We start from the raw sequence: 112,985 nt of genomic DNA, 5'->3' as shown, positions 1-112,985 counted from the left end.
GCCGCGTCCTTTTTCTTTTCCATCAGTTCGCCACCAACCAATGCTCTTGCCCGCCGTCACCGGGAACCTGTCGAAGGCGGGACGGGGGCGGCTGGCAGGACCGTTGGCGCCATGGATGGCGCCATCGAGCCCCCATGGACGGGTTTACGGCGTGTCCTGCCAGTCGCCCCCGTCGCGCCCAACCACCAGCAACCCAGAGCCGCTTTGGCTTTGGCTTTGGCTTTGGCCGTAGATTCTGCCCGCTGCAGGCGGACCACCGCGCGTCAGCGCGGCGCCTCCACATCCAGCCCGATCGGGCAGCTCACACCGGTGCCGCCAATCCCGCAGTACCCGTTCGGGTTCTTCGCCAGGTACTGCTGGTGATAATCCTCGGCGTAATAGAACGTGGGTGCCGGGTGCACGATCTCCGTGGTGATCGCCCCATGGCCCGCCGCCGCCAGCTGCCCTTGGTAAGCCTCACGGCTGGCCAGCGCCGCCTGGTACTGCGCCTCGTCGGTGGCATGGATCGCCGAGCGGTACTGGGTGCCGGTGTCGTTGCCCTGGCGCATGCCCTGGGTCGGGTCATGGCTTTCCCAGAACAGCTGCAGCAGCCGCTCCAGGCTCACCACCGCCGGATCGAACACCACCTGCACCACTTCGGTATGGCCGGTCAGGCCCGAGCAGACCTCTTCATAGGTCGGGTTCGGGGTGATGCCGCCGGCATAGCCCACCGCCGTGCTGTACACGCCCGGCTCGGTCCAGAACTTGCGCTCGGCCCCCCAGAAACAGCCCAGCGCGAAGCGGACCTGCTGCAGGCCGGCAAAACGGTCCTTCAGCGGATGGCTGTTCACGTAGTGCTGGTTGCTGTGCAGCGGCAACGGCTGGTCGCGGCCCGGCAGCGCCTCTTCCGCGCGCGGCAGCCGCTGCTTGAAGGCCCCGATGCCGAGGATGCCCTGACCGATTCCCAACATGGTGCGCTCCTACGCCGGCAGGCCGGCAATGTCGTCTGCATCGGACATGGGGTCGGCCGGGCCGTGGCCCAAGTCCAGCGCGGCCACGATGTCCTCCGCCTGCGGGCGGGCGGCGTCCGGGATGCCCACCCGCAGCACCCCGAACAGGGGCAGCTCGCCCATCCCGCCCAGCAGCTGCTCGCCGAACACGAAGGCCGGAATGCCGGCATCCTCCAGCGCGTGCTTGACCAGATGGGCGTCGAACAGGTTGTCGGCCTTGTACACGATGTGCATGGGCGGTTCCTCGGGACAGGGCTCCAGCATACGCCCGGGTGCTGAATGCCGCCGCTGCGCCCGCCAGGCACGGCCGGGGCTGCCCAGGCGGGCCGGGCAAGGCTGCCCCGTACGCGCTAGACTGTTGGTCTTTCTGCCCTTTTTCGCCCCCGCCTCATGTCCGAGCACACCCCCGCCAGCCCCGAGACCTCCACCGACAGCCACGAGAAGCGTGATTTCGTCCGCCAGATCGTGCGCGAGGACCTGGCCAGCGGGAAGCACCAGGCGATCAAGACCCGTTTTCCGCCCGAGCCCAACGGCTACCTGCACATCGGCCACGCCAAGTCGATCTGCCTGAACTTCGGCATCGCCGGCGAGTTCAGCGGCGTGTGCAACCTGCGCTTCGATGACACCAACCCGGCCAAGGAAGACCCCGAGTACGTCACCGCCATCCAGGACGACGTGCGCTGGCTGGGCTTTGAATGGAACGAGCTGCGCCACGCCTCGGACTACTTCCAGGTCTACTACCTGGCCGCCGAGAAGCTGATCGCCCAGGGCAAGGCCTATGTCTGCGACCTGTCGGCCGAGGAAGTGCGCGCCTACCGCGGCACCCTGACCGAGCCGGGCCGCCCCTCGCCGTGGCGCGACCGCAGCGTCGAGGAAAACCTGGACCTGTTCCGCCGCATGCGTGCCGGTGAATTCCCGGACGGTGCACGCACCGTGCGCGCGAAGATCGACATGGCCAGCGGCAACATCAACCTGCGCGACCCGGCGCTGTACCGCATCAAGCACGTCGAGCACCAGAACACCGGCAACGCCTGGCCGATCTACCCGATGTACGACTTCGCCCATGCGCTGGGCGATTCGATCGAGGGCATCACCCACTCGCTGTGCACGCTGGAATTCGAAGACCACCGCCCGCTGTACGACTGGTGCGTGGACAACGTGGACCTGCCGCACGACGACGCGCTGACCGCGCCGCTGGTCGATGCCGGGCTGCCGCGCGAGGCCGCCAAGCCGCGCCAGATCGAGTTCTCGCGCCTGAACATCAACTACACGGTGATGAGCAAGCGCAAGCTGATGGCGCTGGTCACCGAGCAGCTGGTGGACGGCTGGGAAGACCCGCGCATGCCGACCCTGCAGGGCCTGCGCCGCCGTGGCTACACCCCGGCCGCGATGCGCCTGTTCGCCGAGCGCGTGGGCATCAGCAAGCAGAACTCGCTGATCGACTTCAGCGTGCTCGAAGGCGCGCTGCGCGAAGACCTGGACAGTGCGGCCGCGCGCCGCATGGCCGTGGTCGACCCGGTCAAGCTGGTGCTGACCAACCTGCCCGAAGGCCACGAAGAGCAGCTGACCTTCAGCAACCACCCCAAGGACGAGAGCTTCGGCAGCCGCCAGGTGCCGTTCGCCCGCGAGGTGTGGATCGACCGCGAAGACTTCGCCGAAGTGCCGCCCAAGGGCTGGAAGCGCCTGGTCACCGGCGGCGAAGTGCGCCTGCGTGGCGCCGGCATCATCCGCTGCGATGAGGTGGTCAAGGATGCCGACGGCACCATCACCGAACTGCGCGGCTGGCTGGACCCGGAATCGCGCCCGGGCATGGAAGGCGCCAACCGCAAGGTCAAGGGCACCATCCACTGGGTCAGCGCCGTGCATGGCGTGCCGGCGGAGATCCGCCTGTACGACCGCCTGTTCTCGGTGCCCAACCCGGACGACGAATCGGAAGGCAAGACCTACCGCGATTACCTCAACCCGGAATCGCGCCGCACCGTCACCGGCTATGTCGAGCCGGCCGCCGCCAGCGCTGCCCCGGAACAGTCCTTCCAGTTCGAACGCACCGGCTACTTCGTCGCCGACCGCCGCGATCACAGCGAAGCCACGCCGGTGTTCAACCGCAGCGTGACCCTGCGTGATACCTGGTCGGCCTGATCCTGTTCCATCGGCGCGGCCCCCGCGGGCCCGCCACCTGAACCTGCCGCATGCCGCCCCGCCCCCGTCACCGGGGGCGGGCTACACTGCGCGCCGACTTTTCCTGTTTTCCGCACACGAGGCCCCGCGATGCTGTACGCGCAAGTCCACCTGACCCTTCCCGCCTGGATCCACGACCAGATCGACCTGGGTCGTCGCTATCCCGGCGATGAGGACAAGGTCGCGCTGGCGATCGCGCTGTCGCGGCTGAACATCGAGCACGCCACGGGCGGCCCGTTCGGCGCCGTGGTGTTCGGCCCGGACGACACGGTGATCGCCGCCGGCGTGAACCGCGTGGTGCCGCATGCCACTTCGCTGGCGCACGCGGAGAACATGGCCTACATGCTGGCCCAGCAGCGCCTGCAGACCCCCCGCCTGAACGCGGTGCTGTCCAGGGTCACCCTGGCCACCAGTTCGCAGCCGTGCTGCCAGTGCTACGGCGCCACGGTGTGGGCCGGCATCGACCGCCTGTTGATCGGTGCCAGCGCCGCCGACGTGGAAGAACTGACCCCGTTCGACGAAGGCCCGCTGCCGGCCGACTGGGTGGGCGAACTGAACAAGCGCGGCATCGAGGTCGTCCAGGGCCTGTGTCGCGATGACGCCCGCAGCGTGCTGCGCGCTTACGGGGAAGCCGATGGCACCCGCTACTGAGGCTGGCATCGGCCTGCTGTGCCTGTGCCGCCAGGGCTTCGAGCCCGAGCTGGCCGGCGAACTGCAGTTCCGCGCCGGTGACGCCGGTTTTGCCGGCTATGCGCGCACCCAGCGCAATGACGGCTACGTGCTGTTCATGTGCGATGAGGCGGCGTCACTGGCCCCGCAGCTGCCCTGGCGCGAGCTGATCTTCGCCCGGCAGAAACTGCTGGTGCTGGCCGAACTGCCGCAGCTGGACCCGGCCGACCGCATCACCCCGATGCTGGACGTGCTGGCCGATGCGCCACGCTTTGGCGACCTGTGGGTGGAACACCCCGATTCGGATGCCGGCAAGCCGCTGTCCGGCCTGGCCCGTGCCTTCGGCAATGCGCTGCGCCCGGCCCTGCGCAAGGCCGGCAAGCTCAGCGACAAGCCCAGCAACCGCCTGCCGCGCCTGCACGTGGTGTTCGTCGACGGCACCCACGCCTTCGTCTGCGTGGCCGACCCGGCCGACAGCGCACCGTGGGCGCTGGGCATCCCGCGCCTGAAGCTGCTGCCCGACGCCCCCTCACGTTCAGCGCTGAAGCTGGACGAAGCGCTGCTGACCCTGCTGGCCCCGGACGAGCGCGAAGCACTGGTGAAACCGGGCATGCGCGCGGCCGACCTGGGTGCCGCCCCCGGTGGCTGGACCTGGGTGCTGACCCGCCAGCACATGCAGGTACTGAGCATCGACAACGGCCCGCTGCGCCAGCACGTGCTGGACACCGGCCTGGTCGAGCACCTGCGCGCCGACGGCTTCCACTGGCATCCGGAGCAGCCGCTGGACTGGATGGTGTGCGACATGGTCGAGCAGCCGCGTCGCGTGGCCGAGCGCATGGCCACCTGGTTCCGCGAGGGCTGGTGCCGGCATGCGATCTTCAACCTGAAGCTGCCGATGAAAAAGCGCTGGGACGAGACCCGGCTGTGCCTGGACCTGTTCCAGCAACAGGCGGGCAAGCCGCTGGTGGTACGTGCCAAGCAGCTGTACCACGACCGTGAGGAAATCACGGTGCTGGCCTCGCCGCTGCGTTGACGCGCGGCCGCTTGCCGGCGGTGCATCACCTCCGCCGGGCATGGCCCGGCGCTACCGGGAAAGGGAAAAACCCATGCCATACCGCTCGATTCCACTGCTGTTCGCGCTGCTGCCGGTGCTGGCCTGGGGGCAGGCATCACGGCCCTCGCCTGCGCAGAGCGCGCCCCTGCGCGATGACAGCGGCGTGGTGCGCGAGCAGCCGTTGTCAGCGGGGCGGGTGACCGGCAGCGTCGATGTGCCGGTGCCGCTGGGCGACACCCCGGTGACCGTGCGCTCGGTTACCCCCAGCAGTGTCGTGGGCCAGTACCGCATCCACTTCGCAGCGCTGGACGTGGACGGTGATGGTTTCATCAGTCGCGAGGAGGCCCAGGCCAACCCGGCACTGGCCGATGAGTTCAACGCGCTGGATGTGAAACGGCGCGGCAAGCTGGACCGTGCGGACCTGGCCGGCTGGCTGATCGACTGACCCGACAGCGCATCCACGCATGGCGTGGATCTACAGCACACCGGGTAGAGCCACGCCATGCGTGGCTGGGCCGCAGGCTACACCCCGGCGGCGCGCTTCCAGAACGCCTGCACCAGCGGTGGCCACTTGCCCACGCAGCCCAGCGCGCGCCCACGGGCCAGGGTCAGGTGCATCTCGTCGTTGGAAAACAGCCGGTTGATGGCCTCGAAACTGTAGGCCGCCACCTGGTTGTCGCTGCGCCGCTCACGGGCCCAGCGCTGCAGGCGCTGCGGTGACAGGCGCGGTTGCCCGCGGCTGCCGGCCGCCGGTGCAAGCCAGTGCTGCAGCGCGGCCACGTCGCGCAGGCCCAGGTTCACCCCCTGCCCGGCCAACGGGTGCACCACGTGCGCGGCATCGCCCAGCGCCAGCACACGCCCGGCCACGTACTGCCGCGCCAGCTGCCGGCGCAGCGGGAATGCCGCGCGCGGCGATGCCAGCCGCAGCTGCCCCAGGCGGGCGCCGAAGGCACGCGTCAGCTCACGCTCGAACGCGGCCTCGTCCAGGGCCAGTACCCGGGCGGCTTCGTCCTCGGGCAGCGTCCATACAATCGAACTGCGCTGCGGCGCCACCGGCAGCAGCGCCAGCGGACCGGTCGGCAGGAAGCGCTGCCAGGCGGTGGCCTGGTTCGGCAGCACGCTGTCCACGTAAGCGACCACGCCACGCTGGTGGTAGTCGTGCGTGTCCACCTCGATGCCCGCCAGCCGGCGCAGGGTCGAGTCGGCGCCATCGGCGGCCACGGCCAGTGCCGCATCGATGCGGCGCCCATCGTCCAGCCGCAGGCGCACGCCCTCGGCATCCTGCTCCAGTGCCTCGACCCGGGCAGGACAGTGCAGTTGCACCCCTGCCGCGGGCAGGGCCGCCCACAGGCGGTCCTGCAACAGCCCGTTCTCGACGATGAAGCCCAGTTCGCTGCGGCCAAAGCGGTCCGCATCGAACAGCAGGTCGTCGCCACCGGCCGCATCCCAGACCTGCATGCGCCGGTAAGGCCACGCGCGGGCACGGGCAATCGCCGGCCACACGCCCAGCCGCTGCAGCAGCTGCACGTTGTCGGCGGCGAAGGCGAACACCCGCAGGTCCGGCTGGCCGGGCTGCCAGGCAGCCGGCTCGCGGCCTTCCACCAGCGCCACCGACAGGCCGGCCTCGGCCAGTGCCAGCGCGCAGCTGGCACCGACCACGCCACCACCGGCGATCACCACGTCCAGGCGCGCGCGCCGGTTCATGCGGCTTCTCCACGGCACAGCCGCGGCACCTGCCCGCGGAAGCCCATGGCCCCGCCCACCAGCATCGACTGCAGGCCGGTGGCCTGGGTCGCCACCAGCCCCAGGCTGCGCAGCGGGCGCAGCAGCGGCGAAGGATTGCTGGTCAACCGCGCCAGCCCGCCGGAAAACGCGATGGTCTGTCGGCGGTCCTCATCGCGGCGGTCCACATAGGCCCGCAGCAGCGCATCACTGCCGGCATCGCCGCCCTCTTCCAGCAGCTCGGCCAGGGTCAGCGCATCGCGCAGGCCCAGGTTGAAGCCCTGCGCACCCAGCGGGTGGATGGTCTGCGCGGCATTGCCCAGCAGCACCGCACGTTCACCGGCCAACGCCTGGGCCAGCACCTGCACCAGCGGGTAGGCGCTGCGCGGCCCGGACGCAAGCAGGCGGCCGGCGCGCCAGCCGATGGCCGACTGCAGGCGCTGCAGCCATGCCGCCTCGTCCAGGGCCATCACCGCTTCGGCCTGGTCGCGGGCCACGCCGTGGACCACGCCGAAATGGCGGTCGCCCCGTGGCAACAGGGCGGTCGGGCCGGTATCGGTGAAACGCTCCCAGGCGGTGCCATCCGGTGCGCGCTGGCCACGCACGCGGGCGACGAACAGGGTCTGCTGGAAATCATGGCGCTCGGCCGGGATGCCCAGCGCCTGCCGCACCGCGCTCTGCGTGCCATCGGCACCGACCACCAGCCGGGCCTGCAGGGTGCGCTCACCGTCCGCATCGGCCACCTGCACCTGCCGGTAGCCATCGACCACCGGCCCCAGCCCCAGAAAGCGCAGGGGACGGTAACGGCACAGCCGTGGCAGCTCCTGCAGGCGCGCTTCCAGCGCATTGCCGAAATCACGGGCCACCACCACCTGCCCGAACCAGGGCCGGTCGTAGTCGGCCGCGTGCATCTGCACACGGCCGAAATCACCGGCGCGGCTGACATGGATGCGGGTGATCGGCCCGGGCGGGCCTTCCAGCTTCTGCATCACGCCCAGCGCGGTCAGGGCATTGACGGTGGCGGCGGCGAAACTGAGGTTGCGCTGGTCGAACACCGCCGGCAGCGCCCCGGCCGGGCTGGCCTCCAGCAGGGCCACGTCGCGCCCGAGGCGGTCCAGGGCGATGGCCAGGCTGGCGCCGACCAGGCCACCGCCGACAATCAGCACATCATGTCGTTCACTCATGTGCCCATGATACGCGCTCGCACCGGCCCTTCGCGCCGCCCCTGCGCGGCTGCCCGGGGCGGGCTAGAATGAACCTGAATCCGCCCCGGCTGTCCCTGCCATGTCCGACACCGCCCACCGCGCCTTTGTCCTGTCCGTGCTCGTGCTGCTGATGGCCGCCACGCGCGTGAACCACTTCGCGGCGGTCCCGGATGCTTCCTGGGCCGTGTTCTTCATCGGCGGTTTCTACCTGTGCCGCTGGACCCGCTGGGCGTTCCCGCTGCTGATGGTGTTCGCCGTGCTGGTGGACTGGATCGTCATCCGCAGCAGCGGCCTGGATTTCTGGCAGCACTACTGCGTCTCGCCCGGCTACTGGATGCTGCTGCCGGCGTATTTCTCGCTGTGGGCCGGCGGCATGCTGCTGGGCCAGGGCTACCGCAGCGCGCACTGGCGCGTGCTGGCCAAGGGCAGTGTGCTGCTGGTGGCGTCGGTGGCGTTGTGCCACCTGTTCGCCCAGGGCGGTTTCTACTGGACCAGCAGCAACGTGGCCGAGCCAACGCTGTCCGGCTGGTGGCAGAACTACACGCAGTGGTTCGGCCCCTACCTGCGTACCACGGCCAGCTATGTGGCACTGGCCGCGGCACTGCAGCTGGCCGTGGAGCAGGTCGGCAAGCTGCTGCAGGCCCGCCGCGACGTGCACCACTGACGGCCGCCATGGGCCACCGCCTTTCACGCATCTATACACGGACCGGCGATGACGGCAGCACCGGGCTCGGTGACGGCCGCCGCGTCGGCAAGGACGACGCCCGCGTGGCCGCCTTCGGCACCGTCGATGAGGCCAATGCCGCACTGGGCGTGCTGCTGGCCGTGCCGCTGCCCGGGGACGTGCGCGAGCTGCTGGTCCACCTGCAGCACCAGCTGTTCGACCTGGGCGGCGAGCTGTGCATGCCCGGGCACGTGGCCATCCACGCCGCCGACGTCTCCGCCCTGGAACAACAGCTGGACCACTACAACGCCGGGCTGCCGATGCTGAAGGACTTCATCCTGCCGGCCGGTGGCGAAGGTGCCGCACGCTGCCACCTGGCGCGCACCATCGTGCGCCGCGCCGAACGCGAGACCGTGGCCCTGGCACGCCGGGAGCCGGTGCGTGGCGAAGCCCTGCAGTACCTCAACCGCCTGTCAGACCTGCTGTTCGTGCTGGCCCGGGTCCTGGCCCGCGCTGACGGCCACGGCGAGGTGCTCTGGCAGCACCAGCGCCGTCATCGTTGAACCCGGCCATGCTTGTCTATACGCATCCTGCCTGCCTGCTGCACGACCCCGGCCCCGGCCATCCCGAGTGCCCCCAGCGCCTGCAGGCGGTGCTGGACGCGCTGCAGGCCGCCTTCCCCGGCCAATTGGACTGGCGCCAGGCCCCGCCGGCCAAGTTCGGTGAACTGGCACGCGTGCACGACAACGAACTGCTGGAACTGGCGTTGCAGCCCCAGGCCACGGCCCTGCGCCAGCTGGACATGGACACCTTCGCCTCGCCCGGTTCGGCCAGCGCGGCCGTGCATGCCGCCGGGGCGGGCGTGGCGGCGGTGGATGCGGTGATGCTGGGCGAGGACCCCCTGGCCTTCTGCGCCGTGCGCCCGCCCGGCCACCACGCCACCCGTTCGGCCGCGATGGGCTTCTGCCTGCTCAACAACATCGCCGTGGCCGCCGCCTATGCCCGCGACCGGCATGGGCTGGAACGCATCGCGGTGGTCGATTTCGACGTGCACCACGGCAACGGCACCCAGGACATCTTCCAGCACGACCCGCGGGTGGCCTACTTCAGCACCCACCAGGCCGGCCTGTTCCCGCAGTCCGGGCTGCGCCGCGACCGTGGCGCCGGCAACCTGATGAACATCCTGCTGCCCCCCGGCAGCGGCAGCTTCCGGTTCCGCAACGTGTGGGCCGACGAGATGCTGCCGGCCATCGACGACTTCCGGCCACAGCTGCTGCTGGTCTCGGCCGGCTTCGACGCCCACCTGCGCGATCCGCAGGCCGACCTGATGCTGGAAACCGATGATTTCCGCTGGATCACCCGGGAGCTGCACCGCCTGGCCCGCCGCCATGCGGCCGGCCGCCTGGTGTCCATGCTCGAAGGCGGATATGACCTGCAGGCGCTGGCCGAATGCAGCGTGGCCCACGTGCAGGCCCTGCTCGATGGCGGCTGAGCGGGCCCGGGCTGGATGAACCCGAACCGGGCCCGGGAGGCGGCCTTCATTGCCCCTATGCAGTGGATGGGGCAAGCTACCGTCCGTTTTCGCCCGAATCCGAACCGCGTGCGCCGAGCCCTTCGCCTGCTTCCCCTACCGCTGAGCATCGCCGTCTGCCTCCCTGCGTGGGCCGATGAAAAGCCGCTCAACTGGAACCTGTGCCCGGCCACCGACGTCCTGCCCGTCTTCACCGATGCTCCCCCGGCCGACAAGGCCGCCGCGGCCACCCGCGACCAGCAGCCCACCGATATCGAGGGCGACCAGCTGGTCGGCACCACCACCGTGCCGGAGTACCAGGGCAACGTGGCGCTGCACCGGGGTGACCAGTTCCTGGGCACGGACCGGCTGAGCTTCGATACCGAAACCGGCAACTACATCGCCGAGGGCAACGTCCGCTACCAGGATTCGTCCTTCCGCATGCTCGCCCGCCGTGCCGAAGGCAACCAGGAAAGCAACACCCACAAGATCAGCGACATCAAGTACCAGCTGGTCGCGCGCCGCGGCAACGGCGTGGCCGAATCGGTGGACGTGCAGGGGTCGGTCGGGCAGATGCACCGCTCCACCTACACCACCTGCGACCCGTCCCAGCCGGTGTGGAAGCTGGTCGCCCCGCAGATCGACGTGGACAACGAGGAAGGCTTCGGCACCGCCCGCAACGCGATCCTGAAGATCGGCAACTTCCCGGTGATGTGGGCCCCGTGGTTCAAGTTCCCGGTGGACGACCGCCGCCAGACCGGCCTGCTGTACCCGCAGCTGGGCATGTCCGGGCGCAACGGCTTCGACTACCTCCAGCCGATCTACCTGAACCTGGCGCCGAACTACGACGACACCCTGATGCCGCGCTACATGAGCAAGCGCGGCTTCATGCTCGACAACGAGTTCCGCTATCTCTACGAAGGCGGCCGTGGCGAGCTGCTCACCGCCTACCTGCCCAACGACAAGCTGCGCGACCGCGATCGTGGCCGGGCGTTCTACACCGGCTACCACAACGTCAACAGCCACTGGCAGGCCCGCGCCAACCTGGCCTGGGTCAGCGACGAGCGCTACGTGGAAGATTTCGCCAACCGCCTGGTGGGCGTGACCGCCTCCAACCTGCAGAGCCAGGTCGGCCTGTACGGCACCGGCGAGAACTGGACGGCCGGCATCATGGCCGACCGCTGGCAGCTGACCGATTACACCCTCACCGAAGCGTCGCTGCCGTACAACCGCCAGCCGCGCCTGTACATCAACTGGGACAAGCCGGTCCTGCCGTGGCTGGAAACCGGCATCTATGCCGAAGCGGTGCGCTTCACCCACGACGACATCAACCAGAAGAGCATCGACAGCAACGGCCAGTATGTCCGCAACGGCCAGGTGTCCAGGATGGACGGCGGTTCGCGCCTGGACGTCAAGCCGTATGTGTCCATGCCCTTCAGCGGCGCAGCCTGGTACGTGACCCCGACCCTGGCCTGGCGCTACACCGCCTATGAGCTGGAGCGCGGTCTGGCCGACAAGGTCCGCGCCGACAACCTGGCCGCCGCCGGCATCACCAACCCGACGCCGGAACAGCTGCGCGGCAACGCCTCGCCCACCCGCAGCCTGCCCATCGCCAGCATCGACGCGGGCATGTACTTCGACCGCGAAACCACCCTGTTCGGCAAGTCCTACCTGCATACGCTCGAGCCGCGCCTGTTCTACCTGCGCACGCCCTACCGCGACCAGAGCGACCTGCCGATCTTCGATACGCGTGACTTCACCTTCAGCTGGGGCCAGCTGTTCCGCGATTCGCGCTATACCGGCGCCGACCGCCAGAACGATGCCAACCAGCTGACCGCGGCGCTGAGTACCCGCTTCATCGACCAGAAGACCGGGCGCGAGCGCTTCTCCGGCAGCATCGGCCAGATCCTGTACTTCGATGATTCGCGCGTGGTCCTGCCGGGCCAGGCCCCGGTGGAAAAGGGCAAGTCGGCGTGGATCGCCGATGCCAACTACATGTTGAACGACCGCTGGACGCTGGGTGCCACCTACCAGTGGGACCCCAAGTACAAGCGCGAGGACCTGGCCAGCGTCCGTGCCCGCTACCTGATGCCCAACGATGGCGTGATCAACATCAGCTACCGCTACCGCATCAATTCGGGCGCGCCCGCCAGCGCCACCAAGGAACAGCGGACCCTGCTCGAGCAGGCCGATCTGTCGTTCCTGTACCCGATCAACCCGAGCTGGAGCCTGGTCGGCCGCTACTACTACTCGCTGCAGGACAGCAAGCCGCTGGAAATCATCGGCGGCGTGCAGTGGGACAGCTGCTGCCTGGCCGTGCGCGCCCTGGCCCGCCGCTACGTGCGCAACCGCGAGGGCGAGATGAATACCGCCTTCCAGCTGGAGTTCGTGCTCAAGGGCCTGAGCTCCATCGGCCAGGACACGGACCGCACCCTGCGCCGTGCTATCCTCGGCTACAACCGCGACGACCTCTATCTCGTGCCGCCCAGCAACACCGGCGCGGCCCGTGACGACTACGATCCGAACCAGATCCCATGACCAAGACCCTCCCTGTTCTTCTTGCTTCGCTGATGGCGGTGACCACCGTTTCCGCCCCGCTCCCGGTCTTGGCCCAGCAGGCCCAAACGCTGGATCGCATCGCCGCCGTCGTGGATGAGGACGTCATCCTGCAGAGCGAGCTGGACCGTGCCATCGCCAACATCAAGGGCCAGTACGCCGGCCGCGAGAACCAGCTGCCGCCGGCCGACGTGCTCAGCCGCCAGGTGCTCGAGCGCCTCGTGCTGGTCAAGCTGCAGGTCGCCCGCGCCCAGGGCAGCGGCATCCGCATCGGCGACCAGGAGCTGAACCTGGCGATCAATGCCATCGCCCAGCAGAACGGCACCACCGTGGACGGCCTGCGCCAGCGCCTGGCCCATGACGGGATCGATTTCAACGATTTCCGTGCCTCGGTGCGCGATGAGATCACCGTGCAGCGCCTGCGCCAGAGCTTCGCGCAGAGCCGCATCAGCGTCAGCGAGGGCGAAGTGGATGCCGCGCTGAAGCAGCAGGCCACCACCGGGACCCAGTACCACCTGGCCCACATCCTGATCGGCGTGCCCGAAGGTGCTACCGCCGACCAGATCGCGACCGGCCAGAAGAAGGCCGATGGCGTCAAGACCCTGCTGGACAAGGGCGAACTGGATTTCAACGCGGCCGCCGTGCGCTACTCCGACAGCCCCAACGCGCTGGAAGGCGGCGACCTGGGCTGGCGTACCATGGACGAGATCCCGGCGGCGTTCGCGCAGCTGATGCAGCAGCTCAAGCCCGGGCAGGTGGTCGGCCCCGTGCGTGGCCCGAGCGGTTTCCAGCTGCTGAAGCTGGTGGAAGTCCGCGACGCCAGCGCGTCCGCCGGCACCCATACCGTGACCGAATACCACGCCCGCCACATCCTGGTGCGCATTACCGACCAGCAGAACGACGCGGCCGCCAAGGCCAAGATCGACACCCTGCGGGCCCGCATCACCGGTGGCGCCGATTTCCAGGCCGTGGCCAAGGAATCGTCCGAAGACGCCAACAGCAAGGGCCAGGGCGGTGACCTGGGCTGGTTCCCGGCCGATGCCTTCGGCCCGGACTTCGGCCACCAGGTGGAAGGCGTGCAGGATGGCGGCGTGAGCCAGCCCTTCCGTACCGATGCCGGCTGGCACATCGTGCAGCGCGTGGCGACCCGCCAGACCGACGTGACCAACGACAACCAGCGGGCCCAGGTCCGCGAGACCATCGGCCGCCGCAAGCTGGAAGACGAGTACAACCGCTTCCTGCAGGAACTGCGCGGCGAAGCCTACGTCAGCTTCCGCAGCGGCGACCGGGCGGAAAGTACCGCCACCCCGCCGAAGTCCTGACCGATGGTCCCCTCGCTCGCTCTGGTACCGGGCGAGCCCGCCGGGATCGGCCCGGAGCTGTGTGTCCGACTGGCCCAGCAGCCGCGAACCGATTGCCGGCTGCTGGCCTTCGCCGACCCCGATACCCTCCGCGCGGCCGCCGCCGCGCTGGACCTGCCGCTGACCCTGCTGCCCGAGCAGGCCCAGGCCACCGCCCCCGGTGAACTGCGCCTGCGTCCGGTGCGCAATGCCGTGCCCAGCCGTTTCGGCCAGGCCGACCCGGCCAACGCCCGGGCGGTGATCGATGCCCTGCTCGGTGCCGGCCAGGCCTGCCTGTCCGGTGAGCTGGACGGGGTGGTCACCGGTCCGGTGCACAAGGCCGTCATCAACGAAGGCGGCATCGCCTACAGCGGCACCACCGAACTGCTGGCCGACCAGGCCGGGGTGAAGGTGGTGATGATGCTGGCCAATGCCATCGTCCGCGTGGCCCTGGCTACCACCCACCTGCCGCTGCGCGAGGTCGCCGATGCGATCACCGCCCCGGGGCTGGAACATGCGATCCGCACCGTGCACGCCGCGCTGCGCCGCGAATTCGGCCTGCCCGCGCCCCGCATCGCCGTCCTGGGGCTGAACCCGCATGCCGGTGAGGATGGCCACCTGGGCCGCGAGGAGCTGGATCTGGTCATCCCCCTGCTGCAGCGCCTGCGCGCCGAGGGACTGGACCTGGTCGGCCCGCTGCCGGCCGATACCGCCTTCCTGCCGGCCAAGCTGGCCGGCTTTGACACCGTACTGGCCATGTACCACGACCAGGGCCTGCCGGTGCTGAAGTATTCCGGCTTCGAGCAGGCCGTGAACCTGACCCTGGGCCTGCCCTACCCGCGGGTGGCCGTCGACCATGGCACCGCGCTGGACCTGGCCGGCCGCGGCATCGCCGATCCCTCCAGCCTGCAGGCCGCCACCTCGCTGTGTGCGCAGCTGGCACGGCAACGTACACTGAGCGCATGACTTCCCCGCATTCCCCCTCGGCCCCGGCGTTCACCGCCCCGGCCAAGAAACAGCTTGGCCAGCACTTCCTGGCGGACCGTCACTACATCGACAGGATCGTGATGGCGGTCAACCCGAAGGGCGACGACCGCCTGGTCGAGATCGGCCCGGGCCAGGGCGCCATCACCCTGCCCCTGCTGCGCGTCCACCCGAAGCTGACGGTGATCGAATTCGACCGCGACCTGATCGCGCCGCTGACGGCTGCCGCCGAACCGCTGGGCGAACTGACCATCGTCCACCGTGACGTGCTGCGCGTGGACTTCACCGAACTGGCCGCCGGCCAGCCGATCCGCCTGGTCGGCAACCTGCCCTACAACATCTCCTCGCCGATCCTGTTCCACGCACTGGAGCATGCTGCGGTCATCACCGACATGCACTTCATGCTGCAGAAGGAAGTGGTCGACCGCATGGCGGCCGGCCCCGGCAGCAAGGTCTACGGCCGCCTGAGCGTGATGCTGCAGGCCTACTGCCAGGTGACCTCGCTGTTCGTGGTGCCGCCAGGTGCCTTCCGGCCGCCGCCGAAGGTCGATTCGGCCGTGGTGCGGCTGGTGCCGCGTGACCCGGCCACGGTCGGCATCAACGACCCGGCCCGCTTCGCCGAGGTGGTCAAGGCCGCCTTCGGCCAGCGCCGCAAGACCCTGCGCAACGCCCTGAACAACGTCGTATCGGCCGAACAGTTCGCCGCCGCCGGCGTGCGCCCCGACGCGCGCGCCGAGCAGCTGGACGTGGCCGAGTTCATCGCCCTGGCCAATGTCACCTGATTACACTGCGTCCATGGACGACAACGATTCCTACGCCATTGCCGTGGAGGTCGCCCCGCGCTTCCTCGACGACCAGTCCGCCCCGGACGACGGGCGCTATGCGTTCGCCTACACCATCCGCATCCACAACCGTGGCCGGGTGGCCGCGCGCCTGGTGGCCCGCCACTGGCGCATCACCGATGCCAACGGCCATATCGAGTATGTCGACGGCGACGGGGTGATCGGCGAGCAGCCACGCCTGCGCCCCGGTGAAGACTTCCGTTACACCTCCGGTGTCATGCTGGGGACCGAACACGGGACCATGCAGGGGCACTACGACATGGTGGCCGATGACGGTACCGAATTCGCCGCGCTGGTCGCACCGTTCGTGCTGGCCATCCCGCGCACGCTGCACTGACACGGAGGCCGAACGATGAGTGTGTGGGCAATCGGCGACCTCCAGGGCTGCTACGACGTCACCCAGCGCCTGCTGGAGAAGATCCGCTTCGACCCGGCGCAGGACACCCTGTGGTTCTGCGGCGACCTGGTCAACCGCGGCGGCCAGTCGCTGGAAACGCTGCGGCTGGTGCATTCGCTGCGCGAACACAGCGTGGTGGTGCTGGGCAACCATGACCTGTCGCTGCTGGCGGTGGGCGCGCGCACCGAGGAAGAACAGCGCAAGGTCAACCCGGACCTGCTGCGCGTGGTGCAGGCCGAAGACCGCGACGTGCTGCTGGACTGGCTGCGCCTGCAGAAGCTGGTGCACGTGGACCGCAGCCTGGGCTGGATGATGGTGCATGCCGGCCTGGCGCCGAAGTGGACCACGCAGATGGCCGAAAAGCATGCCGCCGAAGTGGAAGTGCAGCTGCACGGCAACGGCTACCGCAAGCTGTTCCGCAACATGTACGGCGACAAGCCGAGCTGGTCACCCGGGCTGTCCGGCTACGACCGCTCGCGGGCGATCATCAACGTACTGACCCGCATGCGCTACTGCACCCCGCGCGGGCGCATCGGCATCGAGGACAAGGGCACGCCGGGCACGCAGGAACAGGGCCTGTACCCCTGGTTCGAAGTGCCGGGCCGGGTCGAGCGTGACCTGAAGGTGGTCTGCGGCCACTGGTCCACGCTGGGCCTGACCATCACCCAGGGCGTGCATGCCATCGATACCGGTGCGGTGTGGGGCGGCAAGTTGACCGCCCTGCAGATCGATACCGATGAGCTGCGCATCGTGCAGGTGCCCGGCCGCGATGTGCCGGCCCCGGGCCCGAGCCGGCCACCGGCCCGCCCCGCGCATGAGCGTGGCCAGGGCAACGCCGCTGCAGGCAACGGTGCACCACGTGGCACCAGCGAGAATGCACGTGGCCCGCGCCGTCGCCGCAACCGCGGCGGTAACCGTCCGGCAACGCCGGCGCCGGCGCCGCAGGACTAATCACCCCGATAAAGCGGGTATCGCAGCGGCGCTGCTCAGCGCCGCACGTAGTGCACGAACCGGAACGCGAAGGCGTGGCGGTCGTCGGCCGGATGCGGCTGACTGTCCACCTCGCGCCACTGCTGCGGGTCCACCTCGGGGAAATGGGTATCGGCCTGGACATCGGCCTCCACCCAGGTCAGGTACAGGTCGGTGGCCTGGTCCATCAACAGGCGGTAGATCTCGCCGCCACCGATCACGCACAGTTCCTGCGCGCCCTCGGCTGCGGCGATCGCCTGCGCCTGCTGCAGCGACGCCACCGCGCGCATGCCCTCGAACGGCACCTGGCCGCTGCGGGTCAGCACGAGGTTGGTGCGCCCGGGCAGCGCGCGGCCGAGTGACTGCGCCGTCCTGCGGCCCATCAGGATCGGCTTGCCCAGGGTCAGCGCCTTGAAATGCTTGAAGTCATCCGGCAGGTGCCAGGGCATGGCATTGCCCTGGCCGATGCCGTGCTGCCGGTCCAGCGCGGCGATCATCGACAGCTTCATCGCACTCACACCGCCACCGGCGCCTTGATGGCCGGATGCGGGTCATAGCCGTCGATGCGGATGTCGTCGAACTGGAAACCGAACAGGTCGGTCACCTCCGGGTTCAACCACAGCGTCGGCCGCGTGCGCGGTTCGCGCGCCAGCTGCTCGCGCGCCTGCTCGAAGTGGTTCGAATACAGGTGCGCATCGCCCAGGGTATGCACGAAATCGCCCACACCGAGCCCGGTGGCCTGCGCCACCATGTGGGTCAGCAGCGCGTAGCTGGCGATGTTGAACGGCACGCCGAGGAAGATGTCGCCGCTGCGCTGGTACAGCTGGCAGCTGAGCTTGCCGTCCACCACGTAGAACTGGAACAGGTTGTGGCACGGCATCAGCGCCATCTGCGCCAGCTCGCCCACGTTCCAGGCGCTGACCACCAGCCGGCGCGAATCCGGATTGCGCTTGATCTCCTCCACCAGCCACTGCATCTGGTCGATCTCGCGACCATCGGCGGTGGCCCAGCTGCGCCACTGCTTGCCGTAGACCGGGCCCAGATCGCCGTTGGCGTCGGCCCACTCGTCCCAGATGCGCACCTGGTTGTCCTTCAGGTAGCCGATGTTGGTATCGCCCTTCAGGAACCACAGCAGCTCGTGGATGATCGAGCGCAGGTGCAGTTTCTTGGTGGTGACCAGCGGGAAGCCGTCGTTGAGGTCGAAGCGCATCTGCCAGCCGAACACGCTGCGGGTGCCGGTACCGGTACGGTCGCTCTTCTCCGCGCCGTGTTCGAGCACATGCGCGAGCAGGTCCAGGTACGGCTTCATGCCTTATCCCCGGCAGCCACCGGCAACTGCGGCTGCAGTACCGGCGCGCGGCGCGACATCAGCAGCAGCACGATGCCCAGCGCGACCAGCGGCAGGCTCAGGATCTGGCCACGGGTCAGCCAGTCGAAGGCCACGTAGATGCCGTTGTCGGGCATGCGCACGAACTCGACGGCGAAGCGGAAGATGCCGTACAGCAACGCGAACAGGCCACCGACCAGGTAGCGATGGCGCGGCTTGGCCGACACGGCCCACAGCACCACGAACATCACCAGGCCTTCCAGGAACGCTTCATACAGCTGCGAGGGATGGCGGGCGAACTGGTTCAGCGCACCGCTAGCGAACTGGGCCTGCAGGGTCGCGTGGTCAAGCTGGTTCAGCGGCGCGGGCAGGCCGGACGGGAACACCACGCCCCAGCTGCCGTCGGTGTACTTGCCCCACAGCTCGGCACCGATGAAGTTGCCGACGCGGCCAAAGCCCAGGCCCAGCGGCACCAGCGGCGCGATGAAATCCATGGTGTCGAAGAAGTGCAGCCGATGCTTGCGCGACCACCACCCGCACGCGGCCAGCACGCCCAGCAGGCCACCGTGGAAGCTCATGCCGCCGTCCCACACCTTGAACAGTAGCAGCGGGTTGTGCAGGAAATCGCCCAGCGCGTAGAACAGCATGTAGCCGATGCGCCCGCCCAGCACCACGCCGAGCATCGCGTAGAACAGCAGGTCGGAGAATCCATCACCATTCACCCCCGGCAGGCGCCCGGCGGCGATGCGCCGGCGGCCCAGCCACCAGGCGGCGGTGAAGCCCAGCAGGTACATGATGCCGTACCAGTGCACCTTGATCGGCCCCAGCGAAAGGGCGATGGGGTCGATATCGTGGAAATAGATCATGGAAGGTGCCTTGCGATGATGTCGGTATTTTAGCCTTGCCGCCGTGCCGTCGCTTTGCCGGGCACGGTGCCGGCCGGTCAGCCCAGGATCTGCGGCGTATCTGGCAGGCCGTCGCCATTGGACCGCCCGGTCGCCGGGAAGTGCCCGGCCAGCAGGTCCGAGACCGCCGCGATGGCCTGCCGCAGCGCCTGTTCCGGTTGCGGGCCGCGCAGGCCCTGGCACAGCCCGGCGCAGACCTGCTGCCACTGCTGCGCGCTGACCCGCCCCTGCAGGCCGCGGTCGGCCACGATCTCCACCGCGTGATCGGCCAGCAGCAGGTAGATCAGCACGCCGTTGTTGCCGGCGGTGTCCCAGGTCCGCAGGTGGGCGAAGGCTCGCTCGGCGGCCTGCCGTGCGGTGACCCCACGCCACAGCGCCAGCAGTGGCAGGTCCGATTCCACCGCGAACATCACCTGCCCGGCATGGCGTCGCTCGCCCTCGCCGATCGCCTCGGTGATCGCCTGCAGCGTGGCCGGCGGGAAGGCCCGCCGTGCCGAGGGTGCGAACAGATGACGCAGCCAACGTGACATCACCAGCCCCCCGATGCGCCGCCACCGCCGGAACGGCCACCACCGCCGCCCCAGCCACCGCCGCCGCCAAACCCACCACCCCCACCGAAACCACCCCCACCGCCCCAGCCGCCGCCGCCCCAGCCGCCACCGCCGGCGAAGCGCCCCGGATTGCCCGAGACCACCGCCATCAGCAGGCCGACCAGACCCGCGGCGCCGGCCGCCAGCAGCATCGAGGTGAACAGGAACGCCAGCACGGCCGCGCCGCCACCGGCCACCAGGCCGCGGATCGGGCGCGGCAGCCCGCCCAGCACCGCACGCAGGATCGATCCCACGAAGAAGCCGATCACCACCGCGACCATCAGGCCGTCACCGCCACCGTTGCGCTCGCGGTTGCGATGGTCGCTGACCGGGGCCGGCAGTGCCTCGCCATCGATCAGCTTCACCAGCACCGCAGTGGCCTCGGTGATGCCACCGGCGTAATCGCCATTGCGGAAGCGCGGCACCAGGTACTCCTGGATCACGCGGTTGGCGATGGCATCGGGGATGGCGCCTTCCAGGCCGTAGCCCGGCTCGATGCGTACCCGGCGATCGTCCTTGGCGACCACCAGCAGCACCCCGTCATCCACGCCCTTGCGGCCGATCTGCCACTGGTCGAACACGCGGGTGGTGTACTGGGCGATGTCCTCCGGCTGCGTGCTGGGCACGATCAGCACCTGCAGCTGGCTGCCCTTGCGCTGCTGCAGATCCAGCGCCTGCTGCACCAGCGCCTGCTTCTGCGCGGCATCCAGCGTACCGGTGGTGTCCACCACCGGTGCATCCAGCGCGGGAATGGCCACCGGCGACTGCGCCTGCACGCCCAGCGGCAGCCACAGCAGCAGGGCCAGCAGCGCAGCGGCCAGGCGCATGGATCAGTGGCCCGGCTGCGGCGCGGGCTGCTGCGGCGACGTGCCGAAATCCACGGCCGGCGCGTTGGCGATCTGCGCTTCGTTCTCGACGGTGAAGTTCGGCTTGGTCTGGTAGCCGAAGATCCTGGCGGTGATCACCTGCGGGAACGAACGCACGTAGGTGTTGTAGTCCTGCACCTGCTGGATGTAGCGGCCGCGGGCCACGGTGATGCGGTTCTCGGTGCCTTCCAGCTGCGCCTGCAGGTCGCGGAAGTTCTGGTCGGACTTCAGCACCGGATAGTTCTCGGTGACCACCAGCAGGCGCGACAGCGCACTGCCCAGTTCCCCCTGGGCCTGCTGGAACTGGCGCAGCGAGGTTTCATCGTCGGCGTTGACGTTGATCTGGCCGACCCGCGAACGCGCGTTGGTCACTTCCGTCAGTACGCGCTCTTCCTGGCTGGCGAAGCCCTTCACGGTCTGCACCAGGTTGGGTACCAGATCGGCACGGCGCTTGTACTGGTTGAGCACTTCGGCCCAGCTGGCCTTGACCGCCTCGTCCTTCTGCTGGATGGCGTTGTAGCCACAGCCGGACAGCAGCGATGCCAGCAGTACCAGGGGAATCAGGCGGGTCAGCAGGCGCATGGCCGAAGGCTCCAGGTGGACGGAGCGCCGAGCATGCCATGAATGGGGTGAACGATCGGCCATCGGCCCCGGCCGCCTCGGCCTCGGGTCAGGCATTGATCCACGCATGGCGTGGATCTACCACCGGGGCTGGGGCGCCGTCCTGCCGCCGCCCGCTCAGCAGGCCTCGGCCACCGGGGCACGCGAGCGCCCCAGCCACGCCAGCAACAGGCCACCGGCCGCCAGCACGCCACCGGCCACCGGAATGGCCGCATAGCCCAACCCGCTGCTCAGCACCGCACCGCCCAGCGCCGCACCCAGTGCGTTGCCCAGGTTGAACGCGCCCACGTTGATCGACGACGCCAGCCCCGGTGCCTCCGACGCGGCCTCCATCACCCGCATCTGCAGCGGCGGCACGATCGCAAAGGTGGCCGCCCCCCACACCAGCAGGCCGATCGCCGCACCCGCATGGGTCATGAAGGCCAGCGGCAGCACGAACATCAGCACCGCCAACACCGCCAGCAGGATCCGTGTGGCACCGTCCAGCGACCAGTCGGCCAGGCGCCCGCCGATACCGTTGCCGAAGGTGAAGCCGATGCCGATCAGCGCCAGCGACAGCGCGATGAAGGCATTGGACGCCCCGGTCAGCTCGGTCAGCACCGGGGCCACGTAGGTGTACAGGGTGAACATCGCCCCGGCGCCCACCACCGTGGTGGCCATGGCCAGCAGCACGTTCGGCTGTGCGATCGCCCGCAGCTCGCGGCGCACGTCCGGGCGTGGCCCGGGTGCCGATGCCGGCAGCGCCAGCCCCAGGGCCAGGATGGCCACCAGGCCCAGCACCGCCGTGCCGCCGAAGGCCAGCCGCCAGCCCAGCTGCTGGCCGATCCAGGTCGCCGCCGGCACGCCGCCGATGTTGGCGATGGTCAGGCCCATGAACATCGTGGCCACCGCACCGGCCTGCTTGTCCTTGGGCACCAGGCTGGCCGCCACCACCGCGCCGATGCCGAAGAAGGCACCGTGGTTGAGGCTGGTCACCAGCCGCGACAGCAGCAGCAGGCCATAGTTCGGGGCCAGCGCCGAGAGCACGTTGCCGACCACGAAGATCGACATCAGCAGCATCAGCGCGGTGCGCTTGCCATAGCGGCCCAGCAGCAGGGTCATCACCGGCGCCCCCAGCATGACACCGACCGCATACGCGGTAATCAGCATGCCGGCGGTGGGAATGCTGACGTCCACGCCGCTGGCGATGACCGGCAGCAGGCCCATGGGCGTGAATTCGGTGGTGCCGATGGCAAAGGCGCCGACCGCAAGGGCCAGCAAGGCAGCTCGGGAATGCATGGAACGCTCCTGCGTGGGGCAGGCCCTGGAAAAGAGCGCGTAGCCTGCGCGCTTTGCCCGGCCGGATTAAGCCCCGTGGCAGGGAAACAGTGTTGATCCCATTTCACAAATCCCGCCGGGCCCGCCATGGCAGGCCCCCTGAACGCCGAACCCCCGGCGCGGGCCGGGGGTTCGGGGGGACATCACCAGTTGCCGGCACCCGGCACGTGGTGCTCGCGTGCGCGGCGGCGCATCAGCAGGTTCAGCCACTCCACCAGCACCGAGAAGCCCATCGCGGCGTAGATGTAGGGCTTGGGCACGTGCACGTCCAGGCCATCGAGGATCAGCACCACGCCGATCAGCAGGATGAAGGCCAGCGCCAGCATCTTCACGGTCGGGTTGGCGTCGATGAAACGGCCCAGCGGGTTGGCGGCCAGCAGCATGACCAGCACCGACATCAGGATGGCCGCGACCATCACCGGGATGTGGTCGGCGATGCCGACGGCGGTGATGACCGAATCCAGCGAGAACACGATGTCGATCACCGCGATCTGCGCGATCACATAGCCGAACACCGCCGAGGCCTTGGTGGTCGAGGGATCTTCATCCTCGCCGCCGGTGATCAGTTCGCGGATCTCCATGAAGCCCTTGATCAGCAGGAACAGGCCACCGACGATCAGCACCAGGTCGCGGATGGAGATGCCCATGCCGGCGATGGTGAACAGGTTGGCCGCCATATGTGCCAGGTAGGCCAGCGAAACCAGCAGCGCGATGCGGGTGATGCAGGCCACGGCGATGCCGAGCTTGCGCGCGAACGGGCGGCGTTCTTCCGGCAGCTTGCTGACCGCGATGGAGATGAACACCAGGTTGTCGATGCCGAGCACGATTTCCAGGGCGCTCAGGGTGAACAGGGTCACCCACGCATTGGGGTCGGCGAGGAACTCAAGGGACATGGAAACTCTTCAGGGCAGTGGGGGAATGGGGCATCAGCCGTAGGCACCGGACAGCAGGTGCGGGACCACGACCAGGCCCCAGCACAGCAGCACGTTCATCATCAGGATGAACACCGCCGCCGACCCCATGTCCTTGGCCCGGCCGGCCAGTTCATGGATCTCGCTGCCATAGCGCTCGATGACCGCTTCGATGGCCGAATTGGCCAGTTCCATGGCCAGCACCAGCAGCATCGAGCCGATCAGCAGCGCGCGCTCGACCGGGGTCTGGCCCAGCCACAGCGCCAGCGGCGCCAGCAGCACCAGCAGGTAGACCTCCAGCCGGAAGGATGACTCGTGCAGCCAGGCCGCGCGCAGGCCCTGCCAGGACCAGCGGGCGGCCTGGAAGATGCGGCGGGGGCCACGGGGCAGGTGACCGAACTGGTCAGCCACGGGCGAAGGTTCCAGCAACGGGGTCGCAGGACAGCGACCGGGCAGGCGCGCGGTTGGGGATCATGGGTACGTGCGATGGACGGATGCCGGCTATTTTGCCACAGGGGGCGGCCCCGGCCCCCAAGCGACCACCTTCGGGCAAGCGCCGCATGCGCGTGCCGGCCTATGATCGGTCCCTGTTTCCCGTTCTGGAGCCGGTCGATGCCCTTCCCTTTCCACCGCTGTGTCCTTGCCGTCAGCCTGCTGGTCGCGCCACTGGCGCAGGCATCGGCCCCGCCGGTCGCGCCGCAGGTACCGGCGCAGGTGTCCAACGTGGCGTGGGAGGGCGACATCGCAGCGTTCCTGAAGGCTGACCAGGCCAGCCCCCCGCCACGGGGCGGCATCGAGTTCGTCGGCAGTTCATCGATCCGCCTGTGGGATTCGCTGGCACGCGACTTCGCCGGCCAGCCGGTCTTCAACCGCGGCTTCGGCGGCTCGGAAGTGCGCGACAGCACCTGGTACGCCGACCGCATCGTCGTGCCCTACGCCCCCTGCAAGGTGTTCTTCTACGCCGGCGACAACGACCTCAACAGTGGCCGTACCCCGGCCCAGGTCCGCGATGACGTGGTGGCCTTCGTGCAGCGCGTGCACCGCGACCTGCCCCGCACGGCGGTGGAATACATCGCGATCAAGCCCAGCCCCTCGCGGGCGCACCTGCTGCCGGGCATCGCCCAGGCCAACACGATGGTCAAGGCCGCCCTGGCGAAACTGCCGCGCACCGGCTACACCGATGTGTACACCCCGATGCTGGGCACCGATGGCAAGCCCGATGCCCGCCTGTTCCGTGAGGACATGCTGCACATGACCCCGGCCGGGTATGCAATCTGGACCAAGGCGCTGGCCCCGAAGGTGCATTGCGATTGAGAGGGCGCGGCCTGATCCACGCATGGCGTGGATCTACCGGAAGATCACCGTCGCTTCGGTGCCCTGCCCCAGCTCGCTGGTCAACGTCACTTTCCAGCCGAAGCGGTCGCACAGCCGGCGCACGATCGACAACCCCAGCCCGGTTCCCTGCGGACGGCTGGGTTCGGCACGGTAGAACGGCTCGAAGGCACGGGCCAGGGCTTCGCTGCTCATGCCGATGCCGGTATCGCGCACGATCACCCGGTCAGCCTGCACGGTCACGTCGATGCGGCCCTCGTCGGTATAGCTGCAGGCATTGCGCACCAGGTTGCTGACCACCACCTGCAGCACACGGGGCGGGGCATGCAGCTGTACCGGCCCGGCGCTGTGCAGGTGCACGCTGACCGGCCGGCTCCCCAGCAGTTCGTTGGCGTTGTCCACCTCGTAACGGACGATCTCGGCCACGTCGAACAGTTCGATCTGCGGTTCCACGTCGGCTTCACGGGCCAGGATCAGGAAGGCATCGATCACCGCTTCCATGTCCCGCCCGGCACGCTGGATGCGCTGCAGGCTGCGGCGCAGGCGCGGGGCCAGGCTGTCATCGCCCAGGGCCATGTCGCTGGCCACGCGGATCACGGTCAGTGGCGTGCGCAGTTCATGGCTGGCATCGCGGGTGAAATTGCGCTCGCGGGCCACATGGGCGCTGACCCGGTTGGCCAGCGAATGCAGGGCCGCGGCCAGCTGGCGGGTCTCGCCCTGCATGTCGGCCGGCAGCTTGTGCGGCTCCAGATCGGCCGCTTCCGGGTGGCCCGGGTCCCAACGCGACACCCTGCGCGCCAGCCAGTTCACCGGCGACACCAGGCGCTTGGACGCACGGTAGGTCACCCAGCTGGCGCCATAGACCGCCAGCAGGGTCAGCAGCACCGGCACGATGCCGAACCAGAACGCCAGCTTTTCCGCCCGCGAACGCATGAACACCAGGTACAGCCGGTTGCCCCCGTGTGCATCCACCAGCACCAGCTGGTCGTCACCGGCCAGTTCATGGAAGCCCGGCTCCAGGCGGCGCAGGCTGGCTGGCAACGCCAGTGCCGAACGCCCGTTTTCCAGCAGGTAGCCGCGGATGTTCTGGGTATTGGGCGGGGGCTGCACGGGCGAAGCCTCGTACAGGGTCCAGAAGTAGGCCGCTTCCTCGTGCAGCGCGGCACTGACCAGGCTGTGCTTGATCACCAGCGATACCAGCCAGGCGCCCAGCAGGATGCCAAGGCTGGCCAGCACCGCTTGCAGGATGAAGGCGATACGTATCTTGCGCGGCAGGCCGTGCGGCATTGCGGAGTCCCGGTCAGAGCGCTGCGATTATAGGCAGCGCACCGTCATCCGGCCGTGCAAGGCGTGCTGCCGGCCCCCGCTGGGGGGCCGGCCCAGGTCCTGGCGCCCTGCCGGCCCGGATCAGGCCATGGGCTGGGCGATGTCGGCAATGCGGTAACCGGCGCTCTGCACGGTGTGCAGCAGCGGGCGGTCGAACGGCTTGTCGATGATCTTGCGCAGGTTGTACAGGTGGCTGCGCAGCGTGTCCGAATCCGGCAGGCCGTTGCCCCAGATCTCACGCTCGATTTCCTGGCGGGTGACCACGCGCGGCGATTCGCGCATCAGGATGGTCAGCAGTCGCAGGCCGATCGGCGAGAGCTGCAGTTCCGTGCCGGCACGGGTGGCGCGCATGCTCACCGGGTCCAGCACCAGATCGGCCACCTTGAGCACTTCCGACCCGACCTGGCGGCGCTCGCGGCGGATCAGGGCCCGCAGGCGGGCTTCCAGTTCCTGGATGGCGAAGGGCTTGGTCAGGTAGTCATCGGCCCCGAAGCCCAGGCCGGTCAGCTTGTCATCCAGCGTGTCGCGCGCGGTCAGCATCAGCACCGGCGTGGACTTGCGGGCATCGTTGCGCAGCCGGCGGCAGACCTCGATGCCGTCCAGGCGCGGCAGCATCAGGTCCAGCACGACGACGTCGTAACTGTTTTCCGCTGCCAGACGGTAGCCGTCCAGGCCATCCTGCGCATAGTCGACCTCGAAGCCTCGGCCTTCCAGGTACTCGCCGATCATCTCGGAGATGTTGCGGTTGTCCTCGACCACCAGCACCAAGCCGGAAGTCTCCTTCGTCTGACGCATGTGATTTCCTCTTACTTCAGCTTTGTGAAACATGCCCCATCGACGGTGGACGCGATGTGAAGCCCGGTCAAGCGGTTGGCCATGGGTTCAGAGCAGGGGCTTGAGCAGGGGCCAGACGTTGTCGAGCACCTTCGGCTGGGCCTGCGCGGTGGGGTGCAGGCCGTCGGCCTGCATCAGCCCCGGCTGCAGGGCCACGCCCTCCAGCAGGAACGGCAGCAGCGGCACGTGGTACTGGCCGGACACGCTGCGGTACACCGCGGCCAGCCGCTGCCGGTAGGCCGGGCCATAGTTGGGCGGCACGTCGATGCCCAGCAGCAGCACCTTGGCGCCGGCCTTCTGGCTGGCCTGCACCATCTTTTCCAGGTTGCCCTGTACCTGGGCCGGGGTCAGCCCGCGCAGGGCATCGTTGCCACCCAGCGCGATCACCACCACGGTGGGCTTCTCCCTGGCCAGCAGGCCCGGCAGCCGGGTCAGCGCGCCGGCGGTGGTTTCCCCGCTCATGCTGGCATTGACGATGGCCGGCGGGGTTTTCGACTGCTGCCTGACCCGCTTGTCCAGCAGGCTCACCCAGCCTGCATCGGCCGGGATATTGTGGGCGGCACTGAGGCTGTCGCCGAGCACCAGCACGGTGCCGGCCTTTCCCGCGGCCGGTGCCAGCGCGGGCAACAGCAGCAGGCCCAGCAGCACCACGAACATCGCGCCGGCTTGCCGGCCCCACCCAGTCACGCGCATTGGAGTCTCCTCATCGACAGCCTGTCCCCCCGCAGCGCACCGGTTGCCATTTCGGTCGACCAGGTCGGCAAGTCCGTGCATGGCCCGGAGGGTGAAGTCCACATACTGGACAACATCAGCCTGACCGTCCATGAAGGCACCAGCGTGGCCATCGTCGGCGCTTCAGGTTCGGGCAAGACCACCCTGCTCGGCCTGCTGGCCGGGCTGGACCTGCCCAGCCATGGCCGCATCACCCTGGCCGGGCAGGCGCTGGACACGCTGGACGAGGAAGCGCGCGCACAGCTGCGCGCGCGCGAGGTCGGCTTCGTGTTCCAGAGCTTCCACCTGCTGCCGGCACTGACGGCTGCCGAAAACGTGGCCCTGCCGCTGGAACTGGCCGGTCGCGAAGATCCCGCGCGGGTGGACGAGGTGCTTGCCGCGGTCGGCCTCGCCCACCGTGCGCGCCACTACCCGCGCCAGCTGTCCGGTGGCGAACAGCAGCGCGTGGCCCTGGCACGGGCCTTCGTCACCCGGCCGCGCATCCTGTTCGCCGACGAACCCACCGGTTCGCTGGACCATGCCACCGGCCAGCAGATCAGCGATCTGCTGTTCGCACTCAATGCCGGCAGCGGCACCACCCTGGTGCTGGTCACCCACGACCTGCGCCTGGCCCAGCGCTGCCAGCACATCCACCGCATCGATGATGGCCGCCTGCTGCCGGCCGAACCGGGAGCCGGCGCATGAACCTGCTGCGGCATGCGTGGCGCGCGCTGCGCCGCGAAGCCCTGGCCGGCGACCTGCTGACCGTCTTCGCCGCCCTGGTACTGGGCGTGGCGGTGATGACCGCGGTGGGTACGCTGGTCAACCGGGTCACCCTGGCGTTGACCAGCAGCGCGGCGGAAATGCTCGGCGGCGACCTGGGCCTGGCCGGGCGTGACGACCCGCCGGCCACCTTCGCCGAGGAAGCCCAGCGCCGGGGCCTGGCCCATACCCGCCTGGCCAGCTTTGGCAGCGTGCTGTTCCAGGGCGACGCCAGCCAGATGGCCAGCATCAAGGCGGTGGAAGCCGGCTACCCGCTGCGTGGCACCCTGCGCGTGCGCAGCGCCCCCGGCGGTGCGCTGATCGCCAACGCCGGTGCGCCGCCGAAGGGCGAGGCCTACGCCGATCCGCGCCTGCTGCAGGCGCTGGGCCTGAAGACCGGTGATGCGCTGGAGTTCGGCGCGGGCAGCCTGCGCATCGCCGGCATCATCGAAGCCGAACCCGATGCGTCCGGTGACCTGCTCACGCTCTCGCCCACCCTGCTGGTCAACCGTGCGGACGTCGATGGCACCGGCCTGCTCGGCCCGGGCAGCCGCATCAACTACCGGCTGATGTTCGCCGGCCCACCGGCGCAGATCGCGGCATTGCGCGAATGGCTGCAGCCGCAGATCAAGGGCATGCGCCTGCTGAGCGTGGATGACACCCAGCGTGGCGTGCGCCAGGCCTTCGACCTGGCCGGGCGCTTCCTCGGCCTGAGCGCGCTTCTGGCGGTGCTGCTGGCCGGCGTGGCCACGGCACTGGCCGCCAACCGCTTCGCCCTGCGCCGCATCGACCAGGTGGCCGTGCTGCGCTGCCTGGGGGCGCGCCAGCGCGACATCCTCGGCGGGCTGGCCCTGCAGCTGCTGATGCTGGCGGTGCCGGCCTGCGCGCTGGGCATCGCCCTGGGCATGGCCGCGCAGGAAGGGCTGGTGCAGGTACTGGGCAGTCTGGTGCCGCAGCGCCTGCCGTTGCCGCAGGCCACCCCGGCCCTGACCGGCGCCGGCATCGGCCTGCTGCTGCTGTTCGGCTTCGGCCTGCCGCCGCTGCTGCGCCTGCGTGGCGTGCCGCCGATGCGCGTGCTCAACCGCTCGTTCGCGGCCCTGCCCCCGGCGTCGCTGCTGGCGTATGTGGCCGCACTGGCGGCCAGCCTGCTGCTGGCCGTGCAGGTCACCGGCGACCTGAAGCTGGCGCTGTGGGTACTGGGCGGCCTGGCCGCGCTGGCCCTGGCTGCCGGCGGCATCGGCTTCCTGCTGCTGCAGCTGATGAAGGGATTGCAGCACCGTCTGCATGGCAACGCCCGGCTGGGCCTGGCCGCCCTCACCCGGCGCCGGCTGCTGGCGGTGATGCAGCTGGTCGGGCTGTCGTTGTCGCTGTGCGCGCTGCTGCTGCTGGCGGTGATCGGCCCCGGCCTGCTGCAGCAGTGGCGTGAGCGCCTGCCGGCCGATACGCCGAACTACTTCCTGATCAACATCCAGCCTGAGCAGCGCGACAGCGTGCAGTCCGCCCTGCGTGGCCTGGGCGCGGCCGATGCCAGCATCGAGCCGATGGCCACCGGCCGCCTGCTGGCGATCAACGGCAAGCCACCGCTGCGCGTGGACCAGGGCGTGACCGGCAACGGCAACGGCCGGCGCGAGGACGATGACGACGAGAACCGGCCGTTGAACTTCAGCTGGCGCAGCACGTTCCCGCCGGCCAACACGCTGCTGGAAGGCCACTTCTGGGATACCGCCAGTACGGCAGCGGAAGCCTCGGTGGAAACCGGCTGGGCCACCCGCTACGGCGCCCACCTGGGCGACCGCATCCGCATCGCGGTGGGCGAGCAGGAACGCGAGTTCACCGTGACCAGCATCCGCAAGGCGGACTGGAACACCTTCCGGCCGAACTTCTTCGTGCTGCTCAACCCCAACGCCGTCGGCGATACCCCGCACAACCTGCTGTCGGCCTTCCACCTGCCGGCGGGCAAGGCGGCCGGGCTGGGCGAGCTGGTCCGCGCACAGCCGAACCTGTCGCTGCTGGACGTGGATGCGGTGATTTCGCAGGTGCGCGATGTGATGGAGCGCGTGGCCCAGGCGGTGCAGCTGGTGATGGTGTTCAGCCTGCTGGCCGGCGTGCTGGTGCTGATGGCGGCACTGCAATCAACTGCCGGCGAGCGCCGCTACGACAGCGCGGTACTGCGCACGCTGGGGGCCACCCGCCGCCAGCTGCGCGGCGCGGTGCTGGTGGAGTTCGGTGCGCTGGGCACGCTGGCGGCACTGCTGGCGGTGGGCGCGGCCGCGCTGATCGGCACCGTGGTGTCGCTGCGGGTGTTCGAGCTGCCGCTGCTGCCGCCCTGGCCCGGCCTGGTGCTGGGCGGGCTGGTGGGCATCGGCCTGAGCCTGCTGGCCGGCTGGTGGGGCACCCGGCGCATCCTGTACACGCCCCCGGCGCTGGCCCTGCGCGAGGCGTAAGGCCAGCGCAGGCACGGCGTGGAGGCGCAGTCCACGCCGTGCCTGCGCAGGACGTGACCGCGCTGCAGGTGTTCGCGGTGTTCTGCGCGCTCCCGAGGTTCAAGGAAGGGAATCATCCACGCATGGCGTGGATCTACCTTGAGCTTCGGCCACACCACCTGCGTGGCGGTGCCGGAATCGCGGCTGCAGCTCCACGCCATGCGTGGATGCACCGGCCGATCACCCTTCCTTCGGCGCCTTTTCCACGTACGTGGCGAAGACCTGGTCGATCTGCGCGTCCTTCACCTTCTTGCCCGACTGGATCGCTTCGGCCTGGGTGAACAACGGGATGATCATCGCCATGCCGTCCAGCTTGGTCTTCAGGTGCACGCCCGGCGCCTGGCCCAGGAAACCGTCCCAGCGCTGGCGCACCTTGGCCCAGTAGCCGGCGGTGGCCTTCCAGTACTCACGGGCCGGGGTGAAATCGACCTCGGTGGTCTTCATGTAGTCGTTGAAGCCGAACTCGCGGGCGATCTCCACCTGGCTGCCGTCGGCATTGCGCTGCACCTTGGTGTTGAACTGTTCGTGGGTCCAGCCGTTCGGGGTCAGCGTGTGGCGGTTGACCACGGCCAGCGCGTTGTAGTCGCTGCGCTTGGTGTACTCGCGGCGCGGCAGCGGGCGCCAGCTCAGATCGCTGGTCCAGGTCGGTACGTTGTTCTCGTACGTCCACCTGCCCGTGCCGCAGTAGCGTGGCGCATCGCTTACCTCGTACACGCACTGGGTCCATGCGCCCTGGTTGAGGGCGGCCGGAACCGTGCGCACCTGCCAGGTCTGGTCGGCGCTGAACTCGAAACGGTTGGGCGCTTCATACACCCAGTCCTGCCGCCAGTGCTTGGTCACATGGCCACTCTTGCCGTCCACCAGCAGGTGCTGCAGGACAATGCGCGTCGGGCTGTCTTCAACCACGATCACCACTTCGTTGCCACCGCTGCGCATGGCCGGGGCACGCTCGTAGCCCGGCTTGAGCAGCACGGTTTCATCGAAGGCGAAATCCACGGTGTACTCGCCCTGCATGGCCAGGATGCTGTCATGGTCGCGGGCGGTGCTGGAGGGCTGGGCGTGGGCCAGGCTGCTGCCGGCAAGCAGCACCATCATCACGCTGGCGGTCTGGAACGTCATCGGGTTTCCTTCGGGGGTCGGTTCATCGGGACGCCATCCGTGGCGCGTCGTTCGTCCTGGGTCGGCCTACAGGTGCACCAGCGGCAGATCGCCGGGGGCGCGCGGCGCCGGGCGGCGGGCCGCCCCGGCACAACAGCAGTCATCCACCGGCAGCTCGCCGTCGGCGCCTTCCAGGCGGGCGATGCGCTGGGCGGTAGCCGCGCCCAGCGATGACAGCGTGGACAGGCTGGCGGCCAGCGTGTCACCGCCATCGGCGGCGTGCAGGCGCAGGGCACACAGGCGCCAGCGCTGCCCGCCCAGGTGGCCGGCCAGGCGCCGCCACAGGCGTTCGCCCACGCTGCTGGCATCGGCCGCATGCTCGGGCCCCGGCGGCAGCGTGGCCACCAGCCGGTCCCAGGCCAGGAAATCGCTGTCCGGCAGCAGGTACAGCCGCCATACGCAACGGCCCCGGGCATCGAGGAAGCACAGGCTTTCGCGCAGGCCCTCGCTGTCCACGCCCTGGCAGGCGTGCACGCGTACCGCCTGCCGCCAGCCCGCCAGTTCACTACCATCGGCGCGGTACAGGCACAGCACCGTGCCCAGCGCCGACAACTGCGATGGCGTCGGCCAGGCAACGCCGGCCGGCGCTGCCGTGGGGGGATGCCTGCGTGCGGACAGGGCGCGGCTCATGGGCTTACCAAGACACGGCCAGGCTGGCCGACAGGGTGCGGCCGGGGCTGCTGAAACGGTCACTCAGCGTGCGGTCGGTGATCAGCCCGGGGGTGATCGCCGACCACTCGATGTAGCGCTTGTCAGCCAGGTTGAACACGCCCACGTTGAAGGTCGCGCCCGGCGCGAAGTTCCAGTGCGCCATCAGGTCGAGCACGCCATAGCCGGCGGGCTGGTACACGCTGGCGGCCGGCGCGTTCGGGTTGGTCTGCACGGCCGGCGGCGGCAGGCGCTTCTTGCGCTGCACGAAGGTGCCGGCCAGTTCCACGCCCCAGGCATCGGCGTCGTAGCTCAGGCCCAGCGTGCCGCGCAGCGGATCGACCGAATCCAGCGGTTCGTCATCGGTGCGGTTGTCACCGCGCGACCAGGCCACCGCGCTGCGCAGGGCCCAGCCCTTCAGCGCGGGGCTGAGTTCGCCGAACTCCACGCCCGCCTTCATCTCGGCACCGTAGATGCGTGCATCGGCGATGTTCTGCGACTGGAACACGATCAGGCCCTGGGCGTTGCGGCCGGTGTTGACGTTGGATTCGATGAAATCCTTGTAGTCGTTGTAGTAGCCACTCAGGCTGACATAGGCGGCCGGTGCGATGAAGCGCAGGCCCAGTTCATAGCCATCGCTGGTTTCCGGCTTCAGGTCCGGGTTGGCGATGGCCGTGTAGCCGAAGGCCACGTTGGTCAGGCCGATGTTGACGTCGTTGTACGGCGGCGAGCGGAAACCGTGCGCATAGCCGGCGAACAGCGACCACTGGTCGGCGAAGCGCCAGACCATGCCCAGCTTCGGCGACACGCTGGTCTTCTTCAGCTGCGCCACGGCCAGGCCGGGATTGTCCTGGGCGAAGATGCTGTCCACGTCGGGCTTGAGCTCGTAGCGGTCCACGCGCACGCCGGGCACCAGCGACAGCTTGCCGCCGGCCAGGCGCATCTCATCCTGTGCGTACAGGCCCAGTTCGGTGGTCGTGGTGATCGGGAAATCGCGCACCGGGAAGGCGTCGGGGGTGACGGTGGTGCTGACCACGCCGGTGCTGCTGACCTGGTAGCCATCGCGTTTCTGGCGGATCTCGGTGCGGGTGCCTTCAAACCCATAGGTCAGCGCATGGTCCACGCTGCCGGTGGTGAAGGCCTTGTTGAGCTGGGCCTGCAGGCCATAGGCACGCTGGTCGAAGGAAAACACACGGTGGCGGCGGCTGCCATCGGTGCGCTTCTCGTCGGTCTGCTGGCGGGTCTGGCTGTTCTGCGTGTAGACCTGCCAGTACAGGCTGTCGGCGAACGGCTGGTCCAGCGCGTCGATCTCATGGGCCAGCGACAGGCGGGTGCGGTCCTGCGTGTCATGCGCCTTCATGCCGCTGGTCAGGGGCGCGCGCGGCGTCGGCACCGCGGTGGAAATCGCCGACAGCACATCGGTGTCGGTGGTGTCTTCGTTGCGTTCGGCGGTCAGGCGGAAGCGCTGGGTATCGCTGGGCGCATAGACCAGCTTGGCAAGCACGCTGCGGCCATCGCGGTCCTGCGGGTTGGGCGCGGTGCGGCGGTCGTTGTCCACGCGCACGTCACCCTTGTTGACCGTTTCCTGGCCCTGGCGGTGGTTGACGTTGACCAGGCCGCTCCAGTGCTCGCCCCCGAAGGCCCCGGTGGCACCGCCCAGCAGGCCCTTCCACTGGCCGTCATAACCGAACTTCAGGCCAACGTAGCTGTCCTTGCCGTCCTTGAGGTAATCGGCCGGGTCCTTGGTGACGAAGGCAACCACCCCACCGAGCGCGTCGGAGCCGTACAGCGAACTGGCCGGGCCACGCACGATTTCCACGCGCTTGAGGGTGTCCAGGTCGGTGAAGTTGCGGTTGGCATTGGAGAACGCACCGATGTCGAAGCTGGTCGGCATGGCGATGCCGTCGGTCTGGATGCGTACGCGGTTGCCCTGCAGGCCGCGGATGCGGATGCCGTTGAGGCCGAAACGGGTCGCGCTGCTGGTCACCGACAGGCCCGGCTCGTAGCGCACCAGGTCCTTCAGGTCCTGCACCAGGTGCCGGTCCATCTGCTCGCGGTCGATCACATCCACCGTGGCGGCCACATCGCTGACCGCACGTTCGGTGCGGGTCGCGGTGACCTGCACGCGATCGATGTCGCGCGTGGTGTCAGGCACGACGGCGGCATCCGGGGCGGCGTGGGCGGCCAGCGGAAGAGACAGGGACAGGGCAACGGACAGGGCGGTAGGACGGGTCATGGGCTCGATCAGGCAGGAGACCCCCGGCAACCGGCACGCCCATGGGAGGGCATGCAGGAATACCGAGGGGGAGAGAAAGGTGCGGTGGCCGCCTGCCCTGCCGGCAGGGCCGGCAGCAGGGAGGGAGGAGGCGACCGGACCGCAGTTACTTGGTCAGGATCAGCTTGTCGTTGCTGGTATGCCGCAGGCGGTAGAAACGGTCGCCATGCTGGATCAGGATTTCGCGGCGGCCCTTGAGCAGGGCTTCGCTGTCGATGACCTCTTCGGGCGGAACGACGCGGACAGGGCGATCGCGCAGGGTCAGCGTTTCGGGGCGCAGCAGTACAGGTTGAGCGTTCATGTGCATCTGGACTCGTGCGAGGGACGAGTCAAATGATAATGATTCTCAGTTGACAATCAACAACCATTCTCAAATTGATCGATGAGATTAATAATCGAATTTGCAAATTCGATAGACTCAGACTATCAAAAAGGGATCAGCGGGATCGGGAAAGGCCCATCCACGCCTGGCGTGGGTCCATCGCGGGCCCTGGCCGATCAGACGAAGGCGGATTCGACCTGGTGCCAGGCCGCTTCGTCCAGCTGCGCCAGGACTTCCAGTGCCTGCAGGTTCTGCAGCAGCTGCGCCACGCGGCTGGCACCGAGGATCACGCTGGAGACGTTCGGATTGCGCAGGCACCAGGCAATGGCCAGGGTTGCCGGGGGCTGGCCCAGCACGCGGGCGGCCTCGGTGAAACGCCGCACCTGCGCCAACCGGCGTTCGGCGTCACCGCCCAGCACCAGTTCCTGCAGCCAGCCCATGCCTCCCCGGCCCAGCCGGGCATCGGCCGGCATGCCGTCGTTGTACTTGCCGGTCAGCAGGCCCGAGGCCAGCGGGGAAAAGATGGTGGTGCCCAGCCCGGCGCCCGCGTACAGCGGCGCGTACTCCTGCTCCACCCGGTGGCGGTGCAGCAGGTTGTACTGCGGCTGCTCCATCGACGGCCCCTGCCAGCCATGCTGGCGGGCGATGTCCAGCGCCTGCTGGATCTGCGTGGCCGACCATTCGGAGGTGCCCCAGTACAGCACCTTGCCCTGCCGCACCAGGGTGTCCATGGCATGCACGGTTTCGGCGATCGGCGCGTCCGGGTCGGGGCGATGGCAATAATAAAGGTCAAGGTAGTCCACCCGCAGGCGCCGCAGCGCCGCGTGGCAGGCGTCGGTGACGTGCTTGCGCGACAGGCCGCGCTGGGTCGGGCGCGGGTCGCCGGCGCTGCCGAAGAACACCTTGCTGGATACGCAGTAACCGTCGCGCGGCAGGCGCAGGTCGGCGATCACATCGCCCATCACCTGCTCGGCACGGCCCTGGGCATAGCCCTCGGCGTTGTCGAAGAAGTTCACGCCATGGTCCCAGGCCGCCGCCACCAGGTTGCGGGCCTCGTCGCGGGGAATCTGGTCACCGAAGGTCACCCAGGCCCCGAAGGACAGGGCCGACAACGGCAGGCCGGTGGAGCCCAGACGACGGTAGAGCATGCGATTCTCCCTGCTGCAGGCCCGCATCCGGGCCGGAATGAGGCGGCCATTCTACCCGCCCCGGCCCCCGCAACCCCTTGCCGTTGCTCGCCTGATCGGTACCGATGGCCACCGCAGGGTGGCTTTTTCTTGCCCCGGCCCCGGCCCTGCACTAGGCTTCCCGTTTTTCGCGGCGCCCCAGGGGAGTCACATGGTCGAAGGTTTGGGTAGGATCGGCTTCGGCCTGTTCGGGTTGGCGGTGCTGATCGGCATCACCTGGTTGTTCTCCAACAACAAGCGCGCGGTGGACTGGAAGCTGGTCGTCACCGGCATCACCCTGCAGATCGCGTTCGCCGCGCTGGTGATCCTGGTGCCGGGCGGCCGCGACGTGTTCGATGCGCTGGGCCATGGCTTCGTGAAGGTGCTGAGCTTCGTCAACGAAGGCTCCGGCTTCATCTTCGGCTCGCTGATGGACACCAAGAACTACGGGTTCATCTTCGCCTTCCAGGTGCTGCCGACCATCATCTTCTTCTCGGCGCTGATGGGGGTGATGTACCACCTGAACATCATGCAGGCCGTGGTGCGCGTGATGGCCTGGGCGATCACCAAGGTGATGCGCGTGTCCGGTGCGGAAACCACCAGCGTCTGCGCCAGCGTGTTCATCGGCCAGACCGAGGCACCGCTGACCGTGCGCCCGTACATCGCCAAGATGACCCAGTCCGAGCTGCTGACCATGATGATCGGCGGCATGGCGCACATCGCCGGCGGCGTGCTGGCCGCCTACGTGGGCATGCTCGGTGGTGGCGACCCGGTGCAGCAGGCGTTCTACGCCAAGCACCTGCTGGCCGCCAGCATCATGGCCGCCCCGGCCACCCTGGTCGTGGCCAAGCTGCTGATCCCGGAAACCGGCACCCCGCTGACCCGCGGCACGGTCAAGATGGAAGTGGAGAAGACCTCCAGCAACATCATCGATGCGGCCGCGGCCGGCGCCGGCGACGGCCTGAAGCTGGCGCTGAACATCGGTGCGATGCTGCTGGCCTTCATCGCCCTGATCGCCCTGCTCAACGCCCCGCTGACCTGGCTGGGCGACGTGACCGGCCTGGCGGCCGCGATCGGCAAGCCGACCAACCTGTCCACGATCTTCGGCTACGTGCTGGCCCCGATCGCCTGGGTCATCGGTACGCCGTGGGTCGACGCCACCACCGTCGGCTCGCTGATCGGCCAGAAGGTGGTCATCAACGAATTCGTCGCGTATACCGAACTGTCGCAGATCGTGAACGGCCAGGTGCCGGGCATGACCCTCTCCAACGAGGGCCGCCTGATCGCCACCTACGCGCTGTGCGGCTTTGCCAACTTCAGCTCGATCGCCATCCAGATCGGTGGCATCGGCGGGCTGGCACCGGAACGTCGCCATGACCTGGCCAAGTTCGGCCTGCGCGCCGTGCTGGGCGGTACCATTGCCACGTTCATGACGGCGACCATTGCCGGCGTGCTGACGCATTTCAGCTGAACCCGTTTTGCTTGAGAACAGATCCCCTATGAGCAGTGTCGTCGTCGTCGGTTCCTTCAATGTCGATCACGTGTGGCGGTGCGAGTCGCTGCCCGCACCGGGCGCGACCATTGCCGGCCGCTACAGCACCGGACCCGGTGGCAAGGGCTTCAACCAGGCCGTGGCCGCCCGTCGTGCCGGCGCGCAGACCACCTTCGTCTGCGCGCTCGGCGATGACGCCGGTGGCGCGATGGCCCGTGGCCTGGCCGCCCAGGACCAGTTCGACCTGATCGCCGAAGCCAGCAGCGAACCCACCGGCACCGGCGGCATCTATGTCGATGCCCGTGGCCGCAACACCATCGTGATCGGCCCGGGTGCCAATGCCGCGCTCAGCACCGGCTTCGTGGCCGGGCAGCAGTCGCTGCTGGCAGGTGCGACGGTGGTGCTGGCGCAGCTGGAATCGCCGGTGGAAACCATCGAGGCTGCGCTGGCCGCCGCGCGCGAAGCCGGTGCCACCACCGTGCTCAACGCGGCCCCGGCCGACGCGCCGTCCAGCATCGGCCTGCTGAAGCTGGCCGACGTGCTGACCCCGAACGAGACCGAGTTCGTCGCCCTGCTCGGCCGCCATGTCGGTGAACGCGTGAACGCCGACGACGTGGCCGCCCTGGACGGCGCCAGCCTGCATGCGCTGTGCCGCAAGCTGGTCGGCAACGGCACCGTGGTGGTGACCCTGGGGTCGGTGGGCGTGTTCGTGTCGCACGCCGAGGAGAACCTGCGCGGCGACACCCAGCCGTACTACCGCGTGGGCGCCGAACAGGTCCAGGCCATCGACACCACCGGTGCCGGCGATGCCTTCAACGGCGCGCTGGTCGCGTCCATCGCGCAGGCACCGGAGGCTCCGTTCGCCCGCCACGTGCGTTTTGCCAACCAGTTCGCCGGCCGTTCCACCGAAAAGGAAGGCGCTGCCGCAGCCATGCCGCACTTCACCCCGGCCGACGTGGAAGCCAAATAAATCCGCGCCCTGCGTGGATGAACAAGCCCGGGCATGCAGATGCCCGGGCTTTTTAATGCCTTCGGTCCACCCGTGGCGTGGATCTACGGCCAGCGCCGCAGCATCAGCCCAGCCCAGCCCAGCCCAGCCGCCCACCATGACCGCCCCGTGGGGGCGACGGAAGCAACCCTCAAGCATCTGCTGATGCCGGTACGGCATATGCCCCGTCCGGATCGGCCTGAACCGGGCCGCCGCTGGCAGCGCCCTGCCAGCGGCGGCGGCCTACAATGGGCGCATGCAGATCGGCCCGTACACCATTGCCCCCAACGTCGTGCTGGCGCCCATGGCCGGCGTCACCGACAAGCCCTTCCGCCTGCTGTGCAAACGGCTGGGCGCGGGCCTGGCCGCCTCGGAGATGACCATTTCCGACCCGCGCTTCTGGAACACCCGCAAGTCCATCCACCGCATGGACCATGCCGGCGAGCCGGCCCCGATCAGCGTGCAGATCGCCGGCACCGAGCCGCAGCAGCTGGCCGAGGCCGCCCGCTACAACGTCGACCACGGCGCGCAGATCATCGACATCAACATGGGCTGCCCGGCCAAGAAGGTCTGCAACGCCTGGGCCGGATCGGCGCTGATGCGCGACGAAGCCCTGGTCGCGCGCATCCTGGAAGCGGTGGTGAAGGCGGTGGACGTGCCGGTTACCCTGAAGATACGTACCGGCTGGGACTGCGACCACCGCAACGGCCCGGTCATCGCCCGCATCGCCGAGGACAGCGGCATCGCTGCACTGGCCGTGCATGGCCGCACCCGCGACCAGCATTACACCGGCCAGGCCGAGTACGCGACCATCGGCGAGATCAAGGCGGCGCTGCGCATTCCGGTACTGGCCAACGGCGATATCGACTCGCCGCGCAAGGCCGCGCAGGTGCTGGCGCAGACCGGCGTGGATGCGGTGATGATCGGCCGCGCCGCGCAGGGCCGCCCGTGGATCTTCCGCGAGGTCGCCCACTTCCTGGCCACCGGCGAGGAACTGCCGCCGCCGTCGCTGGCCGAGGTCCGCGACATCCTGCTCGGCCACCTGCACGGCCTGCATGCGTTCTATGGCGAGGAACAGGGCGTGCGCATCGCGCGCAAGCACCTGGGCTGGTACGCCAAGGACCGGCCGGAGAATGCCGCCTTCCGCGCGGTGGTCAACCGCGCCGAGGATGCCGCCAGCCAGGTCGCGCTGACCACCCGGTATTTCGATGGCCTGATCGCCGGGGAACCGGCGATGCCGACCGCCGCCTGAGAACACTCCGTCCAGCGCATGCCGCCTGCAGCAGCCTGCCTGGAGCATCCCGTCGAGCACGCTCGACGCTACACGAGCCCGCCATGACCCCGCCGATCTCCTCCCCGACCTACCTGCATGGGTTCTCCGGCACCGAACAGCAGCGCCTGGTGACCCAGGCCCGCCTGCTGGAATCGTCCATCTTCGGCCAGATCGACTACAGCGGCGCACGCCGCCTGCTGGAAGTGGGCAGCGGCGTGGGCGCACAGACCGAAATCCTGCTGCGCCGCTTCCCCGAACTGCACGTCACCGGCGTGGACCTGAGCGAGGCACAGCTGGCCACCGCCCGCGAGAACCTGCAGAAGACCCCGTGGTGCAGCGACCGCTACACCCTGCAGCAGGCCGATGCCGGCGAACTGCCCTTCGAGGCCCGCAGCTTCGATGCCGCCTTCCTGTGCTGGGTGCTGGAACACGTGCCGTCGCCGGCGCGCGTGCTCAGCGAAGTGCGCCGCGTGCTGGCCCCGGGCTCGCCGGTCTACATCACCGAAGTGATGAACGCCTCGTTCCTGCTCGATCCGTATTCGCCGCATATCTGGCGCTACTGGATGGCCTTCAATGATTTCCAGTACGACCATGGCGGCGACCCGTTCGTCGGTGCCAAGCTGGGCAACCTGCTGCTGGCCGGCGGCTTCCGCGATGTGCATACCCAGATCAAGACCATCCACCTGGACAACCGCGAGCCGGCACGGCGCAAGACCATGATCGCGTTCTGGGAACAGCTGCTGCTGTCGGCGGCCGACCAGCTGCTGCAGGCCGGTGCGGTGGACCTGGAAACCGTGGAAGGCATGCGCCGCGAATTCCGCCTGGTGCAGAACGATCCCAACGCGGTGTTCTTCTATTCCTTCGTGCAGGGGCGGGCCACGGTGTACTGACCGCGCGGCAGCGGCGAGGCCGGGCGGCACAAGGTAGAATCGGCCGCGGCCCGGCGCCTGCTGTGGCGTCCTCCGGTCCTGCCCGGATGTCCTTCCCTGCGAGTGCCCGCCATGCCCCAAGGCAGTCCGTTGCCTTTCACCGCCCCCGACAGCGGCCTGCCCCATGGCCTCAGCCGCCGCCAGAGGGGCATTGGCCTGGCAATCATCGCCGTGCTGTGCGTGCTGTATGTCGGGTTCGCGCTGACCCCTTCCTCCTACGCGCTGGCCTTTGATTACCTGGGCCTGCCCGCGCAGGAACCGCTGCTGGGCAGCGCGCGGCTGATCCGCTCCGACGAATGGATGGTCTACACGCCTTACGTGCAGATCGCCGTGGCCAATGATTTCGGGCAGGTCAACGCCCACTCGCCGTACCACGAGGTGCTGCGCACCTTCCAGGCGCTGCCGCTGCGGGACTGGGGCCTGCTGTTCAAGCCCTACCACTGGGCCTTCATGCTGTTGCCGGCGGCCAATGCGTATTCGTTCTTCTTCCTGTTCATGGCCCTGGCCTTCGTGGCCGGCTGGGCCCTGTTCCTGCGCCAGCTGCGGCTGCCGCCCCTGGCGGCAGTACTGCTCTCGCTGACGTTGTTCTTCTCCCCGTTCGTCCAGGTCTGGTGGACCAGCAATGCCGGCGCCTTCGCCCTGGCCCCCTGGGGGGCCGTTGCCTGGCTGGGCATCGGCAACCGCTGGCTGCGGATTGCTGCCAGTGCCTACGCGCTGGCGGTGTGGCTGCTGGCAGTGGCCTATCCGCCGTTCATCCTGTCCAGCGTCCTGGCCATGGGCGTGCTGGTGCTGGCCTTCCGGCGCGATGCCCTGACACTGCCGCGCCTGGTCGATGCCATCGTCGCCGGGGCCTTGGCCCTGGCGGTGTTCGTCGGCTACTTCCACGCCATCATCGGCATCGTCCAGAACACGGTCTATCCCGGTCGCCGCGAAAGTGCCGGCGGTGGCGTCAGCGCGATCAGCCTGCTGGCCCATTGGCTGCCCAACCTGATGACCTACCGGTACGACCCGCTGCCGGCGTTCAAGCCCTCCAACGCCTGCGAAATCGCCGTGTTCAGCAGCCTGCTGCCGCTGTTGACCGCCGTGCTGGCCGACCACCGCCGGCTGCAGCAGTGGGCGCGGGCCAACACCACGACGGTGTCGATCTTCCTGGCGGGCACCGCCTTCATCGCCTGCTGGATCTTCCTGCCGGTGCCGCTGGCAGTCGGCAAGGCCACCGGGCTGTACATGGTCCCGCCCAGCCGTGCTCTGCTGGCCTTCGGCCTGCTGCTGACCATCGGCTGCGCCCTTGCCCTGTTCCACGGCGGGGTGCGCCTGGACCGCGCACGCCTGTGGAGCGTGCTGGCCTTGCTGCTGGCTGGCAGCCTGGCCAAGTTCGCCTTCGGCCAGGGCAGCGTCAGCCGCCTGCACAGTGCCGCCGATGCATGGCCCTACCTGTGCCTGGCCCTGCTGGCGTTCGCGGCTACGCGCCCGCAACTGGCCTCCCGGGCACTGACGGTGGTGCTGGCCGTGGCGTGCCTGGGCAACCTGCTGGCCACGGGGCTGTTCAATCCCGTGCAATCGGCCCGCCCGATCTTCGCCGTGGACCGCGCCGCAGTGCTGGCATCACTGCAGCAGAAACAGGCCGCGTTCACGCCCGATGGCGTGCTGGTGGCTGACGGGCACTACGGTGCACTGCTGCCGGGTATCGGCATTCCTGCCGTCAACCACGTGTTGTACCTGCCCCAGCTGGACTACTTCCACCGGCACTTCCCGGCCATGCCGGACAACGACTTCGATTTCACCTTCAACCGCTTCGCACACATCGCCGTTTCACGCACCGATGCCCCCGTCGTGGACGCCGATGTGGTGCGCCTGCCCGCAGCGACGATGCTGGCCGGTCCGCCACCAGCGGCCCCCTGTGCGGCAGCACCGTGCGCCGCGCGCCCCCAGCAGGACTGAACACATGCCCCTGGCCAACGCCAACATGGACGCACCGCCGAAAATCGCCGTCATCATTCCCTGCTACAAGGTGACCCGCCATGTCCTGGGCGTACTGGCGGCGATCGACGCGTCCGTGACCGCCATCTACTGCGTCGACGATGCCTGCCCGGAAGGCAGCGGCGCGCTGGTCCAGGCCCAGGCGCAGGACCCGCGCATCACCGTGCTGTTCCATGAGGTGAACCGCGGCGTGGGCGGCGCGATCAAGACCGGCTACCGGGCCGCCATCGCCGATGGCATGGACATCCTGGTCAAGGTCGATGGCGACGGGCAGATGGACCCGGCCCTGCTGATGGACTTCGTCGCACCCATCGCCGACGGCCAGGCCGATTACACCAAGGGCAACCGCTTCTGGAACCTGACCCACATCCGGCGCATGCCACCGCTGCGGCGGGTGGGCAACCTGCTGCTGTCGTTCATGACCAAGGCCTCCTCCGGCTACTGGCAGGTGTTCGACCCGACCAACGGCTACACCGCCATCCACGCGCGGGTGGCCAGCCACCTCAAGCTCGACGCCATCAGCGACCGCTATTTCTTCGAGACCGACATGCTGTTCCGGCTCAACACGGTGCGCGCGGTGGTGCAGGACGTGGCGATGGATGCCCGTTACGCCGATGAGACCAGCAACCTGCGCATCAGCCGCATCCTGGGCGAGTTCGCGTTCAAGCACGCACGCAACACGCTCAAGCGCATCGGCTACAACTATTTCCTGCGCGACCTGTCCATCGCTTCGCTGGAACTGATCGCCGGCAGCGTGCTGCTGGGCTTCAGCGCGGTGTTCGGCCTGTACCACTGGACGCAGTCGGCCGCGGCGGACGTCGCCACGCCGGTGGGCACCATCATGATCGCCACGGTGGCCCTGATCTCCGGCCTGCAGTTCCTGCTGGCCTTCGTCGGCTTCGACATCGCCAGCGTGCCGCGCCAGGTGCTGCACCGTTCCATCAAGGTCAACCGGCAGCCCGCCGGCTGACCCGCGCAGGCGTTACAGCACCGCCGCTGCCGGCGGCTCATGCCAGATGCGGTGCCACATCGCCGCCAGCCGCCGGCCCACCTCGGCGCGTGCCTGCGGGCTGCCGTAGTCGCTGCGCCGCTGCTCGGGCACCATCGCCTGCCACTGGCCGTCCGCCTGGCGGGCCACGGCGAAGTTGAAGGTGTAGTCCGGCTCCAGGCCCATGCGCAGGTCGCTGAGCACCAGCGTGCCATCCACCACCTGGGCACGCATGAAGCCGCGGTTGAACCACTGCAGGCGCTGCACGGCCGGCACATCGGCCGCTTCGCGCAGGGCCTGTACGTTGGACGGATAGCCCTGGAAGTGCATCGGCCCCTGGTCGGCCACCAGCGACCGGTCGGCCACCACGTAGCCACTGGGGGTCATTGCCACCACCCGCCACAGCAGGCTGTTGAACGGCATCGGCACCGAGAAGCGCGGCGCATCGCCCAGCCCCATCGCCGCCAGCTGCTGTTGCGCGGCACGGTCCACCTGGGCCTTGGCCAGCAGCGTCCAGCCCAGGTAGCCACTGCTGACCACCAGCGCGGCGGCCAGCACCTTGCCGGCCCAGGGCCGTGCCCGCCCGAACCAGGCCAGCACGCACCCCAGCAGCAGCCAGACCGTGTAGGCCGGATCGATGATGAACACGCTCGCCCCCATCGTCGGGTGCGGGCGCAGCGGCCACCACAGCTGCGTGCCGTAGACGGTGAAGGCATCCAGCAGCGGATGGGTGACCAGCGCCAGCTGCATCGCCCAGAACCAGCGCACCGGCGCCTGCGCGACCCGGCCCCGGCCGAAACGCTTGAACAGCCACCACACCAGCGCCGCCACCCAGGGCAGCACCAGCAGCGAGTGGCTGACACTGCGATGGTCGGTCATCACCGCCACCGGGTCGGCGGCGGTGAAGCCCAGCCACAGGGCATCCAGGTCCGGCAACGTACCGAGCGCGGCACCGGCCAGCAGGGCCGCGCGGCGATGTCCGGGCGGAGCGACAGCGGCGGCAACGGCACCGCCAAGAACGATCTGGGTCAGGGAGTCCATCCGCCGATGCTAGCGCGGCGGCTTTCGCAGCGTCGACCCACCACAGGCCCGCGCTTACGCGGCGGCGGCCTGCCTGGCCGCGCCGGGCAGCTCCACCAGGGTCTGCCCGTTGTGGTCCAGCAGCCGCAGCGAACCGTCATGGTCTTCGGCCAGCGCGGTCAGGCTCTCCACCCAGTCCCCATCGTTGGCATAGACCAGCCCGTCGCGCTCGACCAGCGCCGCGCGGTGGATGTGGCCGCAAACGATACCGTCCAGCCCCCGCCGGCGCACATCCTCCAGCCCGGCCTGCACGAAGCGCTCGATGTAGCGCTCGGCCGCCCCGCTCTGCTTCTTCAGGAACTCGGACAATGACCAGTAGCGCATCCCCAGCATGCGGCGCACCGCGTTGAGCAGGTGGTTGCCGGTCAGGATGCGGTAGTACAGCCAGTCACCGAATTTCTCCTGCAGGCCGCCGAAATGGGTGATCCCATCGTAGTCGTCACCATGGGCCACCAGCAGGCGGCGGCCATCGGCGGTCACGTGGATGGCCCGACGGCGCACCTGCATGGCCGGCAGCATCAGGCCGCAGACCTGACGCAGCGATGCATCATGGTTGCCGGGGATGTAGATGATTTCAGTCCCGGCGCGGCGCAGCGCATGCAGCGCCTGGATGACATCGCTGTGCGACTGCCGCCAGTTGGCACGGCGGTGCGCCATCCACCACAGGTCGATGATGTCGCCGACCAGGTACAGACGCTCGCAGCGCACCCCGGCCAGGAACCGCGCCAGTTCGGCGGCATGGCAATGGCGCGAGCCCAGGTGCACATCGGAAATGAACACCGCGCGGCGGTGCGGGCGCAGGGTGGCCACGGGGTTCATGCCGGCACCCCCGCATCGCGCAGGTAGCGTTTGCGTTTGTTGGGGCGGATCGCGCGCAGGTCCACTTCGATCAGCCCATCGATGGAATCGCTGAAATCCGGGTCCACGCCGAAGGCCAGGAAGCGCGCCCCACCCGGCTCGCACAGATCGGTGTACTGGCGGTAGAGCGTGGGCACGCCGGTGCCGAGCGCGGCCAGGTTGGCCTTGAGCACGTCGAAGGCCGCCGCTGCATCCAGTTCACCGAAGCTGGGCGGTGCGGCGAAGTACTGGAAGGGCTGGTTGGATTCCACCAGCCCGGCCACGCCACCGTAGTAGCGCTGGTAGTACGCCACCAGCTGCTCGCGCGCGGCCAGCGGCAGCGCGGCACTGATGGACACCGCGCCGAACAGGTAGCGGATGCCCGGCTGGCATTGCAGGTAGGCGCCGATGCCCTGCCACAGGTAGTCCAGGCTGCGGCTGCCCCAGTAATCGGGCACCACGAAGCTGCGGCCCAGCTCCAGCCCTTCGGCGATGCGGGTGATCGCATCATCGGAATAGCGGAACAACGACGCGCTGTACAGGCCGGCCAGGCCGCGCCGGGCCAGGGCATGGGCGCCGCGCATGATGCGGTAGGCCCCGGCAATGCGCTGGGCGGTGCCATCCCAGATCACGATGTGCTCGTACTGGGTGTCAAAGCCATCCAGGTCGCGGCTGCGGCCGGTGCCTTCCCCCACCTGGCGGAAGGTCAGCTCGCGCAGCCGCCCCAGTTCCAGCAGCAGCGGCGCATCGGCGGTGCACTGGGCCAGGCGGATCTCCTTGCCATCGGCGGTCTGCCCCAGCAGCGTGGCCGCGGCGATCCCGGCCGCCACCTGGGCCGGTGGCACCGGCGCGGCCAGTGGCTCGGGGCCGTCGATCGCCGCAGCCGGGTCCGGGCCACGCCCCAGGGCATACAACGTGCGCCGCACGGCCAGCAGCTGCGCCCCGGGGTCGCCCTGCCCCAGCCGCATCGGTTCACCGATGCGCAGCCGCAACGGGCGCCCACGGCGGGCGAACATCTCCCGGGCCAGCAGGGCCGTACCGGCCGGCTTGAACAGGGTGGAGGCCCCGTAGAACAGCGCCGAGTTGCGCGCCTCCACCCGCACCGGCAGTACCGGCGCGCCCGCAGCCCGGGCGAAACGGACGAAACCGCGCTGCCAGCGGCCGTCGCGGATGCCACGCAGGGACAGGCGGGACACTTCGCCGGCCGGGAACACGATCACGCACTGCTCCGCTTCCAGCGCCTGCTCCACCGCCTGCAGGCTGGTGCGCTGGGCCTTGCCCCCCAGGATGCGGACCGGCAGCAGCAGGTCCTGCAGCGGGGCGATCGCCCCCAGCAGGTCGTTGGCCACGATCCGCACATCACGCCGGATGCGCCCGACCGCGTCCAGCAGGGCCAGGGCGTCCAGCGCACCGGAGGGATGGTTGGCCACGATCAGCAGCCGCCCGGTGGCCGGAATCCGCGCCAGCGCGGCCGGATCGACCTGGTACTGGCTGTCCAGGAACTCCAGCCCGGCGGCCACGAAGCCGAAACCGCGCAGGTTGGCGCTGCGCTTGAGGAAGGCCTCCACCTCATCCAGCCGCGACCAGCGGCCGACGCTGCGCAGCAGGGGCCGTGCGAACTGGCCGCGACGGCCGTGGAACCAATCGGGAAAGCGTTGCTGCAGACGCTGCTCGAGTTCTTCCATGGCGTGCTCTGTGCCCGGCGGCCGGATTGGCCGTGAGCCTGCGCCCGGGAGGCGGCAGCCACATTGCGGTTTGGCGGCAGATCGATGACGGCCCCGGCGCCGGGGCCAATGGTCACGCCAGTGGAACACTGCCCCTGCACCATGCCCCCCTGGGGCGCGCCGGACCTTGTGCTGCGGGCCACGCCGGCTTAACCACCGGCAACCCATACAGGTTCACAATGCACGGGCGGCGCACCCCGTGTATGATGCGCGCCCATCTTTCCATCCGAATCAAGGGATATTACGCCTGATGTCCAGCTACCTGTTCACCTCCGAATCGGTCTCCGAAGGCCATCCGGACAAGATTGCCGACCAGATCTCCGATGCGGTGCTGGACGCGATCCTGACCCAGGACCAGCGCGCCCGCGTGGCCTGCGAAACCATGGTCAAGACCGGTGTGGCGATTGTCGCCGGCGAAATCACCACCAGTGCCTGGATCGACCTGGAAGCGCTGACCCGCAAGGTCATCCTGGACATCGGCTATGACAGCTCCGACGTCGGTTTCGACGGCGCCACCTGCGGCGTGCTGAACCTGATCGGCAAGCAGTCCCCGCACATCGCCCAGGGTGTCGACCGCAAGAAGCCCGAAGAAATGGGCGCGGGCGACCAGGGCCTGATGTTCGGCTACGCCACCAACGAAACCGACAGCTACATGCCGGCGGCGATCCACCTGTCGCACCGCCTGGTCGAGCAGCAGGCCAAGATCCGCAAGAAGAAGAACTCGCCGCTGTCCTGGCTGCGCCCGGACGCCAAGAGCCAGGTCACCCTGCGCTATGAAAACGGCGAAGTGGCCGCCATCGACGCGGTGGTGCTGTCCACCCAGCACGCCCCGGGCATCAAGCAGAAGGACCTGATCGAGGCCGTCCGCGAAGAGATCATCAAGCCGGTGCTGCCGGCCAAGTGGCTGCACAAGGGCACCAAGTTCCACATCAACCCGACCGGCAAGTTCGAGATCGGCGGCCCGGTGGGCGACTGCGGTCTGACCGGCCGCAAGATCATCGTCGACACCTACGGCGGCTGGGCCCGTCACGGTGGTGGCGCCTTCTCCGGCAAGGACCCGTCCAAGGTCGACCGTTCGGCCGCCTATGCCGCCCGCTACGTCGCCAAGAACGTGGTGGCCGCCGGCCTGGCCGACCGCTGCGAAGTGCAGGTCTCCTACGCCATCGGCGTGGCCGAGCCGACCTCGATCTCGGTCACCACCTTCGGCACCGGCAAGATCAGCGATGAGCAGATCGAGAAGCTGATCCGCAAGCACTTCGACCTGCGTCCGTACGGCATCATCAAGATGCTGGACCTGATCCACCCGATGTACCAGCAGACCGCCGCCTACGGCCACTTCGGCCGCAAGCCGAAGGAGTTCAGCTACCTCAACGGTGCTGGCGAAACGGTCAACGCCACGGCCTTCTCCTGGGAGAAGACCGACCGCGCCGCCGCCCTGCGCGCCGATGCGAAGCTGAAGTAAGAAAGACGAAGGGCCGCGCAAGCGGCCCTTCCCTGTTCTGTAGAGCCGAGCCATGCTCGGCTTTCTTTTTGCCTGCCCCAACAGCGGCTGCCAAGCAGGGGCCCGGCTCCACACGCACCACGCCACGCCGATACAATCCGGCCATGCCTACCGAACTCAAGACCCACCAGCTGTCCATGACCGTGCTGATGTCGCCGGACATGGCCAATTTCTCCGGCAAGGTCCACGGCGGCGCCATCCTGCGCCTGCTCGACCAGGTCGCCTATGCCTGCGCCAGCCGTTATGCCGGCAGCTACGTGGTCACCCTGTCGGTGGACCAGGTGATGTTCCGCCAGCCCATCGCGGTGGGCGAACTGGTCACCTTCCTGGCCTCGGTGAACCACACCGGCACCTCGTCGATGGAGATCGGCATCAAGGTGGTGGCCGAGGACATCCTCAAGCGCAGCGTGCGCCATGCCAACAGCTGCTTCTTCACCATGGTCGCGGTGGACGAAGACGGCAAGCCCACCCCGGTGCCCGCACTGCAGCCCACCAGCTCGGACGAGAAGCGCCGCCAGGCCGCCGCGCTGATCCGCCGCCAGCTGCGCCAGGAAATGGAACAGCGGCACCTGGAACTGCTGGCATCGAACCCGCCTTCGCCGGAAGAATGAGCGCGCCCGCCGGGCATCGCCCGGCGGATGCAGGTCACCCCGTGTTCTGCACGCCCTGCGAGACGCCGTTCACGCAGGCCACCAGCGCGCGCAGCAGGTCCTCATCTTCGCGCCCGCTGGCCCGCCAGCGCTGCAGCAGGTCCACCTGCAGCACGCTGATCGGATCCACGTACGGGTTGCGCAGGCGGATCGACAGCGCCAGCCGTGCATCGTGCTGCAGCAGGGTGTCCTGCCCGGTCAGTGCCAGCACCCAGCGCGCGGTCAGCTCCAGCTCGCGCTGGACCTGCGGGAAGAAGCGCCCATGCAGGTCGCCGGACAACCGCGAGAACTGCTCGGCGATGGTGATATCGCCCTTGGACAGCACCATCGCGATGTCGTCCAGGAAGGTGCGGAAGAACGGCCAGTCGCGCGCCATCACGCGCAGGGCCGCTTCGTGGCCGGCATCGGCGGCGGCCTGCAGGCCGCTGCCCACGCCGTACCAGCCCGGAATCACCGCACGCGCCTGGCTCCAGGCGAATACCCAGGGGATCGCCCGCAGGTTGCCCAGCGCGGCATCCTGCCCCAGCCGGCGCGACGGCCGCGATCCCAACGTCATCCGCTCGATCACATCGATCGGCGTGGCCGTGCGGAAGTAATCCATGAAACCCGGCTGGCCGACGAACCCGCGGTAGGCCGTGCTGCTGGCCTCGGCCACCTGGTCCATCACCGGCCGCCAGTCGTCTTCGCGCGGCTCCGGCGCGCGCGGGCGCAGGCTGGCACGCAGGACCGCGCCGCTGGCCTGTTCCAGCGAGCGCAGCGCCAGCGCGCGGATACCGTACTTGCGGTGGATCACCTCGCCCTGTTCGGTCACCCGCAGGCGGCCGTCGATGCTGCCGCGCGGCGAGGCATCCACGGCATGGGTGGTCTTGCCACCGCCCCGGCTGATCGAGCCGCCCCGGCCGTGGAAGAAGGTCAGGCGGATGCCGGCTCCGGCCGCCACCTCCATCAACTCCACCTGCGCACGCTGCAACCCCCAGCGCGAGGCGGCGATGCCGCCGTCCTTGCTGCTGTCCGAGTAACCGAGCATCACCATCTGCACATCACCACGTGCACGCAGGTGCGCGCGGTACACCGGATCGTCCAGCAGATCGCGCAGGGTGGCGGTGCCACGCTTGAGATCGTCCACGGTTTCAAACAGCGGTGCGATGTCCAGCGGCACGGCACCTTCGGCATCGACCAGGCCACCGCGTCGTGCCAGCGCCAGCACCGCCAGCACATCGCTGCGGTCATGCGCCATGGAAATGATGTAACTGCCCAGCGCATCACCACCATGGCGTGCACGCGCATCGGCCAGTGCCGCAAACACCGCGTCCAGGCGCTGGTTGCCCTCGTCATCGGCCCGGGGCAGCGGCACTTCGCCACTGGCATGCGGACCCAGCACGCGCGCACGGCCCAGCGCGTCCAGCGCCTGCCACGCCTGCTCGCCCCCCAGCACGGCGGACAGCGCGCGCGCATGCACGCTCGATTCCTGGCGCACGTCCAGCCGCGCCAGGTGGAATCCAAAGGTCTTCACCCGCCACAGCAGGCGCTGCACGGCGAAGCCGCCGGCGTGTTCGCCACGGTGAGCGCGCAGGCTGTCCAGGACCAGCTGCAGGTCATCGATCAGCTCATCCGGGCCGGCATAAGCGCCATCGCCATCCTCCAGCGTGGCCTGCAGGCGCGCGCGCATGCGGTCGTTGAGCAGGCGGTACGGCATGTCGGCATGGCGGGGCCGCGACTGTACCTGCGGCAGCAGCTGCTGGTACCGCGCCACGCGTGCCTGCAGTGCATCACTCACCCCCACCCGTTCGGTGGACTGGCTGAGCAGGCTGGCCAGCTGCAGCAGTTCCTTCTGGTAACGCCCCAGCACGGCCTGCCGCTGTGCATCGAGCGTGTTGCGGATGGTGCTGGCATCCACGTTCGGGTTGCCATCCATGTCACCGCCCACCCAGGTACCGAAGCGCAGCAGGCGCGGCAGTGGCAGTTCCTGTCCATAGGTATCGCGCAGCGCCTGCTGCAGCGATTCGTACAGCACCGGTATCACCCGGTACAGCACCTGCACCAGGTAGAAGCCGACGTGCTCGCGTTCGTCATCGACAGTGGGCCGCACCGGCGAGGAATCGGTGGTCTGCCACGAAGCGGTCAATGCCATGCGGAAGCGCGCGGCATCGGCGGCCGCTTCGCCCGGCGTGCGCTGGCCGTCGAGGTTGTCCACCAGGCTGGCCACCATCAGCTGCTCTTTTTCCAGCAATGCGCGGCGCACGGCCTCGGTGGGGTGCGCGGTGAACACCGGTTCGATGTCGATGCGCGGCAGCCAGTGGGCCAGCTCGTCCAGGCCCACGCCCTGCGCCTTGAGGTGCTGCAGCGCATCCTGCAGGCCATCGGGCTGCGGCGCAGCGGTGCCGGCACGCTGGTAATCGCGGCGACGGCGGATGCGGTGCACGCGCTCGGCGATGTTGACCACCTGGAAGTACGTGCTGAACGCACGCACCATGGTTTCAGCCTGCTGCGGCGTGCGCCCGGCCAGCTCGGTGGCCAGCTCGGACAGCGGCGCCTGGTTTTCGCGGCGGGCGATGGCGCGGGTGCGCACGTTCTCCACGTCGTCGAAGAAGGTATCGGACACCTGCTCGATCAGCAGGTCACCGACCAGCGCGCCAAGGCGGCGCACATCATCGCGGAGCGGAAGATCGGGGGAAGCGAATTCGATGCTGCTGCGGTACTCGTTCATCGGCGACGCACGAACCTCGGGGCATGATCCGCCGCCAAGCCTACCCCAGTTCGGAGCCGTTGCTGCAGTGCGGAAATGGTTTCATCTGCACGCATCCGGGCAGCGCCGTGGTGACAGCGCCGACGGGGAAGCACCGGCCGTCGCGCGCAAGACGGCATTTTCGCGATCGGGATGAAGCACCGTCGACCAGCAGCCGACGCTCCCCGTGCTACATCGTTCCCCTGCGTCGATCCAACGCGACGATGCCAACGCGGCCCCCATTGCGGGGGCCGCGGTCATGCACGCAGCTCAGCGCTTCTTCTGTGCCTTGGCCGGCTGTGCCGGGCCGATGGTCTGCTCCAGCCAGCGCTCGCTCTCGGCCAGCATGGTCATGATCGATTCGCGTGCGCGGTACGCGTGCGATTCGTTGGGCAGCATCACCAGCCGCGCGTCGCCACCCAGGCCCTTCACCGCTGCGAACATGCGCTCGCTCTGGATCGGGAACGTGCCGGAGTTGTTGTCATCCTCGCCATGGATGAACAGGATCGGGTCCTTGATCCGGTCGGCATAGTTGAACGGCGCCATCTTCTGGTAGATGTCCGGTGCCTGCCAGTAGTTGCGGTCCTCGGCCTGGAAACCGAACGGGGTGAGCGTGCGGTTGTAGGCACCGCTGCGGGCGATGCCGGCCTTGAACAAACGGGTATGCGCCAGCAGGTTGGCGGTCATGAACGCGCCGTAGGAATGGCCACCGATGGCGATGTGGTCACGGTCGGTGACACCCCGCCGTACCACTTCATCGACAGCCGCCTGGGCGTTGGCCACCAGCTGTTCGATGTAGGTGTCGTTGGGTTCCTTGTCACCCTCGCCGATGATCGGCATGGTCGGGCTGGCCAGCACGGTATAGCCCTTGGCCAGGAACGCCTGCGGCCCCCAGTAGCTGATCGCGTTGAAGCGGTACGGCGAGCCGGTGACCTGGCTGGCCGCAGCGGCGCTCTTGAACTCCCCGGGATAGGCCCACATCAGCATCGGCCGCGGGCCATCGCGCTTGGGGTCATAGCCCGGCGGCAGCAACAGGGTGGCGGTCAGGTCCACGCCATCCTTGCGCTTGTAGCGGATCTGCGCGTTCTGCACGCCCTTGAGCTGCGGCAGCGGGTGCGCGAAGCGGGTCAACGCACGCGGGGCCGCCGTGGCGTCGGCCAGCGGCTGCACCAGGTAGTTGGCCGGTTCATCCGGGCTTTCCCGGGTCAGCAGCAGCGACGTGGCCTGCGCATCCAGCAGCGCGATCGGCTGTGAATAGGTCGGGGCCTGCGAATGGAACAGGCGGGTGGCCGTGCGCGTGTCCAGGTCGAAGCGGTCCACGAACGGGCGGTCACCTTCCGGCGAAGCACCGGCGCCGGACAGGTACACGTTGCGGCCATCGGCACTGGTCTGCAGCAACGCACGGCCGCGCGCATCACGCACCAGCAGCGGCCGCCCCGGATCGGCATAGCGGTCCTGCGCGTTGCGGTCGAACAGCAGCACCGCTTCGCGATCGGCATGGTCCGGCGCCAGCTTCCACGTGCGGGTCTGGCGCGTCTTCCACCACGACTCGTTCAACAGAGCCAGCTCGCCGCTGCCCCACTGGATGCCCATGTAACGGCTGCCAAGGCGGGCCAGCGTCACCGGCGGCGTATCGAACGGCGCGGCCTGCATGAACACCGCATCGCGGATGGCCGCCTCGCGGCCCGGGTCGCCCCCGTCCTGGGCCTCGGCCCAGACCAGCGTGGCATCGGCATCGCCACGCCAGCTGGCGCGGCGCACACCGGTTTCCACCGCATCGTTGCCTGCCGGCAGGCCATCCACCAGCGGGCGCTCGGCCAGGGTATGCACCAGCTTGCCGCGGCGGTCCAGCACCTCGATGCGCTGCGGGAAGTCTTCCACCGGCACCTGGTACGAATACGGGCGCTGCACCCGCGCACTCAGTACATAGCGGCCATCCGGCGATACCGAGAAGGCATCGAAGATGCCGGCGCTGCCGATCTCGCGCACGCGCCCTTCCAGGCTGATCTCCACCGGCTGGGCCGTGGCGTAGTAGTCGAACTGGCGCGCATCCGCCTCATTCTTCAGCAGGTCCTGGTAGGTGCGGATGGACACCACGCCGGTACCCTGGCGGGTCTGCTGCACGGCCGGGCCCATGGGGATGCCGTCGGTGGACGGCGGCGTGCCTGCGTTGGCCGGCTGCACCATCACGATCAGCCCACGGCTGTCGGGCAGCCATTCATAGCCCTCGCCCAGGACCGTATTCAGGCCGCTGGCCAGTTTCCGTGCCTGCCCGGCGGCCACGTCCACCAGCCACAGCTCATTGGCACCGGTCGCCGCATCGACACGGTTGAAGGCCAGCCATTTCTGGTCCGGCGACCAGGCCAGCGTCGCCAGCGACAGCGGCTGCGGCAGGCCGCTGATCTGCCGTTGCGCGCCATCGGCCACGTTCATCAGCCACAGCGATTCGCCAAAGCTGAACCGGCTCTCGGAAAACGTCCGCGGGTTGATGCGTACGCCGGCCAGCTTCAGCTCCGGCTGGGCCACCACCTGGATCGACGGCAGCGCAGGCATCTGCAGCAGCGCGGCCACGTCACGACGCGGCGACAGCGACAAGGTCGGTGCCCGTACCTGGTCCACGACCGCCTGCAGGGCGGCCGAGGGCAGCTCGTAGCCGGCCACCTGGCGGTCCTGCCCAGCCTCGGCCTCGGCCTGGGCGGGAGCCGACCAGGCCGTGGGCGCCACGGCCAGCAGGGCCATCGACAGGACCAGGCCGGTCCAGCGCCGCGCCGGGCGCATCTGCATGCTCATCGTTCCACCTTCCACTGCACGTAAACCGTGGACGTTAGCAGTGCCGGCACACCGTTCCATCTGCCGATGGTTGGGTCATCGGGGCGTCACGCAGGAGGCGCGATATAATGGGCATTCTCCCCTGCCGAGGGGCGCTGCGACCGGAACCCCACAGGCCCGGCCAGGCTCGGTGGGCGGCACTGCAACAACGGCGCCCGGCACGCAAACGAGCCTGCTCGTCCACAACCGGAGCTTGACCCATGAATGCTGTTGCAAAGACCTTCTCCACCGAAGGTGATTACAAGATCGCCGACATCTCCCTGGCCGACTGGGGCCGCAAGGAGCTGGACATCGCCGAGCACGAGATGCCGGGCCTGATGTCGATCCGCCGCAAGCACGCCGCCACCCTGCCGCTGAAGGGCGTGCGCGTGACCGGTTCGCTGCACATGACCATCCAGACCGCCGTGCTGATCGAGACCCTGAAGGACATCGGCGCCGACGTGCGCTGGGCCTCGTGCAACATCTTCTCGACCCAGGACCAGGCCGCTGCGGCCATCGCCGCCACCGGCACCCCGGTGTTCGCCTGGAAGGGCGAAACCCTGGAAGAGTACTGGGACTGCACCCTGGACGCGCTGACCTTCACCCTGGCCGACGGCACCCTGACCGGCCCGGAACTGGTGGTGGACGACGGCGGTGACGTGACCCTGCTGATCCACAAGGGCTACGAGCTGGAAAACGGCAGTGACTGGGTCAACACCGCGTCCGGCTCGCACGAAGAACAGGTCATCAAGAACCTGCTCAAGCGCGTGGCCATCGAGCGCCCGGGCTACTGGGGCCGCGTGGTCAAGGACTGGAAGGGCGTTTCCGAAGAAACCACCACCGGCGTGCACCGCCTGTACCAGCTGGCCCAGGCAGGCACCCTGCTGATCCCGGCGATCAACGTCAACGACTCGGTCACCAAGAGCAAGTTCGACAACCTGTACGGCTGCCGCGAATCGCTGGCCGACGGCCTCAAGCGCGCGATGGACGTGATGCTGGCCGGCAAGGTCGCCGTGGTCTGCGGCTACGGTGACGTGGGCAAGGGCTGCGCCGCGTCGCTGCGCGCCTACGGTGCCCGCGTGATCGTCACCGAGATCGACCCGATCTGCGCCCTGCAGGCGGCGATGGAAGGCTACGAGGTCAACACCCTCGAATCGACCCTGGGCCGTGCCGACCTGTACGTCACCACCACCGGCAACAAGGACATCATCCGCATCGAGCACCTGAGCGCGATGAAGGACCAGGCCATCGTCTGCAACATCGGCCACTTCGACAACGAGATCCAGGTCGATGCGCTGGTGAACTTCCCGGGCGTGCAGAAGATCAACATCAAGCCGCAGGTGGACAAGTACGTGTTCCCGAACGGCAACGCGATCTTCCTGCTGGCCGAAGGCCGCCTGGTGAACCTGGGCTGCGCCACCGGCCACCCCAGCTTCGTGATGTCCAACAGCTTCGCCAACCAGACCCTGGCCCAGATCGACCTGTGGGCCAACAAGGACACCTACGAGAAGAAGGTGTACCTGCTGCCGAAGCAGCTGGACGAGGAAGTGGCGCGCCTGCACCTGGAAAAGATCGGCGTGAAGCTGACCACCCTGACCCAGGAACAGGCCGACTACATCGGCGTGCCGGTGGAAGGCCCGTTCAAGCCGGACCACTACCGCTACTGATGCCTGCGGTGGGCCGGCCGGCGGCTGGCACTACCGGTGCATGCAACACACGGAACGGGCGCCTTCGGGCGCCCGTTCTGCGTTATCCACGCATGGCGTGGATCTACCATGGCAGCCCGTGCCATCCACGCGTGGCGTGGATCTACTGGCCATCGGTTCCCGACGCCGGCGTGGATGCCGTACCTGGTAGATCCACGCCATGCGTGGATGCTCTCCGGCAGGAGCCTCGGTCAAGGCAACCCGCCCGTGCCACGCTAGGATGCGCCCATGACCCCGGCCATCAACCTGCTCAAGCGCGAGAAGATCGCCCACACCGTGCGCAGCTACGTGCACGATGCCCACGCTGAATCCTACGGCGGCGAAGCCGTGGACAAGCTCGGCCTGGACCCGGCACAGGTGTTCAAGACCCTGCTGGCCAGCACCGAAACCCACGAACTGCTGGTGGCGATCGTGCCGGTCGCCGGCCAGCTGGATCTGAAGGCGCTGGCCGACGCCGCCGGCTGCAAGAAGTGCGAGATGGCCGCCGCCGAAGCCGCGCAGCGCGCGACCGGCTACCTGGTCGGTGGCATCAGCCCACTCGGGCAGAAGAAGCGCCTGCGCAGCTTTCTCGATGCCAGCGCGCAGGCACTTCCCACGCTGCATGTCAGCGCCGGCCGCCGTGGCCTGGAAGTGGAGCTGGCACCGGCCGACCTGCTGCGCCTGACGGCAGGCCACTACGCGCCCATCGGGAAAGCCCGCTGATGCGCTGGCCCTGGCAGGCACCGTCGCCACCACGGCTCGACGACCCGCAGGCCGACGTGCTGCTGCAGGACCTGTGCTCGCGCGATGCCGCGCGCATCCACCGTGCCGCCAGCCAGGTCGCGCGCTTGTTCACCCCGGCCTCGCTTGATGCATTGGCCGCACAGTCGGCCACCATCGAACGCGCCTGCGAAGGCATCGCCCTGGGCGGCATGCTGGTCAGCAACCAGGTGCACCTGGCCTTCGCGCTGCGCCGCCTGCGCTGGTGGCATGAGCGCAGTGGCTGCCTGTGTGCGCTGTATCCGCAGTACCCGTTCTTCGACCCGCGGCGGCTGATCGAGCAGGAACAGGTGCGATTGGTGGCGCAGGGCACGGCAGAGGATGGCTGGGGCGATTGCCATCGCGTGGCCTGCGTGCAGTGCGGGCAGCCGTGGGACGCCACCGATCGCGAATACCATTACCCGTGGTGGGAGTGGAAGACCGCCTGACCGAAGCGCATCCACGCATGGCATGCATCTAGCGCACTCCCATGCGTGGATGGGGCGTCGCAGGAATCAAGGCCGCCAGTTGGCGTTGTTTTCCCAGAACTGCACGGCACGCTGGTAGGCCTCCCGGTCCAGCGGAACGCCGGAACCGCCCTCCTCCACGCCCAGCGCGTTGCGCATCATGGTGATCGGCGCCATCGGCACTTCTTCCGGTTCGGCGGTATAGATGCATCCGACAATGCCCCAGTCGGCCTCGATCGGCGATCCTTCCTTCGCCAGCTGCCCGGCGCTGTACAGGATCACCACCAGGTAGTTCGCACGCGGCGATTCCACGCCCTCGAACCAGCGCACCAGCACCGGCAGTTCCTCGCGGTTGCGCGCCTCGTAGCCGCTGCGCAGCAGATGGCGGTTGGCCTCGGTGACCGGTACCGTCAGGCAGCGCGTGCTGGTCCAGTTCTCGTAGACGAACAGCTTGCAGAACGGCGCGTAGCCATCGAGCACCTTCAGCGGCGCATGCGCATTGAGGTGGGCCTCGAACTGCTCGGCAGTGCAGTCCTGGACGGTGTTGCCGCGCGGCACGCGCGGGAACAGGCGGGGGCGGGCGAAATCGGTGAGGACGATGGACATGGCACGGCGTGTTCTGGAATTCCGCTGCACAGGGTAACCGCCCCGGCGGCAGGCAGGGCGGGATGCCAATGGTCACTGGCACCGGCCTCCCGCTTGCCGCAGGCTGCGGGCGACCCCACGCACGGATCGCCGGCTCATGGATGCAGCACGCGCGTTGCCCCGCCCCACCCGCCGTCGCCGCTGGCTACAAGGGCTGGCCGCTCTGCTGCTGGCACCGCCCTTGCTGTTCATGGCCGCCCTGCTCTGGCCGCTATCGCCACCGCCCTTGCCCGAGCCCGGCAACAGCCGCGTGATCGTCAACGTGCGGGTGGTGGACATCGCGCGCGGCCAGGCCAGCGAACCCACCACCGTGACCGTGCGCAACGGCACGATCACCGCCATCGGTGAAGGAACGCCGGAGGCGGCGTTGCCTGTATTCGATGCGGGCGGCCGCTGGCTGCTGCCCGGCTTCTGGGACATGCACACCCACGCCCTGCAGCTGTCCCCCCAGCTGCAGTTCCCGCTGATGCTGGCCAACGGCATCACCGGTACCCGCGACATGATGGACTGCCCGCAGGCCACCGACCCGCTGATCGCCTGCGTGGCCGACAAGCGCCGCTGGACCGCGCAGGCCATTGCCGGGCAGTCCGCCGCGCCGCGCTTCGTGCAGGTGGCCAGTTTCTACTTCGAGGACCCGGCCCTGCAGGGCGAAGCCGCCGCGCAGCGTGCACGGGACTACAGCGCGCGCGGTGTCGATGCACTGAAGGTCTACAACCGCCTGCGGCCGGCCACCTACCAGCGGCTGGCGGTGGAAGCCCGCCGCCTGCAACGCCCGCTGGTCGGCCACCTGCCCAAGGCGGTGGCGCTGGAAGATGCCCTGCAGGCGGGACAGCGCAGCTTCGAGCATGCCCACCTGTTCGTCCGCCATTGTTTCGATGGTGCGGCGGCGTGGCGGCGCGGCGGGCTGGATGCGCAGTCCCCCCTCGTGCTGGCCGAACGCATGGTCAGCGGCCACCAGCCCGCCCGCTGCGATGAGGCATTCGCCTCGATGCAGGCCCACGGCGCGGCATTCGTACCCACCCATGTCACCCGTGAGGAAGACGCGCGCGCGCGCGATCCTGCGTTCCTCGACGATCCGCGCCTTGCCTACCTGGATCCGCTCTCGCGCTGGGCATGGCGTGATGACCTGCAGGCCACCGTGGAACGCTACCCCGGCCAGCGCGGCGATGACGCGCTGAAGGCCTACTTCGATCAGGGCCTGGCCCTGACCGGCCGCGCACATCGTGCGGGCGTCACCGTGCTGGTGGGCACCGACACCGGGTTGGGCGGGTTCCGCTACCACGATGAACTGCAGTGGCTGCGCCAGGCCGGGCTCAGCCCGGCGGAAGTGCTGCGCGCGGCCACGCTGCAGGCCGCACGCCACCTGGACCTGCAGGCGCGGCACGGCAGTGTCGAGACCGGCAAGGCCGCGGATCTGGTGCTGCTCGATGGCGACCCGCTGCTGGACACCGCCAACACCCGGCGCGTACATGCCGTGCTGCTGGCCGGCCACCTGTACGACCGCCCGCGGCTGGATGCGCTGCTGGCCCATGCCCGCGCGCAGGCACGTTCACCGGCGGTGATGGCACGCCTGCTCTGGGGCTTTCTCACCAGCCCGGTCAGCGCCGAGCTGTAGCCGCCCCTACAACGCCATCCGCTCGCGCAGTTCCCGCGCCTGCCGCCGCGATACTTCCACCTCGCTGCCGTCATCCAGCGCCAGGTCGTAGCCATCGCCAACGCTGGGGGTGACCGCGCGGATGCGCCGCAGGTTGACCAGGGTATTGCGGTTGGCACGGAAGAACAGATCCTGCGGCAGCCGTGCTTCCAGCGCGCTCAGGCTGCGGGTCAGCAGGGCATTCTGGTCGCGGAACCACAGCCGCGTGTAGTTGCCATCCACCACCAGCCGGCGGATCTCGCCCACCGCCACGAACCAGCAGCGCTCGCCATCACGCACGAACACCTGGTCCTGCGCGTTCAAGCCACCGCCGGCGGCCACCGGCGGCGCGGCAGGTGCATCACGCTGGCGCACGCGTTCCAGCGCGTCATGCAGGCGCGGTGCTTCCACCGGCTTGACCAGATAGTCCAGCGCATTGGTCTGGAACGCGCGCACCGCATAGGCATCGTAGGCGGTGACGAACACCACCGCAGGGGCCTGCTCCAGGCCATCGAGCACGTCAAAACCGGTGCCGGAGGGCATCTGCACATCCAGCAGCACCAGGTCGGGCTTCAACCGGGCGATCGCCTCGCGCGCCGCCGGCACGTCATCGGCCTCGCCCACGCAGTGCACCCAGGGCAGCGCCGCCAGCAGCGTGCGCAGTTCCTGCCGTGCCAGGCGGGCGTCATCGACGATCAGGACACTCAGGGTCGTGCGCATTGTGGAATCTCCAGCAAGGCCTGCATGCGGCCGTCCACCGGCTGCAGATGGAAGCGGCCGCCGCTGGCCAGCTGCGACCGCAGGTAGTCCAGGCCAACGCCATGCCCAGCGGTTGCGGCATCCGTGCCCGCTGCGGCCAAACCCAACGGGTTGTCAACCTGCAGCCGCAGCAGGCCGTCGCTGCACCGCGCGCTGACACGCACCTCGCCACCACCGGGGCGCACGGCGATGCCGTGCTTGATGGCATTTTCCACCAGCAGCTGCAGCGCCATCACCGGCAACCGCGCCTGGGCGGCCTCATCACTCACATCGATGTGCACCTGCAGGCGCTGTTCGTAGTGCACCGCTTCGACGGCCAGGTAGTCCCGTACCACGGACAGTTCATCGGCCAGCAGTGCATCCTCGTTGCGCGCATGCTCCAGCGCGTGGCGCAGCGTGCGTGACAGATCGGTCACCATCTGCCGTGCGCGCCCGGGATCTTCGAGGATCAACGCGCGCAGGTTGTTCAGCGCGTTGAACATGAAGTGCGGGTTGAGCCGCGCACGCAGCGCATCGCGCTCCAATGCACTGCGCTCGGCCTCCGCACGCAGGCGGGCCAGTTCGGCCTGTCGCGCGCGGCGCACGCTGTGCAGTCCAGCCCACAGCGCGGTCCACAGCCCCAGCACCAACACGGTGTTGAGCCAGTAAAGCAGGCGTGCGACCGGACGGAAATCGGCCGGCCGGCCGCCAAAATCGACCCAGCCCAGTGCCAGCGCCGGCTGCAGTACAGCCGTCAGCAGCAACTGCGCCAGTACTGCGCCCAGCAGCACCGCCAGCGCCAGCCGCAGCACCAATGCGCCCAGATCCCGCCGCCACCAGTGGCGCCGCAACGCCAGCGCGCGCACGCCGCCGCTGATGCCACACAGCAGCACGCCCAGGCCTACGCTGATCAGGGTGCCGCCACTGCTCGCGCCGCCAGCGGACGCGCCCGTCATGGCCAGGCTGAACACGCAGAACAGCACCCAGCCAAGGCCGTTGACCAACCAGAAGCGCAGCGAGGCGGTGGAATCAGGCATGGCGGCGACCGGGGGGCGGAGGGATCAGCGGTGGCTGTCGAGGAAGGCCTGTACCTGTCCACGCAGCCACTGCGGATCATCCCACATCAGGAAGTGGTGGCCGCTGGCGCTCAGTTCGAGGCGCACGCCCGGCAGCGCGGCGTACTGCGCCTGGAAGATCGAACGGGCAGATGCCTCGGTGGCTCCCAGTGCCTGGTAGGAGGCCCATGCGCCCAGCACCAGGGTCGGCGCGCGGATGGCGGCCACCTCGCCGCGCAGGTCCGTCACCAACAGCGAGTACATGGCATCGGCGGTGGTGGCCCGATCGCTGTCGCGGCCCCAGCGCTTCAGTTCGGGCAGGCGCGCGGTGCTGTTGGTCAGCGGGGCCAGGGCCGCTTCGGCCTGCGCCTGGTAACTGGCCGGGTCCGCCGCCAGCATCGCCGCGCGCATCTGCTCAGCCATGGGCCGCACGCTCTGCGCGGTGGCCTGTGGGTTCTGCAGGCCAGCGTAGAACGGCAGCGCATCGACGATGACCAGTGGCCCCAGCGCCTGCGGATCCTTCACCGCCATCTGCAGCGCCAGCACACCACCCAGGCTGTGGCCGATCACCGCAGGATGTTCCAACCTCTGGTCATGCACATAGGCCAGCAGCTGATCGCGCATGGCCGACAGGAAGTCGGCCGGGCGCGGATCGGCAGGCGCCGCGCCGGCAAAGCCTGGCAGCTGCACCAGATGGCACTGCACATCCTTCAGCGCCACGCAGGTTTCGCGCCAGACCGCAGCGCTGCTGTTGAGGCCGGGGATCATCAGCAGCGGGCGGCCCTTGCCGACCACCTCGACCTGCACCTTGCCGGTGCCTGTGGCGGCCGCCGCATGCGCCGGGCCGGAACCGAGCACGGCCATCGCCATGCCGATCATCGCCAGCCGTGCCAGCGCCTTCATCGCATACCAGAGTGCCAGGAAGATCTTCATCGTCTGCTCCTTCATCGGGTGGGTGTTGCCGGGATGGGCGCAGCGTGGGCCTGGCCGAGGCACGCCGGTGGCGATTTCGGAGCAACGGCCGCACGGCGGGGCGAACGGTCGCCAGCCGCCGATGACCTGCCCACCCTTTTCATCACAGTTCCATCTTGATGAAGCGATATACTGATGCGCACCCGCCGCTGCCGCCCGTGCCATGACCGCCATCAGCTTCGAGTTCTATCCGCCCAAGACCGACGAACAGCGCAGCCAGCTCGATCGCACGGCGGCACGGCTGAAGGCCTACGCGCCGGAATACGTGTCCTGCACGTTCGGCGCCGGCGGGTCGACCCTGAGCTACACCTCCGAAACCGTGCGCCATCTCAACCAGCACCACGGCTTCGAGGCGGCCCCCCACCTGTCCTGCGTGGGTGGCACCCGCCAGGAGATCCGCGAACTGCTCAAGCTCTACCGTGCCATCGGCTGCCACCGCATCGTCGCCCTGCGCGGCGACCTGCCCTCGGGCATGGGCTTTCCCGGCGACATGCGCTATGCCGCCGAACTGATCGCGTTCATCCGTGCCGAACACGGCGATGCCTTCCGCATCGAAGTGGGCGCCTACCCGGAAACCCACCCGCAGGCCCACGACGCGCTGGCCGACCTGAAGCACTTCAAGGCCAAGATCGACGCCGGTGCCGACGCCGCGATCACCCAGTATTTCTACAACCCAGACGCCTATTTCCACTTCGTCGATGAAGTGCGGCGGCTGGGCGTGGAGGTACCGATCGTGCCGGGCATCATGCCGATCGCCAACTTCAGCCAGCTGCGCCGCTTTTCCGAACAGTGCGGGGCAGAGATCCCGCGCTGGATCGGCCGCAAGATGCAGGCCTACGGCGATGACAGCGAATCGGTGCGCGCCTTCGGCACCGAGATCGTGGCGAAGCTGTGCGAGCGGCTGGTGGAAGGGGGCGCGCCGGGCCTGCACTTCTACACCCTGAACCTGGCCCGCCCAACCCTGTCGGTGCTGAAGCTGCTGCGCGGCTGAAACATCCTCATCGCCGCATGTCGGATTCGGCGCTACCCTGCGTCGATGAAAGCCTGCCTGACCGCCCTGCTGCCGCTGCTGCTCCTGTTCTACCAACCGGCCCATGCACAGGCCAGAGCGGTCAACCGCTGCACCGACGCCAGTGGCCGCAGCGTGTTCACCGACCGCAGCTGCGACAGCCTGGGCGCGCAGTCGCGACTGCCGCCGCCCCCGCCACCGGGCAACACGCCGCAACGCGACACCCTGGGGGCCCGCTGCCCGCGCCGCCTGAGCGACCTGGTCGGCGCCCTGCGCAGTGCCGTGGGCGGCAATGACGTCAACCGGCTGTCGTCGGTCTACCTGTGGGGCGCGATGTCCGACGAGGGCGCCCAGCGCGTGCTCGGCCAGCTGGAGGCGGTGGTGCGGCGGCCACTGGTGGATATCGTGCCGGTGTACCGGGAAGGTACGGGCGACAGCCCCACAGCGGGCGGAGACGGGGAGGCTGACGCCGCGCCGCGTCGCCCGATCGCGCTGCGGCTGGAACAGACACTGCCTGGCACGGCGACACCCTCGCGCACGGTGCTGGCGCTGCGGCGGCAGTACGGGTGTTTCTGGGTCACGCTGTGAGGGACTGCGGTGCATCCACGCATGGCGTGGATCTACCTTGGCGTCGGGGCGGCGCTCATCCACGCATGGCGTGGATCTACCTTGGCGTCGGGGCGGCGCTCATCCACGCATGGCGTGGATCTACCTTGGCGCCGGGGCGGCGCTCATCCACGCATGGCGTGGATCTACCTTGGCGCCGGGGCGTTACGAAGGCCACAGGCCGCTGATCGCGGCGATGCCCTGGCCGCCGTGGCGGCGCGCCTGCGGGATGTGCTGCGGGGCCATGCCACCCAGCGCATAGATCGGCAACGAGACCTGCGCGCGCAGGTCGGCGAACGCTTCCCACCCCAATGGCGCGGCGCCGGGGTGGCTGGCCGTCGCCTGCACCGGACCCAGCACCGCGAAGTCGCAGCCCAGCCGTTGCGCTGCCTGCAGCTGCGACAGGTCGTGGCAGGACGCGGCGACCAGCTGGCCCGGCGGCAACGGACGCTCACTCAGTGACAACAGCTGTTCGCTGCCCAGGTGCACGCCCACGCCCAGCGCCTGGGCCAGCGCGATATCACGGTTCAGCAGCCACTGCACGCCACTACGATGCTGGCGCACGGTCTGCTCGGCCAGCGCCGCCCACTGCGGGTGGCCGGCCGGCAGGCGCAGCTGGATGCGCGCATGGCCGGCCGCGACGGCGGTGCGCAACTGCGCCTGCCAGCGCTGCTGCCCGGCATCGTCCTCGGCCGGGGCCGGGGTGATCAGGTACCGGTCGGGCTGGCGCAGCGCCGCCACCACGGGCAGGTCGGCCGGTGGCATCGAATACCGCACCAGCTTGTCCGGCGCCACCCAGGTGATGGCCTGGCCCTCGCGCCCACGGGGACTGCCTTTCCAGCTGCGGATATGCCGTACTTCCAGGGTCAGGTGCTTGTCCGGGTAGACCTGCGGAACATCCATCAGCCAGTCACCGACGTCCGCGTCGATCCCCAGCTCCTCGCGCAGCTCCCGCACCAGCGCCTGTTCGGAGCTCTCGCCCGCCTCGCGCTTGCCGCCCGGGAATTCCCACAGGCCGGCCATGTCGCGGTTCTCGGTGCGCCGGTTGAGCAGGATACGGCCACGGGCGTCGGTGATGACGCCGGCCACGACATGGATCGATCGTTTCGGGGAGGGCATGGGGGGAGCATGCCCAAAACAGGGCGACCGGTGCAATCGTGCGCAGGAGAAACCTGCAGATCCACGCCATGCGTGGCGGGTCCCCACCCTCCGGCCGGGAACCGCCCCACGGCCCGGCCCCAAAAGAAAAGCCCCGCGTTCGCGGGGCTTTCCGGGGTCAGCTCAGCTGGCCGTGGCAGTGCTTGTACTTCTTGCCACTGCCGCAGGGGCACGGATCGTTGCGGCCGATCTTCGGCTCGTCGCGCAGGATCTGCGCCACGCCCCCCTGCTGGGCGGCCTCGACCTCGGCCGCTTCCTCATCGGCACCGTAGCCGCCGGCATCCTGGTGCTGGAACTGCGACTGGCGCAGGCGGGCTTCCACCTGCTGGCGCTCGGCCGCTTCCAGCTGTGCCACTTCCTCGTCGCTGCGGATGCGCACGCGGGCCAGCAGGGCCACCACTTCGCGCTTCACGTTTTCCAGCATGTCCGAGAACAGCTCGAAGGCTTCCTTCTTGTACTCCTGCTTGGGCTGCTTCTGCGCATAGCCGCGCAGGTAGATGCCCTGGCGCAGGTAGTCCATGCGGGCCAGGTGTTCCTTCCAGCTCTGGTCCAGCACGGTCAGCATGACGTGCTTTTCCAGCGCGCGCATGGTGTCCTCGCCCACGCCGGTTTCCTTTTCGGCGAAGTGCTCGTTGATGCGCTCCTGCACCTTCTCGGCAATGGTCTCCGCATCCAGTTCCTCGTGCGACTTGACCAGTTCCAGCAGGGGCATGTGCACGCCGAAGTCGGCCTGCAGCGTGGCCTCCAGGCCCTGCAGGTCCCACTGTTCATCGATGGAGTTGGGCGGCACGAAACGGGCCACCACGTCATAGACCACGTCGGCGCGGATGCCGTCGACATTGTCCTTCACCGATTCGGCATCCAGCAGTTCATCACGCTGGGCGTAGATCACCTTGCGCTGGTCGTTGTTGACGTCGTCGAAGTCCAGCAGGTTCTTGCGGATGTCGAAGTTGTGGGCCTCGACCTTGCGCTGCGCCTTCTCGATCTGGCGGCTGACCAGGCGGTCCTCGATGACGTCGTCTTCCTTCATGCCCATCATGCGCATGGCCTTCTGCACCCAGTCGGAGGCGAAGATGCGCATCAGGTTGTCTTCCAGCGACAGGTAGAAGCGGGACGAGCCCGGGTCACCCTGGCGGCCGGAACGGCCACGCAGCTGGTTGTCGATACGGCGCGATTCGTGGCGCTCGGTGCCCACGATGTGCAGGCCACCGGCGGCCTTCACGGCATCGTGGCGTTCCTGCCAGGCGGCCTTGGCGGCAGCCTTCTGCGCATCGGTCGCGTCCTCGCCCAGCGCGTGGATTTCCGCTTCCAGCGAACCGCCCAGCACGATGTCGGTACCGCGGCCGGCCATGTTGGTGGCGATGGTCACTGCGGCCGGGCGGCCGGCATTGGCCACGATGGTCGCTTCACGGTCGTGCTGCTTGGCATTGAGCACTTCGTGCTTCACGCCGGCCTTGCGCAGGTGCTCGGACAGCATTTCCGAGGTTTCGATCGAGGTGGTACCCACCAGCACCGGCTGGCCGCGCTTGGCGCATTCCTCGATGTCGGCCAGCACCGCGTTGAACTTGCCCTTGCGGTTGAGGAACACCTGGTCCGGGCTGTCCTTGCGGATGGTCGGGCGGTTGGTCGGGATGACCACCACTTCCAGGCCGTAGATGCTCTGGAACTCGAACGCTTCGGTATCGGCCGTACCGGTCATGCCGGACAGCTTCTTGTACATGCGGAACAGGTTCTGGAAGGTGATGCTGGCCAGCGTCTGGTTCTCGCGCTGGACCGGCACGCCTTCCTTCGCTTCCACCGCCTGGTGCAGGCCATCGGACCAGCGGCGGCCGGCCAGGGTACGGCCGGTGAATTCATCGACGATGACCACTTCGCCATCGCGCACGATGTAGTCCACGTCACGCTGGTAGATCGCGTGCGCGCGCAGGGCGGCGTTGAGGTGGTGGACCACGGTCAGGTTCTGCGCGGCGTACAGGCCTTCGGTCTCGCCGTTGAGGATGCCCGCTTCCACCAGCAGCCGTTCGGCGTGCTCCATGCCCGCTTCGGACAGGTGCACCTGCTTGCCCTTCTCGTCCACCCAGAAGTCGCCCTCGCCTTCTTCGGCGTCCTGCTTGATCAGGTGCGGCACGACCTTGTTGACGCGGATGTACAGTTCCGGGGAATCGTCGGCCGGGCCGGAGATGATCAGCGGGGTACGCGCTTCGTCGATCAGGATCGAGTCCACTTCGTCGACGATGGCGTAGTGCAGGCCACGCTGGTAGCGGTCGGCCTTGGACAGCGCCATGTTGTCGCGCAGGTAGTCGAAGCCGAATTCGTTGTTGGTGCCGTAGGTGATGTCGGCGGCATAGGCCTCGCGCTTGTCGCTGTGCGGCATGCCCGGGTACACCACGCCCACGCTCAGGCCCAGCCAGTTGTACAGCTTGCCCATCTGCGCGGCATCGCGGCGGGCCAGGTAGTCGTTGACGGTGACCACGTGCACGCCCTTGCCTTCCAGGGCGTTGAGGTACACCGGCAGCGTCGCCACCAGGGTCTTGCCTTCACCGGTGCGCATTTCGGCGATCTTGCCCAGGTGCAGCACCATGCCGCCGATCAGCTGCACGTCGTAGTGGCGCATGCCCAGCACGCGCAGGCCCGCTTCGCGGCAGACCGCGAACGCTTCCGGCAGCACCTTGTCCAGGGCCTCGCCGTCGGCGATGCGCTGCTTGAACTCCGGCGTCTTGGCCTGCAGCTGCTCGTCGGAGAGCTTCTTGATCTCCGGCTCCAGCGCATTGATCTTGGCGACGATGCGGTTGAGCTGGCGCAGCTGTCGTTCGTTACGACTGCCAAAAACGCGGGTAAGCAGGCTGTTGATCATTGAAGGAACCGGGTTGGATGGACACGACGCCCGGCCTCCCCCTTGGGATCCGTCCGCCGCAAACGAAACAGGGCGCCTGGCGCCCTGTCGATGGCAACACCCATTGTAGCTTGGGACGGGCGGGAGGGGTTTCAACCCTCGTCGCCGTTCCGGGGCCGGATCGGCCCGGGATCCGACCCGGGGATCAGCCGCGGCTGATGCGGCCCACCGGGGTATTGCCGCCGTCGCCGAGGAACTTGCGCGGGTTGACCACCCGGCCGTTTTCCCACACCTCGAAGTGCACGTGGGCGCCGGTGGAACGGCCGGTGGACCCGGCCTTGGCCACTTCCTGCCCGGCACGGACCAGATCGCCGGCCTTCACGGTCAGGCGCGAATTGTGCGCGTAGCGGGTGACGTAGCCATTGCCGTGGTCGACATCGACCACGTTGCCGTAGCCGCCCTTGACCCCGGAGAAGCTGACCACGCCATCGGCCACGGCCATCACCGGGTCACCCACCTTGGCGTGGAAATCCATGCCCTTGTGGGTGGCCGCGCCGCGGCCGAACGGGTCGGCACGGGTGCCGAAACCGGAGGTTACGTAGCTGTTGCGGATCGGCATGCGCGAGGGCACGGCGTTCTGCTCCAGCTGGTGGTCGAACATCAGCGATTCCATCACCGACAGCTGGCGGCCCGAAGCGGCGAAGCGCTGCTCCAGCACCTGTAAGTCGGCGTTGACATCCTTCACCGGGATGTCGCTGATCGGGCCGCCGGCATCACCGTCACCCAGGCCGGGGGTTTCGGCGAAGTCGAACTCGCCGTCCTCCAGCTTGCCCATCTGGGTCAGCCGTTCGCCCAGGGCGTTGAGGCGGGTCGCCTGGGCCTGCAGCTCGCCCAGGCGGGCGGCCAGCGCGTTGACCTGGGTCTGCGCATCACGCTGGACCTTGGCCAGTTCGCGCTCCTGGCGCTCGACCTTGGCCTGCAGGCGCGAATCGTTGAACGCGTTGGCGCCGATTCCGCCCGCAAAGCCGATAATGCAGCCGACCCCGAGCACGCTGCCCAGCAGGGCACGGGGGCGGTCCTCGAAGTAGAACCGCAAACGCGCGAGCGGCGACTTGGCCTGTCCTTCACGCGTTTTGATTACGATCTTTTTGAATGCCATCTGTGAGTTGTCATGTCTGAGCCGAAATCCAGCGTTCGCCCCGCTTCCGTGCCGAAACCGGCGCTGGATACGGTGATGGCAGACAAAAGCGGGAACCCGCTGCGTCGAGCCCTGTGGCTCGATGCGCTGGACCGTCAGTTGCGCCCCCAGTTGCCGCCTACGCTGCGCAACCGTTGCCGGCTGGCCAATGTGGACGGGGAACACCTCGTTTTTCTCGTCGACTCCCCGGTCTGGCATGCCAAGCTGCGGCTTGCCGAGGCCCAGTTGATCGACGCGGCCCGTTCCATCGGGCTGAAGGCCACCAAGGTGACCGTCAAGACTGCCAAGACCGTCCCCGTGCACTCCCCAGCGCACGGACAGCGAAACGGGCCTTCAGCAGTATCAGCCGCCACGCACAAAGGGCTACGCGACGCCTTGGCTTGCCTGCAGGACGTGGAGAAACCTCCCCGATCCCGTTGACAACGGAGCGTCCTGCTCCGCTCCCCACCCGCCTGGCGTGTCGCCGTGGCGTGAAACATTTGTGGGGGCCGGGTCGCATCCTAGCCGGGGTTGCCCCGGCAGTCGTTAGACTTTTGTTAAAGATTCGTTAGGTTCAGGCTTCAAACGGAACGGGTTCACGAAGGTGTGATGACCGCCGCTGCCTGAATGAGGGGGGCGTGTGATCTCGCCCGCCCGCCCCCTGAAACGCAATCGCCGCCCAGAAGGGCGGCGACAGGCAGGCGCGGTGGCCGGGAACGGAAGCCTCAGGCGTACGCCGGGGCGCCGTATTCGACCGGGTCCGGGACCGACGGCGATTCGTAGCTCACCCATTCCCAGGCGGTGGCATCGGCCAGCAGCGCCCGCACCAGCTTGTTGTTGAGCGCATGGCCGGACTTGAAGCCTTCGTAGGCACCCAGCACCTGGCCGCCGGCCAGGTACAGATCGCCGATCGCATCGAGGATCTTGTGGCGCACGAACTCATCGGCGTAGCGCAGGCCGTCTTCGTTGAGCACGCGGAATTCGTCCAGCACGATGGCGTTGTCCATCGAACCGCCCAGGCCCAGGTTGCGCTCGCGCATGTACTCCAGGTCGCGCATGAAGCCGAAGGTGCGCGCGCGGGAGATTTCCTTGGTGTAGGCCAGGGTGGAGAACTCGATTTCCTGGCGCGACTGCTTGGCCGGGATCATCGGGTGGTCGAACTGGATGGTGAAGCCCAGCTTGTAGCCCTCGTACGGGGTGAAGCGGGCCACCTTGTCGCCCTCGGTCACTTCCACGGTCTTGAGCACGCGCAGGAAACGCTTGGGCGCGTCCTGTTCCACGATGCCCGCCGACTGCAGCAGGAACACGAACGGGCCGGACGAACCGTCCATGATCGGCAGCTCGGCCGAGGACAGTTCGACAATGATGTTGTCCACGCCGAGGCCGGCCAGCGCCGACATCAGGTGTTCCACGGTCTGGATCTTGGCGTTGTTGCAGGTCAGGCCGGTGCACAGGGTCACTTCGGTGACCAGATCGGCCCGGGCCGGCACTTCCACCACCGGGTCCAGGTCCACGCGCCGGAACACGATGCCATGGTTGACCGGTGCCGGGCGCAGGGTCATGTAGACCTTGTCGCCGCTGTGCAGGCCAACGCCGGTGGCTCGGATCGTGTTCTTCAGGGTGCGCTGGGGGATCATGGGGGCAGACCAGGTGGGACAGTCTAGATTAACACGCAGCCGCCCTGCTCCAGGCTGAAACGCCGGCAGGACACACCGGCGCGCCGGTAGGACGCGCTGCGAACGGGGCGCCGGGCCCATCCTGGCCCGGCGTCCGTCACAAGGACATGGTGGCGCTTCCCGGGGGGGACAAGCCCCGGGAGGCGGCCGTCAGTCCGCCTGGCGGCGCAGGAACGCCGGGATGTCCAGGTAATCGTTGGGCAGTTCAGCTGCCGCCGGCGAGGCCGAGGCCGACGGGGTCGAGGCGGCAACGCTGTCGCTGCTGGCGCGGCGCAGGCCCATGCCCATCCCCATGCCACCCACGGCCTTGGACACCGCGTCGCCGCCGTTGTCGAACTCGCCGAATTCCGGCTGGCCGGTGGTGGCGTTGCGGACCAGCTTGATCGGGGCACGCTCGCCCGGGCGCTGGGCCTTGCTGGCCGAGGTACGGTTCAGGCCGGTGGCCACCACGGTCACGCGCACTTCGTCCTGCATGTCCGGGTCCAGCACGGTGCCGACCACCACGGTGGCGTCTTCCGAGGCGAAGCCATCGATGGTGCGGCCGATCTCGTCGAACTCGGCCATGGTGAAGTCCGCACCGGCGGTGATGTTGACCAGGATGCCGTTGGCGCCGGCCAGGTTCACATCGTCCAGCAGCGGGTTCTGGATGGCGGCTTCGGCAGCGGCCTGGGCGCGGTCATCGCCACGGGCGGTGCCGGTACCCATCATCGCCAGGCCCATTTCGGACATGACGGTGCGCACGTCGGCGAAGTCGACGTTGATCAGGCCCGGGCGCACGATCAGGTCGGCGATGCCCTGCACGGCGCCCTGCAGCACGTCGTTGGCGGCACGGAAGGCCTGGATCATGGTCGCGTTGCGGCCCAGCACGGTGATCAGCTTCTCGTTGGGAATGGTGATCAGCGAGTCGCAGTGCTGGCTCAGTTCCTCGATGCCCTTCAGCGCCACCTGCATGCGGCGACGGCCTTCGAACGGGAACGGCTTGGTGACCACGGCCACGGTCAGGATGCCCATTTCCTTGGCCAGCTGTGCCACCACCGGCGCAGCGCCGGTACCGGTGCCGCCGCCCATGCCGGCGGTGATGAACACCATGTCCGCACCCTGCAGGGCGTCCATGATGCGCTCACGGTCTTCCAGGGCGGCCTGGCGGCCCACTTCCGGGTTCGCGCCTGCGCCCAGGCCCTTGGTCACGTTGGTACCCAGCTGCAGCTGCAGCTTGGCACCGCAATTCTTGATGGCCTGCGAATCGGTGTTGGCGGTGATGAATTCCACGCCGTCCACGCTGGAGTTGACCATGTGCGCCACGGCATTGCCGCCGCCGCCGCCCACGCCCACCACCTTGATCACCGCATTGGGTGCCATCTTTTCGATCAGTTCAAAATGCGCCATGTCCGTGTCCTCGTTGTATCCGCTTTCGGTGGCATGGACGGTCGGGCCTCCTGCCTTCGCGTGTCATGCTGCCGTTGCGGCTGTGTGGGTTGTGTGTTGCCTGTTGCGTGGTAGTAACGGTGTTGCGCCGGGTGTCACCCGGGTACTGCAGGTACCGCGTCAGAACTCGCCGCGGAACCAGGTCTTCAATTTCTTGAACATGCTTCCCGCGCGCCCGGTCGGCAGCGACGGGCGGCGCGGATGCTCGATCTGGCTGCCCATCAGCAGCAGGCCCACGCCGGTGGCATGCACCGGGTTGCCCACCACCTCGCCCAGGCCGGTGACGTGCTGCGGGATGCCCACGCGCACCGGCATCTGCAGCATTTCCTCGGCCAGCTCGACCACGCCTTCCATTTTCGAGGCGCCACCGGTGAGCACCATGCCGGCGCGCACCAGTTCCTCGAAGCCGGAGCGGCGCAGTTCGGCCTGCACCATCTCGAAGATTTCCTCGTACCGGCCCTGCACCGCCTGCGCCAGCGAATGGCGCGGCATGCGGCGCGGCGGGCGGTCACCCACCGACGGCACCTGGATGCTTTCCTCGGCCGTGGCCAGCTGGGCCAGGGCGCAGGCGTAGCGCACCTTGATCTGCTCGGCTTCCGGGGTCGGCGTGCGCAGCATGTGCGCGATGTCGTTGGTCACGTGGTCGCCGGCGATCGGCAGCGAGGCGGTGTGGCAGATCGCGCCCTGCACGAACACGGCGATGTCGGTGGTGCCGGCGCCCATGTCCACCAGCACCACGCCCAGCTCGCGCTCATCGGCGGTCAGCACGGCCACGCTGGAGGCCAGCGAGGACAGCACCAGGTCGTCCACCTGCAGGCCGCAGCGCTGCACGCACTTGCTGATGTTGGCCGCCGCCGACTGCGCGCACACCACCAGGTGGGCATGCACTTCCAGGCGTACGCCGGTCATGCCGACCGGGTTGCGGATGCCTTCCTGCGAATCGTCCAGCACGTACTCGCGCGGGATCGCGTGCAGGATCTTCTGGTCGGCCGGGATCGCCACCGCCTTGGCCGCATCCAGCACGCGGTCCAGGTCGCCCCAGGTCACCTCGCCATCACGGATCGGCACGATGCCCGGCGAATTCTTGCACTGCACGTGGTTGCCGGAAATGGAGGCATACACCGAACGGATCTCGCAGCCGGCCATCAGCTCGGCTTCTTCCACCGCGCGCTGGATCGACTGCACGGTCGATTCGATGTCCACCACCACGCCGCGCTTGAGCCCGCGCGATTCGTGCGAACCGATGCCGATCACCTCGATCGGGTTGCCCGGCGAGTACTCGCCCACCAGCGCCACCACCTTGGAGGTGCCGATGTCCAGGCCGACGATCAGCGATTTGTCACCCTTGCGATTCATGTCCTTTCCTGCGTCCTTCTAGCCGGGGTGCCCGGCGCACCCGCCGGCGGGGCCGGGGTTCCCCAGCTCAGCGTGAAACCATTGGTGTAACGGAGGTCGGCGCGCTCGATCGGCGCGGCCTGGTTGGCCAGCTGCGGCAGCACACGCACGAAACGCTGCAGGCGCGAACGCGCATCGTCACGGCCGACCACCACTTCGGTGCCGTTGCTCAGCAGCAGCGACCAGCTGCCGCGTGCATCCATGCCCAGGCGGACAACGTCCAGCCTGGCCGGTGCGAACAACGCGCGGGATTCGTTGTACAACGCCACGACCTCTTCGGTCTGGCTGTCCGGTCCGTCCAGTTCGGGCAGCTTCAGGTCGGCCAGCTTTTTCGGCGTGGGGAACAGCTTGCCCTGCTCGGACAGCAGGCGGTCGTTGCCCCAGCGTGCGAACGGCTTGTGCTCGACCAGGGTCACTTCCAGCACGTCCGGCCACTGCTTGCGCACCTGCGCGCTTTCCACCCACGGCAGGCGCTCGATGGCGTCCTGTGCGTCCTGCAGCTTGACCGCGAAGAAACCCGCATGCGCATACGGCAGCAGCACCTGCTGCAGCTGCTCCGGCGGCACCCGCTTGAACTCACCGTGCACGCGCAGCTTCGCCAGCGGCCAGCGCTCGGCGCCGACCCAGCCATTGACCACGGCCACCACCGGCAGTGCCACCACCGACAGGGCCAACAGCCAGACGAAGATGCGCAGCACCGCGTTCATGCGTGCGATGCCTCCAGGGTCTGTTCCAGCACGCGCCACACCAGTTCCTCGAAACCGATGCCGGCCTGGCGTGCGGCCTTGGGCACCAGCGAATGGCTGGTCATGCCCGGGGCGGTGTTCACTTCCAGCAGGAAGAAGCGGCCGCTGGCGCGGTCACGCATCACATCCACCCGGCCCCAGCCACGGCAGCCGGCGGCACGGAACGCGGCCAGCGCGATACGGCCGATCTCGGCTTCGTCCGCGCCGTCCAGGCCCGGGCACAGGTACTGGGTGTCCTCGGCGATGTACTTGGCGTTGTAGTCGTACCACTGGCCCTTGGGCACGATGCGGATCGACGGCAGCGCCACATCGCCCAGGATGGCCACGGTCAGTTCATCGCCGACCACCATCTGTTCCATCAGCAGCTGGCCGTCGTAGCGCGCGGCCAGGGCGACGGCATCGTCCAGGCCGGCATCGTCGGTTACCCGGCTGATGCCCACGCTGGAACCTTCGTTGGCCGGCTTGACCACCACCGGCAGGCCCAGTTCGGCCGCCTGTGCGTGGACATCCTGCGCCGACACCTTGCGGTACTGCGGGGTCGGCAGGCCCAGCGACAGCCACACCTGCTTGGTGCGGATCTTGTCCATGCTCAGCGCCGAGCCCAGTACGCCCGAGCCGGTGTACGGCACGCCGAAGGCCTCCATCAGGCCCTGCACGATGCCGTCCTCACCGCCACCGTTGTGGCCGTGCAGGATGTTGAACACGCGGTCGATGCCACCGGCGGCCAGTGCGCTGGCCAGGGCCGGAATGCCATCGACGGCGAACGCATCGACGCCGCGCGACTGCAGGGCTTCGAGCACGTTGCGGCCCGAATCCAGCGACACCTCGCGCTCGCTGGAGGTGCCGCCCAGCAGCACGGCGACGCGGCCGAAGGCGGCCGGATCGGTGGTGCGCAGCGGCGGGAAGGCCTGCGTGCTCACGCCACGCCCTCCTTGAAGCCTTCCACGGCGATCTGGCTGGCCACGGCACCGATGTCGCCGGCGCCCATCATCAGCAGCAGGTCACCGTCCTGCAGCACGTCCGGCAGCACGCTGGCCAGTTCATGGGCCTTGCCCACCACCACCGGCTCGCTGCGGCCACGTGCCCGGATGGCACGCGCCAGCGCATGCGAATCGGCACCGGCGATCGGCTCTTCACCGGCCGGGTAGACCTCGCTGAGCACCAGCGCATCGACGCTGGACAGCACGGCGGCGAACTTGTCGAACTGGTCGCGGGTACGGCTGTAGCGGTGCGGCTGGAACGCCACCACCAGGCGCTTGTCGGTCCAGCCACCGCGGGCGGCGGCGAACACCGCTTCCAGCTCGCTGGGATGGTGGCCGTAATCGTCGATGATGCGCACCTTGGCACCACTGGCGGTGGTCACTTCGCCCAGGTCGTTGAAGCGGCGGCCGACGCCGGCGAAGCTTTCCAGCGCACGGGCAATCGCATCGGGGGCCACGCCCAGCTGCCAGCCCACCGCAGCGGCGGCCAGCGCGTTGAGCACGTTGTGCTTGCCCGGCAGCGCCAGCACCACTTCCTGGCTGGTGCCCTGCGGCAGGCGCAGGGTGAAGCGCATGCGCGCCCCGTCCTGCACCACGTTCTCGGCGCGCACGTCGGCCTGCGGGCTCATGCCGTAGCTCATCACGTGGCGCGGGGTCTTGGCGGCCAGCGCGGCCACTTCCGGGTCGTCGATGCACAGCACCGCCAGGCCGTAGAACGGCAGGCGCTGCAGGAACTCGGCAAACGCCGCCTGCACGCGGGCGAAGTCGTTGCCGTAGTTTTCCAGGTGGTCGGCATCGATGTTGGTGATGACCGACATCAGCGGGTTCAGGCGCAGGAAGCTGCCATCGCTCTCATCGGCTTCGGCCACCAGCCACTGCCCGCCGCCCAGCTTGGCGTTGGCCCCGGCGGCCAGCAGCTGGCCACCGATCACGAACGTCGGGTCCAGGCCACCTTCGCTCAGCACGGCGGCGGTCAGGCTGGTGGTGGTGGTCTTGCCGTGCGTACCGGCCACGGCGATGCCGCGGCGGAAGCGCATCAGCTCGGCCAGCATGGCCGCGCGCGGCATGATCGGAATGCGCTGGCTGCGCGCTTCCATCAGCTCCGGGTTGTCTTCGCGGATGGCGCTGGACACCACCACGCAGTCGGTGCCCAGCACGTTGGCGGCCGAATGGCCGCGCATGATGCGCGCGCCCAGGCCGGCCAGGCGGCGGGTGGCCGCGTTGTCGGCGTTGTCCGAACCGGACACTTCATAGCCCAGCGTCAGCATCACTTCGGCGATGCCGCTCATGCCGGTGCCGCCGATGCCGACGAAATGCACGCGCGGGAACGCGCGCACCAGGTCGTTGGTGTCGTGCAGGCGGCGGATCATGCGCGGCCTCGCGCAGGGCAGGCGCGGTGGCATGCCTTCTTCATACAGCTTCCTCAAGAATGATATCGGCGATGCGCTCGGCGGCATCGACCTTGGCCAGGGCACGCGCGGCTTGCGCCATCTGCATGCGGCGGGCGGGATTTTCGGACAGTTCGCGCAGCAATGAACCGATGCCCTCGGCCAGCGTTGCGTCCTGCTTCAGCAACACGGCGGCACCGCGCTCGGCCAGGTACTCGGCATTGCGCGTCTGGTGGTCGTCCACCGCCGCCGGGAATGGCACCAGCACGCTGCCCACGCCTGCCGCGCACAGCTCGGCCAGGGTCGATGCGCCGGCACGGCACACCACCAGGTCGGCCCAGGCGAAGGCATCGGCCATGTCGGCGATGAACGGGGTGATCTGCGCCGACACGCCGGCCTTGGCATAGGCCTCGACCGCTTCGGCGTGCAGCTTCTCGCCGCTCTGGTGGCGCACCTCGATCGCATGGCCGGCGCCAAGGGCGGCGATGGCCTGCGGCACACCGGTGTTGAGTGCACGCGCGCCCTGGCTGCCACCGACCACCAGCAGGCGCAGCGCCCCCTGGCGACCGGCAAAGCGCTGCTCGGGCGGCGCGATGGCGGCGATTTCCGCGCGCACCGGGTTGCCCACGGCCTCCTCGCGCTCAGCGAAGCTGCCCGGGAAACCGGTCAGCACCCGGCGCGCGAAGCGCGACAGGATGCGGTTGGTCATGCCCGGGGCACGGTTCTGTTCGTGCACCAGCAGCGGCAGGCCATGCAGGCGCGCGGCCAGGCCACCGGGGCCGGAAGCGAAGCCACCAAAGGCCACCACCGCGCGCGGCTGCCGGTCGCGGATCACCAGGCCGGCCGCACGCACCGCGCGCATCAGCCGCCATGGCGCGCCCAGCAGGGCCAGCTTGCCCTTGCCGCGCAGGCCGCCGATCTGCAGCGTATCGATGTCGATGCCGTGCTGCGGCACCAGCCGGGTTTCCATGCCGCCGGCCGCGCCCATCCAGGTGACCGGCACGCCGCGCTCGCGCAGCACGCGCGCCACGGCCAGGCCGGGGAAGATATGGCCGCCGGTGCCGCCGGCGAGGATCATCACCGGGCGCGGGGACGTGGAAGCGACGGGCAGGCTCATCCCATCCTCCCGAACGTGGGCTCGATGCGCGACTGCAGGCGGCTGGTGCCACGTGCCGGTTCGGCCGCCGGTGCAGCAGCGGCGTTGGCCCCGGCGGGCGCGGCCGCCGCGGCGGGCGGTGCCGGCGGCAGGTCGATGCCGGACGGTTCGCCGACCGCGCTTTCCTCGGTGGCGCCCATGCGCACGGCCTGGCGGCGCTCGGCGCGGTCCAGTTCATACGACACGCGCAGCAGCAGGCCCATCGCCACGCAGGTCATCAGCACCGACGAGCCGCCCGAGGAGATCAGCGGCAGGGTCAGGCCCTTGGTCGGCAGGATGCCCAGGTTGACCCCGATCGACACGAAGGTCTGCATGCTGATCCACAGGCCGATGCCGAAGGCGATGTAGCCGGAGAAATGGCGCTTCATTTCCACACAGCGCATGCCCAGCCAGAAGGTACGGCCGACCAGCAGCGCATACAGGGCGATGATGGTGCAGGTACCCAGGAAGCCGAATTCCTCGGCGGTGACCGAGAAGATGAAGTCGGTGTGCGCTTCGGGCAGGTAGTACAGCTTCTGCACCGAGTTGCCCAGGCCCACGCCGGTCCACTCGCCACGGCCCACGGCCATCAGCGCGTTGGACAGCTGGTAGCCGTCGCCCTGCTGGTCGGCCCACGGGTCCAGGAAGGAGGTGATGCGGCGCATGCGGTACGGCTCGATGATCGCCAGCGCGCTCATGCCGACCAGGCCGATGATCACCGGCATCGACATGCGCGGCATGTTCACCCCGCCCAGCACCAGCATGCCGGCGGTGATCGCCAGCAGCAGCGTGGACGAACCGAAGTCCGGCTGCAGCAGCAGCAGCACCACCAGCGCACCGGCCACGCCCAGCGGCTTGAGCATGGCCGGCCAGGTGGCGTTGACCTCGTCGCGGAAGCGCACCAGGTAGCTGGACAGCCACACGATGTAGAGCACCTTCACCGCTTCAACGGTCTGGAACTTGGAAATGCCCAGGTTGATCCAGCGGCGGGCACCGTTGACGCTGCTGCCCAGGCCCGGCACGAACACCACCACCAGCAGCGCGAAGCAGCCCAGCAGCAGCACCTGGTTGTACTGCTCGATGGTCTTCAGTTCGGTACGCGCGGCGATGACCGCCAGCACGATGCCGATCGCCAGGAAGATCAGGTGGCGGTTGAGGTAGTAGAACGGGCTGGACATCAGCGCGATCGAACTGGACGCCACCATGATCACGCCCAGCCCGGTCAGCGCGATCATCGCGCCGAGCAGCCACTTGTCATAGTGGCCTCCGATGGCTTCAAGGCGTGTTGCCTGGCGCGACAGGTCGTTCATCAGCGCACCTTCAGCGTGGCCAGGCCGATCAGCACCAGTACCACCGAGATGATCCAGAAGCGCACGATCACGCGCGGCTCCGGCCAGCCCTTCAGTTCGAAGTGGTGGTGGATGGGGGCCATGCGGAACACGCGCTTGCCGGTCAGCTTGAACGAAGCGACCTGGATCATCACCGACAGTGTTTCGATGACGAACACGCCGCCCATGATCACCAGCACCAGCTCCTGGCGGGTGATGACGGCGATGGTGCCCAGCACCGCGCCCAGTGCCAGCGCGCCGATGTCACCCATGAACACCATGGCCGGGTAGGTGTTGAACCACAGGAAGCCCAGGCCGGCACCGGCGATGGCCGCGCAGATGATGACCAGTTCGCCCGCGCCCGGAATCTGCGGGATCTGCAGGTAGTTGGCGAACACCACGTTGCCCGAGGCATAGGCGAACACGCCCAGCGCACAGGCCACCAGCACGGTGGGCATGATCGCCAGGCCGTCCAGGCCGTCGGTCAGGTTCACCGCGTTGGAGAAGCCGACGATCCAGAAATAGGCGATGGCCACGAAGCCGATGCCGGCCAGCGGCAGCGCCACCGACTTGAACATCGGGATGTAGAAGGTCAGCGCCGCCGGCACATCGGCGGTCTGGAACAGGAAGATGCCCGCGGCCAGGCCGAAGATCGACTGCAGCAGGTACTTCCAGCGCGACTTCAGGCCGTTCGGGTCGCGGCGGACGATCTTGATCCAGTCGTCGTACCAGCCGATGGCGCCGAAGCACAGCATCACCGCCAGCACCAGCCAGATGTAGCGGTTGCGCAGGTCAGCCCACATCAGCACCGACAGGGTGACGGTGAGCAGGATCAGCGAACCGCCCATGGTCGGCGTGCCGGCCTTGGAGAAATGGGTCTGCGGGCCGTCCTTGCGGATCGGCTGGCCGCCCTTGAACTGGGCAAGCCGGCGGATCACCGCCGGGCCGAGCCACAGCGACAGGAACAGGGCCGTCAGCGCGGCAAGGATGGCGCGGAACGTCTGGTAGTTGAACAGCCCGAACAGGCTCTCCAACTGCTGCAACCATCGAGCCAGTTCATACAACATGCGGGGATTCCTCTCCTTGCGCCAACAGCGCCTTGACGATCGTGTCCATGGCACTGCCACGGGAGCCCTTGACCAGGCAGCGCACGCCCGCGTGCAGCTCGTCCTTGAGCGCCTGCGACAGCGCGTCATGGGTCGTGAAATGACGGCCGCCCTCACCGAAGGCAGCCGCAGCGGCGGCGCTGAGTTCGCCCAGCGCATACAGGCGCTTGAGCCCGGCCTGGCGCGCACGCAGCCCGGCCTGGGCGTGCAGCGCCGCCCCATCCGGGCCCAGCTCGCGCATGTCGCCCAGCACCAGCCAGCCCTCTTCCGGGGCCGCGGCCAGCGCATCGATGGCCGCGGCCAGCGAGCCGGGGTTGGCGTTGTAGCTGTCATCCACCAGCACCGCACCGTTGGGCAGCTGGTGGGCGATCTGCCGGCCCGGCACCGGTTCGGCGGCGATCAGGCCGGCGACGATGCGGTCCAGCGCGATGCCGGCGGCCAGCGCCAGCGCGGTGGCCGCCAGCGCGTTGCCGATGTTGTGGCGGCCCGGCAGGCCCAGCGCCACCGGCACCTGGCCGGCAGGGGTCACCAGGGTGAACTGGCTGCCGGCAGCGGTTGGGCGGATGTCGCGCGCGGTGATGTCCGCGCTGTGGTCCAGGCCGAAGCGCAGCACGCGGCAGCGCGGCGGGGGGCCGATGAAATGCTGCTCGAACCAGATGCCATAGGCATCGTCGGCATTGATGACAGCCACGCCATCGGCCGGCAGCGCGGCATAGATGGCGCCCTTGGTCAGGGCCACGCCCTGCAGGGTACCCATGCGTTCCAGATGCGCCGGGGCGATGTTGTTGACCAGTGCGTAGCGCGGGCGGGCGATGTCGGTCAGGTAGGCGATGTCGCCCGGCTTGCCGGCGCCCATCTCGTAGACCGCGTAGTCGGCATCTTCCGGCGCATCGATGACCGCCAGCGGCAGGCCGATCTCGTTGTTGCGGTTGCCCGGGTTGGCATACACCACCGTGCCATCGGCCTGCGCCACCTGCTGCAGGATCGCCAGCAGCAGGCTCTTGACGCTGGTCTTGCCGTTGCTGCCGGTGATGGCGAACAGTTCAGTGCCACGGTCGCGCTGCATGCCGGCGGCAATGCGCGCCAGCGCGCGTTCACTGTCGGCCACCAGCACCTGCGGCAGTTCGACCGGCAACAGGCGCTCGACCAGCAGGGCACTGGCACCGCGTGCCAGCGCATCGGCCGCAAAATCATGGCCGTCGAAACGCTCGCCGCGCAGCGCCACGTACAGGCTGCCCGGGCGAAGGTTGCGGGTGTCGTTGCTGATTGCATCGATGGCCACGTCGTCGCCGTGGATCTCGCCGCCGGCCCAGTGCGCGATCAGCGACAGCAGGGTGCGCTTCATGCGGCACCTCCCGCAGCGCGCGCGGCCAGCACGCCCACCTTCGCAGCCAGCGCAGCGGCGGCCACCTCGGTGTCGTCGAAGTCGTAGCGGGTGCCCTTGACCTCCTGGTAGGGCTCGTGGCCCTTGCCGGCGATCAGGATGATGTCACCGGCCTCGGCGCGCTTGACCGCCAGGCCGATGGCCCGGGCACGGTCGCGCTGCACGGTGGCGGCGCCCGGGTGGCTCAGCCCGGCGACGATGTCGGCCACGATGCGGTCACCGTCCTCGTTGCGCGGGTTGTCGTCGGTGATGATGACATCACTGGCCAGGCGCTCGGCGATGGCCGCCATCTGCGGGCGCTTGCCGGTATCACGTTCGCCACCGCAGCCGAACACGCAGAACAGGCGGCCCTGCAGGTGGCCGTGCAGGCTGTCCAGCGCCTGTTCCAGCGCGTCGGGCGTGTGCGCGTAGTCGATCACCACGGTGGGCAGACCGTCTTCGCCGCCCAGGCGGTTCATGCGGCCGCGGATCGGCTGCAGCGCCGACAGCACCTGTGCGATGCGCTCCAGCGGTTCACCCAGCGCATGCAGGGTGCCGGCCACGGCCAGCAGGTTGTCCACGTTGAAGCGGCCCAGCAGCGGCGACTGCACCACCGCGTGTGCGCCGTCGATGCGCAGGGTGAAGCCGATGCCACGGCCATCCAGATGCAGATCGTCTGCACGCACGCCGGCGCCCTCGGCACCACGCGAGCTCAGGCCAATGGCAGTCACGCCGGCCGGCAGGCCCGCGAACAGTTCACGACCGAACGCATCGTCCAGGTTCACCACCGCCGCCTTCAGGCCGGGGCGATGGAACAGACGGGCCTTGGCCGCGCCGTAGCTGGCCATGTCGCCGTGGTAATCCAGATGGTCGCGGGTGAGGTTGGTGAACACCGCCACGTCGTAGTGCACGGCATCCACGCGGCCCTGGTCCAGCGCGTGCGAGCTGACTTCCATCGCCACCGCACCGGCACCGCCATCGCGCAGCTGCGCCAGCAGCGCGTGCATCTGCAGCACCAGCGGGGTGGTGAAGCCGGTCGGCTCGACCGCACCATAAAGTCCGGCGCCCAGCGTGCCGATACTGCCACTGGTGGTACCCAGCAGGTGCCACGCCTGGGCCAGCAGCTGCACGCTGGAGGTCTTGCCGTTGGTGCCGGTGACACCGACCATCGTCATCGCGCGCGACGGCGCGCCATGGAACTGGTCGGCCATCGCGCCCAGGCGCGCACGCAGGCCCGGCACGGCAATGGCATCGGCCGGGGCCGGCAGGTCGTCCGGCGCCGGCGGTTCAAACAGGATCGCTGCCGCACCGGCCGCGCGGGCCTGGTCGACAAAGCCCAGCCCATGCGCGCCGAACCCGGCGATCGCCACGAAGGCATTGCCCGGGCGCACGGCGCGGCTGTCCAGCACCAGGCCGGTCAGCACGGGATCGTGGCCCGCCAGGGCCACATCGGGAAGCAACTGCGAAAGCAACATCGTCTGGCTCATTGCGTGCCTCCCGTGGTCGGGGCAGGCACCGTGTTGTGTGCGGTGGGCAGGGCGGCATCGAATTCGGCGGCGGCATCGGCCGGCAGCGCGGCTTCGGCCGGCGGGGCCGGCAGCACCGAGGCACTGTGGCCGGTCTTGCCCGACTGCTGCGCGGCCAGCCAGGACTGGATATCGTCCGGCGGCACGTCCATCAGGCGCAGCGCGCCTTCCATCACGTTGTGGTAGACCGGCGCGGACACCAGGCCACCGTAGAACTTGCCCGCCTGCGGGTCGTTGATGACGATGACCGTGGCAAAGCGCGGGTTGGTCGCCGGCACCACGCCGGCGAACAGCGCGTTGTAGTGGCCGCGCTCGTAACCGCCGGGGCCGGCCTTGCGCGCGGTACCGGTCTTGCCGGCCACGTGGTAGCCCAGCACCGCCGCCTGCTTGGCACCACCCTGGGTGACCACCGTTTCCATCATCGCCACCACTTCCTTGGCGATCTGCGGGTCGATCACCTGGTGCGCTTCGCTGTGCTGGCCCTTGACGAAGGTCGGCGGGATCAGCCGGCCGCCGTTGCCCAGCGCCGAGTACGCGGTGGCGATCTGCAGCGGCGTCACCGACAGGCCGTAACCGTAGGACATGGTGGTCTTGGTGGTGCCCGACCAGCGTGCCGGGCGCATCACCACGCCGGCCGATTCCCCCGGGAAGCCGCTGTGCGGCGACGCGCCGTAGCCGAAGCGGCGCACGCCATCGTAGAAGGTCTGGTCGGGCATCTTGGCGGCGATCTTGGCCGCGCCGATGTTCGAGCTGCGGGTGATCACCCCGGTCACGTTCAGCACGCCGTTGTTGCGCGGCACGTCCTTGATGGTGAACCGGCCCAGGCTCATGTAGCCCGGGTTGGTGTCGATGATGGTGTCCTTGGTCACCGCACCGGCCTGCAGCGCGGTGGCGATGGTCAGCGGCTTCATCGTCGAGCCCGGCTCGACCAGGTCGGTCACGGCCCGGTTGCGGCGCGTATCGGGCACCGCGCCGGTCAGCGAATTGGGGTTGTAGGTCGGCAGGTTGACCATGGCCAGGATTTCACCCGTGGCCACGTCCATGATGACCATCGAACCACCGGCCGCCTTGTTGGCCACCAGTGCGTTGCGCAGCTCCTTGTACGCCAGGTACTGGATGCGGCGGTCGATGCTCAGGGTCAGGTCCTTGCCCGGCTCGGCGGCGCGCAGCAGGTCGCTTTCCACCGTTTCGCCCTTGCGGTTGCGGATCACCCGCTTGGCGCCGGGCTTGCCGCGCAGCCACTCGTCGAAGGCCAGTTCCAGCCCTTCCTGGCCGCGGTCGTCGATGTTGGTGAAGCCCAGCACGTGCGCCATCGCCTCACCCTGCGGGTAGAAGCGGCGGAACTCGCGCTGCGCGGCCACGCCCGGAATCTTCAGGGCCACCACCCGCTCGGCCTCGTCCGGGTTGATCCGGCGGCGCAGGTACATGAATTCCTTGTCCGACTTCTGCGACAGGCGGCTGCTCAGCTCGTCCACCGACATGCCCACGGCCTTGGCCAGCTCCGGGATGCGCTCGGGCGAACGCAGCAGGTCCTGCGGGTTCACCCAGATCGAGGCCACCGGCGTGGACACTGCCACCGGCTCGCCGTTGCGGTCGGTGATCATGCCGCGCGAGGTCTTGATCGGCAGCTCGCGCAGGTAGCGGGCCTCGCCCTGGCGCTGGTAGAAATCGCTGTTGATGATCTGCACGTAGGCCGCACGGCCCACCAGCGAGACCGAGCACAGGCCAAGGGCCAGCGCCACCCAGCGCAGGCGCTGGCGCAGGTTGAAGGCGTTGCGCGGGCGGTTGCGGCCGGTCTTGCTCATGGGCGCACCACCACCACGTCGGCCGCTTCAGGGAACTTCATGCCCAGCTTGTCGCGGGCGATCCCATCGACGCGGTTGGATTCGGCCAGCGTTGCCTGTTCCAGCTGCAGGCGGCCGAATTCGATGTTCAGGTCATCGCGCACGCGCTCGGCGCGCGAGAGTTCGATGAAGGTCTGCCGATGGCGGTGGCGCACGAACACCACACCGATCGCCGAAGCGACGGTGCAGGCCAGCAGCACGATCAGCAGCAGGCGGCTCATGCGCCGGCCTCGCGTTTCTGGGCCACGCGCAGCACGGCACTGCGCGCACGCGGGTTGGCGGCCAGTTCCTCGTCGGTGGCCTTGATGGCACCGCCGATCAGGTCCAGCGTGGGCACGAACGCCACGGCCTCGGGCAGGCGGCGGTTGGCCGGCGGGGCCTTGGCCAGGCGGTTCATGTACTGCTTGACGATGCGGTCTTCCAGCGAATGGAAGCTGATGACCGCCAGCCGGCCACCGGGCTTGAGCCGTTCGACGGCCGCATCCAGGCCGGCTTCCAGGTCGGCCAGCTCGCGGTTGATGTGGATGCGGATGGCCTGGAAGCTGCGCGTGGCCGGGTGGATCTTGTCCTTGCCGCGCGGCATGACCGAAGCGATCAGCTCGGCCAGTTCGGCGGTGCGGGCAAACGGCTGCTTCTGGCGGCGGGCCACGATGGCGCGGGCGATGCGCCGGCTCTGGCGTTCTTCGCCGTAGGCCCACAGCACATCGGCAATGGCCTGCTCATCGGCGTGGTTGATCCACTCGGCCGCGCTCTGCCCGTTGTCCGGGTCCATGCGCATGTCCAGCGGGCCATCCTTGCCGAAGCTGAAACCGCGCTCGGCCACATCCAGCTGCGGCGAGGACACCCCCAGGTCGAACAGCACGCCATCCAGCCCGGCAACGGTCTCATCCCACTGCAGCAGCTGGGCGAAGCTGCCACGGAAGATGGACACGCGCGGGTCCGGCGCGAAATCGCGCTGTGCGACAGCGATGGCGTCCGGATCCTTGTCCATGACCAGCAAGCGCCCCTCGGCACCCAGCTGCGACAGCACGCCACGGGCGTGACCGCCACGACCGAACGTGCCATCCAGGTAACGTCCGTTTTCGATCACCCTCAGGCCTTCCAGGACCTGGGTGTACAGGACCGGCAGATGCACCGCCGGCGACTGCGACACCGGGAGGTGACCGGTCTGCGCTTCCGGGCGCATCCGGGCACCCCGGCTCACAACTTCAGGTCGAGCAACCCATCTCCCAGATCCTCATCAGACAGCGTCTGCTGGATCAGGGCACGATGTGCCTGCTCGCTCCATAGTTCGAATTTGTCACCCATGCCCAGCAGTACCGCCTTCTTCTCTATGCCGACCGCACCGCGGTGGCTGGCGGGGATGCTGATACGGCCATTGCCGTCCAGTTCAAGATGTGCGGCCGAACCCACCAGCTTCTGCTGCAGCAGGCGCACCACGCGCTGGGTGTTCGGCTTGGCCATGACGTCGTCGCGGACGCGTTCCCATTCCGATTCGGCGTACAGCCACAGGCAGCCGGATTCGAACGGGTTGTAGGTCAGGACCAGGCGGTTGTTGCTCACGCGCGCGACCAGGTCGCGATAGGCGGTGGGAACCGCCATGCGTCCTTTGTCGTCAACTGTGATGGCCGTCTCGCCCTGAAACACGACGCCTGCACCTGTCCTTCGCCCGGTGAAACATTGAACCACGAAAACCCACAAAAAACCCGGTTTTCCCTCTGTTGCCCACCTTAGCAGCGCCCCAAGGGTTGTCAACAACTTTTCAATCGAAAAATCGCGAGTTGCATCAATGGCTTGCAACGATGTTTAGAGAATTGTTCAAGGCTTATCCACAAGTTGCTGATCCGTCTCATTTTTTGAGATTGAGGGACAGTTCAGGGCCGTGCAGGGGGCGTGAAACCCTTGCTGCGCATTCATCCCAGGGCGGCCTGCCCCCTGCCCGTCCGCTGCGCAAAACGGCACACTGTCGGCCATGTGCCTGCTTGCGCTCGGCTGGCGGACCCACCCGCACTGGCGGTTGGTGATGGCCGGAAACCGTGATGAGTTTCACGCTCGCCCCACGGCCCCCCTGGGGCGCTGGCAGGAGGCGCCGTCGATCATCGGCGGGCGTGACCTGCGCTCCGGCGGCGGTTGGGCCGGCGTCGGCGCGGGCGGCCGCATGGCGGTGGTCACCAACGTGCGTGACCCGCTGGCCGCCCAGGCCGGCCCCTCGCGCGGGGCACTGGTGGCCGACTTCCTGCGCAGCCAGGAACCGGCGGCCGTGCATACCGACCGGCTGGCCGGCATCGCCGCCGCCTATGCCCCGTTCAACCTGCTGCTGGCCGACGGCCACAGCCTGGAATACCTGGGCAACCACCCGGCCGAGCGGCAGACCCTGGGGCCCGGCGTGCACGGCATGTCCAATGGCGCGCTGGATGCCCCCTGGCCCAAGACCCGGCGACTGATGGACGGCCTTGCCCGCTGGCTGGAAGGGGAACAGGCCGCCGGCCCGTCCGCAGCCGACAGCGATCTGGCCCTGCTATGGCAGGCGCTGGCTGACGAACACCGCCCGGCCGACAGCGCGCTGCCCGACACCGGCATCGGCCTGGAGCGCGAGCGCTGGCTGAGCCCGGCCTTCATCCGCGGCGACGACTACGGCACGCGGGCCAGCACGGTGATCCTGATTGATGCCAACGGCCACGGGCAGATCCACGAACGCCGCTTCGGCGCGCAGGGCGCGTTCGTGGGCGAAAGCCATATCGAGTTCTAGGCGCGGCCGTGTAGATCCACGCCATGCGTGGATGAAAAGAGGAGGCGGAGCCGGCCGATAAGCCGGGTTCTGTCGTGGACAGTCATTCCTCTAGGCGTTACGTCACCGCAACGCTCAAGCAACCTACCCGGATCCAACGCGGGCCGCGCCAAAGGATCCCTATTTGGTCTTGCTCCAGGTGGGGTTTGCCGTGCCGGTCTGTTGCCAGACTCGCGGTGCGCTCTTACCGCACCATTTCACCCTTGCCGGCCTTCCGGAGAAGACGTAGGCGGTATCTTTCTGTTGCACTTTCCGTCGGCTTGCGCCGCCCAGGCGTTACCTGGCACCTTGCCCTATGGAGCCCGGACTTTCCTCGGCACCCCCGAAGGGATGACGCGACTGTCTGGCCGGCTCCGCCAACGCGCATTCTAGCGCACGCACGCCCTTCCTGCCGTGCCGATTGCGGCGCACGGTTCACCGGCCGGCCCAGTAGCGCCACGCCATGCGTGGCTGCGGCCATCCCTCAGCTGCCGTACAACGCCTTGCGTGGTGCGCCGGTCAGCTCGGCGGCCAGCTTGGCCGCGGTGGACGGCGGCAGATGCTCGCTCAGTTTCGCGTACAGGCGCCGCCCCTGCGCCAGCTGGGCTTCGGCGTCGTCACCAGCGCCCTGCACCATCACCACGAACTCGCCCTTGCGCTGGTTCTCGTCGGCCTCGACCCGGGCCAGCAGGCCCGCCAGGTCGCCATCGAGCACGGTCTCGAACAGCTTGGTCAGTTCGCGCGCCAGCACCGCCGGACGGTCGCCACCGAAGATCGCGGCCATGTCGGCCAGCGATTCGGCAATGCGGTGCGAAGACTCGTAGAAGACCATCGTGCGCACTTCGCCAGCCAATGCCTGCAGGCGGTCACGGCGGCCGCTGGCCTTGGCCGGCAGGAAGCCCTCGAAGCTGAAGCGGTCGCTGGGCAGGCCGGCCACGCTCAGCGCGGCGATGGCCGCACAGGCACCGGGCACCGGGCTGACCTTGATGCCGGCCGCGCGTGCGGCACGGACCAGGCGGAAGCCCGGGTCGCTCACCAGCGGGGTACCGGCATCGCTCACCAGCGCCAGCGATTCACCCGCCTGCAGGCGCGCGACCAGCCGCTGCGCCAGGGCATCCTCGTTGTGCTCATGCAGGGCCACCAGCGGCTGCTGGATGCCGAAATGCGACAACAGCTGGCCGCTGCGGCGGGTGTCCTCGGCACAGATGGCCGCCACCGAGCACAGCACCTCCTGCGCGCGCGGGCTCAGGTCGGCCAGGTTGCCGATCGGGGTGGCGACGACATACAGGGTGGGGACACTCATTTCAGCGGTACTCACAGGGCAAGGGTAGAATCCTAGCGTGTACCCGGCCAAGGCCGCTGCCCTCATCGCATGGACCAGATCATGAACAAGCCCGTCGCACGGATCTCCGCCCTGTCGTTGTCGCTGATGCTGCTGGCCGGCTGCGCCACCACCAGCCTGACCACCGCACCGGAATCACCGGCACAGGGCCAGGCACTGGCCTTGATCGACCAGGGCAAGCCGCGCGAGGCCGCGCAGCAGCTCGAAACGCTGGCGGCCACCCTGCGCGGCGGCGCCCGCAGCAACGCGCTGGCCGATGCGGCCTGGGCCTGGCACCTGGCCGGTGACAACACCCGCGCCCGCAGCCTGCTGGCCCAGGTCAACGCCCGCCAGGCCAGCGGCGCCAGCCTGCAGCGCTACCACCTGACCGGCGCCGAGCTGGCACTGGCCGACAAGCAGCCGGCACAGGCACTGGCCCAGCTGAAGGAACATGCCGACAGCATCGTGCCGGCCCTGCGCACGCGCTGGCACCTGGCCCGCGCACAGGCCCTGCAGGGCACCGGTGACAGCTTCGGTGCCGCCGGCGAACGCGCCCGTGCCCATGCGGCACTGTCGGGCACCGCCCGCAACGACAACCAGGCGGCCATTGCCGGCCTGCTCGGCACCCTGGATGACGCCAGCCTGCGCAGCCGCGCCGCCGCGCTGCCTGCCAACGACCCGCTGTACAACTTCGCCGGCCGTGCACTGATCGCCCGTGGCCTGCCGCTGCCGCGCCCGTTCGACCGCGATGGCGGCGGGCAGTTCGACACCAGCAAGCGCCCGCCCGCGCTGAGCGATGGCTACCGCCCGCCGGTGAAACTGGCCGTGCTGCTGCCGCTCAGCGGCCGCCTGGCCACCGCCGCGCAGCCGGTGCGCGATGGCCTGCTGGCCGCTTACTACGGCGAAGGCCGCCGCCGCCCGGACATCAACTTCATCGATACCGCCGGCACCCCCGCCGGCGCGCTGGCCGCCTATGACAAGGCCGTGGCCGGGGGCGCCGACTTCGTGGTCGGCCCGCTCGGCCGCGACGAAGTGGATGCGGTCTATGGCCGCCGGCAGCTGCCGGTGCCCGTGCTCGCGTTGAACCGTGGCAAGGATGCACCGCCGGCCGGCAGCGCAGGCTTCTCGCTGGCGCCGGAAGACGATGGCATCGTGGCCGCCGAATACCTGCGCGGGCGCGAACGCGGCAAGGCGCTGGTGCTCAACAGCACCGACGACACCGGCCGCCGTGCCGCCGCCGCGTTCGCCCAGCGTTTCCAGCAGCGCGGCGGGCAGGTGGTGGCCAGCATCGGCGTCAGCGATGCCGTGGGCGATGTCAGCGCGCAGGTGCGCAACGCCGGCCCGGTCGATGCCGTGTTCCTGGCCGTACGTGCCCCGCAGGCGCGCCTGCTGGCCCCGCAGCTGGCCCTGGCCGGTGCGGGCGGCGCGACCCGCGTGGGCACCTCGCAGCTGACCGTCGGCAGCGGCAAGCCGGAAGAAGACGTGGCGCTGGACGGCATCGTCTACCCGAATGAAGCCTGGAACGTGCGCAGCGTGTCCGGCGTGCCGGCCGCCAGCCAGGTGGCCGCGGCGCTGCCGAGCGCGCGCGGTGCCGCCGGCCGCCTGTTCGCCTTCGGCGCCGATGCCTGGAAGATCAGCGCCTACCTGGACAAGCTGGCCAATGAAGGCGGCCTGGACGGTGCCACCGGCACGCTGTACCTGGATGGCAACGGCAACATCCTGCGCCAGCCGGCGTGGTCGTCGTTCAGCGGTGGCCGGCCGATGCCGATCCTCGGTGGCCGCTGAGCGCGCACAACGGGGTGCGGCGGTGGAAACCGCCGCCGAAGCCCATCTGCAGCAGGCCGGCCTGCGTACGCGCGCCCGCAATGTGCGCTACCGCGGCGGTGAACTGGACCTGGTGATGGACGAGGGCACCACCGTGGTCTTCGTCGAGGTGCGTTACCGCGCCCGGCAGGATTTCGGCGGTGCCGCCGCGTCGGTGGATGCGCATAAATGCCGCCGTCTGGTGCACGCCGCGCAGTGTTTCCTGCAGGACCACCCGGCCCTGGCCGATGCGCCCTGCCGTTTCGATGTGGTCGAAGCCAGCGGTGAACCGCCGCAGCTGCACTGGCTGCGTGATGCGTTCCGGCTGGATGACTGCTGATGGCTTCGCCCTGCTCAGGTAGATGCCAACCTTGGTTGGCGCTTCTGTGCCAACCAAGATTGGCACCTACCAGACATGCAACCACATGCACTGGTAGAGGCCGACCTTGGTCGGCGCTCTCATGCCAACCAAGGTTGGCATCCACCAGACGTGCAACCACCTGCCCGGGTAGAGGCCGACCTTGGTCGGCGCTCTCATGCCAACCAAGGTTGGCATCCACCAGACGTGCAACCACCTGCCCGGATAGAGGCCGACCTTGGTCGGCGCTCTCATGCCAACCAAGGTTGGCACCTACCAGACGTGCAACCACCTGCACTGGTAGAGACCGACCTTGGTCGGCGCTCTCATGCCAACCAAGGTTGGCACCTGCCAGACGTGCAACCACCTGCACTGGTAGAGGCCGACCTTGGTCGGCGCTCTCATGCCAACCAAGGTTGGCATCCACCAAACGTGCAACCACCTGCCCGGGTAGAGGCCGACCTTGGTCGGCGCTTCTGTGCCAACCAAGGTTGGCACCTACCAGACGTGCAACCACCTGCACTGGTAGAGGCCGACCTTGGTCGGCGCTCTCATGCCAACCAAGGTTGGCACCTGCCAGAGCGCAGCCCTGGTCGGCACAGGCCCGCTGGTTCCCCTGCTTTCCCCGAGATCTGTCATGAGCACTGCCCTGCCCGCCGCCCTGGTCGCCGACCTGTCCTCCCTGCTGGGCGCCGACGGTTGGCGCATGGATGCGCGCGCGCTGGAAGCCAACGCGCAGGACAACTCCTGGCGCCACCAGACACCGGCGGCGGTCGCGCTGCCGGCCACCGTGGAGCAGGTGCAGGCGCTGGTGCGCGCCTGCCGCGCCCACGGCGTGGCGCTGGTCGCGCGCGGTGCCGGCACTGGCACCACCGGCGCGGCGGTGCCAGTGCCGGGCAGCATCGTGCTGTCGTTCACCCGCATGGACCGCATCGTCGAGATCCGCGCGGGCGACCGCTGCGCGGTGGTGCAGCCCGGCGTACTCAACGGCACGCTGCAGCAGGCGCTGGCACCGCACGGCCTGTTCTGGGCACCGGACCCCTCCAGTGCGGAGATCTGCAGCATCGGCGGCAACCTGGCCTGCAATGCCGGCGGCCCGCGCGCGGTGAAGTACGGCACCAGCCGTGACAACGTGCTGGGGCTGGTGGCGGTAACCGGCACCGGCGAGGTGATCCGCTGCGGTGGCGCCTACACCAAGGACGCCACCGGTTACGACCTCACCCATCTGCTGGTGGGCAGCGAAGGCACGCTGGCGCTGATCGTGGAAGCCACCCTGAAGCTGACCCCGCTGCCGGTCAGCCAGGCCGGCCTGCGCGTGCTGTACCGCGACGCGGACGCCGCGGCCGCGGCCGTGTCACGCCTGATGTCGCAGCCGGTGGTACCGACGCGGCTGGAATTCATGGATGCACGCAGTCTGCAGCTGCTGCGGCTCAATGGTGCCGAGGTACCCGAGGCCGGCGCGATGCTGCTGGTCGAGGCCGATGGTGACCACGACACCCTGCCCTACCTGCTGCAGGCACTGGCCAGCGCCGCCGAGGGCGACGGCATGATCGAACTGGACGTGGCGATGGAAGGCCGCGCGCGCGATCAGCTGTGGGCGGCGCGCAAGGCACTGTCACCGGCGCTGCGCAGCGTGGCCCCGGGCAAGATCAACGAAGACGTGGTGGTGCCGGTATCGCGCATCCCCGATCTGGTGGCCGGTGTACAGGCACTGGCGCGCGATTACGCACTGACCATCGTCACCTTCGGCCATGCCGGCAACGGCAACCTGCACGTCAACATCCTCTACCACCCGGACGATGCCGACGAGAATGCACGCGCGCATGCGGCGCTGCCGAAGATCTTCGAACTGACGCTGGCACTCGGCGGCACGCTGTCCGGCGAACACGGCATCGGGTTGGCCAAGCGCGATTTCATGGCCCAGGCCTTCACCCCGGCCACGCTGGCGGCGATGCGCGCGATCAAGGCCGCGCTCGACCCGGATGGCATCCTCAACCCGGGCAAGGTGCTGCCGCCGGGCTGACTGCACTGCCGCCGGGCAGGGCCCGGCGCTACCGGCCAGGCCCTCACGGCTCCGAATCGAACACCACGGTCACATCACCCTGCCAGCGTGACGCCGGTGCTTTCAGCATCTCCGTCATGGCCGGGCCGTTGGCAGCAAAGCGCAGCCGCGCTTGCCGGTTCTGCAGGTAGGACTGCGGCGTGAAGCGCGGTGCCACCTGGCCACTGCGCTCGCTGACCAGCGGCGTGTTCTGCGCGAACGCACCACTGCGCATGTCCCGCATGCCGGGCATCGTGACATCCACATCGATCGGTACCACCGCGCCGGTGCTGGCGTTGGCGATGCCACAGCGCCCGCCGCTGTCATGCTGGCAGCGCATCTTGACGCTGAATTCGTTGGAGGTGGTCAGCAGGAACGGCAGCTCCTGCTGCAACCGCGCCGGCGGCGTGCCGTGGCGGGTCCATTGGCTCCAGCCCCCTGCCGGGGCCAGGCTGACTTTCGGGCCTGCCTGCGGGAAGGTCACCTGGAAGGCATGGGTGACCGTCAGGGTGAAATGGACGATCAATTCGTTGTCCGAGGCGACGGTGTTGGTGCCGAAATCGAAATCACCCCCGGGCCCGACGCGCAGCTGCAGTTGCCCGGTGTAGATGCCCGCCTCCATCGCCAGCGGGTTGGGCGAACGCATGGTGTAGCCCAGGCTGACTTCACGCAGTTGCATGCCGTCATCGATCAGATGGCGCGGGCGCTTCACGCAGGTCGTGGCGGCCTCCGGGTAGCGCCAGCCAAACCGCCAGCTGGTTCCGCCGGCTTCGGCGTAGTTCATGCGCCCGCACCCCGGTGGCGGTTCACTCCAGCCATTGCCTTGCCAGAGCTGGTGATGTGCCTGGGAGACATTGTCATTGCCCGTCGTTTCGCGCGCGTCGCGCGTGAGGTAATACGTCGCCCCCAGAAAGGACACGCGCCATTCGGTCTCTGCCGTGCGCCCGCTGTCGGCATGGGTCAACACCACCCGTCGCCAGGTACTGGGTACGCTGATCCGCGCCTCATGGTCCGCCCCCGCAAAGGGCCGCATTTCCGCATAGCGCACGGTGATCGGCAGCAGCACGCTCTTTTCGCCCGGACCGCACAGGTTGGGGCGCACGCACAGCCCACCGTTGGGCGTGTCATTGGTGAATTCGTTGCGCGTGGGGTCCAGCGCACTGGGCGCAAAGCTGGCCTGGATCTGCACCTCGGCCGCCACCGCAGTACCCGCCAAGGCTGCCATCACTGTGGCTGCGCACAACCATGGAAGAACGCGACGCCGCATCATTCGACTCCTCTTGGCCTGCCTGCTCATTTGCCCACCACCTGCGGCGGGCACTGCACGCCCCCCACCATCACCAGATCGCCCTCGCGCGGATAACGCGCCTCATCCAGCGTCAGCACGCAGCTGCGTTGGTCGGGATGGCGCAGTTCCACCACCGGCGCACGCGCGCTCAGTTCCAGGGTGAAGAACCCCTCGTCCTGGCTGACACTGCGGCTGGCATGGTTGATGACATGCACCCCGCGCATGCCGTTGCCATCGGCATCGAGCACCTGGCCCATCACCGTGAACGTGCGCAGCACGTCCACCTGTGCATGCATCACGCCGCCCTTGTTGAGGTGGTAGCGGATCGTCGCCGGCTGGATCGCCGCCGCGTGCGCGTGGTGGTCATTGAAATCAATCTGCACATGCCCTTCCCGATACGCGCTGACCGGCACGAAGTTGCGCCCCGGCCGCAGCACCACGCCGCCGCCGCGGCTGTCGTCGGCGCGCAGCGCCACCCCCGGGAAATCCGACTGCACATCCACGATCATGCCGGTATCGGCGCTGGCGGTCTGCCCGCGGCCCACCATGGCCACCTGCCCGCCCCCCAGCGCCAACGTGCTTTCCAGGTTGGCGCTGCCACTGAGGCGGCCATCGCTGGAGGCACGCAGTACCTGCACGTCGCCCTGGAACTGCTGCCGGTCCATATAGGCACCTGCGCCCAGGCCAAGTCCACTGCGATCGATGCCGGCGGTGCCGTGTACGCTCTGCAGCCACGGCGTGTCCAACTGCTGCTGCACGTTGAGGCTGGCGTACAGGTCGCGCTCGCCGGCCGCGCCGGTACGGCTGCCCAGGCTGCCGTTGTAGCGGCGCCCCGGGTTACCCAATGCCAGGCTGACGGTGAAGTCGATGCCGCGCTGGCGACGGGAGGCAGTGAAGTCGCTGCCCGGGCGGTCGTACACCGACAGCCGCCAGCTGGCATCGCTGCCGAACAGCCGCTGCCGCCGCCAGTACGAAGCATCCACGCTGGTGCCCGCATTGAAGCCCTGGCTGTGGCCTACGCGCAGGGTCAGGCTGTGGGCATCGCCGAGGCGATGGTTGAGCGACAGTGCGCTGCTGTCCTGCCAGCCACCACGGGTTTCCCAACGCATGGGGCGGCCATCACGCCCCACCCGGCGGTCGCGCTGCTCCACCCAGCTGCGCGCGTGCGAGGCCACCAGCGAACCCTTGCGGTAGCGGAACAGGCCCTGCGCATCGATGCCACGGCCAGCATCGTTGGAATCATAGAGATTGGTGTAGAGGGTGAAGCGTTCGCTGGCCTGCCAGTCCAGCGACACCCCCGCACTGTCGCGCTCGCCCACCCGCTGCGCACTGGCACCGACCACTGCGCGCGGATGCAGCAGATAGTTCACCACTGCGCCCGCGGCGGCCTTGCCATGCTGGGCATCATCGCCGCTGTCCAGCAGGCCCTGCTGGCGGCCGGCGAACACGCTGTAGCGCCAGCGCCGGCGGGGATCACGCCAGTGACTGGGCTTGTGGATGGTGGCGATCTCGCGCGAGCTGATCTGCCTGTCTTCAACCACGCGCAGTTCCACATCGTAGATGCCGCCCGGCAGGCGACGGGTATCCAGCGCCTGCATGCCCGGCGCCACCGCCTGGGTGCCGACCAGGTTGCCGTCACGGTAGATCTCCACCACGCCGTCGCGGCTGGCGGTGACATAGACCGGATAGACCGCTTCGCCAGCGGTGTCGGCCAGCAGCACATCCGACGAACCGGCCATGACACCCAGGCTGGTGTAGTTCTGGGTGCCCGGTGCCCGCGGCTGCCGGGTCACCCCCTGGAACGTGGGCAGGAAATAGCCCACACGCAGGAAATGATCCTTGAACTCGCGTTGCGCATGCAGTGCACTGATGTAGTGGCCGTCGCTGTCGCCGGCCCGGCGTGAACGGTAGTACTGGTAGCTGCCCAGTGTCGTCCATTGGCCCAGGCTGCCCTGCAGTTCGGCACCGTAGCGCAGGGCGCTGTCCTGCTGCTCGCCACCGCTGTAAGCCAGACTGTTGCGCAGCATCAGGCCGGTGCTGCCCTGGTCGGGCACGTGCAGGTAGCGACCACCGGCCACGGCACGATGGCCGTCGCTGCTGAGCAGTGACACCAGCGAATTGCCCAGGCTGTAGTGCAGCGCCGCCAGCCCCTGCGCCGGACTGGCCTGTCTGCCCAGCGGTACGGGTTCGGCCAGGTGCGCCGCCCACCGTTCGCGTTCGGCAGCGGGCGCCACACTGCCGTAGCTGTCACCGAAGGCCAGCAGCTGCAGGCGGTTGTCTTCATGCAGCACCACCTCGGCATCGCCCAGGAACGTGCCATCCAGTTCCACACGCACGCTCAACGGCGTGCCGAACAGGTGTTCGCGGAACTCCGCCGGCATGCGCTCACGCTGCTGCTGCAGGGTGTGCAGCACCGCATCGGCCCGCGCGGGGTGCGGCAGCACGGCCGCCATGCCGATGGCACACGCCACCGCGACGGCAAGCACAGAAGGGCGTTGAAAAGAGGGCATGATGGCGATCCGCAGCAGAACAGGCACGACAGCGGGGACGCCATGCGCCCCCGCCAGGCGCGGCGTGTTACGGGGTGCTTTCGAACATCATGTAGACCTGGCCGGCATAGTTGCCTTCCACATAGCCGGCGCCCGGCTTGGTGGTGCTGATCTCCACCGCCACACGCTGGCTGGCAGCGGCTTCCGCAGCGGTGAGGATCTCCACCTTGCCTGCCGCGCCGGTCACCAGCGTCTTGCCGTTCACCCGCACCGCCATCGGCAGCAGGTTGGCACCGGAGGTCAGCGCCGCATCGTTGGTCAGGTAGCCTTCGATGGCCGCGTTGCTGCGCATGTCCATCTGCTGGCTGATCGGGCGCAGGTCCTGGCGCGCGATGTCCCAGGCCATGGTCTGGGTGATCGCATCCCAGCCGCCCACCGGGGTGATCTGCAGGCCATCGGCCGCCGGAATGACCGCTTCGACCGAGACGGTGACCGGGAAATCGGCGGCGACGCTGGCGGCCGGGGCAATGACCAGAGCCGCAGCGGCGGACAGCAGGGCTTTCTTCAGGTTCATGGGTAACTCCATTTATTGGAAGGGTGGAAACATCGATGCCGGGCTCAGGACGCAACTTCCCCACGAGCCCCCCCGGCAGAGGCCCGGCGAAATGGAACCGTGGATGCAGCGGGCCCGTGAACCGTCAGCTGCGCGTGTCGATCGTGCGGCGTTGCGGGCCTTCCAGCAGATCAAAACGGCTGTAGTAGCCCTCCTCTTCGGCCAGCATGTGCTGGCGGCCCGGGAAGACATGCACCTTCACCCCGCCGCCGCAGTCGTCCGGCCGTGCACGGCGGCACTGGCGCAGGTTGTCCAGCACCACGGTGGCATTGCCGGCGTTGGTCACCTGCAGACCCTGTACCCGGGTGTCGTAGCGCACATCGACCGGTGGCACGAACACCACCGTGCCGTAGCCGGTGAACACGTTCACCCCAGCCTGCACGCCCTGCTGATAGTCCTGCGCCTGCTGCGCATCGAGCGAAAATTCGCCGGCATCGGGCACCACCGGCACATAGCGCACGCGGTAGTGCTGCTCCTGCGTGCGTGCACCCCGGAACACCAGGCGCGTGGCCTGCTGGCCATGGCCAGCGGGAATGATCATGCGGCTGGGGCTGGCGATCAGGCCCTGCACCCCCGGTTCGCCGCGCGCCAGCGCGGCGGCATCCACCGGCGCTTCGGTGACATTGCCCTGGCCATCGAAATGCATGCGGGTGATTTCCACCCGCACATACGCGGTGGCATCGCCACTGTTGCGCACACGCTTGAGCAACTGGCTGCGGCCAGGCTCCATGTAATCGAACAGTGCACCCACACTGATCTGGGGTTGCGCGGCACCTGCGATTGAAGCCAGCAATAACAGGCTGAGTGCGACAAGCACGCGGCGCATGCAATTCTCCTCAGGTGATTTTTCAGAATTGTTGTAAGACGTGATGCGTAACGCGATGACTGCGCGAACGTCGTCACGTCGGGGCGGATTCTGAGGATCAGCCAGACGGAATGCCATGAAGAAAGTTGCAATCGCATCTATCGACGAACGGCAGCACAGCCCACGTGATGCGCGCCGCCGATAGATGAATTGCATGAAACGTGGGAAGCGCCGGTGCCCGCGGCGCACGGCATGCCTGCCGTGCGCCGCGCCGGTTCACCAGGCCCTGCGCAGGCCCAGTTGCCCCCCCACGTTGCGGTAGCCGGCATCGCCACGCTGCAGCGCCATGCCGCCCCAGGCCGACCAGCGCGGGCCCAGTGTCAGCTCGGCCCCCAGCTGCACTTCGTAGCGGTTGCGCGGCACATCGACGGCCAGCGTTTCACCATCGAACTGCAGCGTGCGGGTGGCACTGCCGCGCAGCCAGTTCACCCCGGCATAAGGCTGCACAATGTTGCCGGCACCGCTGCCATGGCCGAACACGCGCAGGCCCAGGCGGCCTGCAAGGCTGCCCACCCGCCCGTCATCAACACGCGTGCCGTTGTGTTCGGTGTGCGCATCGCTGCTGAAATCCACCCACGACACCTGCAGCTGCGGCTGCAGGTACACATAGGTGGATTGGCCCTGCCAGGCCGCGAAGGTATAGCCGGCTTCCAGTGATGCGCTCAGGGCCTTGGAATCGTAGCGTTCCTGCAGCAGGCCATCGCCCGCCACGCGGTTGTCGAACCGGGCGGCCTGCACGCTGCCGTCCAGGTACGCGCCGGCGGTCTGGCCCGGCTGCTGCAGCCAGCTGCCATACACGCCCACGGCCGTACCGCGCACGCGCCCGATGGCACGGTAACCGGTCAGGTCGGAGACCGTGGTGCTGTCACTGCGCCCGCTGCCCAGCATCACGCCGAACGCACTGCGCTGCCCCCCCAGCAGATCGCTGCCAACCTGCACCACATTCGTGTTGCCATCCACCGCCAGCTGGCCGCCGACGGCACTGAAATCCGCCTGCTGGCGGCCCACCCGTACCCACGCACTGCGTCCTGCCTGGCGCATGTCCGCGCCCCGGCGCTCGTGCATGCGGTGGGCGAACATGCCCACGGCGGCCGACTGGTTGGCCAGGTAGGCGCCCACTTCCGGGCGCAGCACCGGCACCGGCGGTGTGATCGGAATGCCGCCGTCGCCGCCATCTTCCGGGTCCGGGTCGATCACGCAGCCCGGGTAGGCCGGGTCGGTCGCACAGCGGTCGAACCACTGCGAACGCAGGTACCAGTGCCCGTCATCGGGGTCCTGCAGCCCGCCCTGGAACAGGAAATACTCGTAGGAGCCGCCCACCGCACGCCCGGCCAGGCGGTACTGCGCCAGCGAATCCCCGTCGATGTGGATCAGCGGGATGCCGTCCACAGTGGGTGCGCCGACGCCGCCGATGTTGTCCACGCGCACCTGGGCATCGCCATGGGTATCGCCACGCACGTGCAGCTGGTCGATGCGCGAATCATCGCCTTCCAACGCACCGTTGAACCACAGCGTGGCCCCTTCGGTGTGCAGGTCGCCGTCCACGGTGAGCGTATTGAATGCGCCCGTGCCATCGGACAGGGCCACCGTGCTGTTGCGCACCTGCAGTTCGCCCACGGTGGCATCACCACTCAACGTCCACTGGCTGCCGCCTTCGATCGCCAGCGTCTGCACCAGATCCGACGTGCCCTGCCACAGCGCGCCATCGGCCAGCCGCACATGCACCTGCGATTGCGGCACCAGGCCGGCCTGCTCGTCTTCGGGGGTGATGACGATATCGCCGATCATCTGCGAGCCGCCTTCCAGCGCCACGTCGAAACGCCCGGCCACGGCGGCATCCAGCGCCAGCCCGATGCCATTGCCGCCCTGCACCACCGCGCCGTTGGACAGCGTCAGGCCCGGCTCGCGGCTGCTGCGCACCCATACCCCACCCGCTTGGGCGCTGACCAGCGAGCCACCGTCGATCTGCAGCTTGCCGTTATCGACGATCACCGCCCCCCACGCGCCTTCGCCTTCGGTGCGCACGTGGGTATCGGCCAGGTTCATTTCCCCGCTGCCATCGGCCAGCACGCCATGTGCCTTCACGCCCTGCGTACGCAGCACGCTTTCACGCAGGTTCACGCTGCCGCCCTTGCGCGCGGTGGCGCCGTAGGCGCTCTCGCCTTCGGTCAGCACATCCACGCCGAGGGCATCGATCTGCGGGCGCCCGGCCCCATTGCCGAAGGTGTGCAGGCCATGGGAGTTGGCACCGGTGGTGTGGAAGGTACTTGCCGTGAGCACCGCCTGCCCGTTGCCCAGCACCGTCACTGCGGTGGACTGGTCACCGCCGGCCTTCACGCTGGAACCGCGCACCGCCACCTGGCTGTTGGCAATGACAGCGATGCCGGTGCCGTTGTGGACAGTGATGGATGAATCTTCAATCGTTGCCAGCGCGTCGGCGAAGTTCAGATCTACACCACTGCGCTCGCTGCTCAGACGGCTGTTGCGCATGACCAGCTCCGTCCCTTCGCGCATGTAGATGCCAAAGTGGCCCTGCACATCCACGCCTTCCAGCGCCAGCGTACCGCCCGCGCTGAGCTGGATGGCGCTGGCGTTCTCGCCCAGCGCATGGATGCGTCCCCCCCGATAGACCGCCTCGCCGCCGCTCACGATCAGCCCCATGCCGGAGCGCTCGTGGGACAGCACGATATCCACGTTTTCCATCACCGCCTTGCCCAGGCCCACCGAAATGCCGCGCGCCCCCGCGCCGGTGCCGTTGATCTGCACGTCGCGCAGCGTGGCATCGCTGCCATTGCCGATGAAGACGCCCTCGCCCGCACCGCCCTGTTCAATGCGCACCCGCTCGGCCAGCAGGGTGCCGCCTTCCAGCTTGATGCCGCTGCCACTGCCGGCCACGTCGATCACGCTGTCGCGCAGCACGCTGTCGCCACCGCGCTGGTCCAGGCCGTTGGCCGAGCCACCGCGCGTGGTGATGTGCAGGTTGTCGGCCTGCACGCTGCCATCGTTCACTTCGATGCCATGCGCGAACGTGCCCTCGGTTTCAATGCGCGTGCCCGACAGGACCGCCGTGCCGGCATTGGCCACCGATACGCCGGCGGCACCGTAGCCGGTGGTGGTGATGCTGCCACCGACCAGTTCGATCCGGCTGCCAGCCCCTTCCACGCGGGCCGCAGCGGCGCGCATGCCCTCGGTGCGCAGGTTCACTTCGCCTGCGGGAACGATGGTGCCGCCGTTGAGGGCATGGAAGGCATGGCCGGCCGGATTGCCCGGCTCCACCGGGTCGGTGGTGTGGTAATCGCCCGCTGCCGGGGTCTGGTCATTGCCATCGGCGATGACCTGCTGGGCAAGCACGGGCAGCGGTGCCGCCAATGCAGCGCCCAAGGCAAGGGCCAGAATGTGACGGGATGGAAGGGGGTGGCGCATGACAGGTCTCCTCGGAAATCGCCACGCATGCTGATGAATGCGTTGCGCCGAGACCATCGAATGTGTTGCAAGCCCCTGCGACAAGCCGTCGCAGGCATATACCCGTACTGAACCGCGCTCCGTGCAAAGCACGCTTTACAACTAATTGCATGGGAAGGGAGTGACCGCCCGCCGAGACTGGAAGCCGAAAAGGACAACGGCTTTCACATCCGGCATGGTATTCACGCCCTGCAGCCCTGTTGACTGTTCCGCTCCCCCCCGCTGAACAGGGCATCCCCGCATGTGAAGTGCCTGTCCCCCGTTTCCCGACAACAGGACACCACCATGAACCACCGCAACCGCCGTACCTCACCGCCGATGCTGCGCCCGCTGGCCAGCAGCCTGCTGCTGGCCCTGGCCATGTTGCCAGCCGGCGCGGCCCTGGCCCGCGACCTGGACAACCAGAGCGCTGAAGTCCTGGCCGGCGATCCGGTCGAGGCATGGAAGCTCATCAATGGATCGAGCCTGCAGGTCACCGGTGGCCAGACGCTTGAGATCACCGCCAGCGACACCTCCGACCTTAGCATCTGGGATGCCGTAATTACCCGCAGCGGAAGCAGCCAGCGAGCGATCACGTTGGATGATTCCGCCTACCTGGCCCTGGCCAGGAGCAACGTCCTGGGTGGCATAGCACTACGCGGCGGAACCACGCAGGCGATTCTGGCGCAGAGCTCGATCTCCGTGACGACCGCCGGGCTTGCCCCAACGGAAGGCCTTTCGGTTGGCGTCGATCTGGTTGCCCCGGCAACGGGCAGTGGTGCCGCCAGTCCGCGGGCAACCATCGACAACACCACCATCTACGTAGAGGATGCGCCTGCTGGCACCCGCGATGTGAACAACGGTGTGGGTGTGCGCATGCAGTTTGGCCAGATGGACATCATCAACGGCTCGCGTGTGGATGCCTCCAACTTCGGCGCGGTGCTCTGGGGCGTAGCCAATCCTGATGAACGCATCCGGCTCAACATCGACAATTCCACGCTGCAGGCCGGCCGGGGTGCAGCCATCCGGGTCAACGCAGGCGCCGACAACACCTACGACATCACCGTCGCCAATGGCGCACAGCTGGTGGGCGGCGATGGCAACCTGCTGCTGGTCGGCCGCGACACCGGCGTAGTCAACACGCGTACCAACGTCAACTTCAATGTAGACAACGCGCGCCTGGCCGGCAACGTGACCTATGACCCAACCAACGCACCTACCGCCCAGGTCAATGTGTTCCTGCGCAACAAGGCGCAGATCGACGGGCGCTTCCTCAACGTCACCACCGCCAGCATCGATGGCGACAGCACCTGGCTGATGACCGGCGACAGCACTGTCGGCCACCTCACCCTGGGCAGCACCGGCACCGTGGCACTGGGCAATGCCAGTACCTTCAACACGCTCACCGTGGACCAGTTCACCGGCAACGGCGGCACGCTGTTGTTCAACACCGTGCTGGGTGACGACACCTCGCTGACTGACAAGCTGGTGATTGCCGGTGATGCCAACGGCCAGGCCAACGTGCGCGTGCTCAATGCCGGCGGTGCCGGTGCGAAGACCGAGCGCGGCATCGAACTGATCGACATCGGCGGCGCGTCCAACGCGCAGTTCGATCTGCTCGGCCGTGCCGTGGGCGGCCAGTACGAGTACTTCCTGGTGAAGGATGCCAACGGCAACTGGTACCTGCGCTCGCAGACCGGCGCCGGCCCGGACCCGTGCCTGGTGGACCCCACCCTGCCCGAGTGCAAGCCGATCGACCCGGTGGACCCGGTGGACCCGCCGCCGCCGGTGCTGCGCCCGGAAACCGGTGCCTACCTGGCCAACCAGTTCGCGCTGGACCAGATGCTGCGCCATACCTATCGCGACCGCCAGAGCGGCGGCACTGCCAACGACGGTGTGCGCGGCTGGGCGCGCGTGGACGCCACCCAGAGCAAACTCGGTGCAGTGGATGACCAGCTGGACCTGCGCGTGGACCGCTCGCGCCTGCAGCTGGGTGCCGACGTGGGCGTGTTCGATGAGGGCCGTGGTCGCGTTGGTGTGATGGGCACGCTGGCACAGTCGCGTTCGACCTCGCGTTCGGACATCACCGGCTACAGCGCACGCGGCAAGCTGGACGGTGGCGCACTGGGCGTGTACGGCAACTGGGCCAACGATGCGCTGTATGTGGATGCCAGCGTGCAGCGCGGCCAGTTCCGCAACCGCGTGCAGGGCGAAGGCCTGGCCGAGGAACGCTACGACTCGGATCTGTGGCAGTCGTCGCTGGAAGCCGGCTACCGCTTCGGCATCGGCCAGATCGGCAGCACCGCACTGAGCCTGCAGCCGGAACTGCAGCTGGTCTACACCGATGCGAAGACCGATGTGCACACCGAAGCCAATGGCACGGTGGTGCGTGCAGCGGGCAACAGCGGCCTGTCCGGTCGCGCCGGCCTGCGCCTGCAGGGTGAATCACGCTCGGCAGTGGGTGCCTCGGTCAGCCCGTATCTGGCGGCCAACTGGTACCGCGATGGTGCGGGTAATGGCATCGCCTTCGATGATGAAGTGCTGAAGGCCGGCATTCCGCGCAACCGCTATGAACTCAGTGCCGGTGCGCAGGTGCAGTTCCGTTCCGGGCTCAGCGCGTGGGGCGGGTTCGGTGTGATGCGCGGTGACAGCGGCTACCGGGAAGCCAGCGCCAGGCTGGGGGTGGCCTACACGTGGTAAGCACGCTGCGGTAAGCCGCAACGAATGTCGTAATTGGCATGACCTGCGCGCCGGTGCCATCGGCCACGGCGCGCATCAACTTTTTTTGATTTTGAAACTTTCCTGATTGGTACAGCAGCGCTTGCGTGCACATGATGGGCTGCCACCGACAACGGGTGGCACGGGCTTGCAATCCCGTAGGATGAGCATGTTGTTTACGCTTGCTTGCCGGCGTCGCTGCGTCGCTGCGTTGTTGCTGGGCGGCGTCGGCAGGCAATCCGTCCGCGCCTCTTTGGCGGGCGGTGCGTGGGGGCCCCGTGCCCGCCGGCGTTCTTTGCTCATCCCCGGTATTGCAACCACGCACCGTCCGCCGCCCTTTGCCCCCAGCGCAAGGGGCGGCCCCTTGCCTCATGCACAAGGACGCCGCCATGGCCGCATCACCCTATCCCCATCTGTTCGCCACCCTGGGCGAGGCCACCGCGCGCCTGCCCGACGATCTGGCCCGCACGCTGGAACGCACCTTTGTTTCGCTGCAGGACGGGCAGGCACCGGACAGCATCACGCTGCTGGCCTGCCTGCAGCACATCCGCCAGGGCGATGCCGCCGATGGCCATCCCTGGCCCGGCAACGGCCACACGCCCGGGCAACGGCTGGCGCTGGCGCGCATCGACCGCGCCAACGCCGGGCTGACCTTCCTGCTGGAGCTGCTGCATGCCACCGAACGCGTGCGCGTGGATGGCGAGGTGGAACAGCACGTGGGCGACGACGCACGCGAACGCCTGCTGCTGGCCTGCCGGGGGCTGGCCGAATATGTGGGTGTGCAGTTGCAGGCGGCGTGAGGCTTTCCCCCCGGGCATGGCCCGGCGCCCCCCTTTGTGCTTCCTGCCCACAAGCCACGAAGTTGCAATGAATTGCATGGTTGCCCTTCACATCGGCGTGCATAGTGCCGCCTCTTTTTCGGAGGAAGCACCTGATGCACAAGATGATGATGCCACTCAAGCGCTACGCGCAGTTCAGCGGCCGCACCGGTCGCAGCGAATACTGGTGGTTCCAGCTGTTCATCGTGATCGTGTCCAGCCCGCTGTACATCCTGAGCGCTTACGCCGGCCACACCGGTTCGCAGGGGCTGGCACTGACAGCAAGCGGATTGAGCCTGCTGCTGTGGCTGGCGGTAGCCCTGCCCTGCATTGCCGCAACGGTACGCCGCCTGCACGATACGGATCGCTCCGGCTGGTGGCTGCTGCTGGCCTTTGTGCCGTTCGCAAGCCTGGCCCTGCTGGTGTTCATGCTGCTGCCGGGCAACGCGGGCGACAACCGCTTCGGCGCGCCGGTGCCGCACGTGTGAGGTGCCTGTGCGGCACGTTCAGCAGTAGCACACTGCCGTAGGCTGCAACGGATGTCGTAATTGGCATGACCTGCGCGCCGGTGTCATCGGCTACGGCACGCATCAACTTTTTTTGATTTTGAAACTTTCCTGATTGGTACAGCAGCGCTTGCGTGCACATGATGGGCCGCCACCGACAACGGGTGGCACGGGCTTCCAATCCCGTTAGGTTGATGCGTTGTTTACGCTTGCTTGCCGGCGTCGCTGCATTTTGCTGGGCGACGTCGGCAGGCAATCCGTCCGCGCCTCTTTGGCGGGCGGTGCGTGGGGGCCCCGTGCCCGCCGGCGTTTCTGCGTCAACCTCCGGTATTGGAACCACGCACCGTCCGCCGCCCTTTGCCCCCAGCGCAAGGGGCGGCCCCTTGCCTCATGCACAAGGACGCCGCCATGGCTGCATCACCCTATCCCCATCTGTTCGCCACCCTGGGCGAGGCCACCGCGCGCCTGCCCGACGATCTGGCCCGCACGCTGGAACGCACCTTTGTTTCGCTGCAGGACGGGCAGGCACCGGACAGCATCACGCTGCTGGCCTGCCTGCAGCACATCCGCCAGGGCGATGCCGCCGATGGCCATCCCTGGCCCGGCAACGGCCACACGCCCGGGCAACGGCTGGCGCTGGCGCGCATCGACCGCGCCAACGCCGGGCTGACCTTCCTGCTGGAGCTGCTGCATGCCACCGAACGCGTGCGCGTGGATGGCGAGGTGGAACAGCACGTGGGCGATGACGCACGCGAACGCCTGCTGCTGGCCTGCCGGGGGCTGGCCGAATATGTGGGTGTGCAGTTGCAGGCGGCATAGGCGTTGCCGCTCTGCTTTCGGCCTGCCGTTGCCCTGCTTTTGTAGATGCCAACCTTGGTTGGCGCTCACGCCCAATGAAACAGCGTGCCAACCAAGGTTGGCACCTACCTGTAGAGAAACAGCGTGCCAACCAAGGTTGGCACCTACCACGGCAGCGCGCCCCGCGGTGCTTCAGGCGAAGTGCTGGTAACCGCCCGTGGCGGCTTCGCCATCCACATGCACGCCCTGCCCTTCGGCAATACGGCCGATGCGGGTCAGCGGCAGGTCCAGCGACTCGGCCAGATAGTGCAGCGCATCGCGCTGGTCGGCGGCGGCAGTGAAGCACAACTCGTAATCGTCGCCACCGCGCAGGGCGCAGTCGCGTGCGCCTTCGCGGCCGAGCAGTTCGCGCAGCGCGGGCGAGATCGGCAGCAGGTCGGCATCGACATGCGCGGCCACGGCGCTGCGCGTGGCGATGTGGCCCAGGTCAGCCAGCAGACCGTCGGACACATCCACCGCCGCATGCGCAAATGCACGCAGGCGCAGGCCGAGGGTGACGCGCGGGGTGGGCCGCAGCAGGCGCAGGCGCAGGGTTTCGTAGTCGGCCAGCAAGGTGGCGGTGGCCACGTCCAGCGCGCCCTGCTGCCACAGTTTCAGTGCGCCGGCGGCATCGCCCAGGGTGCCACTCACCCACAGGTCATCGCCCACCTGTGCGCGGTCGCGGCGCAGTGCCTGGCCACGACCGACCTGGCCCATCGCAGTGACCGAGAGTGACAGCGGGCCACGCGTGGTGTCGCCGCCGATCAGGGCGATGTCGTGCTGGTCGGCCAGGGCGAAGAAGCCATCGGCGAAGGATTCGATCCAGTCTTCGGTGGCATCGGGCAGGGACAGCGCCAGCGTGCACCACACCGGGCGCGCGCCCATCGCGGCCAGGTCGGACAGGTTGACCGCCAGGGTCTTCCAGCCGATGTCGAACGCCGGGGTTTCGGCGGGGAAATGCACGCCGCTGTTGAGCGTATCGGCCGTGACCACCAGCTGTTCGTTGGCACGCGGCTGCAGCAGCGCGGCATCATCGCCAATGCCCAGCACGATGTCATCGCGCTCGAAGGTGCGGGCGCGGATGCGGTCGATGAGGGCGAATTCGGCCAGGGACATGGGGCGCTCCCGCAGGATTGGCGGCAATACCGGGCACCGGTGCCAACCAAGGTCGGCATCTACCAGAAGCAGAACCCGTGCCCGCCGAAGATCGGCAGAAGTGGATCAGTGGCCTGATTCGACCTTGCGCCATTCCACGGCAGCACGGTCCAGCACGCCGTTGACGTAGGTATGGCCATGTTCGGAGCCGAAACGCTTGGCCGATTCGATGGCTTCGTTGATGACCACGCGGTACGGCACGTCCAGGCGGAAGCGCAGTTCATACGCGGCCAGGCGCAGCACGGCGCGTTCGATGGCGTCCACTTCTTCGATGCCACGGTCCAGGTACGGGCCCAGCGCATCGTCCAGGTCGCGACGGTTGTCCAGCACGCCATGCACCAGCGCTTCGAAATAGGCCAAGTCGGCAATTTCGCGGGCCTGCTCATGGGCGAACTGGGCAATGAGCGACTGCGCGTTGCCACCGGAAATCTGCCAGGCGTACAGGGCCTGCACGGCACGGCGACGCGCGCGCGAGCGCAGCACGGGGTCCACGCCATCACGGCGCATGGGCTTGCCGGACGGCCTGCCTTGGGTGTTCTTGTTCATGGCAGTTGCTCCAGCAGGTTGACCATTTCCAGTGCCGCGATGGCGACTTCTTCGCCCTTGTTGCCGTGGCTGCCACCGGCACGCGCCTCGGCATCTTCCACGCGTTCCACCGCCAGCACGCCGTTGAGCACCGGCACGCCGAAATCCAGCTGCACGCGCATCAGGCCTTCGGCGCAGCGGTCGGCCACGTGTTCGTAGTGGCGGGTGTCGCCCCGGATCACGCAGCCCAGGGTGAGGATGGCGGCGTGTTCGTGGGCAGCGGCCAGGCGTGCGGCCACCAGCGGCAGTTCCCAGGCACCCGGCACGCGGATCACGTCGATGTTGGCTTCGGCAATGCCGTTGCCAGCCAGGCTCTGGCGGGCACCAGCAACCAGCGTGTCGGTGATGCGGGCGTTCCAGCGGCTGGCCAGGATGGCAAAGCGCGCCGACTCGGGGGTGCGAAGATCGCCTTCGTAGTGGCTCATATGCGGCTTGGGGGATTCAATAGGGGGTAATTCTAGCGTGGATGGGCCCCAGCCGTGGCTGGCGGCGCTTTCACGGGGGGCCTTCTGTGGCGCCGGGCCATGCCCGGCTGCGCTTCCTGCCACCGGGCCGGAGAACCCGCGCTGCGCGCGAGAGCCGAGCATGGCTCGACTCTACCGGGTTCCCGGCGCCGGGGCCTGGGCGTCAGCAGCCCACCGTTTCCACCACTTCCAGGCCATACCCGGCCAGGCCGACCTGGCGGCGCGGGGTGCCCAGCACGCGCAGCTTGCCCAGGCCCAGGTCGGACAGGATCTGCGCGCCGGCACCGTTGCGGCGCCACTGGCTCACGTCCTTGTCCTTGCCCGGCACCACCGGCGCCGGCTGCTGGCGCAGGCGGGCCAGCAGGGCCTCGCCGTCGCGCGGGGCCTGCAGCACCACCATCACGCCGGCACCTTCGGCAGCGATCGCGCGCAGGGCATCGGTGGCGGCCACGCCGAAGTCATCGCGGCGCCAGTGCAGCAGGTCGGCCAGCGGGTTTTCCACCTGTACACGCACCAGCGTGGGGGTGCCGGCATCGGGGGTGCCCCGCACCAGGGCGAAATGCAGGTCGTGGGCGATGCGGTCGCGGTAGGTCACCAGCTTGAACGGACCGAATTCGGTATCGATGTCGCGCTCGTCAACACGCTCGACGGTCTTTTCGGTGGCCAGGCGGTAGGCGATCAGGTCGGCGATGGAGCCCATCTTCAGGCCGTGCTCGCGGGCGAACACTTCCAGTTCCGGGCGGCGCGCCATGCTGCCGTCCGGGTTCAGGATTTCCACCAGCACGCCGGCCGGTTCCAGCCCGGCCAGCATGGCCAGGTCCACGCCGGCTTCGGTGTGGCCGGCGCGGGTCAGCACGCCGCCCGGCTGGGCGATCAGCGGGAAGATGTGGCCCGGCTGGTGCAGATCGGCCGGCTTGGCATTGGGCTTGACCGCCGTGCGGATGGTGTGGGCGCGGTCATGGGCGGAAATACCCGTGGTCACGCCTTCAGCCGCTTCGATGCTGACGGTGAAGTTGGTCTGGAACTGGGCGGTATTGGCCTGCACCATCGGCGCCAGGCCCAGGTCGGCCGCGCGGGTTCGGGTGAGCGGCAGGCACACCAGGCCGCGGCCATGGGTGACCATGAAGTTGATGTCCGACGGCTTGACCAGCTCGGCGGCCATGATCAGGTCGCCTTCGTTCTCGCGGTCCTCGTCATCGACGATGACGACCATGCGGCCCTGGCGGATGTCTTCGAGGATCTCGGGGATGGAGGCGAAATTCATGCGCGTGCTCCTTCGCCCAGCAGGCGTTCCACGTAGCGGGCGACCAGATCGATTTCCAGGTTCACCGCGCTGCCCACGCCGGTGGCGGAAAACGCCGTGTTGGCCACGGTGTGCGGGATGAGGGCGACTTCAAAGCCTTCGCCATCCACTTCGTTGACGGTCAGGCTGACGCCATCCACGCAGATCGAGCCCTTCTTGGCGATGTAGCGGCGCAGGGCGGCCGGCGCGGCGAAGCGCCAGCGCTGGGCGCGTGCATCTTCATGGATGGACAGCACCTGGCCCAGGCCATCGACGTGGCCGCTGACCAGATGGCCGCCAAGGCGGTCGGTCGGGCGCATGGCGCGTTCCAGGTTGATGACCGCGCCTTCGGCCAGCTGGCCCAGCGTGGTCAGGCCCAGCGTTTCGGTGGAGGCATCGGCCTGGAAGCTGGCCGCGTCGAACGCGATGACGGTCAGGCAGACGCCGTTGATGGCGATGCTCTCGCCCATCTGCACGTGGTCGAACGGCAGGCTGCCGACGTTGAAGGTGAAGCGGACATCGCCGCCGATGGCTTCGCGTGCGGCCAGACGGCCGACGCCTTCGATGATTCCAGTAAACAAGTAACGTTCTCCGCGGAAAGTGAGCGAAAAACGCCGCAAGGCAAACAGGCGCACGCAGGGCCGCAAAGGCCCTGTGGCACCGTCTTCTTTCATCCGGACTATGACCGTCGGCTCCGGCATTGGACCGGATCTGCTGACCCCCGGCGGTGGGCCGGGGCGCTCGCGGGCTCGTGCTTGCGCACCTACCGCCGGTGGGGAATTGCACCCCGCCCTGAAGACGTTTGTATACCGGCGAACCGGCGCGTTCATTGTAACAGGGTGCCCGCCGGTGCCTGCCCCCACGGGCGGAACACTGTTGCGCTGTGACGGGTTGCCCAGACCCTGAACACGGGGGGACGCCGCGCTGGCCTTTTGTGAAATTTTCATTAAACTCGGCGCGGGCGACATGAGGTCGCCCCGGGCCGCCGCTTCCGGCGGGCCGCCAATGGACTGAAACCCAAGGAATTTCCATGCGCAAGATCCTGATCGTCGCTGCCCTGTTGGCCGCCGCTCCGCTGTCAGCCGCTGCGGCCGACGGCCTGAGCTACACCTACGTGGAAGGTGGCTGGACCCGCCTGAAGCTCGACAACGATATGGGTTCCAAGCCGGAACTGGACGGCGGTTACCTGCGCGGCTCCTTCGCGCTGGCCGAGAACGTCAACGTGTTCGGCGGCTACACCACGGTGTCCAAGTCCTACAACTACACCTTCTACAACCTGCGCGGCCACATCAAGCAGACGCTGAAGCAGCCGGAGCTGGGCATCGGCTACCACATGCCGATGTCCGACCGCGTTGATTTCACCAGCGACATCGCCTG

Annotated in this window: 98 protein-coding genes, 1 other RNA gene, 1 pseudogene and 2 riboswitches (1 of these 102 running past the window's edge); of the genes and pseudogenes, 40 read left to right on the top strand and 60 right to left on the bottom strand. The window is 68.5% G+C overall.

Going from position 1 to position 112,985, the window contains the following annotated elements:
- Positions 1 to 263: 263 nt before the first annotated feature.
- Together msrA and Q9R17_RS11785 are read right to left on the bottom strand one after the other, a co-directional pair.
- The gene (gene msrA / locus Q9R17_RS11790) at positions 264 to 929 is read right to left on the bottom strand and encodes a peptide-methionine (S)-S-oxide reductase MsrA (protein ID WP_308158334.1); all 666 of its coding nucleotides are present in this window, start codon (positions 927 to 929) and stop codon (positions 264 to 266) included.
- Positions 930 to 959: 30 nt separating this feature from the next.
- Positions 960 to 1,223 (bottom strand): DUF2007 domain-containing protein, encoded by a 264-nt coding sequence (locus tag Q9R17_RS11785; protein ID WP_308154831.1) that lies wholly within the window; start codon positions 1,221 to 1,223, stop codon positions 960 to 962.
- Between the two features lie 156 nt (positions 1,224 to 1,379).
- On the opposite strand from Q9R17_RS11785, the gene Q9R17_RS11780 reads away from it, so the two are divergent.
- The 4 genes from Q9R17_RS11780 to Q9R17_RS11765 all read left to right on the top strand — a co-directional run bounded on the left by Q9R17_RS11780 (position 1,380) and on the right by Q9R17_RS11765 (position 5,335).
- Positions 1,380 to 3,128, top strand: coding sequence for a glutamine--tRNA ligase/YqeY domain fusion protein (locus Q9R17_RS11780; protein WP_308154830.1), 1,749 nt, complete (start codon positions 1,380 to 1,382; stop codon positions 3,126 to 3,128).
- A gap of 129 nt (positions 3,129 to 3,257) precedes the next feature.
- Positions 3,258 to 3,818 carry a nucleoside deaminase gene (locus tag Q9R17_RS11775; RefSeq protein WP_308154829.1) on the top strand — a complete coding sequence of 187 codons (561 nt, stop codon included), beginning with the start codon at positions 3,258 to 3,260 and terminating at the stop codon, positions 3,816 to 3,818.
- The gene (gene rlmM, locus Q9R17_RS11770; protein ID WP_308154828.1) at positions 3,802 to 4,869 is read left to right on the top strand and encodes a 23S rRNA (cytidine(2498)-2'-O)-methyltransferase RlmM; all 1,068 of its coding nucleotides are present in this window, start codon (positions 3,802 to 3,804) and stop codon (positions 4,867 to 4,869) included. The genes Q9R17_RS11775 and rlmM overlap by 17 nt, the downstream gene beginning before the upstream one ends.
- A 73-nt stretch (positions 4,870 to 4,942) precedes the next feature.
- Positions 4,943 to 5,335, top strand: a complete 393-nt coding sequence (locus Q9R17_RS11765; protein WP_308154827.1) for an EF-hand domain-containing protein — start codon at positions 4,943 to 4,945, stop codon at positions 5,333 to 5,335.
- A 77-nt stretch (positions 5,336 to 5,412) separates the two neighbouring features.
- Here the strand turns inward: Q9R17_RS11765 and Q9R17_RS11760 are convergent, their stop codons facing one another.
- On the bottom strand, positions 5,413 to 6,594 hold the full coding sequence (locus Q9R17_RS11760) for a UbiH/UbiF family hydroxylase (RefSeq protein ID WP_308154826.1): 1,182 nt from the start codon (positions 6,592 to 6,594) through the stop codon (positions 5,413 to 5,415).
- A complete protein-coding gene (gene ubiH, locus Q9R17_RS11755; protein ID WP_308154825.1) occupies positions 6,591 to 7,796 on the bottom strand; it encodes a 2-octaprenyl-6-methoxyphenyl hydroxylase in 1,206 nt (401 codons plus the stop codon). The genes Q9R17_RS11760 and ubiH overlap by 4 nt, the downstream gene beginning before the upstream one ends.
- A gap of 100 nt (positions 7,797 to 7,896) precedes the next feature.
- Between ubiH and Q9R17_RS11750 the strand changes: the two genes are divergently transcribed.
- The 9 genes from Q9R17_RS11750 to Q9R17_RS11710 all read left to right on the top strand — a co-directional run bounded on the left by Q9R17_RS11750 (position 7,897) and on the right by Q9R17_RS11710 (position 17,061).
- Entirely contained in the window at positions 7,897 to 8,481 is a 585-nt protein-coding gene (locus tag Q9R17_RS11750; RefSeq protein WP_308154824.1) for a hypothetical protein, read from the top strand.
- Between the two features lie 8 nt (positions 8,482 to 8,489).
- Positions 8,490 to 9,044 (top strand): cob(I)yrinic acid a,c-diamide adenosyltransferase, encoded by a 555-nt coding sequence (locus Q9R17_RS11745; protein WP_308154823.1) that lies wholly within the window; start codon positions 8,490 to 8,492, stop codon positions 9,042 to 9,044.
- An 8-nt stretch (positions 9,045 to 9,052) separates the two neighbouring features.
- The gene (locus tag Q9R17_RS11740) at positions 9,053 to 9,973 is read left to right on the top strand and encodes a histone deacetylase family protein (protein ID WP_308154822.1); all 921 of its coding nucleotides are present in this window, start codon (positions 9,053 to 9,055) and stop codon (positions 9,971 to 9,973) included.
- A gap of 108 nt (positions 9,974 to 10,081) precedes the next feature.
- Positions 10,082 to 12,529: an LPS-assembly protein LptD gene (gene lptD / locus Q9R17_RS11735; protein ID WP_308154821.1), complete on the top strand. Its 2,448-nt coding sequence runs from the start codon at positions 10,082 to 10,084 to the stop codon at positions 12,527 to 12,529.
- Positions 12,526 to 13,869 (top strand): peptidylprolyl isomerase, encoded by a 1,344-nt coding sequence (locus tag Q9R17_RS11730; RefSeq protein ID WP_308154820.1) that lies wholly within the window; start codon positions 12,526 to 12,528, stop codon positions 13,867 to 13,869. Before lptD ends, Q9R17_RS11730 begins: the two co-directional genes overlap by 4 nt.
- Before the next feature lie 3 nt (positions 13,870 to 13,872).
- A complete protein-coding gene (gene pdxA, locus Q9R17_RS11725; protein WP_308154819.1) occupies positions 13,873 to 14,853 on the top strand; it encodes a 4-hydroxythreonine-4-phosphate dehydrogenase PdxA in 981 nt (326 codons plus the stop codon).
- A complete protein-coding gene (rsmA, locus tag Q9R17_RS11720; RefSeq protein ID WP_308154818.1) occupies positions 14,850 to 15,653 on the top strand; it encodes a 16S rRNA (adenine(1518)-N(6)/adenine(1519)-N(6))-dimethyltransferase RsmA in 804 nt (267 codons plus the stop codon). The genes pdxA and rsmA overlap by 4 nt, the downstream gene beginning before the upstream one ends.
- Positions 15,654 to 15,666: 13 nt before the next feature.
- Positions 15,667 to 16,050, top strand: a complete 384-nt coding sequence (gene apaG / locus Q9R17_RS11715) for a Co2+/Mg2+ efflux protein ApaG (RefSeq protein ID WP_308154817.1) — start codon at positions 15,667 to 15,669, stop codon at positions 16,048 to 16,050.
- A 15-nt stretch (positions 16,051 to 16,065) separates the two neighbouring features.
- On the top strand, positions 16,066 to 17,061 hold the full coding sequence (locus Q9R17_RS11710) for a symmetrical bis(5'-nucleosyl)-tetraphosphatase (protein ID WP_308154816.1): 996 nt from the start codon (positions 16,066 to 16,068) through the stop codon (positions 17,059 to 17,061).
- 35 nt (positions 17,062 to 17,096) lie between these two features.
- On the opposite strand, the gene Q9R17_RS11705 is transcribed toward Q9R17_RS11710, so the two are convergent.
- The 9 genes from Q9R17_RS11705 to Q9R17_RS11665 all read right to left on the bottom strand — a co-directional run bounded on the left by Q9R17_RS11705 (position 17,097) and on the right by Q9R17_RS11665 (position 24,027).
- Positions 17,097 to 17,588 carry a dihydrofolate reductase gene (locus Q9R17_RS11705; RefSeq protein WP_308158333.1) on the bottom strand — a complete coding sequence of 164 codons (492 nt, stop codon included), beginning with the start codon at positions 17,586 to 17,588 and terminating at the stop codon, positions 17,097 to 17,099.
- 5 nt (positions 17,589 to 17,593) lie between these two features.
- Positions 17,594 to 18,388 carry a thymidylate synthase gene (locus Q9R17_RS11700; protein WP_308154815.1) on the bottom strand — a complete coding sequence of 265 codons (795 nt, stop codon included), beginning with the start codon at positions 18,386 to 18,388 and terminating at the stop codon, positions 17,594 to 17,596.
- A complete protein-coding gene (gene lgt, locus Q9R17_RS11695; protein ID WP_308154814.1) occupies positions 18,385 to 19,272 on the bottom strand; it encodes a prolipoprotein diacylglyceryl transferase in 888 nt (295 codons plus the stop codon). Before lgt ends, Q9R17_RS11700 begins: the two co-directional genes overlap by 4 nt.
- Before the next feature lie 77 nt (positions 19,273 to 19,349).
- On the bottom strand, positions 19,350 to 19,841 hold the full coding sequence (locus Q9R17_RS11690) for a TPM domain-containing protein (RefSeq protein ID WP_308154813.1): 492 nt from the start codon (positions 19,839 to 19,841) through the stop codon (positions 19,350 to 19,352).
- Complete coding sequence (locus Q9R17_RS11685) at positions 19,841 to 20,728, bottom strand: TPM domain-containing protein (RefSeq protein ID WP_308154812.1); 888 nt, start codon at positions 20,726 to 20,728, stop codon at positions 19,841 to 19,843. Before Q9R17_RS11685 ends, Q9R17_RS11690 begins: the two co-directional genes overlap by 1 nt.
- A 3-nt stretch (positions 20,729 to 20,731) precedes the next feature.
- Positions 20,732 to 21,349 (bottom strand): LemA family protein, encoded by a 618-nt coding sequence (locus Q9R17_RS11680; RefSeq protein WP_308154811.1) that lies wholly within the window; start codon positions 21,347 to 21,349, stop codon positions 20,732 to 20,734.
- Positions 21,350 to 21,505: 156 nt separating this feature from the next.
- Complete coding sequence (locus Q9R17_RS11675; RefSeq protein WP_308154810.1) at positions 21,506 to 22,666, bottom strand: MFS transporter; 1,161 nt, start codon at positions 22,664 to 22,666, stop codon at positions 21,506 to 21,508.
- 182 nt (positions 22,667 to 22,848) lie between these two features.
- Positions 22,849 to 23,598: a TerC family protein gene (locus tag Q9R17_RS11670; protein ID WP_308154809.1), complete on the bottom strand. Its 750-nt coding sequence runs from the start codon at positions 23,596 to 23,598 to the stop codon at positions 22,849 to 22,851.
- 33 nt (positions 23,599 to 23,631) lie between these two features.
- Complete coding sequence (locus tag Q9R17_RS11665; RefSeq protein ID WP_308154808.1) at positions 23,632 to 24,027, bottom strand: diacylglycerol kinase; 396 nt, start codon at positions 24,025 to 24,027, stop codon at positions 23,632 to 23,634.
- Between the two features lie 201 nt (positions 24,028 to 24,228).
- On the opposite strand from Q9R17_RS11665, the gene Q9R17_RS11660 reads away from it, so the two are divergent.
- Positions 24,229 to 24,930 carry an SGNH/GDSL hydrolase family protein gene (locus Q9R17_RS11660; protein WP_308154807.1) on the top strand — a complete coding sequence of 234 codons (702 nt, stop codon included), beginning with the start codon at positions 24,229 to 24,231 and terminating at the stop codon, positions 24,928 to 24,930.
- A 33-nt stretch (positions 24,931 to 24,963) separates the two neighbouring features.
- Here Q9R17_RS11660 and Q9R17_RS11655 read toward each other — a convergent pair whose 3' ends face one another.
- The 3 genes from Q9R17_RS11655 to Q9R17_RS11645 form a co-directional block, all read right to left on the bottom strand.
- On the bottom strand, positions 24,964 to 26,235 hold the full coding sequence (locus Q9R17_RS11655) for a HAMP domain-containing sensor histidine kinase (protein ID WP_308154806.1): 1,272 nt from the start codon (positions 26,233 to 26,235) through the stop codon (positions 24,964 to 24,966).
- 120 nt (positions 26,236 to 26,355) lie between these two features.
- Positions 26,356 to 27,069: a response regulator transcription factor gene (locus Q9R17_RS11650; protein WP_002811889.1), complete on the bottom strand. Its 714-nt coding sequence runs from the start codon at positions 27,067 to 27,069 to the stop codon at positions 26,356 to 26,358.
- 87 nt (positions 27,070 to 27,156) lie between these two features.
- Positions 27,157 to 27,801: an arylesterase gene (locus Q9R17_RS11645; protein ID WP_308154805.1), complete on the bottom strand. Its 645-nt coding sequence runs from the start codon at positions 27,799 to 27,801 to the stop codon at positions 27,157 to 27,159.
- Between the two features lie 75 nt (positions 27,802 to 27,876).
- Between Q9R17_RS11645 and Q9R17_RS11640 the strand changes: the two genes are divergently transcribed.
- Together Q9R17_RS11640 and Q9R17_RS11635 are read left to right on the top strand one after the other, a co-directional pair.
- Positions 27,877 to 28,524, top strand: coding sequence for an ATP-binding cassette domain-containing protein (locus Q9R17_RS11640; RefSeq protein WP_308154804.1), 648 nt, complete (start codon positions 27,877 to 27,879; stop codon positions 28,522 to 28,524).
- The gene (locus Q9R17_RS11635) at positions 28,521 to 31,025 is read left to right on the top strand and encodes an FtsX-like permease family protein (RefSeq protein WP_308154803.1); all 2,505 of its coding nucleotides are present in this window, start codon (positions 28,521 to 28,523) and stop codon (positions 31,023 to 31,025) included. Before Q9R17_RS11640 ends, Q9R17_RS11635 begins: the two co-directional genes overlap by 4 nt.
- 219 nt (positions 31,026 to 31,244) lie before the next feature.
- Here Q9R17_RS11635 and Q9R17_RS11630 read toward each other — a convergent pair whose 3' ends face one another.
- From Q9R17_RS11630 to Q9R17_RS11610, 5 genes are all read right to left on the bottom strand, one after another.
- Positions 31,245 to 32,183: a DUF6607 family protein gene (locus Q9R17_RS11630; RefSeq protein WP_308154802.1), complete on the bottom strand. Its 939-nt coding sequence runs from the start codon at positions 32,181 to 32,183 to the stop codon at positions 31,245 to 31,247.
- 66 nt (positions 32,184 to 32,249) lie between these two features.
- Complete coding sequence (locus Q9R17_RS11625; protein ID WP_308154801.1) at positions 32,250 to 32,852, bottom strand: Hemin transport protein; 603 nt, start codon at positions 32,850 to 32,852, stop codon at positions 32,250 to 32,252.
- 4 nt (positions 32,853 to 32,856) lie between these two features.
- Complete coding sequence (locus tag Q9R17_RS11620; RefSeq protein WP_308154800.1) at positions 32,857 to 35,106, bottom strand: TonB-dependent hemoglobin/transferrin/lactoferrin family receptor; 2,250 nt, start codon at positions 35,104 to 35,106, stop codon at positions 32,857 to 32,859.
- Positions 35,107 to 35,251: 145 nt separating this feature from the next.
- The gene (locus Q9R17_RS11615; RefSeq protein ID WP_005412278.1) at positions 35,252 to 35,446 is read right to left on the bottom strand and encodes a hemin uptake protein HemP; all 195 of its coding nucleotides are present in this window, start codon (positions 35,444 to 35,446) and stop codon (positions 35,252 to 35,254) included.
- 197 nt (positions 35,447 to 35,643) lie between these two features.
- Entirely contained in the window at positions 35,644 to 36,615 is a 972-nt protein-coding gene (locus Q9R17_RS11610; RefSeq protein ID WP_308154799.1) for an aldo/keto reductase, read from the bottom strand.
- Between the two features lie 190 nt (positions 36,616 to 36,805).
- On the opposite strand from Q9R17_RS11610, the gene Q9R17_RS11605 reads away from it, so the two are divergent.
- The 6 genes from Q9R17_RS11605 (at position 36,806) to Q9R17_RS11580 (ending at position 44,265) form a co-directional block, all read left to right on the top strand.
- Positions 36,806 to 38,104 carry a nucleoside transporter C-terminal domain-containing protein gene (locus Q9R17_RS11605; protein ID WP_308154798.1) on the top strand — a complete coding sequence of 433 codons (1,299 nt, stop codon included), beginning with the start codon at positions 36,806 to 36,808 and terminating at the stop codon, positions 38,102 to 38,104.
- A gap of 28 nt (positions 38,105 to 38,132) precedes the next feature.
- Positions 38,133 to 39,095 (top strand): ribokinase, encoded by a 963-nt coding sequence (locus tag Q9R17_RS11600; RefSeq protein ID WP_308154797.1) that lies wholly within the window; start codon positions 38,133 to 38,135, stop codon positions 39,093 to 39,095.
- 274 nt (positions 39,096 to 39,369) lie between these two features.
- A complete protein-coding gene (gene dusB / locus Q9R17_RS11595) occupies positions 39,370 to 40,365 on the top strand; it encodes a tRNA dihydrouridine synthase DusB (RefSeq protein ID WP_308154796.1) in 996 nt (331 codons plus the stop codon).
- An 83-nt stretch (positions 40,366 to 40,448) separates the two neighbouring features.
- Positions 40,449 to 41,276, top strand: coding sequence for a class I SAM-dependent methyltransferase (locus tag Q9R17_RS11590; protein WP_308154795.1), 828 nt, complete (start codon positions 40,449 to 40,451; stop codon positions 41,274 to 41,276).
- 111 nt (positions 41,277 to 41,387) lie between these two features.
- Positions 41,388 to 43,256: a hypothetical protein gene (locus Q9R17_RS11585; RefSeq protein WP_308154794.1), complete on the top strand. Its 1,869-nt coding sequence runs from the start codon at positions 41,388 to 41,390 to the stop codon at positions 43,254 to 43,256.
- 4 nt (positions 43,257 to 43,260) lie between these two features.
- Positions 43,261 to 44,265, top strand: a complete 1,005-nt coding sequence (locus Q9R17_RS11580) for a glycosyltransferase (RefSeq protein WP_308154793.1) — start codon at positions 43,261 to 43,263, stop codon at positions 44,263 to 44,265.
- 12 nt (positions 44,266 to 44,277) lie between these two features.
- Here Q9R17_RS11580 and Q9R17_RS11575 read toward each other — a convergent pair whose 3' ends face one another.
- The 3 genes from Q9R17_RS11575 to Q9R17_RS11565 are packed head-to-tail and all read right to left on the bottom strand — an operon-like array spanning position 44,278 to position 47,885.
- Positions 44,278 to 45,324, bottom strand: a complete 1,047-nt coding sequence (locus tag Q9R17_RS11575) for a metal-dependent hydrolase (RefSeq protein ID WP_308154792.1) — start codon at positions 45,322 to 45,324, stop codon at positions 44,278 to 44,280.
- 54 nt (positions 45,325 to 45,378) lie between these two features.
- Complete coding sequence (locus Q9R17_RS11570; protein ID WP_308154791.1) at positions 45,379 to 46,182, bottom strand: UDP-2,3-diacylglucosamine diphosphatase; 804 nt, start codon at positions 46,180 to 46,182, stop codon at positions 45,379 to 45,381.
- Complete coding sequence (locus tag Q9R17_RS11565) at positions 46,179 to 47,885, bottom strand: lysophospholipid acyltransferase family protein (protein ID WP_308154790.1); 1,707 nt, start codon at positions 47,883 to 47,885, stop codon at positions 46,179 to 46,181. The genes Q9R17_RS11570 and Q9R17_RS11565 overlap by 4 nt, the downstream gene beginning before the upstream one ends.
- 289 nt (positions 47,886 to 48,174) lie before the next feature.
- On the opposite strand from Q9R17_RS11565, the gene metK reads away from it, so the two are divergent.
- Complete coding sequence (gene metK, locus Q9R17_RS11560) at positions 48,175 to 49,386, top strand: methionine adenosyltransferase (protein WP_308154789.1); 1,212 nt, start codon at positions 48,175 to 48,177, stop codon at positions 49,384 to 49,386.
- Positions 49,387 to 49,529: 143 nt separating this feature from the next.
- Positions 49,530 to 50,036 (top strand): acyl-CoA thioesterase, encoded by a 507-nt coding sequence (locus Q9R17_RS11555; protein ID WP_308154788.1) that lies wholly within the window; start codon positions 49,530 to 49,532, stop codon positions 50,034 to 50,036.
- A gap of 34 nt (positions 50,037 to 50,070) precedes the next feature.
- On the opposite strand, the gene ppc is transcribed toward Q9R17_RS11555, so the two are convergent.
- Together ppc and Q9R17_RS11545 are read right to left on the bottom strand one after the other, a co-directional pair.
- Positions 50,071 to 52,782, bottom strand: a complete 2,712-nt coding sequence (gene ppc, locus Q9R17_RS11550) for a phosphoenolpyruvate carboxylase (RefSeq protein WP_308154787.1) — start codon at positions 52,780 to 52,782, stop codon at positions 50,071 to 50,073.
- Between the two features lie 288 nt (positions 52,783 to 53,070).
- Positions 53,071 to 55,590, bottom strand: coding sequence for a prolyl oligopeptidase family serine peptidase (locus Q9R17_RS11545; protein ID WP_308154786.1), 2,520 nt, complete (start codon positions 55,588 to 55,590; stop codon positions 53,071 to 53,073).
- Between the two features lie 120 nt (positions 55,591 to 55,710).
- Positions 55,711 to 55,793: riboswitch (S-adenosyl-L-homocysteine riboswitch) on the top strand.
- 36 nt (positions 55,794 to 55,829) lie between these two features.
- Here Q9R17_RS11545 and ahcY point away from each other — a divergent pair.
- The 3 genes from ahcY (at position 55,830) to Q9R17_RS11530 (ending at position 58,501) form a co-directional block, all read left to right on the top strand.
- Complete coding sequence (gene ahcY, locus Q9R17_RS11540; RefSeq protein WP_308154785.1) at positions 55,830 to 57,275, top strand: adenosylhomocysteinase; 1,446 nt, start codon at positions 55,830 to 55,832, stop codon at positions 57,273 to 57,275.
- 267 nt (positions 57,276 to 57,542) lie between these two features.
- A complete protein-coding gene (gene ybaK / locus Q9R17_RS11535; RefSeq protein ID WP_308154784.1) occupies positions 57,543 to 58,016 on the top strand; it encodes a Cys-tRNA(Pro) deacylase in 474 nt (157 codons plus the stop codon).
- Positions 58,016 to 58,501 (top strand): hypothetical protein, encoded by a 486-nt coding sequence (locus tag Q9R17_RS11530; RefSeq protein ID WP_308154783.1) that lies wholly within the window; start codon positions 58,016 to 58,018, stop codon positions 58,499 to 58,501. Before ybaK ends, Q9R17_RS11530 begins: the two co-directional genes overlap by 1 nt.
- A gap of 66 nt (positions 58,502 to 58,567) precedes the next feature.
- Here Q9R17_RS11530 and Q9R17_RS11525 read toward each other — a convergent pair whose 3' ends face one another.
- Positions 58,568 to 59,125: a DUF3228 family protein gene (locus Q9R17_RS11525; RefSeq protein ID WP_308154782.1), complete on the bottom strand. Its 558-nt coding sequence runs from the start codon at positions 59,123 to 59,125 to the stop codon at positions 58,568 to 58,570.
- Between the two features lie 136 nt (positions 59,126 to 59,261).
- On the opposite strand from Q9R17_RS11525, the gene Q9R17_RS11520 reads away from it, so the two are divergent.
- On the top strand, positions 59,262 to 60,779 hold the full coding sequence (locus Q9R17_RS11520) for an amidohydrolase family protein (protein ID WP_308154781.1): 1,518 nt from the start codon (positions 59,262 to 59,264) through the stop codon (positions 60,777 to 60,779).
- Between the two features lie 6 nt (positions 60,780 to 60,785).
- Here the strand turns inward: Q9R17_RS11520 and Q9R17_RS11515 are convergent, their stop codons facing one another.
- Genes Q9R17_RS11515 through Q9R17_RS11505 form a run of 3 tightly spaced genes read right to left on the bottom strand, consistent with a single transcriptional unit; the run spans position 60,786 to position 63,523 of the window.
- Positions 60,786 to 61,517, bottom strand: coding sequence for a LytTR family DNA-binding domain-containing protein (locus Q9R17_RS11515; protein WP_308154780.1), 732 nt, complete (start codon positions 61,515 to 61,517; stop codon positions 60,786 to 60,788).
- The gene (locus Q9R17_RS11510; protein ID WP_308154779.1) at positions 61,502 to 62,572 is read right to left on the bottom strand and encodes a histidine kinase; all 1,071 of its coding nucleotides are present in this window, start codon (positions 62,570 to 62,572) and stop codon (positions 61,502 to 61,504) included. The genes Q9R17_RS11515 and Q9R17_RS11510 overlap by 16 nt, the downstream gene beginning before the upstream one ends.
- Before the next feature lie 24 nt (positions 62,573 to 62,596).
- Positions 62,597 to 63,523, bottom strand: a complete 927-nt coding sequence (locus tag Q9R17_RS11505; RefSeq protein ID WP_308154778.1) for an alpha/beta hydrolase — start codon at positions 63,521 to 63,523, stop codon at positions 62,597 to 62,599.
- 202 nt (positions 63,524 to 63,725) lie between these two features.
- On the opposite strand from Q9R17_RS11505, the gene metF reads away from it, so the two are divergent.
- Positions 63,726 to 64,553, top strand: a complete 828-nt coding sequence (metF, locus tag Q9R17_RS11500; protein WP_308154777.1) for a methylenetetrahydrofolate reductase [NAD(P)H] — start codon at positions 63,726 to 63,728, stop codon at positions 64,551 to 64,553.
- A gap of 45 nt (positions 64,554 to 64,598) precedes the next feature.
- Positions 64,599 to 65,159 (top strand): DUF4124 domain-containing protein, encoded by a 561-nt coding sequence (locus Q9R17_RS11495; RefSeq protein WP_308154776.1) that lies wholly within the window; start codon positions 64,599 to 64,601, stop codon positions 65,157 to 65,159.
- A gap of 183 nt (positions 65,160 to 65,342) precedes the next feature.
- Here the strand turns inward: Q9R17_RS11495 and Q9R17_RS11490 are convergent, their stop codons facing one another.
- The 3 genes from Q9R17_RS11490 to Q9R17_RS11480 form a co-directional block, all read right to left on the bottom strand.
- On the bottom strand, positions 65,343 to 66,296 hold the full coding sequence (locus Q9R17_RS11490; protein ID WP_308154775.1) for a Nudix family hydrolase: 954 nt from the start codon (positions 66,294 to 66,296) through the stop codon (positions 65,343 to 65,345).
- A gap of 157 nt (positions 66,297 to 66,453) precedes the next feature.
- Complete coding sequence (secA, locus tag Q9R17_RS11485) at positions 66,454 to 69,189, bottom strand: preprotein translocase subunit SecA (RefSeq protein ID WP_308154774.1); 2,736 nt, start codon at positions 69,187 to 69,189, stop codon at positions 66,454 to 66,456.
- Positions 69,190 to 69,373: 184 nt separating this feature from the next.
- Positions 69,374 to 70,327, bottom strand: a complete 954-nt coding sequence (locus Q9R17_RS11480; protein WP_308154773.1) for a M23 family metallopeptidase — start codon at positions 70,325 to 70,327, stop codon at positions 69,374 to 69,376.
- Between the two features lie 12 nt (positions 70,328 to 70,339).
- On the opposite strand from Q9R17_RS11480, the gene Q9R17_RS11475 reads away from it, so the two are divergent.
- Entirely contained in the window at positions 70,340 to 70,786 is a 447-nt protein-coding gene (locus Q9R17_RS11475) for a DUF721 domain-containing protein (protein ID WP_308154772.1), read from the top strand.
- Between the two features lie 284 nt (positions 70,787 to 71,070).
- Here Q9R17_RS11475 and lpxC read toward each other — a convergent pair whose 3' ends face one another.
- The 15 genes and pseudogenes from lpxC to mraZ all read right to left on the bottom strand — a co-directional run bounded on the left by lpxC (position 71,071) and on the right by mraZ (position 87,904).
- Entirely contained in the window at positions 71,071 to 71,982 is a 912-nt protein-coding gene (gene lpxC / locus Q9R17_RS11470) for a UDP-3-O-acyl-N-acetylglucosamine deacetylase (RefSeq protein WP_308154771.1), read from the bottom strand.
- A gap of 189 nt (positions 71,983 to 72,171) precedes the next feature.
- Entirely contained in the window at positions 72,172 to 73,407 is a 1,236-nt protein-coding gene (gene ftsZ, locus Q9R17_RS11465) for a cell division protein FtsZ (RefSeq protein ID WP_308154770.1), read from the bottom strand.
- Between the two features lie 159 nt (positions 73,408 to 73,566).
- Positions 73,567 to 74,802: a cell division protein FtsA gene (gene ftsA, locus Q9R17_RS11460; protein WP_005408083.1), complete on the bottom strand. Its 1,236-nt coding sequence runs from the start codon at positions 74,800 to 74,802 to the stop codon at positions 73,567 to 73,569.
- A 68-nt stretch (positions 74,803 to 74,870) separates the two neighbouring features.
- Positions 74,871 to 75,548: pseudogene (locus Q9R17_RS11455) on the bottom strand (cell division protein FtsQ/DivIB); the annotation flags it as partial.
- A complete protein-coding gene (locus tag Q9R17_RS11450) occupies positions 75,545 to 76,507 on the bottom strand; it encodes a D-alanine--D-alanine ligase (protein ID WP_308154769.1) in 963 nt (320 codons plus the stop codon). The pseudogene Q9R17_RS11455 and the gene Q9R17_RS11450, both read right to left, overlap by 4 nt.
- Entirely contained in the window at positions 76,504 to 77,937 is a 1,434-nt protein-coding gene (gene murC, locus Q9R17_RS11445) for a UDP-N-acetylmuramate--L-alanine ligase (RefSeq protein WP_308154768.1), read from the bottom strand. Before murC ends, Q9R17_RS11450 begins: the two co-directional genes overlap by 4 nt.
- 40 nt (positions 77,938 to 77,977) lie before the next feature.
- Entirely contained in the window at positions 77,978 to 79,072 is a 1,095-nt protein-coding gene (gene murG, locus Q9R17_RS11440; protein WP_308154767.1) for an undecaprenyldiphospho-muramoylpentapeptide beta-N-acetylglucosaminyltransferase, read from the bottom strand.
- Positions 79,069 to 80,400: a putative lipid II flippase FtsW gene (ftsW, locus tag Q9R17_RS11435; protein WP_308154766.1), complete on the bottom strand. Its 1,332-nt coding sequence runs from the start codon at positions 80,398 to 80,400 to the stop codon at positions 79,069 to 79,071. The genes murG and ftsW overlap by 4 nt, the downstream gene beginning before the upstream one ends.
- Positions 80,400 to 81,485 (bottom strand): phospho-N-acetylmuramoyl-pentapeptide-transferase, encoded by a 1,086-nt coding sequence (mraY, locus tag Q9R17_RS11430; protein ID WP_308154765.1) that lies wholly within the window; start codon positions 81,483 to 81,485, stop codon positions 80,400 to 80,402. The genes ftsW and mraY overlap by 1 nt, the downstream gene beginning before the upstream one ends.
- On the bottom strand, positions 81,475 to 82,869 hold the full coding sequence (murF, locus tag Q9R17_RS11425; protein ID WP_308154764.1) for a UDP-N-acetylmuramoyl-tripeptide--D-alanyl-D-alanine ligase: 1,395 nt from the start codon (positions 82,867 to 82,869) through the stop codon (positions 81,475 to 81,477). The genes mraY and murF overlap by 11 nt, the downstream gene beginning before the upstream one ends.
- Entirely contained in the window at positions 82,866 to 84,374 is a 1,509-nt protein-coding gene (locus tag Q9R17_RS11420) for a UDP-N-acetylmuramoyl-L-alanyl-D-glutamate--2,6-diaminopimelate ligase (protein ID WP_308154763.1), read from the bottom strand. The genes murF and Q9R17_RS11420 overlap by 4 nt, the downstream gene beginning before the upstream one ends.
- The gene (locus Q9R17_RS11415) at positions 84,371 to 86,218 is read right to left on the bottom strand and encodes a penicillin-binding transpeptidase domain-containing protein (RefSeq protein ID WP_308154762.1); all 1,848 of its coding nucleotides are present in this window, start codon (positions 86,216 to 86,218) and stop codon (positions 84,371 to 84,373) included. The genes Q9R17_RS11420 and Q9R17_RS11415 overlap by 4 nt, the downstream gene beginning before the upstream one ends.
- Positions 86,215 to 86,478, bottom strand: coding sequence for a cell division protein FtsL (gene ftsL / locus Q9R17_RS11410; protein WP_308154761.1), 264 nt, complete (start codon positions 86,476 to 86,478; stop codon positions 86,215 to 86,217). The genes Q9R17_RS11415 and ftsL overlap by 4 nt, the downstream gene beginning before the upstream one ends.
- The gene (gene rsmH, locus Q9R17_RS11405; RefSeq protein WP_308154760.1) at positions 86,475 to 87,443 is read right to left on the bottom strand and encodes a 16S rRNA (cytosine(1402)-N(4))-methyltransferase RsmH; all 969 of its coding nucleotides are present in this window, start codon (positions 87,441 to 87,443) and stop codon (positions 86,475 to 86,477) included. The genes ftsL and rsmH overlap by 4 nt, the downstream gene beginning before the upstream one ends.
- 14 nt (positions 87,444 to 87,457) lie before the next feature.
- Entirely contained in the window at positions 87,458 to 87,904 is a 447-nt protein-coding gene (mraZ, locus tag Q9R17_RS11400) for a division/cell wall cluster transcriptional repressor MraZ (RefSeq protein WP_308154759.1), read from the bottom strand.
- A gap of 325 nt (positions 87,905 to 88,229) precedes the next feature.
- On the opposite strand from mraZ, the gene Q9R17_RS11395 reads away from it, so the two are divergent.
- Complete coding sequence (locus tag Q9R17_RS11395; protein WP_308154758.1) at positions 88,230 to 89,006, top strand: NRDE family protein; 777 nt, start codon at positions 88,230 to 88,232, stop codon at positions 89,004 to 89,006.
- A 42-nt stretch (positions 89,007 to 89,048) separates the two neighbouring features.
- Here the strand turns inward: Q9R17_RS11395 and rnpB are convergent.
- Together rnpB and rsmI are read right to left on the bottom strand one after the other, a co-directional pair.
- An RNA gene (gene rnpB / locus Q9R17_RS11390) (RNase P RNA component class A) lies at positions 89,049 to 89,400 on the bottom strand.
- 108 nt (positions 89,401 to 89,508) lie between these two features.
- Positions 89,509 to 90,327 carry a 16S rRNA (cytidine(1402)-2'-O)-methyltransferase gene (gene rsmI / locus Q9R17_RS11385; protein ID WP_308154757.1) on the bottom strand — a complete coding sequence of 273 codons (819 nt, stop codon included), beginning with the start codon at positions 90,325 to 90,327 and terminating at the stop codon, positions 89,509 to 89,511.
- Positions 90,328 to 90,408: 81 nt separating this feature from the next.
- On the opposite strand from rsmI, the gene Q9R17_RS11380 reads away from it, so the two are divergent.
- The 3 genes from Q9R17_RS11380 to Q9R17_RS11370 all read left to right on the top strand — a co-directional run bounded on the left by Q9R17_RS11380 (position 90,409) and on the right by Q9R17_RS11370 (position 94,529).
- The gene (locus Q9R17_RS11380; protein WP_308154756.1) at positions 90,409 to 92,130 is read left to right on the top strand and encodes a penicillin-binding protein activator; all 1,722 of its coding nucleotides are present in this window, start codon (positions 90,409 to 90,411) and stop codon (positions 92,128 to 92,130) included.
- Positions 92,120 to 92,488: a YraN family protein gene (locus tag Q9R17_RS11375; protein WP_308154755.1), complete on the top strand. Its 369-nt coding sequence runs from the start codon at positions 92,120 to 92,122 to the stop codon at positions 92,486 to 92,488. Before Q9R17_RS11380 ends, Q9R17_RS11375 begins: the two co-directional genes overlap by 11 nt.
- 655 nt (positions 92,489 to 93,143) lie before the next feature.
- Entirely contained in the window at positions 93,144 to 94,529 is a 1,386-nt protein-coding gene (locus Q9R17_RS11370) for an FAD-linked oxidase C-terminal domain-containing protein (RefSeq protein WP_308154754.1), read from the top strand.
- A gap of 43 nt (positions 94,530 to 94,572) precedes the next feature.
- Here the strand turns inward: Q9R17_RS11370 and Q9R17_RS11365 are convergent, their stop codons facing one another.
- From Q9R17_RS11365 to Q9R17_RS11345, 5 genes are all read right to left on the bottom strand, one after another.
- Complete coding sequence (locus Q9R17_RS11365) at positions 94,573 to 95,772, bottom strand: hypothetical protein (RefSeq protein ID WP_308154753.1); 1,200 nt, start codon at positions 95,770 to 95,772, stop codon at positions 94,573 to 94,575.
- A 68-nt stretch (positions 95,773 to 95,840) separates the two neighbouring features.
- Entirely contained in the window at positions 95,841 to 98,345 is a 2,505-nt protein-coding gene (locus Q9R17_RS11360; protein WP_308154752.1) for a TcfC E-set like domain-containing protein, read from the bottom strand.
- 67 nt (positions 98,346 to 98,412) lie between these two features.
- On the bottom strand, positions 98,413 to 98,898 hold the full coding sequence (locus Q9R17_RS11355; protein ID WP_308154751.1) for a CS1 type fimbrial major subunit: 486 nt from the start codon (positions 98,896 to 98,898) through the stop codon (positions 98,413 to 98,415).
- A 124-nt stretch (positions 98,899 to 99,022) separates the two neighbouring features.
- Entirely contained in the window at positions 99,023 to 99,763 is a 741-nt protein-coding gene (locus tag Q9R17_RS11350; RefSeq protein WP_308154750.1) for a CS1 fimbrial subunit B flags: Precursor, read from the bottom strand.
- Between the two features lie 255 nt (positions 99,764 to 100,018).
- A complete protein-coding gene (locus Q9R17_RS11345) occupies positions 100,019 to 103,225 on the bottom strand; it encodes an autotransporter outer membrane beta-barrel domain-containing protein (protein ID WP_308154749.1) in 3,207 nt (1,068 codons plus the stop codon).
- A 324-nt stretch (positions 103,226 to 103,549) separates the two neighbouring features.
- On the opposite strand from Q9R17_RS11345, the gene Q9R17_RS11340 reads away from it, so the two are divergent.
- The 4 genes from Q9R17_RS11340 to Q9R17_RS11325 all read left to right on the top strand — a co-directional run bounded on the left by Q9R17_RS11340 (position 103,550) and on the right by Q9R17_RS11325 (position 108,104).
- Positions 103,550 to 105,943, top strand: coding sequence for an autotransporter outer membrane beta-barrel domain-containing protein (locus tag Q9R17_RS11340; protein WP_308154748.1), 2,394 nt, complete (start codon positions 103,550 to 103,552; stop codon positions 105,941 to 105,943).
- 407 nt (positions 105,944 to 106,350) lie between these two features.
- Complete coding sequence (locus tag Q9R17_RS11335) at positions 106,351 to 106,761, top strand: hypothetical protein (protein WP_308154746.1); 411 nt, start codon at positions 106,351 to 106,353, stop codon at positions 106,759 to 106,761.
- 134 nt (positions 106,762 to 106,895) lie between these two features.
- Positions 106,896 to 107,267 (top strand): DUF805 domain-containing protein, encoded by a 372-nt coding sequence (locus Q9R17_RS11330; RefSeq protein WP_308154747.1) that lies wholly within the window; start codon positions 106,896 to 106,898, stop codon positions 107,265 to 107,267.
- Between the two features lie 426 nt (positions 107,268 to 107,693).
- A complete protein-coding gene (locus Q9R17_RS11325) occupies positions 107,694 to 108,104 on the top strand; it encodes a hypothetical protein (RefSeq protein WP_308154746.1) in 411 nt (136 codons plus the stop codon).
- 171 nt (positions 108,105 to 108,275) lie between these two features.
- Here the strand turns inward: Q9R17_RS11325 and thiL are convergent, their stop codons facing one another.
- From thiL to Q9R17_RS11300, 5 genes are all read right to left on the bottom strand, one after another.
- A complete protein-coding gene (thiL, locus tag Q9R17_RS11320; protein ID WP_308154745.1) occupies positions 108,276 to 109,238 on the bottom strand; it encodes a thiamine-phosphate kinase in 963 nt (320 codons plus the stop codon).
- A gap of 105 nt (positions 109,239 to 109,343) precedes the next feature.
- A complete protein-coding gene (gene nusB, locus Q9R17_RS11315; protein WP_308154744.1) occupies positions 109,344 to 109,823 on the bottom strand; it encodes a transcription antitermination factor NusB in 480 nt (159 codons plus the stop codon).
- The gene (gene ribH / locus Q9R17_RS11310; RefSeq protein ID WP_308154743.1) at positions 109,820 to 110,287 is read right to left on the bottom strand and encodes a 6,7-dimethyl-8-ribityllumazine synthase; all 468 of its coding nucleotides are present in this window, start codon (positions 110,285 to 110,287) and stop codon (positions 109,820 to 109,822) included. The genes nusB and ribH overlap by 4 nt, the downstream gene beginning before the upstream one ends.
- A 202-nt stretch (positions 110,288 to 110,489) precedes the next feature.
- Positions 110,490 to 111,590: a 3,4-dihydroxy-2-butanone-4-phosphate synthase gene (gene ribB / locus Q9R17_RS11305; protein ID WP_308154742.1), complete on the bottom strand. Its 1,101-nt coding sequence runs from the start codon at positions 111,588 to 111,590 to the stop codon at positions 110,490 to 110,492.
- Positions 111,587 to 112,189: a riboflavin synthase gene (locus Q9R17_RS11300; protein WP_308154741.1), complete on the bottom strand. Its 603-nt coding sequence runs from the start codon at positions 112,187 to 112,189 to the stop codon at positions 111,587 to 111,589. Before Q9R17_RS11300 ends, ribB begins: the two co-directional genes overlap by 4 nt.
- A gap of 77 nt (positions 112,190 to 112,266) precedes the next feature.
- Positions 112,267 to 112,412: riboswitch (FMN riboswitch) on the bottom strand.
- 226 nt (positions 112,413 to 112,638) lie between these two features.
- On the opposite strand from Q9R17_RS11300, the gene Q9R17_RS11295 reads away from it, so the two are divergent.
- Positions 112,639 to 112,985, top strand: partial view of an outer membrane beta-barrel protein gene (locus tag Q9R17_RS11295; protein ID WP_308154740.1) — the 5' portion only. It continues 289 nt past the right edge of the window; 347 of the gene's 636 nt are visible here — the first part of the coding sequence; its start codon is at positions 112,639 to 112,641; its stop codon lies beyond the right edge, outside the window.

It is taken from the genome of Stenotrophomonas sp. 24(2023) (assembly GCF_030913365.1).
In the GTDB taxonomy this organism is placed as follows: Bacteria; Pseudomonadota; Gammaproteobacteria; order Xanthomonadales; family Xanthomonadaceae; genus Stenotrophomonas.
This window is presented reverse-complemented; position numbering and strand designations above follow the sequence as displayed.

What these genes read in the sequence shown, in the direction of transcription:
- Q9R17_RS11785 (WP_308154831.1), bottom strand. Translation starts at nt 1,223, where the DNA reads ATGCACATCGTGTACAAGGCCGACAACCTGTTCGACGCCCATCTGGTC.
- Q9R17_RS11780 (WP_308154830.1), top strand. Translation starts at nt 1,380, where the DNA reads ATGTCCGAGCACACCCCCGCCAGCCCCGAGACCTCCACCGACAGCCAC.
- Q9R17_RS11775 (WP_308154829.1), top strand. Translation starts at nt 3,258, where the DNA reads ATGCTGTACGCGCAAGTCCACCTGACCCTTCCCGCCTGGATCCACGAC.
- rlmM (WP_308154828.1), top strand. Translation starts at nt 3,802, where the DNA reads ATGGCACCCGCTACTGAGGCTGGCATCGGCCTGCTGTGCCTGTGCCGC.
- Q9R17_RS11765 (WP_308154827.1), top strand. Translation starts at nt 4,943, where the DNA reads ATGCCATACCGCTCGATTCCACTGCTGTTCGCGCTGCTGCCGGTGCTG.
- Q9R17_RS11760 (WP_308154826.1), bottom strand. Translation starts at nt 6,594, where the DNA reads ATGAACCGGCGCGCGCGCCTGGACGTGGTGATCGCCGGTGGTGGCGTG.
- ubiH (WP_308154825.1), bottom strand. Translation starts at nt 7,796, where the DNA reads ATGAGTGAACGACATGATGTGCTGATTGTCGGCGGTGGCCTGGTCGGC.
- Q9R17_RS11750 (WP_308154824.1), top strand. Translation starts at nt 7,897, where the DNA reads ATGTCCGACACCGCCCACCGCGCCTTTGTCCTGTCCGTGCTCGTGCTG.
- Q9R17_RS11745 (WP_308154823.1), top strand. Translation starts at nt 8,490, where the DNA reads ATGGGCCACCGCCTTTCACGCATCTATACACGGACCGGCGATGACGGC.
- Q9R17_RS11740 (WP_308154822.1), top strand. Translation starts at nt 9,053, where the DNA reads ATGCTTGTCTATACGCATCCTGCCTGCCTGCTGCACGACCCCGGCCCC.
- Q9R17_RS11730 (WP_308154820.1), top strand. Translation starts at nt 12,526, where the DNA reads ATGACCAAGACCCTCCCTGTTCTTCTTGCTTCGCTGATGGCGGTGACC.
- pdxA (WP_308154819.1), top strand. Translation starts at nt 13,873, where the DNA reads ATGGTCCCCTCGCTCGCTCTGGTACCGGGCGAGCCCGCCGGGATCGGC.
- rsmA (WP_308154818.1), top strand. Translation starts at nt 14,850, where the DNA reads ATGACTTCCCCGCATTCCCCCTCGGCCCCGGCGTTCACCGCCCCGGCC.
- apaG (WP_308154817.1), top strand. Translation starts at nt 15,667, where the DNA reads ATGGACGACAACGATTCCTACGCCATTGCCGTGGAGGTCGCCCCGCGC.
- Q9R17_RS11710 (WP_308154816.1), top strand. Translation starts at nt 16,066, where the DNA reads ATGAGTGTGTGGGCAATCGGCGACCTCCAGGGCTGCTACGACGTCACC.
- Q9R17_RS11705 (WP_308158333.1), bottom strand. Translation starts at nt 17,588, where the DNA reads ATGAAGCTGTCGATGATCGCCGCGCTGGACCGGCAGCACGGCATCGGC.
- Q9R17_RS11700 (WP_308154815.1), bottom strand. Translation starts at nt 18,388, where the DNA reads ATGAAGCCGTACCTGGACCTGCTCGCGCATGTGCTCGAACACGGCGCG.
- lgt (WP_308154814.1), bottom strand. Translation starts at nt 19,272, where the DNA reads ATGATCTATTTCCACGATATCGACCCCATCGCCCTTTCGCTGGGGCCG.
- Q9R17_RS11690 (WP_308154813.1), bottom strand. Translation starts at nt 19,841, where the DNA reads ATGTCACGTTGGCTGCGTCATCTGTTCGCACCCTCGGCACGGCGGGCC.
- Q9R17_RS11685 (WP_308154812.1), bottom strand. Translation starts at nt 20,728, where the DNA reads ATGCGCCTGGCCGCTGCGCTGCTGGCCCTGCTGCTGTGGCTGCCGCTG.
- Q9R17_RS11680 (WP_308154811.1), bottom strand. Translation starts at nt 21,349, where the DNA reads ATGCGCCTGCTGACCCGCCTGATTCCCCTGGTACTGCTGGCATCGCTG.
- Q9R17_RS11675 (WP_308154810.1), bottom strand. Translation starts at nt 22,666, where the DNA reads ATGCATTCCCGAGCTGCCTTGCTGGCCCTTGCGGTCGGCGCCTTTGCC.
- Q9R17_RS11670 (WP_308154809.1), bottom strand. Translation starts at nt 23,598, where the DNA reads ATGTCCCTTGAGTTCCTCGCCGACCCCAATGCGTGGGTGACCCTGTTC.
- Q9R17_RS11660 (WP_308154807.1), top strand. Translation starts at nt 24,229, where the DNA reads ATGCCCTTCCCTTTCCACCGCTGTGTCCTTGCCGTCAGCCTGCTGGTC.
- Q9R17_RS11655 (WP_308154806.1), bottom strand. Translation starts at nt 26,235, where the DNA reads ATGCCGCACGGCCTGCCGCGCAAGATACGTATCGCCTTCATCCTGCAA.
- Q9R17_RS11650 (WP_002811889.1), bottom strand. Translation starts at nt 27,069, where the DNA reads ATGCGTCAGACGAAGGAGACTTCCGGCTTGGTGCTGGTGGTCGAGGAC.
- Q9R17_RS11645 (WP_308154805.1), bottom strand. Translation starts at nt 27,801, where the DNA reads ATGCGCGTGACTGGGTGGGGCCGGCAAGCCGGCGCGATGTTCGTGGTG.
- Q9R17_RS11635 (WP_308154803.1), top strand. Translation starts at nt 28,521, where the DNA reads ATGAACCTGCTGCGGCATGCGTGGCGCGCGCTGCGCCGCGAAGCCCTG.
- Q9R17_RS11630 (WP_308154802.1), bottom strand. Translation starts at nt 32,183, where the DNA reads ATGACGTTCCAGACCGCCAGCGTGATGATGGTGCTGCTTGCCGGCAGC.
- Q9R17_RS11625 (WP_308154801.1), bottom strand. Translation starts at nt 32,852, where the DNA reads ATGAGCCGCGCCCTGTCCGCACGCAGGCATCCCCCCACGGCAGCGCCG.
- Q9R17_RS11620 (WP_308154800.1), bottom strand. Translation starts at nt 35,106, where the DNA reads ATGACCCGTCCTACCGCCCTGTCCGTTGCCCTGTCCCTGTCTCTTCCG.
- Q9R17_RS11615 (WP_005412278.1), bottom strand. Translation starts at nt 35,446, where the DNA reads ATGAACGCTCAACCTGTACTGCTGCGCCCCGAAACGCTGACCCTGCGC.
- Q9R17_RS11610 (WP_308154799.1), bottom strand. Translation starts at nt 36,615, where the DNA reads ATGCTCTACCGTCGTCTGGGCTCCACCGGCCTGCCGTTGTCGGCCCTG.
- Q9R17_RS11605 (WP_308154798.1), top strand. Translation starts at nt 36,806, where the DNA reads ATGGTCGAAGGTTTGGGTAGGATCGGCTTCGGCCTGTTCGGGTTGGCG.
- Q9R17_RS11600 (WP_308154797.1), top strand. Translation starts at nt 38,133, where the DNA reads ATGAGCAGTGTCGTCGTCGTCGGTTCCTTCAATGTCGATCACGTGTGG.
- dusB (WP_308154796.1), top strand. Translation starts at nt 39,370, where the DNA reads ATGCAGATCGGCCCGTACACCATTGCCCCCAACGTCGTGCTGGCGCCC.
- Q9R17_RS11590 (WP_308154795.1), top strand. Translation starts at nt 40,449, where the DNA reads ATGACCCCGCCGATCTCCTCCCCGACCTACCTGCATGGGTTCTCCGGC.
- Q9R17_RS11585 (WP_308154794.1), top strand. Translation starts at nt 41,388, where the DNA reads ATGCCCCAAGGCAGTCCGTTGCCTTTCACCGCCCCCGACAGCGGCCTG.
- Q9R17_RS11580 (WP_308154793.1), top strand. Translation starts at nt 43,261, where the DNA reads ATGCCCCTGGCCAACGCCAACATGGACGCACCGCCGAAAATCGCCGTC.
- Q9R17_RS11575 (WP_308154792.1), bottom strand. Translation starts at nt 45,324, where the DNA reads ATGGACTCCCTGACCCAGATCGTTCTTGGCGGTGCCGTTGCCGCCGCT.
- Q9R17_RS11570 (WP_308154791.1), bottom strand. Translation starts at nt 46,182, where the DNA reads ATGAACCCCGTGGCCACCCTGCGCCCGCACCGCCGCGCGGTGTTCATT.
- Q9R17_RS11565 (WP_308154790.1), bottom strand. Translation starts at nt 47,885, where the DNA reads ATGGAAGAACTCGAGCAGCGTCTGCAGCAACGCTTTCCCGATTGGTTC.
- metK (WP_308154789.1), top strand. Translation starts at nt 48,175, where the DNA reads ATGTCCAGCTACCTGTTCACCTCCGAATCGGTCTCCGAAGGCCATCCG.
- Q9R17_RS11555 (WP_308154788.1), top strand. Translation starts at nt 49,530, where the DNA reads ATGCCTACCGAACTCAAGACCCACCAGCTGTCCATGACCGTGCTGATG.
- ppc (WP_308154787.1), bottom strand. Translation starts at nt 52,782, where the DNA reads ATGAACGAGTACCGCAGCAGCATCGAATTCGCTTCCCCCGATCTTCCG.
- Q9R17_RS11545 (WP_308154786.1), bottom strand. Translation starts at nt 55,590, where the DNA reads ATGAGCATGCAGATGCGCCCGGCGCGGCGCTGGACCGGCCTGGTCCTG.
- ahcY (WP_308154785.1), top strand. Translation starts at nt 55,830, where the DNA reads ATGAATGCTGTTGCAAAGACCTTCTCCACCGAAGGTGATTACAAGATC.
- ybaK (WP_308154784.1), top strand. Translation starts at nt 57,543, where the DNA reads ATGACCCCGGCCATCAACCTGCTCAAGCGCGAGAAGATCGCCCACACC.
- Q9R17_RS11530 (WP_308154783.1), top strand. Translation starts at nt 58,016, where the DNA reads ATGCGCTGGCCCTGGCAGGCACCGTCGCCACCACGGCTCGACGACCCG.
- Q9R17_RS11525 (WP_308154782.1), bottom strand. Translation starts at nt 59,125, where the DNA reads ATGTCCATCGTCCTCACCGATTTCGCCCGCCCCCGCCTGTTCCCGCGC.
- Q9R17_RS11520 (WP_308154781.1), top strand. Translation starts at nt 59,262, where the DNA reads ATGGATGCAGCACGCGCGTTGCCCCGCCCCACCCGCCGTCGCCGCTGG.
- Q9R17_RS11515 (WP_308154780.1), bottom strand. Translation starts at nt 61,517, where the DNA reads ATGCGCACGACCCTGAGTGTCCTGATCGTCGATGACGCCCGCCTGGCA.
- Q9R17_RS11510 (WP_308154779.1), bottom strand. Translation starts at nt 62,572, where the DNA reads ATGCCTGATTCCACCGCCTCGCTGCGCTTCTGGTTGGTCAACGGCCTT.
- Q9R17_RS11505 (WP_308154778.1), bottom strand. Translation starts at nt 63,523, where the DNA reads ATGAAGATCTTCCTGGCACTCTGGTATGCGATGAAGGCGCTGGCACGG.
- metF (WP_308154777.1), top strand. Translation starts at nt 63,726, where the DNA reads ATGACCGCCATCAGCTTCGAGTTCTATCCGCCCAAGACCGACGAACAG.
- Q9R17_RS11495 (WP_308154776.1), top strand. Translation starts at nt 64,599, where the DNA reads ATGAAAGCCTGCCTGACCGCCCTGCTGCCGCTGCTGCTCCTGTTCTAC.
- Q9R17_RS11490 (WP_308154775.1), bottom strand. Translation starts at nt 66,296, where the DNA reads ATGCCCTCCCCGAAACGATCGATCCATGTCGTGGCCGGCGTCATCACC.
- secA (WP_308154774.1), bottom strand. Translation starts at nt 69,189, where the DNA reads ATGATCAACAGCCTGCTTACCCGCGTTTTTGGCAGTCGTAACGAACGA.
- Q9R17_RS11480 (WP_308154773.1), bottom strand. Translation starts at nt 70,327, where the DNA reads ATGGCATTCAAAAAGATCGTAATCAAAACGCGTGAAGGACAGGCCAAG.
- Q9R17_RS11475 (WP_308154772.1), top strand. Translation starts at nt 70,340, where the DNA reads ATGTCTGAGCCGAAATCCAGCGTTCGCCCCGCTTCCGTGCCGAAACCG.
- lpxC (WP_308154771.1), bottom strand. Translation starts at nt 71,982, where the DNA reads ATGATCCCCCAGCGCACCCTGAAGAACACGATCCGAGCCACCGGCGTT.
- ftsZ (WP_308154770.1), bottom strand. Translation starts at nt 73,407, where the DNA reads ATGGCGCATTTTGAACTGATCGAAAAGATGGCACCCAATGCGGTGATC.
- ftsA (WP_005408083.1), bottom strand. Translation starts at nt 74,802, where the DNA reads ATGAATCGCAAGGGTGACAAATCGCTGATCGTCGGCCTGGACATCGGC.
- murC (WP_308154768.1), bottom strand. Translation starts at nt 77,937, where the DNA reads ATGATCCGCCGCCTGCACGACACCAACGACCTGGTGCGCGCGTTCCCG.
- murG (WP_308154767.1), bottom strand. Translation starts at nt 79,072, where the DNA reads ATGAGCCTGCCCGTCGCTTCCACGTCCCCGCGCCCGGTGATGATCCTC.
- ftsW (WP_308154766.1), bottom strand. Translation starts at nt 80,400, where the DNA reads ATGAACGACCTGTCGCGCCAGGCAACACGCCTTGAAGCCATCGGAGGC.
- mraY (WP_308154765.1), bottom strand. Translation starts at nt 81,485, where the DNA reads ATGTTGTATGAACTGGCTCGATGGTTGCAGCAGTTGGAGAGCCTGTTC.
- murF (WP_308154764.1), bottom strand. Translation starts at nt 82,869, where the DNA reads ATGAAGCGCACCCTGCTGTCGCTGATCGCGCACTGGGCCGGCGGCGAG.
- Q9R17_RS11420 (WP_308154763.1), bottom strand. Translation starts at nt 84,374, where the DNA reads ATGAGCCAGACGATGTTGCTTTCGCAGTTGCTTCCCGATGTGGCCCTG.
- Q9R17_RS11415 (WP_308154762.1), bottom strand. Translation starts at nt 86,218, where the DNA reads ATGAGCAAGACCGGCCGCAACCGCCCGCGCAACGCCTTCAACCTGCGC.
- ftsL (WP_308154761.1), bottom strand. Translation starts at nt 86,478, where the DNA reads ATGAGCCGCCTGCTGCTGATCGTGCTGCTGGCCTGCACCGTCGCTTCG.
- rsmH (WP_308154760.1), bottom strand. Translation starts at nt 87,443, where the DNA reads ATGCGCCCGGAAGCGCAGACCGGTCACCTCCCGGTGTCGCAGTCGCCG.
- Q9R17_RS11395 (WP_308154758.1), top strand. Translation starts at nt 88,230, where the DNA reads ATGTGCCTGCTTGCGCTCGGCTGGCGGACCCACCCGCACTGGCGGTTG.
- rsmI (WP_308154757.1), bottom strand. Translation starts at nt 90,327, where the DNA reads ATGAGTGTCCCCACCCTGTATGTCGTCGCCACCCCGATCGGCAACCTG.
- Q9R17_RS11380 (WP_308154756.1), top strand. Translation starts at nt 90,409, where the DNA reads ATGAACAAGCCCGTCGCACGGATCTCCGCCCTGTCGTTGTCGCTGATG.
- Q9R17_RS11370 (WP_308154754.1), top strand. Translation starts at nt 93,144, where the DNA reads ATGAGCACTGCCCTGCCCGCCGCCCTGGTCGCCGACCTGTCCTCCCTG.
- Q9R17_RS11365 (WP_308154753.1), bottom strand. Translation starts at nt 95,772, where the DNA reads ATGGCAGCCTTGGCGGGTACTGCGGTGGCGGCCGAGGTGCAGATCCAG.
- Q9R17_RS11360 (WP_308154752.1), bottom strand. Translation starts at nt 98,345, where the DNA reads ATGCCCTCTTTTCAACGCCCTTCTGTGCTTGCCGTCGCGGTGGCGTGT.
- Q9R17_RS11355 (WP_308154751.1), bottom strand. Translation starts at nt 98,898, where the DNA reads ATGAACCTGAAGAAAGCCCTGCTGTCCGCCGCTGCGGCTCTGGTCATT.
- Q9R17_RS11350 (WP_308154750.1), bottom strand. Translation starts at nt 99,763, where the DNA reads ATGCGCCGCGTGCTTGTCGCACTCAGCCTGTTATTGCTGGCTTCAATC.
- Q9R17_RS11345 (WP_308154749.1), bottom strand. Translation starts at nt 103,225, where the DNA reads ATGCGCCACCCCCTTCCATCCCGTCACATTCTGGCCCTTGCCTTGGGC.
- Q9R17_RS11340 (WP_308154748.1), top strand. Translation starts at nt 103,550, where the DNA reads ATGAACCACCGCAACCGCCGTACCTCACCGCCGATGCTGCGCCCGCTG.
- Q9R17_RS11335 (WP_308154746.1), top strand. Translation starts at nt 106,351, where the DNA reads ATGGCCGCATCACCCTATCCCCATCTGTTCGCCACCCTGGGCGAGGCC.
- Q9R17_RS11330 (WP_308154747.1), top strand. Translation starts at nt 106,896, where the DNA reads ATGCACAAGATGATGATGCCACTCAAGCGCTACGCGCAGTTCAGCGGC.
- Q9R17_RS11325 (WP_308154746.1), top strand. Translation starts at nt 107,694, where the DNA reads ATGGCTGCATCACCCTATCCCCATCTGTTCGCCACCCTGGGCGAGGCC.
- thiL (WP_308154745.1), bottom strand. Translation starts at nt 109,238, where the DNA reads ATGTCCCTGGCCGAATTCGCCCTCATCGACCGCATCCGCGCCCGCACC.
- nusB (WP_308154744.1), bottom strand. Translation starts at nt 109,823, where the DNA reads ATGAACAAGAACACCCAAGGCAGGCCGTCCGGCAAGCCCATGCGCCGT.
- ribH (WP_308154743.1), bottom strand. Translation starts at nt 110,287, where the DNA reads ATGAGCCACTACGAAGGCGATCTTCGCACCCCCGAGTCGGCGCGCTTT.
- ribB (WP_308154742.1), bottom strand. Translation starts at nt 111,590, where the DNA reads ATGAATTTCGCCTCCATCCCCGAGATCCTCGAAGACATCCGCCAGGGC.